104 protein-coding genes, 1 tRNA gene and 2 pseudogenes (1 of these 107 running past the window's edge) are annotated in these 111695 nt (G+C 73.1%); 64 read left to right on the top strand and 43 right to left on the bottom strand.

Annotated elements, in window-relative coordinates:
• From AB0I16_RS15110 to AB0I16_RS15100, 3 genes are all read left to right on the top strand, one after another.
• Nucleotides 1-648, top strand: the 3' portion of a protein-coding gene (locus tag AB0I16_RS15110) for a S1 family peptidase (RefSeq protein ID WP_363249817.1). It extends 249 nt beyond the left edge of the window; only the last 648 of its 897 coding nucleotides appear in the window; the start codon falls outside the window, past its left edge; the stop codon is at nt 646-648.
• Nucleotides 649-809: 161 nt separating this feature from the next.
• A complete protein-coding gene (locus tag AB0I16_RS15105) occupies nt 810-1658 on the top strand; it encodes a slipin family protein (protein WP_363249816.1) in 849 nt (282 codons plus the stop codon).
• A gap of 278 nt (nt 1659-1936) precedes the next feature.
• Nucleotides 1937-3019 carry a S1 family peptidase gene (locus tag AB0I16_RS15100; RefSeq protein WP_363249815.1) on the top strand — a complete coding sequence of 361 codons (1083 nt, stop codon included), beginning with the start codon at nt 1937-1939 and terminating at the stop codon, nt 3017-3019.
• 82 nt (nt 3020-3101) lie between these two features.
• On the opposite strand, the gene AB0I16_RS15095 is transcribed toward AB0I16_RS15100, so the two are convergent.
• Complete coding sequence (locus tag AB0I16_RS15095; protein ID WP_363249814.1) at nt 3102-4145, bottom strand: DUF3533 domain-containing protein; 1044 nt, start codon at nt 4143-4145, stop codon at nt 3102-3104.
• A gap of 175 nt (nt 4146-4320) precedes the next feature.
• Between AB0I16_RS15095 and AB0I16_RS15090 the strand changes: the two genes are divergently transcribed.
• From AB0I16_RS15090 to AB0I16_RS15070, 5 genes are all read left to right on the top strand, one after another.
• Nucleotides 4321-7809, top strand: a complete 3489-nt coding sequence (locus tag AB0I16_RS15090) for a DNA polymerase III subunit alpha (protein WP_363249813.1) — start codon at nt 4321-4323, stop codon at nt 7807-7809.
• The gene (locus AB0I16_RS15085) at nt 7806-8819 is read left to right on the top strand and encodes a hypothetical protein (protein WP_363249812.1); all 1014 of its coding nucleotides are present in this window, start codon (nt 7806-7808) and stop codon (nt 8817-8819) included. The genes AB0I16_RS15090 and AB0I16_RS15085 overlap by 4 nt, the downstream gene beginning before the upstream one ends.
• 41 nt (nt 8820-8860) lie before the next feature.
• Nucleotides 8861-10072, top strand: a complete 1212-nt coding sequence (locus AB0I16_RS15080) for a sensor histidine kinase (RefSeq protein ID WP_363249811.1) — start codon at nt 8861-8863, stop codon at nt 10070-10072.
• Nucleotides 10069-10752 (top strand): response regulator transcription factor, encoded by a 684-nt coding sequence (locus tag AB0I16_RS15075; protein WP_363249810.1) that lies wholly within the window; start codon nt 10069-10071, stop codon nt 10750-10752. Before AB0I16_RS15080 ends, AB0I16_RS15075 begins: the two co-directional genes overlap by 4 nt.
• A 76-nt stretch (nt 10753-10828) precedes the next feature.
• Nucleotides 10829-11914 carry an alpha/beta hydrolase family protein gene (locus AB0I16_RS15070; protein ID WP_363249809.1) on the top strand — a complete coding sequence of 362 codons (1086 nt, stop codon included), beginning with the start codon at nt 10829-10831 and terminating at the stop codon, nt 11912-11914.
• On the opposite strand, the gene AB0I16_RS15065 is transcribed toward AB0I16_RS15070, so the two are convergent.
• Both AB0I16_RS15065 and AB0I16_RS15060 read right to left on the bottom strand, forming a co-directional pair.
• Nucleotides 11911-12726 carry an ABC transporter permease gene (locus tag AB0I16_RS15065; protein ID WP_363249808.1) on the bottom strand — a complete coding sequence of 272 codons (816 nt, stop codon included), beginning with the start codon at nt 12724-12726 and terminating at the stop codon, nt 11911-11913. The genes AB0I16_RS15070 and AB0I16_RS15065 overlap by 4 nt on opposite strands.
• A complete protein-coding gene (locus AB0I16_RS15060; protein ID WP_363249807.1) occupies nt 12723-13634 on the bottom strand; it encodes an ATP-binding cassette domain-containing protein in 912 nt (303 codons plus the stop codon). Before AB0I16_RS15060 ends, AB0I16_RS15065 begins: the two co-directional genes overlap by 4 nt.
• A 133-nt stretch (nt 13635-13767) precedes the next feature.
• On the opposite strand from AB0I16_RS15060, the gene AB0I16_RS15055 reads away from it, so the two are divergent.
• Both AB0I16_RS15055 and AB0I16_RS15050 read left to right on the top strand, forming a co-directional pair.
• A complete protein-coding gene (locus tag AB0I16_RS15055) occupies nt 13768-14967 on the top strand; it encodes a histidine kinase (RefSeq protein WP_363249806.1) in 1200 nt (399 codons plus the stop codon).
• A complete protein-coding gene (locus tag AB0I16_RS15050; RefSeq protein ID WP_363249805.1) occupies nt 14964-15641 on the top strand; it encodes a response regulator transcription factor in 678 nt (225 codons plus the stop codon). Before AB0I16_RS15055 ends, AB0I16_RS15050 begins: the two co-directional genes overlap by 4 nt.
• Nucleotides 15642-15774: 133 nt before the next feature.
• On the opposite strand, the gene AB0I16_RS15045 is transcribed toward AB0I16_RS15050, so the two are convergent.
• Entirely contained in the window at nt 15775-16461 is a 687-nt protein-coding gene (locus tag AB0I16_RS15045; RefSeq protein ID WP_363249804.1) for a response regulator, read from the bottom strand.
• 171 nt (nt 16462-16632) lie between these two features.
• Here AB0I16_RS15045 and AB0I16_RS15040 point away from each other — a divergent pair, with 171 nt between their 5' ends.
• Genes AB0I16_RS15040 through AB0I16_RS15025 form a run of 4 tightly spaced genes read left to right on the top strand, consistent with a single transcriptional unit; the run spans nt 16633 to nt 20162 of the window.
• Entirely contained in the window at nt 16633-17616 is a 984-nt protein-coding gene (locus tag AB0I16_RS15040; RefSeq protein WP_363249872.1) for a tripartite tricarboxylate transporter substrate binding protein, read from the top strand.
• On the top strand, nt 17613-18170 hold the full coding sequence (locus AB0I16_RS15035) for a tripartite tricarboxylate transporter TctB family protein (RefSeq protein ID WP_363249803.1): 558 nt from the start codon (nt 17613-17615) through the stop codon (nt 18168-18170). Before AB0I16_RS15040 ends, AB0I16_RS15035 begins: the two co-directional genes overlap by 4 nt.
• 1 nt (nt 18171) lies before the next feature.
• Entirely contained in the window at nt 18172-19680 is a 1509-nt protein-coding gene (locus AB0I16_RS15030; protein ID WP_363249802.1) for a tripartite tricarboxylate transporter permease, read from the top strand.
• Entirely contained in the window at nt 19677-20162 is a 486-nt protein-coding gene (locus AB0I16_RS15025; RefSeq protein ID WP_363249801.1) for a GNAT family N-acetyltransferase, read from the top strand. The genes AB0I16_RS15030 and AB0I16_RS15025 overlap by 4 nt, the downstream gene beginning before the upstream one ends.
• A 7-nt stretch (nt 20163-20169) precedes the next feature.
• On the opposite strand, the gene AB0I16_RS15020 is transcribed toward AB0I16_RS15025, so the two are convergent.
• The 3 genes from AB0I16_RS15020 to AB0I16_RS15010 are packed head-to-tail and all read right to left on the bottom strand — an operon-like array spanning nt 20170 to nt 21822.
• The gene (locus AB0I16_RS15020; RefSeq protein WP_363249800.1) at nt 20170-20310 is read right to left on the bottom strand and encodes a hypothetical protein; all 141 of its coding nucleotides are present in this window, start codon (nt 20308-20310) and stop codon (nt 20170-20172) included.
• A 47-nt stretch (nt 20311-20357) separates the two neighbouring features.
• The gene (locus AB0I16_RS15015; RefSeq protein ID WP_363249799.1) at nt 20358-20903 is read right to left on the bottom strand and encodes a DUF402 domain-containing protein; all 546 of its coding nucleotides are present in this window, start codon (nt 20901-20903) and stop codon (nt 20358-20360) included.
• Nucleotides 20884-21822 carry a GNAT family N-acetyltransferase gene (locus tag AB0I16_RS15010; protein WP_363249798.1) on the bottom strand — a complete coding sequence of 313 codons (939 nt, stop codon included), beginning with the start codon at nt 21820-21822 and terminating at the stop codon, nt 20884-20886. The genes AB0I16_RS15015 and AB0I16_RS15010 overlap by 20 nt, the downstream gene beginning before the upstream one ends.
• 103 nt (nt 21823-21925) lie before the next feature.
• Here AB0I16_RS15010 and AB0I16_RS15005 point away from each other — a divergent pair, with 103 nt between their 5' ends.
• Nucleotides 21926-22306, top strand: a complete 381-nt coding sequence (locus AB0I16_RS15005) for a GntR family transcriptional regulator (protein ID WP_363249797.1) — start codon at nt 21926-21928, stop codon at nt 22304-22306.
• A 20-nt stretch (nt 22307-22326) separates the two neighbouring features.
• Here the strand turns inward: AB0I16_RS15005 and AB0I16_RS15000 are convergent.
• Nucleotides 22327-23419, bottom strand: a pseudogene (locus AB0I16_RS15000) (DUF5925 domain-containing protein).
• A 153-nt stretch (nt 23420-23572) separates the two neighbouring features.
• Here AB0I16_RS15000 and AB0I16_RS14995 point away from each other — a divergent pair.
• Nucleotides 23573-24994, top strand: coding sequence for a xylan 1,4-beta-xylosidase (locus AB0I16_RS14995; protein ID WP_363249796.1), 1422 nt, complete (start codon nt 23573-23575; stop codon nt 24992-24994).
• A 37-nt stretch (nt 24995-25031) separates the two neighbouring features.
• Here AB0I16_RS14995 and AB0I16_RS14990 read toward each other — a convergent pair whose 3' ends face one another.
• From AB0I16_RS14990 to AB0I16_RS14965, 6 genes are all read right to left on the bottom strand, one after another.
• A complete protein-coding gene (locus tag AB0I16_RS14990) occupies nt 25032-28748 on the bottom strand; it encodes a lipopolysaccharide biosynthesis protein (protein ID WP_363249871.1) in 3717 nt (1238 codons plus the stop codon).
• A 142-nt stretch (nt 28749-28890) separates the two neighbouring features.
• Nucleotides 28891-29697 (bottom strand): polysaccharide deacetylase family protein, encoded by an 807-nt coding sequence (locus AB0I16_RS14985; protein WP_363249795.1) that lies wholly within the window; start codon nt 29695-29697, stop codon nt 28891-28893.
• A complete protein-coding gene (locus AB0I16_RS14980) occupies nt 29694-30740 on the bottom strand; it encodes a glycosyltransferase family 2 protein (RefSeq protein WP_363249794.1) in 1047 nt (348 codons plus the stop codon). Before AB0I16_RS14980 ends, AB0I16_RS14985 begins: the two co-directional genes overlap by 4 nt.
• The gene (locus tag AB0I16_RS14975) at nt 30737-31570 is read right to left on the bottom strand and encodes a glycosyltransferase family 2 protein (protein WP_363249793.1); all 834 of its coding nucleotides are present in this window, start codon (nt 31568-31570) and stop codon (nt 30737-30739) included. Before AB0I16_RS14975 ends, AB0I16_RS14980 begins: the two co-directional genes overlap by 4 nt.
• A gap of 362 nt (nt 31571-31932) precedes the next feature.
• Nucleotides 31933-33033: a GNAT family N-acetyltransferase gene (locus AB0I16_RS14970; RefSeq protein ID WP_363249792.1), complete on the bottom strand. Its 1101-nt coding sequence runs from the start codon at nt 33031-33033 to the stop codon at nt 31933-31935.
• 1 nt (nt 33034) lies between these two features.
• On the bottom strand, nt 33035-33460 hold the full coding sequence (locus AB0I16_RS14965) for a hypothetical protein (protein ID WP_363249791.1): 426 nt from the start codon (nt 33458-33460) through the stop codon (nt 33035-33037).
• 235 nt (nt 33461-33695) lie between these two features.
• Here AB0I16_RS14965 and AB0I16_RS14960 point away from each other — a divergent pair, with 235 nt between their 5' ends.
• Nucleotides 33696-34514 (top strand): SGNH/GDSL hydrolase family protein, encoded by an 819-nt coding sequence (locus AB0I16_RS14960; protein ID WP_363249790.1) that lies wholly within the window; start codon nt 33696-33698, stop codon nt 34512-34514.
• Here AB0I16_RS14960 and AB0I16_RS14955 read toward each other — a convergent pair.
• The gene (locus AB0I16_RS14955) at nt 34498-36252 is read right to left on the bottom strand and encodes a serine/threonine-protein kinase (RefSeq protein WP_363249789.1); all 1755 of its coding nucleotides are present in this window, start codon (nt 36250-36252) and stop codon (nt 34498-34500) included. The genes AB0I16_RS14960 and AB0I16_RS14955 overlap by 17 nt on opposite strands.
• A gap of 292 nt (nt 36253-36544) precedes the next feature.
• Between AB0I16_RS14955 and AB0I16_RS14950 the strand changes: the two genes are divergently transcribed.
• A complete protein-coding gene (locus AB0I16_RS14950; RefSeq protein WP_363249788.1) occupies nt 36545-36814 on the top strand; it encodes a hypothetical protein in 270 nt (89 codons plus the stop codon).
• A 229-nt stretch (nt 36815-37043) separates the two neighbouring features.
• Here the strand turns inward: AB0I16_RS14950 and AB0I16_RS14945 are convergent, their stop codons facing one another.
• From AB0I16_RS14945 to hmgA, 3 genes are read right to left on the bottom strand one after another with little or no spacing between them, the layout of a single operon-like run.
• Nucleotides 37044-38252, bottom strand: a complete 1209-nt coding sequence (locus AB0I16_RS14945) for a type ISP restriction/modification enzyme (protein ID WP_363249787.1) — start codon at nt 38250-38252, stop codon at nt 37044-37046.
• Between the two features lie 15 nt (nt 38253-38267).
• A complete protein-coding gene (locus AB0I16_RS14940) occupies nt 38268-39017 on the bottom strand; it encodes a GntR family transcriptional regulator (RefSeq protein WP_363249786.1) in 750 nt (249 codons plus the stop codon).
• Nucleotides 39018-39029: 12 nt separating this feature from the next.
• Nucleotides 39030-40379, bottom strand: a complete 1350-nt coding sequence (gene hmgA, locus AB0I16_RS14935; protein WP_363249785.1) for a homogentisate 1,2-dioxygenase — start codon at nt 40377-40379, stop codon at nt 39030-39032.
• 101 nt (nt 40380-40480) lie between these two features.
• On the opposite strand from hmgA, the gene AB0I16_RS14930 reads away from it, so the two are divergent.
• The 3 genes from AB0I16_RS14930 (at nt 40481) to AB0I16_RS14920 (ending at nt 43965) form a co-directional block, all read left to right on the top strand.
• Nucleotides 40481-41113 (top strand): TetR/AcrR family transcriptional regulator, encoded by a 633-nt coding sequence (locus AB0I16_RS14930; protein ID WP_363249784.1) that lies wholly within the window; start codon nt 40481-40483, stop codon nt 41111-41113.
• A 159-nt stretch (nt 41114-41272) separates the two neighbouring features.
• A complete protein-coding gene (locus AB0I16_RS14925) occupies nt 41273-42703 on the top strand; it encodes a citrate:proton symporter (protein ID WP_363249783.1) in 1431 nt (476 codons plus the stop codon).
• On the top strand, nt 42703-43965 hold the full coding sequence (locus AB0I16_RS14920) for an MFS transporter (protein WP_363249782.1): 1263 nt from the start codon (nt 42703-42705) through the stop codon (nt 43963-43965). The genes AB0I16_RS14925 and AB0I16_RS14920 overlap by 1 nt, the downstream gene beginning before the upstream one ends.
• Here the strand turns inward: AB0I16_RS14920 and AB0I16_RS14915 are convergent.
• Nucleotides 43910-44851 (bottom strand): DUF5829 family protein, encoded by a 942-nt coding sequence (locus AB0I16_RS14915; RefSeq protein ID WP_363249781.1) that lies wholly within the window; start codon nt 44849-44851, stop codon nt 43910-43912. The genes AB0I16_RS14920 and AB0I16_RS14915 overlap by 56 nt on opposite strands.
• A 127-nt stretch (nt 44852-44978) precedes the next feature.
• Between AB0I16_RS14915 and AB0I16_RS14910 the strand changes: the two genes are divergently transcribed.
• Together AB0I16_RS14910 and AB0I16_RS14905 are read left to right on the top strand one after the other, a co-directional pair.
• Entirely contained in the window at nt 44979-46367 is a 1389-nt protein-coding gene (locus AB0I16_RS14910) for an aldehyde dehydrogenase family protein (protein WP_363249780.1), read from the top strand.
• Nucleotides 46368-46416: 49 nt separating this feature from the next.
• Nucleotides 46417-47496, top strand: coding sequence for a zinc-binding dehydrogenase (locus AB0I16_RS14905; protein ID WP_363249870.1), 1080 nt, complete (start codon nt 46417-46419; stop codon nt 47494-47496).
• 10 nt (nt 47497-47506) lie between these two features.
• Here the strand turns inward: AB0I16_RS14905 and AB0I16_RS14900 are convergent, their stop codons facing one another.
• Together AB0I16_RS14900 and AB0I16_RS14895 are read right to left on the bottom strand one after the other, a co-directional pair.
• Nucleotides 47507-48484, bottom strand: a complete 978-nt coding sequence (locus AB0I16_RS14900) for an urea transporter (protein WP_363249779.1) — start codon at nt 48482-48484, stop codon at nt 47507-47509.
• A gap of 120 nt (nt 48485-48604) precedes the next feature.
• Nucleotides 48605-49201 (bottom strand): dihydrofolate reductase family protein, encoded by a 597-nt coding sequence (locus AB0I16_RS14895; RefSeq protein ID WP_363249778.1) that lies wholly within the window; start codon nt 49199-49201, stop codon nt 48605-48607.
• Nucleotides 49202-49294: 93 nt separating this feature from the next.
• Between AB0I16_RS14895 and AB0I16_RS14890 the strand changes: the two genes are divergently transcribed.
• Nucleotides 49295-49870, top strand: a complete 576-nt coding sequence (locus tag AB0I16_RS14890) for a TetR family transcriptional regulator (protein WP_363249777.1) — start codon at nt 49295-49297, stop codon at nt 49868-49870.
• 11 nt (nt 49871-49881) lie between these two features.
• Here the strand turns inward: AB0I16_RS14890 and AB0I16_RS14885 are convergent, their stop codons facing one another.
• On the bottom strand, nt 49882-50592 hold the full coding sequence (locus tag AB0I16_RS14885; protein ID WP_363249776.1) for a winged helix-turn-helix domain-containing protein: 711 nt from the start codon (nt 50590-50592) through the stop codon (nt 49882-49884).
• A 3-nt stretch (nt 50593-50595) separates the two neighbouring features.
• Entirely contained in the window at nt 50596-51309 is a 714-nt protein-coding gene (locus AB0I16_RS14880) for a TetR/AcrR family transcriptional regulator (RefSeq protein ID WP_363249775.1), read from the bottom strand.
• Between the two features lie 72 nt (nt 51310-51381).
• On the opposite strand from AB0I16_RS14880, the gene AB0I16_RS14875 reads away from it, so the two are divergent.
• The 3 genes from AB0I16_RS14875 to AB0I16_RS14865 all read left to right on the top strand — a co-directional run bounded on the left by AB0I16_RS14875 (nt 51382) and on the right by AB0I16_RS14865 (nt 53613).
• A complete protein-coding gene (locus AB0I16_RS14875) occupies nt 51382-52533 on the top strand; it encodes an acyl-CoA dehydrogenase family protein (RefSeq protein WP_363249774.1) in 1152 nt (383 codons plus the stop codon).
• A 79-nt stretch (nt 52534-52612) separates the two neighbouring features.
• Nucleotides 52613-52900, top strand: coding sequence for a YiaA/YiaB family inner membrane protein (locus tag AB0I16_RS14870; RefSeq protein ID WP_363249773.1), 288 nt, complete (start codon nt 52613-52615; stop codon nt 52898-52900).
• Between the two features lie 86 nt (nt 52901-52986).
• Complete coding sequence (locus tag AB0I16_RS14865; RefSeq protein ID WP_363249772.1) at nt 52987-53613, top strand: TetR/AcrR family transcriptional regulator; 627 nt, start codon at nt 52987-52989, stop codon at nt 53611-53613.
• A gap of 19 nt (nt 53614-53632) precedes the next feature.
• Here the strand turns inward: AB0I16_RS14865 and AB0I16_RS14860 are convergent, their stop codons facing one another.
• The gene (locus AB0I16_RS14860) at nt 53633-54097 is read right to left on the bottom strand and encodes a MaoC family dehydratase (protein WP_363249771.1); all 465 of its coding nucleotides are present in this window, start codon (nt 54095-54097) and stop codon (nt 53633-53635) included.
• A 107-nt stretch (nt 54098-54204) separates the two neighbouring features.
• Between AB0I16_RS14860 and soxR the strand changes: the two genes are divergently transcribed.
• Entirely contained in the window at nt 54205-54672 is a 468-nt protein-coding gene (gene soxR / locus AB0I16_RS14855; protein WP_363249770.1) for a redox-sensitive transcriptional activator SoxR, read from the top strand.
• Between the two features lie 55 nt (nt 54673-54727).
• On the opposite strand, the gene AB0I16_RS14850 is transcribed toward soxR, so the two are convergent.
• Nucleotides 54728-55795 (bottom strand): RNA ligase (ATP), encoded by a 1068-nt coding sequence (locus AB0I16_RS14850; protein WP_363249769.1) that lies wholly within the window; start codon nt 55793-55795, stop codon nt 54728-54730.
• Nucleotides 55796-56002: 207 nt separating this feature from the next.
• On the opposite strand from AB0I16_RS14850, the gene AB0I16_RS14845 reads away from it, so the two are divergent.
• The gene (locus AB0I16_RS14845; protein WP_363249768.1) at nt 56003-56521 is read left to right on the top strand and encodes a hypothetical protein; all 519 of its coding nucleotides are present in this window, start codon (nt 56003-56005) and stop codon (nt 56519-56521) included.
• Between the two features lie 12 nt (nt 56522-56533).
• Here AB0I16_RS14845 and AB0I16_RS14840 read toward each other — a convergent pair whose 3' ends face one another.
• Nucleotides 56534-57148: a hypothetical protein gene (locus tag AB0I16_RS14840; RefSeq protein WP_363249767.1), complete on the bottom strand. Its 615-nt coding sequence runs from the start codon at nt 57146-57148 to the stop codon at nt 56534-56536.
• Nucleotides 57149-57443: 295 nt separating this feature from the next.
• On the opposite strand from AB0I16_RS14840, the gene AB0I16_RS14835 reads away from it, so the two are divergent.
• Nucleotides 57444-60281, top strand: coding sequence for a penicillin acylase family protein (locus tag AB0I16_RS14835; RefSeq protein WP_363249766.1), 2838 nt, complete (start codon nt 57444-57446; stop codon nt 60279-60281).
• A 7-nt stretch (nt 60282-60288) separates the two neighbouring features.
• On the opposite strand, the gene AB0I16_RS14830 is transcribed toward AB0I16_RS14835, so the two are convergent.
• The 3 genes from AB0I16_RS14830 to AB0I16_RS14820 form a co-directional block, all read right to left on the bottom strand.
• On the bottom strand, nt 60289-61551 hold the full coding sequence (locus AB0I16_RS14830) for a serine-threonine protein kinase (protein ID WP_363249765.1): 1263 nt from the start codon (nt 61549-61551) through the stop codon (nt 60289-60291).
• Nucleotides 61552-61626: 75 nt separating this feature from the next.
• The gene (locus AB0I16_RS14825; protein ID WP_363249869.1) at nt 61627-62880 is read right to left on the bottom strand and encodes an MFS transporter; all 1254 of its coding nucleotides are present in this window, start codon (nt 62878-62880) and stop codon (nt 61627-61629) included.
• Nucleotides 62881-63037: 157 nt separating this feature from the next.
• A complete protein-coding gene (locus AB0I16_RS14820; protein ID WP_363249764.1) occupies nt 63038-64366 on the bottom strand; it encodes an erythromycin esterase family protein in 1329 nt (442 codons plus the stop codon).
• A 325-nt stretch (nt 64367-64691) separates the two neighbouring features.
• On the opposite strand from AB0I16_RS14820, the gene AB0I16_RS14815 reads away from it, so the two are divergent.
• From AB0I16_RS14815 to AB0I16_RS14800, 4 genes are all read left to right on the top strand, one after another.
• Complete coding sequence (locus AB0I16_RS14815) at nt 64692-65069, top strand: hypothetical protein (protein ID WP_363249763.1); 378 nt, start codon at nt 64692-64694, stop codon at nt 65067-65069.
• A gap of 61 nt (nt 65070-65130) precedes the next feature.
• Nucleotides 65131-65895, top strand: a complete 765-nt coding sequence (locus AB0I16_RS14810) for an SDR family oxidoreductase (RefSeq protein WP_363249762.1) — start codon at nt 65131-65133, stop codon at nt 65893-65895.
• Entirely contained in the window at nt 65892-67571 is a 1680-nt protein-coding gene (locus AB0I16_RS14805; protein ID WP_363249761.1) for an AMP-binding protein, read from the top strand. The genes AB0I16_RS14810 and AB0I16_RS14805 overlap by 4 nt, the downstream gene beginning before the upstream one ends.
• Before the next feature lie 23 nt (nt 67572-67594).
• Nucleotides 67595-68188, top strand: coding sequence for a TetR/AcrR family transcriptional regulator (locus tag AB0I16_RS14800; RefSeq protein WP_363249760.1), 594 nt, complete (start codon nt 67595-67597; stop codon nt 68186-68188).
• On the opposite strand, the gene AB0I16_RS14795 is transcribed toward AB0I16_RS14800, so the two are convergent.
• On the bottom strand, nt 68177-69208 hold the full coding sequence (locus AB0I16_RS14795) for a phosphotransferase family protein (protein ID WP_363249759.1): 1032 nt from the start codon (nt 69206-69208) through the stop codon (nt 68177-68179). The two genes, AB0I16_RS14800 and AB0I16_RS14795, sit on opposite strands and share 12 nt — an antisense overlap.
• Nucleotides 69209-69392: 184 nt before the next feature.
• Here AB0I16_RS14795 and AB0I16_RS14790 point away from each other — a divergent pair, with 184 nt between their 5' ends.
• Entirely contained in the window at nt 69393-70319 is a 927-nt protein-coding gene (locus AB0I16_RS14790) for an NADP-dependent oxidoreductase (protein ID WP_363249758.1), read from the top strand.
• 32 nt (nt 70320-70351) lie between these two features.
• On the opposite strand, the gene AB0I16_RS14785 is transcribed toward AB0I16_RS14790, so the two are convergent.
• From AB0I16_RS14785 to AB0I16_RS14770, 4 genes are read right to left on the bottom strand one after another with little or no spacing between them, the layout of a single operon-like run.
• Nucleotides 70352-70678: a DUF202 domain-containing protein gene (locus AB0I16_RS14785; RefSeq protein ID WP_363249757.1), complete on the bottom strand. Its 327-nt coding sequence runs from the start codon at nt 70676-70678 to the stop codon at nt 70352-70354.
• Nucleotides 70666-71058, bottom strand: coding sequence for a DUF202 domain-containing protein (locus AB0I16_RS14780; protein ID WP_363249756.1), 393 nt, complete (start codon nt 71056-71058; stop codon nt 70666-70668). Before AB0I16_RS14780 ends, AB0I16_RS14785 begins: the two co-directional genes overlap by 13 nt.
• Before the next feature lie 53 nt (nt 71059-71111).
• Nucleotides 71112-71648: an NUDIX domain-containing protein gene (locus AB0I16_RS14775; protein ID WP_363249755.1), complete on the bottom strand. Its 537-nt coding sequence runs from the start codon at nt 71646-71648 to the stop codon at nt 71112-71114.
• Nucleotides 71645-72613, bottom strand: coding sequence for a DMT family transporter (locus AB0I16_RS14770; protein WP_363249754.1), 969 nt, complete (start codon nt 72611-72613; stop codon nt 71645-71647). The genes AB0I16_RS14775 and AB0I16_RS14770 overlap by 4 nt, the downstream gene beginning before the upstream one ends.
• Before the next feature lie 183 nt (nt 72614-72796).
• Between AB0I16_RS14770 and AB0I16_RS14765 the strand changes: the two genes are divergently transcribed.
• From AB0I16_RS14765 to AB0I16_RS14755, 3 genes are all read left to right on the top strand, one after another.
• Nucleotides 72797-74461, top strand: a complete 1665-nt coding sequence (locus tag AB0I16_RS14765; RefSeq protein ID WP_363249752.1) for an FAD-binding dehydrogenase — start codon at nt 72797-72799, stop codon at nt 74459-74461.
• A gap of 171 nt (nt 74462-74632) precedes the next feature.
• Nucleotides 74633-75595, top strand: coding sequence for a hypothetical protein (locus tag AB0I16_RS14760; RefSeq protein ID WP_363249751.1), 963 nt, complete (start codon nt 74633-74635; stop codon nt 75593-75595).
• A 43-nt stretch (nt 75596-75638) separates the two neighbouring features.
• The gene (locus tag AB0I16_RS14755; RefSeq protein ID WP_363249750.1) at nt 75639-77204 is read left to right on the top strand and encodes an APC family permease; all 1566 of its coding nucleotides are present in this window, start codon (nt 75639-75641) and stop codon (nt 77202-77204) included.
• An 83-nt stretch (nt 77205-77287) separates the two neighbouring features.
• Here AB0I16_RS14755 and AB0I16_RS14750 read toward each other — a convergent pair whose 3' ends face one another.
• Complete coding sequence (locus tag AB0I16_RS14750; RefSeq protein WP_363249749.1) at nt 77288-78685, bottom strand: gluconate:H+ symporter; 1398 nt, start codon at nt 78683-78685, stop codon at nt 77288-77290.
• Nucleotides 78686-78782: 97 nt separating this feature from the next.
• A complete protein-coding gene (locus AB0I16_RS14745; protein WP_363249868.1) occupies nt 78783-79298 on the bottom strand; it encodes a gluconokinase in 516 nt (171 codons plus the stop codon).
• A 138-nt stretch (nt 79299-79436) separates the two neighbouring features.
• Here AB0I16_RS14745 and AB0I16_RS14740 point away from each other — a divergent pair, with 138 nt between their 5' ends.
• From AB0I16_RS14740 to AB0I16_RS14730, 3 genes are all read left to right on the top strand, one after another.
• Nucleotides 79437-80138: an FCD domain-containing protein gene (locus AB0I16_RS14740; protein ID WP_363249748.1), complete on the top strand. Its 702-nt coding sequence runs from the start codon at nt 79437-79439 to the stop codon at nt 80136-80138.
• Between the two features lie 45 nt (nt 80139-80183).
• Entirely contained in the window at nt 80184-80594 is a 411-nt protein-coding gene (locus AB0I16_RS14735) for a YchJ family protein (protein ID WP_363249747.1), read from the top strand.
• 342 nt (nt 80595-80936) lie between these two features.
• A complete protein-coding gene (locus AB0I16_RS14730; protein ID WP_363249746.1) occupies nt 80937-83816 on the top strand; it encodes a peroxidase family protein in 2880 nt (959 codons plus the stop codon).
• A gap of 65 nt (nt 83817-83881) precedes the next feature.
• Here the strand turns inward: AB0I16_RS14730 and AB0I16_RS14725 are convergent, their stop codons facing one another.
• Both AB0I16_RS14725 and AB0I16_RS14720 read right to left on the bottom strand, forming a co-directional pair.
• Nucleotides 83882-85447 carry an acetolactate synthase large subunit gene (locus AB0I16_RS14725; protein ID WP_363249745.1) on the bottom strand — a complete coding sequence of 522 codons (1566 nt, stop codon included), beginning with the start codon at nt 85445-85447 and terminating at the stop codon, nt 83882-83884.
• A gap of 73 nt (nt 85448-85520) precedes the next feature.
• The gene (locus AB0I16_RS14720) at nt 85521-86579 is read right to left on the bottom strand and encodes a helix-turn-helix domain-containing protein (RefSeq protein ID WP_363249744.1); all 1059 of its coding nucleotides are present in this window, start codon (nt 86577-86579) and stop codon (nt 85521-85523) included.
• 51 nt (nt 86580-86630) lie between these two features.
• Here AB0I16_RS14720 and AB0I16_RS14715 point away from each other — a divergent pair, with 51 nt between their 5' ends.
• The 13 genes from AB0I16_RS14715 (at nt 86631) to AB0I16_RS14655 (ending at nt 95894) form a co-directional block, all read left to right on the top strand.
• Nucleotides 86631-87104: a cupin domain-containing protein gene (locus AB0I16_RS14715; protein ID WP_363249743.1), complete on the top strand. Its 474-nt coding sequence runs from the start codon at nt 86631-86633 to the stop codon at nt 87102-87104.
• A gap of 46 nt (nt 87105-87150) precedes the next feature.
• Nucleotides 87151-87873 (top strand): VOC family protein, encoded by a 723-nt coding sequence (locus AB0I16_RS14710; RefSeq protein WP_363249742.1) that lies wholly within the window; start codon nt 87151-87153, stop codon nt 87871-87873.
• A gap of 30 nt (nt 87874-87903) precedes the next feature.
• On the top strand, nt 87904-88089 hold the full coding sequence (locus AB0I16_RS14705) for a hypothetical protein (protein ID WP_363249741.1): 186 nt from the start codon (nt 87904-87906) through the stop codon (nt 88087-88089).
• The gene (gene kdpF / locus AB0I16_RS14700; RefSeq protein ID WP_363249740.1) at nt 88086-88175 is read left to right on the top strand and encodes a K(+)-transporting ATPase subunit F; all 90 of its coding nucleotides are present in this window, start codon (nt 88086-88088) and stop codon (nt 88173-88175) included. Before AB0I16_RS14705 ends, kdpF begins: the two co-directional genes overlap by 4 nt.
• A gap of 7 nt (nt 88176-88182) precedes the next feature.
• Nucleotides 88183-89847 carry a potassium-transporting ATPase subunit KdpA gene (gene kdpA, locus AB0I16_RS14695; RefSeq protein ID WP_363249739.1) on the top strand — a complete coding sequence of 555 codons (1665 nt, stop codon included), beginning with the start codon at nt 88183-88185 and terminating at the stop codon, nt 89845-89847.
• A complete protein-coding gene (gene kdpB, locus AB0I16_RS14690) occupies nt 89844-92048 on the top strand; it encodes a potassium-transporting ATPase subunit KdpB (RefSeq protein ID WP_363249738.1) in 2205 nt (734 codons plus the stop codon). The genes kdpA and kdpB overlap by 4 nt, the downstream gene beginning before the upstream one ends.
• Before the next feature lie 36 nt (nt 92049-92084).
• On the top strand, nt 92085-92762 hold the full coding sequence (locus tag AB0I16_RS14685; RefSeq protein ID WP_363249737.1) for a potassium-transporting ATPase subunit C: 678 nt from the start codon (nt 92085-92087) through the stop codon (nt 92760-92762).
• 377 nt (nt 92763-93139) lie between these two features.
• The gene (locus AB0I16_RS14680; RefSeq protein WP_363249736.1) at nt 93140-93349 is read left to right on the top strand and encodes a hypothetical protein; all 210 of its coding nucleotides are present in this window, start codon (nt 93140-93142) and stop codon (nt 93347-93349) included.
• Nucleotides 93333-93857, top strand: a complete 525-nt coding sequence (locus AB0I16_RS14675; protein WP_363249735.1) for a DUF6879 family protein — start codon at nt 93333-93335, stop codon at nt 93855-93857. The genes AB0I16_RS14680 and AB0I16_RS14675 overlap by 17 nt, the downstream gene beginning before the upstream one ends.
• Entirely contained in the window at nt 93847-94680 is an 834-nt protein-coding gene (locus AB0I16_RS14670; protein WP_363249734.1) for a helix-turn-helix transcriptional regulator, read from the top strand. Before AB0I16_RS14675 ends, AB0I16_RS14670 begins: the two co-directional genes overlap by 11 nt.
• A gap of 62 nt (nt 94681-94742) precedes the next feature.
• A complete protein-coding gene (locus AB0I16_RS14665) occupies nt 94743-95057 on the top strand; it encodes a hypothetical protein (protein ID WP_363249733.1) in 315 nt (104 codons plus the stop codon).
• A gap of 38 nt (nt 95058-95095) precedes the next feature.
• Nucleotides 95096-95326 (top strand): DUF397 domain-containing protein, encoded by a 231-nt coding sequence (locus AB0I16_RS14660; RefSeq protein WP_249589528.1) that lies wholly within the window; start codon nt 95096-95098, stop codon nt 95324-95326.
• Between the two features lie 94 nt (nt 95327-95420).
• Nucleotides 95421-95894, top strand: coding sequence for a hypothetical protein (locus AB0I16_RS14655; RefSeq protein ID WP_363249732.1), 474 nt, complete (start codon nt 95421-95423; stop codon nt 95892-95894).
• 771 nt (nt 95895-96665) lie between these two features.
• Here the strand turns inward: AB0I16_RS14655 and AB0I16_RS14650 are convergent.
• Nucleotides 96666-96753: transfer RNA gene (locus AB0I16_RS14650), tRNA-Leu, on the bottom strand.
• A 170-nt stretch (nt 96754-96923) separates the two neighbouring features.
• Between AB0I16_RS14650 and AB0I16_RS14645 the strand changes: the two genes are divergently transcribed.
• The 3 genes from AB0I16_RS14645 (at nt 96924) to AB0I16_RS14635 (ending at nt 99681) form a co-directional block, all read left to right on the top strand.
• Nucleotides 96924-98267: a M20/M25/M40 family metallo-hydrolase gene (locus tag AB0I16_RS14645; protein WP_363249731.1), complete on the top strand. Its 1344-nt coding sequence runs from the start codon at nt 96924-96926 to the stop codon at nt 98265-98267.
• A 190-nt stretch (nt 98268-98457) separates the two neighbouring features.
• A complete protein-coding gene (chpH, locus tag AB0I16_RS14640; protein ID WP_363249730.1) occupies nt 98458-98691 on the top strand; it encodes a chaplin ChpH in 234 nt (77 codons plus the stop codon).
• A 141-nt stretch (nt 98692-98832) separates the two neighbouring features.
• Entirely contained in the window at nt 98833-99681 is an 849-nt protein-coding gene (locus tag AB0I16_RS14635) for a chaplin (protein ID WP_363249729.1), read from the top strand.
• Nucleotides 99682-99883: 202 nt separating this feature from the next.
• Here AB0I16_RS14635 and AB0I16_RS14630 read toward each other — a convergent pair whose 3' ends face one another.
• Nucleotides 99884-100072 (bottom strand): DUF5703 family protein, encoded by a 189-nt coding sequence (locus AB0I16_RS14630; protein WP_062772273.1) that lies wholly within the window; start codon nt 100070-100072, stop codon nt 99884-99886.
• Nucleotides 100073-100119: 47 nt separating this feature from the next.
• Here AB0I16_RS14630 and AB0I16_RS14625 point away from each other — a divergent pair.
• Nucleotides 100120-100737: pseudogene (locus AB0I16_RS14625) on the top strand (hypothetical protein); the annotation flags it as partial.
• 460 nt (nt 100738-101197) lie between these two features.
• On the opposite strand, the gene AB0I16_RS14620 reads toward AB0I16_RS14625, so the two are convergent.
• Complete coding sequence (locus AB0I16_RS14620) at nt 101198-103474, bottom strand: AAA family ATPase (RefSeq protein WP_363249728.1); 2277 nt, start codon at nt 103472-103474, stop codon at nt 101198-101200.
• Nucleotides 103471-104451 carry an aldo/keto reductase gene (locus AB0I16_RS14615; protein WP_363249727.1) on the bottom strand — a complete coding sequence of 327 codons (981 nt, stop codon included), beginning with the start codon at nt 104449-104451 and terminating at the stop codon, nt 103471-103473. The genes AB0I16_RS14620 and AB0I16_RS14615 overlap by 4 nt, the downstream gene beginning before the upstream one ends.
• A 247-nt stretch (nt 104452-104698) precedes the next feature.
• Between AB0I16_RS14615 and AB0I16_RS14610 the strand changes: the two genes are divergently transcribed.
• Complete coding sequence (locus AB0I16_RS14610) at nt 104699-105754, top strand: LLM class F420-dependent oxidoreductase (RefSeq protein WP_363249726.1); 1056 nt, start codon at nt 104699-104701, stop codon at nt 105752-105754.
• A gap of 279 nt (nt 105755-106033) precedes the next feature.
• Nucleotides 106034-106819, top strand: coding sequence for a ferritin-like domain-containing protein (locus AB0I16_RS14605; protein ID WP_363249725.1), 786 nt, complete (start codon nt 106034-106036; stop codon nt 106817-106819).
• A 24-nt stretch (nt 106820-106843) separates the two neighbouring features.
• Here the strand turns inward: AB0I16_RS14605 and corA are convergent, their stop codons facing one another.
• Nucleotides 106844-107842, bottom strand: coding sequence for a magnesium/cobalt transporter CorA (gene corA / locus AB0I16_RS14600; protein WP_363249724.1), 999 nt, complete (start codon nt 107840-107842; stop codon nt 106844-106846).
• Between the two features lie 151 nt (nt 107843-107993).
• Here corA and AB0I16_RS14595 point away from each other — a divergent pair, with 151 nt between their 5' ends.
• The 4 genes from AB0I16_RS14595 to mshC all read left to right on the top strand — a co-directional run bounded on the left by AB0I16_RS14595 (nt 107994) and on the right by mshC (nt 111587).
• On the top strand, nt 107994-108680 hold the full coding sequence (locus AB0I16_RS14595; protein WP_363249723.1) for a histidine phosphatase family protein: 687 nt from the start codon (nt 107994-107996) through the stop codon (nt 108678-108680).
• Between the two features lie 133 nt (nt 108681-108813).
• Complete coding sequence (locus AB0I16_RS14590) at nt 108814-109404, top strand: DUF3090 domain-containing protein (protein ID WP_363249722.1); 591 nt, start codon at nt 108814-108816, stop codon at nt 109402-109404.
• Entirely contained in the window at nt 109368-110189 is an 822-nt protein-coding gene (locus tag AB0I16_RS14585) for an SCO1664 family protein (protein WP_363249721.1), read from the top strand. The genes AB0I16_RS14590 and AB0I16_RS14585 overlap by 37 nt, the downstream gene beginning before the upstream one ends.
• Nucleotides 110190-110357: 168 nt before the next feature.
• A complete protein-coding gene (gene mshC, locus AB0I16_RS14580; protein ID WP_363249720.1) occupies nt 110358-111587 on the top strand; it encodes a cysteine--1-D-myo-inosityl 2-amino-2-deoxy-alpha-D-glucopyranoside ligase in 1230 nt (409 codons plus the stop codon).
• The last annotated feature ends 108 nt before the right edge of the window (nt 111588-111695 follow it).

The following is a 111695-nucleotide window of genomic DNA, read 5'->3' as shown; positions in this document are numbered from 1 at the left end:
AAGGCCGAGATCGCCGCGCTCAAGGCGGCCGCCGGGAGCAACGCGGACGCCCTGAAGATCGAGCGCACCCCGGGCAAGTTCCAGAAGTACATCTCCGGTGGTGACGCCATCTACTCAAGCACCGGGCGCTGCTCGCTCGGGTTCAACGTGCGCAACGGCAGCACCTACTACTTCCTGACCGCAGGCCACTGCACCGACGGCGCGAGCACCTGGTGGTCCAACTCGGCGCGGACCACCGTGCTGGGCACGACGTCCGGGTCCAGCTTCCCGACGAACGACTACGGCATCGTCAGGTACACCAACACCTCGGTGACCAAGTCGGGCACCGTGGGCAGCCAGGACATCACGAGCGCGGCCGACCCCACCGTCGGGCAGAACGTCACCCGCCGCGGGTCCACGACCGGCACGCACAGCGGCCGGGTCACCGCGCTCAACCAGACCGTCAACTACGGCGGCGGCGACGTCGTCTACGGCCTGATCAGGACCACGGTCTGCGCCGAGCCCGGCGACAGCGGCGGCCCGCTGTACTCCGGTTCGACGGCCCTCGGTCTGACCTCAGGCGGCAGCGGCAACTGCTCCTCCGGCGGCACGACCTTCTTCCAGCCGGTCACCGAGGCGCTGCGCGCGTACAACGTCAGCGTCTACTGATCCGGCGGGGCCCGAGGGCCACGCACCGCACGTGAGGCAGCAGTCGGCAGCACGACGAGCCCCCGCCCGGCTTTCCGGGCGGGGGCTCGCTCTCTCCCGGGGGGCGAGCTACCTTCGAAGGGGACGCCCAACACGCCCAATTCGGACCCTGGGGGGCCGGCATGGTCGAGGAGCTGGTGGCGGCGGGAGTGGCCGCCGGGTCGGTCGGAGCGGTCTACGTGATGGCGGCGGCCCGCGTCGTCAAGCAGTACGAGCGGGGCGTGGTCCTGCGGCTCGGAAAGCTCCAGAGCGCGGTGCGCGGCCCGGGGTTCACCATGGTCGTGCCGTTCGTGGACCGGCTCCGCAAGGTCAACATGCAGATCGTGACGATGCCGGTCCCCGCGCAGGACGGCATCACGCGCGACAACGTCACGGTCCGCGTGGACGCGGTCATCTACTTCAGGGTGATCGACGCCGCCGAGGCGGTCGTGCAGGTGGAGGACTACCGTTTCGCCGTCTCGCAGATGGCGCAGACCTCGCTTCGGTCGATCATCGGCAAGAGCGACCTGGACGATCTGCTCTCCAACCGCGAACAGCTCAACCAGGGCCTGGAGCTGATGATCGACAGCCCGGCGGTCGGCTGGGGCGTGCAGATCGACCGCGTGGAGATCAAGGACGTCTCCCTGCCCGAGACGATGAAGCGCTCCATGGCTCGCCAGGCCGAGGCCGACCGTGAGCGGCGGGCCCGCGTCATCAACGCCGACGCCGAGCTGCAGGCGTCCAAGAAGCTCGCCGAGGCCGCCCACGAGATGGCGGAGGAGCCGGCCGCGCTCCAACTCCGGCTGCTGCAGACCGTCGTGGCCGTCGCCGCGGAGAAGAACTCCACCCTCGTCCTGCCCTTCCCCGTGGAACTGCTCCGCTTCCTGGAGCGGGCCCAGCAGGCCCTGCCGCAGCCGCCGGATTCCGGGACGGGACGTGCGGAAGCCGGAGAGCCGGACCGCTCCGGGGGAGCGAGAACCGGACAGGACTAGTCCTCACAGGGGGGTACCGCTTCCCATCGCACGGTGTTCGCAACCGGAACCGACGTGGTGCGATGGAGGCGTCCACTGGTACGGGGGCGCACGGCAGTTGCGGCGTGCGCGTCCTGAAGTCGACCTTGTGTGCGACCGGAAAGCGTCGGGATAGTGGGCGTGGCCAAGTTGGCATGGACGCGGCTTTCTCAGCGTGACGGTTCCATGCCGCGTACGCCCTGCGATCCGTCAGGCCCCCACGCCGGGCGGGTCGTTCCCCCCACAGGAGGTCGTGAGTTTTGAAGCACCGACGCATACCCAAGCGGCGTGTAGCCGTGGCAGGCGCGGGCATCGCCGCGCTGGTCGCCGCGGGAGTCACCTTCCAGACCGCGAACGCGAGCGAGAGCACGGCGGACCCCACTCCGGACGTCCTCTCGGTCGCGAAGGCCGCGAAGCTGGCCTCGGCCCTCGACAAGGACCTCGGCGCGGACGCCGCGGGCACCTACTACGACGCCGAGGCGAAGACCCTGGTCGTCAACGTGCTGGACGGCAAGGCGGCGAAGGCCGTCGAGTCGGCCGGCGGCAAGGCCAGAATCGTCGAGAACTCCCTCGCCGAGCTGAAGAGCGCCCGCGCGACGCTCGACGCCGAGGCGGCCGTCCCCGGCACCTCATGGGTGACGGACCCGACGGCCAACAAGGTGGTCGTCACGGCCGACCGCACGGTCGAGGGCGCCGAGCTCGACAAGGTCGGCGCGATCGTGGCGAAGCTCGGCGGCAAGGCCGAGCTGAAGCGCAGCAAGGGCGAGTACAAGGCCTTCATCGCCGGTGGCGACGCGATCTGGGGGGGCGGCTCGCGCTGCTCGCTCGGCTTCAACGTGGTCAAGGGCGGCGAGCCGTACTTCCTGACGGCCGGTCACTGCGGCAACGCGGTGCAGAGCTGGTCCGACTCGCAGGGCGGCCAGGAGATCGGTGCCACGCAGGAGTCGAGCTTCCCGGGCAACGACTACGCCCTGGTGAAGTACACGGCCGACGTCCCGCACCCCAGCGAGGTGAACCTCTACGACGGCGGCACCCAGGCGATCAGCAAGGCCGGGGACGCCACGGTCGGGCAGAAGGTGACGCGCAGCGGCAGCACCACCCAGGTCCACGACGGTGAGGTCACCGCGCTCGACGCCACGGTGAACTACCAGGAGGGGCAGGTCGACGGCCTGATCCAGACCACGGTCTGCGCCGAGCCCGGTGACAGCGGCGGCGCGCTCTTCGCCGGCGACACCGCGCTGGGTCTCACCTCCGGCGGCAGCGGCGACTGCGGCAGCGGCGGCGAGACGTTCTTCCAGCCGGTGCCCGAGGCGCTCGGCGCCTACGGGGCGGAGATCGGCTGAGGCGGTCTCTTCGCACGAGTGACGCGGTGAAGGGGCGCCGGTCCGCTGTCGCGGGCCGGCGCTCCGCCGTGCGCGGCGCGGCTCAGGCGACGCTCCTGCCGTAACCGGTGCCGCTGAGGTCGATCGAGCCGGACCGCGTGGTGCGGCGGGCGGACAGGGCGAGGGTGACGACGGTGCCCACGAGCGCCCAGCCCGCGAGGACGAGCAGCGGCCAGGTGATCGCGTTGCCCTCGAAGTACGCGATGGAGCGGGCGGTCCAGGTGCCCGCGCCCGGCGGCAGCCAGGGCCCGATCGCCTTCCAGAAGGGCGGCAGCATCGGCAGCGGGAAGGCGCCGCCCGCGCTGGGGTTGCCCCCGATGACGATGAGCAGGACGGCCAGGCCGATGCCCATGATGCCGGTGAGCGCCTGGAGGGCGAGCGTGATCGCGCCCACCCCGAAGATCACCAGGGCGCCGAGCCCCCACAGGCCGGGGACGCTGCCGGGCAGCGCGCCGAGGACGGGCCCGATGATGACCGCGCCGCCGAGTCCGCCGATGACCGAGTAGAGCGCCATGGTGCCGAGCCTGATCACCGCGCGCGGCACGTTGGCGGCCCGGGAGCCCGCGCTGATCGCCAGGATCGACGCGCACAGGTAGCCGCCGACGCACCAGCCGACGACGAGGTAGAAGGACGAGAGCCCGTTGAAGTCCTGGCCCGACGCCGGGGCCACGTCGACGGTCCTCACCGTGCGCTTCTGGTCCGCGTCGGCCTCGGTGACGAGCGTGGTCAGGGTCCTGGACAGGGCGGTGCCCGCGCCGGAGGCGACCAGGAGGGTGTCGTTGGTGCCGCGCGGGTCGACGACCAGGGCGCCGTCGAGCTCCCGGCTCATGATCTTGTGCCGGGCCGTGGCCTCGTCCTTGACGGGGCGCGGGTCGAGCGGCTCGCCGGGCAGCTCGCGCAGCTTGCCCGCCGTCTGCTCGGCCGCCTTTCCCGGCGCGACCACTCCGAAATCCACGTCCTTGGGCCGCGGGTCGTGCAGGGCCCCCACGTAGGAGGCGATGAACAGGAGCTGCAGGGCGAGTACGCCGATGACGAGCAGGGCTGCTCGCGGGGTGACGGCGCTCTTGAACTCATCGGCGAACCTCATGGCCCCCACGCTCCGGGCCCGAGGGCGTCCTCGCAGGTGGGATGGGCCGAACGGACCACACGGGCGGTGCCGGAAGGGGGGCCTCGCACGTGTGTCGCACACGCGTTCGAAACTTGGTCTATGGTGGAGGCGGGGGTTACGGGATCGGTTCAGTTCAGGGTTGCAGGAGGTGCGTGTGCCCGGGTTCACGCATCTGCACACCGTCTCCGGGTTCTCCCTGAGGTACGGCGCCTCGCACCCGGAGCGGCTCGCCGAGCGCGCCGCCGAGCGGGGCATGGACGCCCTCGCGCTCACCGACAGGGACAGCGTCGCGGGCGCCGTCCGGTTCGCCAAGTCCTGCGCGAAAGCCGGGGTCAGGCCGCTGTTCGGGGCCGAGCTCGCGGTGAGCGGGCCCCCGTCGGGCGAGCCCGTGGCCGTCAGGGGCGAGCGGCGGCGGACCCCCGTGCGCGGAGGCGCCTTCATCGACGAGTCGGCCCCCCGCGTGACCTTCCTCGCCCGCGACGGCGCCACCGGCTGGGCCGCGCTCTGCCGCCTGGTCACCGAGGCCCACCGCGCCCCGGAGGGACAGCCCGTCCTGCCGTGGGAGGAGAACCGCGGCGAGGGCCTGACCGTGCTGCTCGGCCCCGCGTCCGACGTGGGACGCGCGCTCGCCGCGGGCCGCCCCGACCGCGCCGCCCGGCTCCTCGCGCCCTGGCGCGAGCGGTACGGCGACGCGCTGCGCCTGGAGTCCGTCTGGCACGGCCGGGAGGGCACGGGCCCCGGATCGCTCCGCCTCGCCGCCCGCACCCTCGGCTTCGCCGCCGAGCAGGGCGTACGCCCCGTCCTGAGCAACGCCGTGCGCTACGCCGACCCCGGTCAGGGCCCCGTCGCCGACGTCCTGGACGCCGCGCGCCGCCTCGTCCCCGTCGACCCGGCCAAGGAGCTGGACGGCGGGGAGCGGTGGCTGAAGGACGCCGGCGCCATGCTGGGCGTCGCCGAGCGGGTCGTCGAGGCCGCGGGGTTCCGCCGCGACACCGCCCACCGCCTGCTCGAACAGACCCGGGCGACCGCCGCGGAGTGCGTGGTCGACCCCGAGGACGACATCGGCATCGGCTCCGTGCACTTCCCCGAGCCCCACCTGGTCGGCGCCGGGCGCCGCACCGCGCAGCGCGTCCTCGCCTCGCGGGCCGCGGCGGGCATGGTGCTGCGCGGCTACGCCTCCCGGCGCGCGTACTGGGAGCGGATGCACGAAGAGCTCGACGTCATCGCCCACCACGGCTTCGCCTCCTACTTCCTCACCGTGGCCCAGGTGGTCGACGACGTGCGCGGCCTCGGCATCCGGGTCGCGGCGCGCGGCTCGGGCGCCGGGTCCCTCGTGAACCACCTCATCGGCATCGCGCACGCCGACCCCGTCGAGCACGGGCTGCTCATGGAGCGGTTCCTGTCCACGCGGCGCCCCGTCCTGCCGGACATCGACATCGACGTCGAGTCGGCCCGCCGCATCGAGGTCTACCGCGCGATCATCGACCGCTTCGGCACCGACCGGGTCGCGACGGTCGCCATGCCCGAGACCTACCGGGTGCGGCACGCCGTACGCGACGTGGGCGCCGCCCTGTCCATGGACCCGGCCGACATCGACCGGATCGCCAAGGCCTTCCCGCACATCCGCGCGCGCGACGCCCGCGCCGCCCTGGCCGAGCTGCCCGAGCTGCGGGAACTGGCCGCCGAGAGGGGCGGCGACGAGCGCTTCTGGGACCTGGTGGAGGCCCTCGACGGGCTGCCGCGCGGCGTCGCCATGCACCCGTGCGGGGTGCTGCTCTCCGACGCCTCGCTGCTCGCGCGCACGCCCACCGTGCCCACCAGCGGCGAGGGCCTGCCCATGGCGCAGTTCGACAAGGACGACGTCGAGGACCTCGGCCTGCTCAAGCTGGACGTGCTCGGCGTGCGGATGCAGTCGGCGATGGCGCACGCCGTGGCGGAGGTCGAGCGCGCCACGGGCGTCCCGGTCGACCTCGACGACCCGCGCCAGGTGCCGCCGGACGACCCGGCGACGTACCGGCTCATCCAGTCCACCGAGACGCTCGGCTGCTTCCAGATCGAGTCGCCCGGCCAGCGCGACCTGGTCGGGCGGCTCCAGCCGGCGACCTTCCACGACCTCGTGGTGGACATCTCCCTCTTCCGGCCAGGGCCGGTCGCGGCCGACATGGTGCGCCCCTTCATCGAGGCGAGGCACGGCCGCGCCCCCGCCCGCTACCCGCACCCCGACCTGGTGGAGCCGCTGGCGGAGACCTACGGCGTCGTCGTCTTCCACGAGCAGGTCATCCAGATCGTCGACATCATGACCGGCTGCGGGCGCGGCGAGGCCGACCGGGTGCGGCGCGGGCTCTCCGACCCGGAGTCGCAGGGACGGATCAGGACCTGGTACGCGCAGCACGCGGCGGCCAAGGGCTACGACGCCGAGACGATCGAGCGGACCTGGGGGATCGTCGAGGCCTTCGGCTCGTACGGCTTCTGCAAGGCGCACGCCGTGGCCTTCGCCGTGCCCACCTACCAGTCGGCGTGGCTGAAGGCCCACCACCCGGCCGCCTTCTACGCCGGTCTGCTCACCCACGACCCCGGGATGTACCCGAAGCGGCTGCTGCTCGCCGACGCGCGGCGGCGCGGGGTGCCGATCCTGCCGCTCGACGTGAACCGGTCGGCGGTCGCTCACCGTATCGAACTGGTGTCCGATGGGGCGTCGGGGTCCCGGCCGACGTGGGGGCTCCGGCTCGCCCTCTCCGACGTGCACGGCATCAGCGAGGCCGAGGCGGAGCGCGTCGCGGAGGGGCAGCCCTACGCCTCGCTCGTCGACTTCTGGGAGCGGGCCAGGCCCTCCAAGCCGGTCGCCCAGCGGCTCGCCCAGGTCGGCGCGCTCGACGCGTTCGGCGCCAACCGCCGTGACCTGCAACTGCACCTGGCGGAACTGCGGCGCGGCACCCGGGGGACCGCCGGGGGACAGCTCCCGCTGGCCGGCGGGCGCGGCACCGCGCCGGCGGGACTGCCCGACCTCGACGAGGCGGAACGGCTCAGCGCCGAACTCGGCGTCCTCGGCATGGACTCCTCGCGCCACCTCATGGGCGACCACCGCGACTTCCTCGCCGAGCTGGGCGTCCTCAGCGCCCGGCGGCTCCGCGAGGCGGAGGACGGGACGACCATCCTGGTCGCGGGCGCCAAGGCGGCCACGCAGACCCCGCCGCTCCGCTCCGGCAAGCGCGTCATCTTCACGACCCTGGACGACGGCACCGGCCTGGTCGACCTGGCCTTCTTCGAGGACGCGCACGAACGGTGCGCGCACACCGTCTTCCACTCCTGGCTGCTCCTGGTCCGCGGCGTCGTGCAGCGCCGCGGCCCGCGCAGCTTCAGCGTGGTGGGCGCGGCGGCGTGGAACCTGGCGGAACTGGTGGAGCTGCGGAGGGAGGGCGGCCTTGAGGCGGTGGCGCGACGCCTCGCGGAACCCGGGCCCGAACCCGAGCCCGAGCCGGAACCGGTCTCCGGGCAGGGGCCCGCCCCCGCGCCCACCGCGCGGCGCATCGAGATGCCCACCGGGTTCCGGATGAACCCCTGGGCGGACCTCCGCCCGCCGGGCGAGGGCCCCGCGGGCGTCAGCAGGAAGTTGTGGCACCAGAGTCCGGGGAGCGCGGGATGAACGAGGAGAGCAGAGGGCGGGCCGAGGGCGGGACGCTCTACGTGCGGTTCCTGCTGACACCCATGTACGAGGCCGCGCTGCCCCACCTGCTGGCCCTGCTCGGCGAGTTCACCCCGCAGGTGGAGGCGCTGCCGCCCGACGCCGCGCTGGTGGACCTGCGCGGCGCGCGGCGGTACTTCGGGCGGAGCCCCGTCGACCTCGCCGCGCTGATCCGCGTACGCGCGCTCGCGCTGTACGGGGTCGAGTGCGCGATCGGCGCCGGGCCAGGGCCCATGCTCGCCCGGATGGCCGCGCGCGGCGCCGCCCCCGGCGTGACCCGGGCGGTGCCCGAAGGCCCCGACGGTATACGGGAGTTCCTCGCCGACCGGCCGGTCGCCGAGCTGCCCGGCATCGGCCGCGCCACCGCCCGCACCCTCTGCGAGTACGGCCTCGACTCCCTCGGGAAGGTCGGCGCCGCGCCGCTGTCCACCCTGCAGCGGCTCGTCGGCGCCCGCGCGGGCCGTGAGCTGCGCGAGAAGGCGCGGGGCATCGACCGCGGCACGGTCGTGCCCAACGCCGCCGCCCGCTCGGTCGCCGTGGAACGGCCTTTCCCCCGCGATGAGCTGGACCCCTTCCGGCACCGCCGCGCCCTGCTCTCCGGCGCCGAGGAACTGGGCGCGAGGATGCGCGGCGAGGACCAGGTGTGCCGCACGCTGACCCTCACCGTGCGGTACGCGGACCGCACCGGCCATGCGACCATCACCCGCACCAGGACCCTGTCCGAGCCGACCGCCCACTCCACCGCGCTGACCGCGGCCGCGTACCGCATGTACGAGGCGCTCGGCCTCCAGCGGGCCAGGGTGCGCGCCCTGTCCCTGCGCGCCGAGGGCCTCGCGCCCGCCGAACACGCCGCCCACCAGCTGACGTTCGACCCGGCGGACGAGAAGGCCCGCCGCATCGAGGAGGTCGCCGACCGCGCACGGGCGAAGTTCGGCCCCGGCGCGATCGTGCCGGGAACACTGGCGGCCTAGGCTGTGTCGTCCCCCTCCCGTCTTCCCCTACCGTGCACGGTGTGACGGTTCTCGACCAGCTGACGGGCGGGCTCCGGCAGTTGCCGGCCCCGGTGGCCGACCTGTCCGCCGCCGCCGCGGTGGGGGTGCTCGCCGGGGCCGACGCGGCGGTGAACGACGCCGGGCACCGGCAGGCCGACCAGGTCACCTGGCTGCTGCTCGCCCTCTCGCTCGTCGCACTGGTGTGGCGCAGGCGGTGGCCGCTGCCGGTGGCCGGGGTGACGGGAGCGGCATGTGCCGGCTGGGCGCTGTACGGGCACATCGGGGAGCTGCTCAACCTGCCGGTGATGCTCGCCCTGTACACGGTCGCGGTCCTCGGCGACCGGCGCCGCACGGTGTGCGCCGGGGTGGCCGCCGCACTCGTGTCGGGGGCGGTGGCGCTGCGGGTGGGACCCGCCGTCAACCCGCAGGGGCTGCTGTTCCTGGAGGTGCTCTGGCCGCTCGTTCCGCTGCTCCTGGGCGAGGCCGTGCGGATGCGGAGGCAGTTGCTCCGCGCCTACGCGGCGCGGGCGGCGCGGGCCGAGGAGGACCGGGAGAGGGAGGCGGCGCGCCGGGTGCGCGAGGAGCGGGTGCGGATGGCGCGTGAGCTGCACGACATCGTGGCGCACACGGTCACGGCGATGACCGTGCAGGCCGGGGTGGCCCTCGACGCCTTCGACGTACGGCCGGAGGTGTCCCGGCGGGCGATGCGGCAGGTGCGGGAGTCGGGCAAGGAGGCGGTGCGGGAGCTGCGGACCGCCGTGACGGTACTGCGCGACGGCGAGGGGGGAGCGGTGGGACCGGTGCCGGGGCCGGGGCCGGGCAGTATCGACGACCTGGTCTCCCGGTTCGCGGAGAGCGGCCCGCACGTCACGCTCCGGGGGGAGGGAGCGGCGGCGTCCGGCGACGGGATGCCCGCCGCGGCCGGACTGGCGGCGTACCGCATCGTCCAGGAGGCGCTGACCAACGCCGTCAGACACGCGAACGCCCGGCAGGTGACGGTGACCCTGGTGCGAGAAGAGGGGCAGCTCGTCGTGGAGGTCGTGGACGACGGCCCCCCGGCCGAGGAGCGCGGAAGGCACGCGGCCGCGGGCGGCGGCATGGGGCTCATCGGGATGCGTGAGCGCGCGCAGGCGCTCGGGGGCAGCCTCGACCACGGCCCCGTCCCCGGGGGCGGCTTCCGGGTCCGGGCGCTGCTGCCGGCCGATGACGACGACTCCGGGAGGCGCGGATGACCGTGCGCGTCGTGCTCGCCGACGACCAGACCGTCGTACGCGCGGGCTTCCGCGCGCTGCTCGACCTCACCGACGACCTCGTGGTCGTCGGTGAGGCGGCCGAGGGCGGACAGGCGGTCGAGACGGTGCGTACGACCCGTCCCGACGTCGTCCTGATGGACATCCGCATGCCGGGCGCCGACGGCATCGAGGCCACTCGGCGCATCGCCGCCGAGCGCGGTCTCGACGGCGTACGGGTGGTCATGCTCACCACGTATCCGGACGACGCCTACGTCTTCGAGGCGCTGCGGCACGGTGCCGCCGGCTTCCTCCTCAAGGACATCGAACCGGACGAGCTGCGCGCGGCGATCCGCACGGTCGCCGCGGGGCGGAGCCTGCTGGCTCCCGCCGTCACCCGCGCGGTGGTCGAGGAGTTCGCCCGCCTCAAGGCGCCGGAAGCGGCGGCCGCCGCGCTCCTGGCCCCCCTCACGGACCGGGAGCGCGAGGTCGTGGCCCTGGTCGCGGCCGGGCTCTCCAACGGCGAGATCGGCGGAGCGCTGGTCATGAGCCCCTTGACCGCCAAGACGCATGTCAGCCGCGCGATGACCAAGCTGGGCGTACGGGACAGGGCGCAACTGGTGGTCCTCGCCTACGAGACGGGACTGGTCAGGCCGGGCGGCGGCCGGCACGGGCGCGGGTGAGCTACTCCCCCGGGAGTAGCCCGCGCCTCCCCGCGGCGGATGTGCGCCCCGGTGAGTGTTCCGTAGCGTCACGGACGTGATCGAGACCATGGATACCGGCCGCCGGGGCGAAGGCGCGCGGCTTCGACTGCTCGGCCTGTTCACCGTCCTCACCCTGCTCGGCTGCTCGGTCGGCACGGCCACAGGGCAGCCGCGAGAACCCGTGCCGCGCGTGCCGCGGGTCGTGTCCCAGAAGGAGGTGGGACCGCGCCTGACCGACCTCACCCTCTCCTCCCCGGCGCTGGGACGCCGGGCCGAGGTCAGACTGCTGACCCCGGACGGATGGCGCGAACGAGGCCCCCGCGACCGTTGGCCCGTGCTCTACCTCTTCGTCGGCGGCGACGGCAACCACCGCGCCTGGACCGAGGACTACGGCGCACGGCTCGCGGACGTGCGGAGCCTCCGCGACGTCCTGGTGGTCATGCCGGAGATGCCGCTCTTCGGCTTCTACACCGACTGGTACAACCGGGGTGAAGGGGGGCCGCCCGCCGTGGAGACCTTCCACCTCGACGAAGTGCGGCCCCTGCTGGAGCGCGACTTCGGCGCGGGGACGCGCCGCGTGGCGGCGGGGGAGTCCCAGGGCGGGTTCGGGGCCGTCTCGTACGCGGCCCGGCGGCCGGGCACGTTCCGCGCCGTCGCGAGCTACAGCGGCTTCGTACGGCCGCTCCAGCACCCGCACGCCGTCAAGGCCGCCATGACCTACCTCGGCCTCGACTGGAAGGCACTCTGGGGTGATCCGGTCGCCCAGCGCGCCAACTGGCTGCGCCACGACCCCTACCACCTGGCCGCGCGCCTGCGCGGTCTGCCGGTCCATCTGGCCGGTGGCGACGGGCGGGCCGGGCCGCTCGATCCGCCCGGCACCGGGCCCGACCCGGAGATCCCCGGCCTGGAGGATCCGTCGGACCCGTTCCCGCCGGATGCCATCTCGCCCACGGAGACCCTCATGCAGCGGGAGTCCCGCACTCTCGCCGACCGGCTCCGCGCCGCCGGGGCCACCGTGACCACCCACTTCTACACCGGGACCCACGCGCCCCCGTACTGGGCACGGGAGTTCCACCGCTCCCTGCCGGTCCTGCTGCCCGCGCTCGGAGTGCCGGCCGCGGGCCCTGAACGACCGGCCTAGAGGTCCCCGCGGCGTACCACCGTCAGCGCCACCACCACCGCCACCAGCGGCCACGCGGCGAGGACCGTCCACGCCTCGGCCAGAGTCACCGGGTACCTCTCCGGGGCGACGGGCACCGCGGGGTTCTCCACCAGGCGGCCCCACGCGGCGAGCGGCATCGCGTTGCCCGTCTCCTTGACCCAGCGGTACGTCTCGCCGCCGAAGAGCGCGGGGAGCAGCAGGAGCACGCCGACCGCCGAGGCCACGGCACCCGCCGCGTGCCGCACCACCGCGCCGAGCGCCAGACCGACCAGCGCGCACACCGGCGCGAGCAACGCGGAGCCGACCACGGCCCGCAGCGCCCCCGCGTCCCCGAGCGAGAGACCGCCGTCGTCCCGCAGCAGCGCCTGCGTCACGCCGAACGACGCCCCCGCGACGGCCGCGCCGAGCGCGAAGAGCACCGTGGCGAGCACGGCCGCCTTCGCCGCGATCACCGCGCGCCGGTCCGGCACGGCCGTGAACGTCGTACGGATCAGACCGCTGCCGTACTCCCCGACGACACAGAGCGCGCCCACCGTCGCCGCGAGGACCATGAACAGCTGCCAGGCCGGTTCCACGAACGCGCTGTGCAGCGGATCGAACCGGAAGAACCGGTCGGCCTCGGCGACCGGGCCGGGCCGCGCGCCGTCGAGCCGCCGCGCGTTGCTCCAGGCGGAGTTCGCGTTGACGCCGACCACGGCGAGGGCACCGCCGCCGAGCACCCAGTACGTCGAGCGCAGCGACCAGAGTTTGATCCACTCGGCGGCCAGCAGATCCCGGAAGCGCGCACTCATCGCGGCCCTCCCGAGAAGTGGTCCACGCGGTCGGCGGTCAGTTCCCTGAACGCCCGCTCAAGGGCCCGGGCGCCGGGGGCGAGTTCATGGAGCGGGACCCGGTGGGCGCACGCCAGCTCGCCGATCCGCGACGCCGGCAGTCCGGCGACCACGAGCACCCCGTCGCCGCCCGCCCGCACCGAGCCGCCCTCGGCGGCCAGGACGGCGGTGAGCCCGGCGGCGTCCGGCGTCCGCACGGTCACCTCGGGCCCGGCGGCCCTGGCCGCGAACCGCGCCACGCTCTCCGCCGCGACCAGCTCCCCCCTGCCGATCACGACCAGTTGCTCGGCGGTCTGCTCCATCTCGTCCACCTGATGGCTGGAGACGAGGACGGTACGGCCCTCGTCCGCGAGGCGCCGCAGGAGTCCGCGCGCCCACGACACCCCCTCGGGGTCGAGCCCGTTGAGCGGTTCGTCGAAGAGGAGCACCGGGGGATCGCCGAGCAGCGCCGCGGCGATGCCGAGCCGCTGCCGCATCCCGAGCGAGTAGCCGCCGACGCGCCGCCGCGCCACCTCGGCGAGCCCCACATCGCCGAGGACCTCGTCCACTCTGCGGCGCGGAATCCCGTTGCTCCTGGCCAGCGCGGCCAGATGGGCGAGGGCGCTGCGCCCGCCGTGCGCGTCGCCCGCGTCGAGCACCGCGCCGACGTGCCGGAGGCCGCGCGGATGGCCGCGGAACGGCCGGCCGTCGACCGTGGCGCTCCCCGAGGTGGGTGCCACCAGGCCGAGGAGCATCCGCAGCGTGGTGGTCTTGCCCGCGCCGTTCGGGCCGAGGAAACCGGTCACCCGTCCCGGCCGCACCGAGAAGCTCAGCGCGCGCACGGCGGTGGTGTGGCCGTAGCGTTTGGTCAGTTCATCGACTTCGATCACGCGGTCCACGCTCCTCCGCGCCGGGCGGCCCCCGCATCGGCCCGTCGGCCACAGCCGCGGGCGGGGGGTCGGCCCGTGGGCGTACGTCTCCCGGCCCATGTCAGGGCAGGTGGCGCGCGCCTACGATCGGGGCATGTACGCGACGACGGACGCCCCGAGCCGGCCGACTCCGGCCGCGGAGGGCCCGAGAGCATGGCTGCTGCCGGTGGCCTGGGCCGCGGGGCTCGGCTATCCCTTCGCCCTGTACTTCGTGATGCGCGAGGGACGCGGCGGCTTCGGCTTCGTCACGGTCGCCCCGCTGATCGTCCTCACCGCGCTGCTCGGGGTGCTGCTGCGGCGCAGGCCGCTGACCGCGCTCGCGCTGCTCCTCGCGGGCTGGGCCGCCGCGCGCACGCAGATGCAGAACTCGGAGGTCGTCTACCTCCAGGTGCTGCTCGGCGACGCCGCCGTCGGGTACATCGCCGCCACCCGCCCACGCCGCGTCTCGGTGCCCGCGGCGCTCCTGGCGTTCGCCGCGCAGTTCACCACGCAGGCGACCTCCCTGGGGCAGGACCCGGCCCGCGCCGCCCAGCTCGTCACGCTGCTCGCCCTCGCGACGCTCGCCGCGTGGCTCACGGGGGACTCCTACCAGGAGCGCCGCGCGCACGCGCAGGCGATGGGAGCGCGCGCCGCCGAGCAGGCGGTGACCGCCGAACGGCTGCGGATCGCACGCGAGCTGCACGACATGATCGCGCACAGCATCGGTGTCATCGCCATCCAGGCGGGCGTCGGGCGCCGCGTCATCGACACCCAGCCGGCCGAGGCCCGCAATGCCCTCGCCACCATCGAGACCACCAGCAGGGAAACCCTCGCGGGCCTGCGCAGAACGCTGGTCGCGCTGCGCCGCGGCCCCACGGAAACCGACGGAGCCGGCCCCGGACGATACGACGCGCCCCGGCAGCCCGCCCCCGGCCTCGCCGACGTCGACCGCCTGGTGGCCTCGACCCTGGCCGCCGGGGTGCACGCACGGGTCAGGTGGGACGGCGAACGACGGCCGTTGCCCGCCGACATCGACCTCGCCGCGTTCCGCATCCTCCAGGAGGCGCTGACCAACGTCGTGCGCCACGCGGGCACCGGCGAGTGCCGGGTCACCATCGGCCACGGCGACGACGGGGTCACCGTGGAGGTGGCGGACGACGGGGCGGGCGGGCCGCCCGCCGGCGGCGGCTACGGCATCGTCGGCATGCGGGAGCGCGTCGGCCTGCTGCGGGGCGACTTCACCGCGGGCCCGCGCCCCGAGGGCGGCTTCCTCGTCTCGGCCCGGCTGCCCCTGCCGAAGGGAGGCCCCCGGTGAGCGAGGGGACCATCCGCGTGGTGCTCGCGGACGACCAGCCGCTGGTGCGCGCCGGGCTGCGGGTGCTGATGGCCGACACCGCGGGCATCGAGGTCGTGGGCGAGGCGGGCACGGGCGCCGAAGCGGTGGCTCTCGCCGGTGAGGTACGCCCCGACGTCGTCGTCATGGACATCCGGATGCCCGGCATGGACGGCATCGAGGCCACCCGCGCGATCAAGGCGCGGAAGGACACGGCCGGCGTCCGCGTCCTGGTCCTGACCACCTTCGACGACGACGCCCACGTGTACGGGGCGCTGCGCGCGGGCGCGAGCGGATTCCTGGTCAAGGACATGGCTTTGGACGACATCCTGGGCGCGGTCCGCGTGGTCGCCGCCGGGGACGGGCTGATCGCGCCGAGCGTCACGCGGCGCCTGATCGAGGAGTTCGCCGCCCGCCCCGAACCGGCCCCGGCGCCCGGCCCACCCCCGGTGAACGGCGTCACCGACCGGGAGCGCGAGGTCCTCACCCTGGTGGGGCGCGGCCTGACCAACGCCGAGATAGCCGCCGAGCTGTACATCACGGTGGCCACCGTCAAGGCGCACGTGGCCAGGCTCTTCACGAAGCTGGGCGCGCGGGACCGCGTCCACTTGGTCATCACGGCGTACGAGTCGGGGCTCGTGGCCCCGCCCCGCTGAACCGCCCCGCCCCGCTGAACCGCCGCACGCCGCTCCGGCCGGGGGCCACGGGCGCTCACCGGCCGTGGCGTCCGGCGGCCCGGCGGCGGGCCGTGGCGAACGTCGTGGCGGCGCCGGCACCCCCGTCCAGCGCTCACTCCACCCACCGGTACCGCCGCTCGGGGCGCCCCGTCCCGCCGTACCGCAGGGTCACGGCCGCGCGGCCCGTCTCCGCGAAGAACTCCAGGTAGCGGCGGGCGCTGACCCGGGAGAGGGTGCCGGCCGCCGCGCACTCCGACGCCGAGAGGCCGCCCGGGTGGTCGCGCAGGGTCTGCTCGACCAGGTCCGCGGTGTGTGCGGCGAGGCCCTTCGGGAGTTCCCGTGAGCCCGGCGGCCGGGTGCCGAAGATCCGGTCGACGTCCTCCTGGCGGGCCTCGGCGAGACCGTCGAGCCGCGCCCGCACCGCCGCCACGTGCCGCAACTGCTCCCGCAGCGCCGCCTGGTTGAACGGCTTGATCAGATAGTGCAGGGCGCCCGCCCGCAGCGCGGCCCGTACGACCTCCGCGTCCCGCGCGGCCGTGATGAACAGCGCGTCCACCGGCTGCCGCCCCGGATCGCGCTCCTCCGCCGCCCGCAGCTCCCGCAGTACCGCGATGCCGTCCATGTCGGGCAGGTAGACGTCAAGGAGCACGAGGTCGGGGCGGACGTCAGCGGCGAGGCGCACCGCCTCCGCGCCGCTGTGCGCGACGCCGACCACCGTGCACCCCTCGACCGTGGCGACATACCTGCTGTGCAGCTTCGCGACCATGAAGTCGTCGTCCACGACCAGCACCCTTGTCATCGCCGCAGGCTATGGGCGCGACCACAACGACCACAACGTCCGTTGGTTCCGGAAGAGAGACAGGTTGCCAACGCCCGGGCAACATGTGGGCCACCTCACACACACCCCGTCCCCCCGGGGGACGTTCCTCCCCGGCGCCCCCCTCGACGTACCGACAAGGTGGTGGCACACGTGCGGCTGCGCACACCCCTCGCCCTGCTGGGGGCCGCCCTCCTCGTGCTCGTGGCGCCGCCGCTGCTCACCACGGGCAGCGGCGCCGACACCGGCACCCAGATCCCCGGCCTGCGCTTCATGGTCCCCAACACCCCCGGCGGCGGCTACGACATCACCGCCCGCACCGCGGCGAAGAACGCCGAGGACGCCGGACTCACCCACAACATCGAGGTCTACAACCTGCCCGGCGCGGGCGGCACCGTGGGCCTGACCCGGCTCGTCGGCGAGCACGGCAACGGCAAGCTCGCCATGTCCATGGGCCTCGGCGTCGTCGGCGCCGCACGCTCCAACCACTCCCCGAAGAGCCTCGGCGACACCACCCCGATCGCCCGCCTCACCGAGGAGCAGGACGTCGTGGTGGTCGCTCGGAACTCCCCGTACAAGACCATCGGCCAGCTCGTCGAGGCGTGGAGGAAGAACCCCGGCAAGCTGCCCGTGGGCGGCGGCTCCTCGCCCGGCGGCCCCGACCACCTCGCCCCGATGCTGATGGCACGCGCCGCGGGGATCGCCCCGAAGAAGGTCAACTACGTGCCCTTCGACGGCGGCGGCGAACTCCTCGCCTCCATCCTCGGCAGCAAGGTCGCCTTCGGTGTCTCCGGGGTCGGCGAGTACCTGGACCAGATCAGGTCCGGGGAGCTGCGGCTCCTCGCCGTCACCGGCCCGAAGCGGGTGAAGGGCCTGGACGGGCCCACCCTCAAGGAGTCCGGCTACGACGTGGAGTTCACCAACTGGCGCGGCATCGTCGCCCCGCCGGGACTCAGTGACGCCGAGCGGAGGAAGCTCACCGCCCTCGTCGAGAAGCTGCACGCCTCGCCCGAGTGGCAGAAGTCCCTCAAGACCAACGGCTGGGACGACGCCTTCCTGACCGGCGAGAAGTTCGGCGACTTCCTGGACGCCCAGGACAGGCGCGTGGTGTCGGTGCTGAAGGAGCTGGGACTGTGACCACCCCCGACACGTCACCCGAGACCACCCCCGACGCGGCACCCGCGGAGCGCGGCGGGCGCCGCGCCTGGCTGCGCGAGCACTCCGAACTCGGCGTCGGCGTCCTGCTCCTCGCCCTCGGCGTGCTCGTCCTCACCGACGCGCTCACCATGGACGTGGAGATCGCCCGGCGCGGCCCCATCGGCCCCGAGACCGTGCCGGTCGCCGTCGGCGTCGGACTGCTCGTCGTCGCCGTCCTGCTCACCGTCGACGTCCTGCGCGGCGGGCGGGGCGAGGCCGAGGGCGGCGAGGACATCGACCTCTCCGAACCCGCCGACTGGCGGACCGTGCTGCTCCTGGCGGGCGTCTTCCTCGCCACCGCCGTCCTCGTCGAACCGCTCGGCTTCCCCGTCGCGGGCGCCCTGCTGTTCTGGGGCTCCGCCCACGCCCTCGGCAGCCGCCACCCCGACCGCGATCCACTGATCGCCGCCGGGCTCTCCGTGGTCACGTACGTGGTCTTCAACAACCTGCTCGGCGTTCCGCTGCCGGGCGGCCCCCTGATGGGAGTGCTGTGACATGGACGCCTTCACCTCCCTGATGGACGGCTTCGGCACCGCCCTCACCCCGGTCAACCTCCTCTGGGCCGCCGTCGGCGTGCTCCTGGGGACCGCCATCGGCGTCCTGCCCGGCATCGGGCCCGCCATGGCCGTCGCCCTGCTGCTCCCCGTGACCTACGGGCTCGAACCGACCGGCGCGTTCATCATGTTCGCCGGCATCTACTACGGCGCCATGTTCGGCGGCTCGACCACCTCGATCCTGCTCAACACCCCCGGCGAGAGCGCCGCCGTCGTCGCCGCCATGGAAGGCCATCCGATGGCCAGGGCGGGGCGGGGCGCGCAGGCACTCGCGGCCGCCGCCATCGGGCACTTCGCCGGTGGCATGATCGGCACGCTCCTCCTCGTCGCCCTCGCGCCGACCGTGGCCGGCCTCGCCGTCGGCATCGGCGCGCCCGACTACTTCGCGATCATGGTGCTCGCCTTCATCGCCGTCACCTCGGTCCTCGGCTCCTCCCGCATCCGGGGCCTCGCCTCGCTGCTCATCGGCCTCACCATCGGTCTCGTGGGCCTGGACCAGATGACCGGCCAGCAGCGGCTCACCTTCGGCTCGCTCCAGCTCGCCGACGGCATCGACGTGGTGATCGTCGCGGTCGGCCTCTTCGCCATCGGGGAGGCCCTCTGGGTCGCCGCGCACCTGCGCCGAGCCGGCGGCGAGGCCATCCCCGTCGGCCGCCCGTGGTTGGGCGGGGCCGACGTGCGGCGCACCTGGAAGTCCTGGCTGCGCGGGCCGTTCATCGGCTTCCCCTTCGGGGCGATCCCGGCCGGCGGCGCGGAGATCCCGACGTTCCTGTCGTACGTCACCGAGAAGCGCCTGTCCCGGCACAAGGACGAGTGGGGCAAGGGCGCCATCGAGGGCGTCGCCGGGCCCGAGTCGGCCGCCTCCGCGTCGGCCGCGGGCACCCTCGTCTCCATGCTGACACTCGGCCTGCCCACGACCGCCGTCGCCGCGGTGATGCTCGCCGCCTTCCAGCAGTACGGCATCCAGCCGGGCCCGCTGCTCTTCGAACGCGAACCCGACCTGGTCTGGGGCCTCATCGCCTCGCTCTTCGTCGGCATGGTGCTGCTGCTCGCCCTCAACCTGCCGCTGGCCCCGGTCTGGGCGAAACTGCTGCGCATCCCGCGGCCCTACCTCTACGCGGGCATCCTGTTCTTCGCGGCCGTCGGCGCCTACGCGGTCGGCGGCGAACCGGTCGACCTCGTCATCCTGCTGGTCATCGGCCTGATCGGCTTCGGCATGCGGCGCTACGGACTGCCCGTCCTGCCCGCGGTCATCGGCGTGATCCTCGGCCCCAACGCCGAGCAGCAGCTGCGCCGCGCCCTGCAGATCAGCGACGGCAGCGTCGGCGGCCTGGTCGAGACACCGTTCTCCCTCACCGTCTATGGCCTGATCGTCCTCGTCGTGGCCTGGCCGTTGGTGAAGAAGGCACTGGTACGGGCCCGCCGCCGTGACGTAGACGTGGAGGCATGACCGAGACGACCGACCGGTTCACGGACATCCGCCCCGCCACCGCCGCCGACGTCCCCGCCGTCGCGGCGGTGACCCACGCGGCGTACCACCACTACATCGCACGCATCGGGCGCCGCCCCGCGCCCATGGACGCCGACCACGCGGCCGACGTGGCGGCGGGGCGCGTCCAGGTGACCGGCGACCCGGTCACCGGGCTGCTCGTCCTCGTCCCGGTCACCGCGCCGGTCGAGGACGCCCATCTCTTCCTGGAGTCGATCGCGGTCCACCCCGACGCCGCGGGCCAGGGGGTGGGCCGCCGGCTGCTCGCCTTCGCCGACGCCCACGCGCGGTCACTGGGGCTCGACGAGATCAGGCTCTACACCAACGCCCTGATGTGGGAGAACCAGAAGATCTACCCCCGGTACGGATACGACGTCGTCGAGCGGCGCCTCGACGGCCCCTACGACCGCGTGCACTACCGCAAGCGGCTCCGCGGCGCCTGAGGACGTCTCATGCGTCCGGCCACCAGGTCCGCTGCACGTCCTTGCGGACCTCGGACCTCTCGCGTGGGGCGGCCTCGTCCTCCTGGCGTTCCCGTACTCGACGGCTGACGGCTTTGCTCACGGGCTTGTGCACGGTCACTCGGCGCATGGCTGCCTCCCTGCCTTACCGATGTCCACGTAAGCCGTTCCGTAGACCTATGCGGACAGGCTTTCTGATCGAAACCCCGGATTCGGCACGGGTTCCGTCACTTTCCGAAGGCCCGGTCCGCGGGCCAGCGCCTCCAGTTCGTCCAGGGCCCGCAGTGCCGCGACGGCCGCCGCGGGGTCCGCCGCACGCAGACCGCTCGCCTCGAACTCGTCCTCGTCCAGGCGGAGCACGGCGGTCCCGTCCGCGGAGCACCACAGGTCGAGGTCCAGGTCCTCCACCGTGAGGACGGCCCCCTCGCGGACGGCCGGGCGCGTCACGTCGCAGTACCACCCCTTCAGGGTGCCGTCGGCCGCGTACACCTCTTTGACCGCGTACCAGCGGTCGCGCCAGTAGTGCTCGGTGAGGACGTCGCCCGGCTCGAAGCGCACGAAGCCGAAGTCGCGGACGCCGGGGGCGGCCCAGGGCGCCCGCACCGTGACGCGCGTCCCGTCGTCGTGGAGCAGCTCCGCCGGGTAGCGGATCTTCGTGGCGCCCGCCTTGACGAGGACGATCCCGACCGTCGCGGCCCCGCCGTCAGCCGAGTTCGCGGACATGGCGCACCTCCGTCGCGCAGATCTCGTAGCCGAACCACGCGTTGATCGCCAGCATCGGTCCGTTGCCCGCGTCGTTGCCGGTGAACGCCTCCGTGCAGCCGGCCGCGCGGGCGCGGTGCAGGGAGTCGTTCTTGGCGAGCTTGGCGAGGCCGCGGCCGCGGAAGGCACGCGCGGTGCCCGTCATGCCGGACGCGTAGCGGCCCGCGCCGTCCGTGCGGGCCAGGCTGAACGCCGCGGGACGGCCCTCCACCAGGGCCACCGTGGTGAGCTCCCGGCTGACCAGCGGGTGCCGCCAGGTCTCGGCGAGCCAGTGCCCGTAGTCCGTGAACTCCGCGGCCACGTCGCCGGGTTCGTCCGCCACGGTCTCCGCGTCGAGGGCGAAGAGGGGCCGCGCGTCGTCCGCGTACACCGATCCGCTGACCAGCTCCACCCCGGCGGGCGGCTCACGGCGGGGCGGCAGCGAGCCGTGCGCCAGATCGAGGCGGAGGAAGTGCGCGCTGCGGCTCGGGCGGTAGCCGCGCCGGGCGGCGAAGGCGAGGTTCGCGGGCTCGTCGAGCACCCAGGAGTAGACGGTCCGCGCCCCCGCGTGCGCCAGGTGCTCCTCGGCCGTGCGCAGCAGGAGCGTCCCCGCGCCGGTGCCGAGCCGCTCCGGGTGGACGTAGACGTTGGCGAAGCCCTGGCCGGGCTCCGGGCTGTCGTGGGCGATGCCCACCTGGGCCGTGCCGACCACCTCGCCCTCGTGCTCGGCGATCAACTGCCGGTAGTGGGCGTCCGGATGGGCGTGCGCCAGGTCGAAGGCGACCGACTCGGGGGTCACGAGCATCGCGGGCACACAGGCCCGGCGTACGGCGGCGAAGCCCTCGGCGTCCGCGGCGGCGGAGGCGCGGCTGGGGTCGAAGGCGCGCGCGATCACAGTCATGGAGCCGCACGCTACGCGCGCGCCGCGCCGCGGGCCTCCCATTTTCCCCGGCGCGGGGGCCGTCACGGGCGGACGGGGCCCGCGCGTGCGGGACAATCGCCCCGTGACTCTGCAGATCGACATCGACGAAGCCTCAAGCGCCGCGCCGTACGAGCAGGTGCGGGCCCAGATCGCGGGACAGGCCAGGTCCGGGGCGCTGCCGGTCGGCCACAAGCTGCCCACCGTGCGCGGGCTCGCCCAGGAGCTGGGGCTCGCCGCCAACACCGTCGCCAAGGCCTACCGGGCCCTGGAGGCCGACGGGGTCGTCGAGACCCGGGGCCGCAACGGCACGTTCGTCGCCGCGGCGGGCGACGCCGCGGCCCGGGAGGCGTCCGCCGCCGCCCGGACGTACGCCGAGCGGGCACGGCGGCTCGGCCTCTCCGAGCAGGACGCGCTCGCCGCGGCGCGCGACGCCCTGCGGGCGGTGTACGGAGCCGCGCGGTAGCCCGCCGCACCCGCACGGCCCTACAGGTACAGCCCCGCGTCCGCGCCCTCACGCCGGTCCGGCACCGACGTCGGTGCCGTGCCGCGCCGCAGCGCGAACAGCTCCGCGAGGGTGGCGCCCTCGCGGCCCACGCCCTCGTCCGTGCCCAGCCACTCCACCGCCTCGGGGCGGGTCAGCGGGCCGACCTCGATGCGGGCGAGGCAGCGTCCCGGGCGGACGACGGCGGGGTGCAGCCGCTCCAGGTCCTCGTTGGTGGTGACGCCGACGAGGACGTTGCGCCCCTGCCCGAGGAGGCCGTCGGTGAGGTTGAGCAGCCGGGAGAGCGCCTGGCCCGCCGTGTGCTTCGCCTCGCCCCTGATCAGCTCGTCGCAGTCCTCCAGGAGCAGCAGCCGCCAGCGGCCCTTCCCCGTGCCGTCGTCCTCGCCGATCGCGATGTCCATCAGATAGCCGACGTCGCTGAAGAGCCGCTCCGGGTCCAGGACGCAGTCGACCTGGCACCAGTCGCGCCAGGAGCGGGCGAGCGTCCGCAGCGCCGACGTCTTGCCCGTGCCCGGCGGGCCGTGCAGGAGCAGCAGGCGGCCCGAGATGTCCTCGGGGACCGTCTTCATCAGCTTGTCCATGGCGTCGGCGACCGGCGCGGTGTAGTGGGGCCGCACCTCCTCCCACGTACCGGCCGAGATCTGCCGGGTCGTGCGGTAGGGGCCGCGCCGCGGCGAGACGTACCAGAACCCCATCGTGACGTCCTCCGGCTGCGGCTCCGGCTCGTCCTGCGCGCCGTCCGCCGCCTGCTTGAGGATCTTCTCCGCCAGCGCCTCGGTGGTCGCCGTCACCGTGACGTCCGCGCCGCGGTTCCAGCGGGAGACCAGCAGGGTCCAGCCGGGGCCCTCGGCGAGCGTCGCGCTGCGGTCGTCGTCGCGGGCGGCCCGCAGGACCTTCGCCCCCGGGCAGCAGGGTCGCACCGGACCTGACGCGGTCGATGTTGACGCTGTGCGAGAACGGCTGCTCGCCCGTCGCGAAGCGGCCGAGGAACAGCGCGTCCACGACGTCCGCGGGGGAGTCGCTGTCGTCGACGTGCAGCCGGATCGGCAGGGCGTCGTGCGGGTTGGCGGCCATGCCGACATGATCCGGCACGGGCGCCTCTCCCCGCATCCGGTTTCCGCCGCGTGCTTCCGCGCCCCCACCGTGCGGAGGCCGGGGCGGGGCCTGTCGCGGAGCTGTGGCCGGAACCTGTCCCGCCACCGAGGTACGCCGTTACGCTTGCCGCTGATGGGACGTCATGAGTGGGTTTCCTCGGCACTGCGGTGGCGGTTGACCGCACTGCTCGGCGTTGGTGCGGCCGCTCTGGCCCTGGTGATCACCCTGGTCCAGACGCTCCCCGGCGACGGCGGCAGCACCGCGGGCACCACGCCCGACGGCGGCACGGTGCACGGCACCCCCGTCATCCCTCCCGGCGACACGGAAGCGGCCGTGGGCTGGGGCTTCACCCACACCCAGTACAGCGCCGACGAGGGCGAGGACGAGGCGGTCGGCCGCGTCCGCGCCGGCCTCGCGGACCAGCGGCGGCCCGTCCCGCAGATCCAGCACATCATGGGCTGGGGCGCGGGCAACCCCGAACCGGTCGAGGGGCGCTACGACTTCGCCGAGATGGACCGCCGCATCGACTTCGCCAGGGAGAGCGAGGGCACCCCCGTCGTCACGCTGTGCTGCGCCCCCGACTGGATGAAGGGCGGTGAGCCCGGCGCCGACAGCACCGACTGGAGCCAGCAGGCCCTGGAGACCGCGCCGGACCCCGAGCACTACGACGACTTCGCGAAGCTCGCCGCGACCGTCGCCAGGCGCTACCCCGACGTACGCCACTTCATCGTCTGGAACGAGTTCAAGGGCTTCTGGAACACGGAGAAGGGCCGCTGGGACCAGGAGGGCTACACCGAGCTGTACAACCGCGTCTACGAGGAGCTCAAGAAGGTCGACGAGGACATCATGGTGGGCGGGCCCTACCTGGTGATGGACAGCGTCCACCCCCGCCAGACCACGAACGCCTCGCAGGTCGAGGGCGCCTGGGGCAGCCTGGACCAGCGCGTCCTCGACGCCTTCACGTACTGGAACGAACACAAGAAGGGCGCGGACTTCGTCGTCGTCGACGGCGCCAGCTACACCACGGACGACGACATGCTCCCCGACGAGTTCAAGGCCACCGACAAGTTCACGGCCGTGGGCCAGTGGGTCCGTGAACGCACCGGAGACCTGCCCCTGTGGTGGGCCGAGTACTACGTGGAGCCGGGCGACAGCAGGGACAACCGCGACGACTGGTCCGAGGCGCACCGCGTCGCCGTCCACGCCTCCGGCCTGATGGGGATGGCCAAGGGCGGCGCCACCAGCGGCTTCTACTGGAACCCGCAGAAGAGGGGCGCCCCGTGCGCGGGCTGCCTGTGGACCCCCACGCAGCGCGCCGACGGCGGCACCCCCTTGCCCATGCTGGAGCTGGTCGAGCGGTTCGGCGCGGAGTTCGGACCCGGCACCCGGTTCAGGAAGGCCGCGGTCGCCGGCGACGACCGGCGCCATGTACGGGTGCTCGCCGACGACGAGGCCGTCCTCGTGGTCAACACCCTGGACCGGGCGGTCGGCGTGAAGGTCGACGGCAAGCGGCTCGACATGGCCGGGTACGCGGTGAAGTGGCTCGAACGCTGAGCCGCGCCGCCCCGCCCCGGCCCCCGGAGGCCCGCCCTCACGCCATGGTCACGAACCGCTGGATCAGTGAGGCGAGCAGCACCGCGAGCAGCGGCAGCGAGAACCAGAAGCTGCTCTGGAGCCACCGCTGCTGCCGCACGCTCGGCGCCGCCGCGACCCGCACCACCTCGCGCGCCGTGAGCAGCACCGCGAGCGCCACGAACGCCAGCGCCCCCACGACCGTCCACGGCGTCCACGTCACCTTCGGCCCGGCCGCCCAGTCCCCGGCCTCCGGGGCCGGGCCGTCCGGCTGCCCGCGCATGCCGTAGATCGTCGCGTCCTCGTTGGCGAAGACCTTCGTCAGCTCCTCGCGCTCGTCCAGGTGCTGGATGAGGCGCGGCTGCCACGTCTCGGAGTAGCCGGCGTCGAGCTCCAGATAGGTCGTCTGGCTGCGGTTGATCATCAGGTACGAGTGGGGGCCCGCGTCCTTGAGCGCCTTCACCAGGCCGGAGACCAGGACCGGATCGGCCGGCGCGAGCGTGGGCAGGTACTCCACCTTCTCCATGTCACGGGCGCCCCACGGCATGGCGGGCGTGACGTTGTCGACCGTGTCGTCGCTCATCCAGAGCAGCCGAACCGTCGGGTCGTCGTGCGCGTACACGTACTCCATGGCGGCGACCTCGCCGGGACGTATCCGCTCGAAGGACTCGTTGCCCCAGCGCGCCACCAGGAAGCCGCCCATCAGGACGAGCCCGGCCATCAGCGCGGCGAGCGGCGCGAGGCTCACCCGGTCCCGGTCCCGCTCCTCCGCGGTCAGGCCGGCCCGCGGGAAGAGCGCGAGCCCGGCGAGCAGGGCCGCGCCCGGCAGGGCGAACATGAAGACGCGCAGCGCCATCTCGCCGCCGTAGGACTGCATGCCGAAGCCGAGGAACGGCACGAGGGCCAGCACGACGAGCGAGCGCTCGCTGTACTTGTAGAAGCGCCGCCGCCACCAGCCCCAGCAGGCGAACGCCAGCACGCCGCCGGCCATCGCCACGCGCACGTACAGCACGAGCCGGTGTGTCGAACTGCCGCCCTCGATCCGTCCGGAGACCGACGACGACACGTTGCCGCCGACGCCCCCGACACCGCCGAACAGCTCGTCGAAGTGCCCCGACCAGTACGGCTCCGCGAGGAAGCCCAGCCACACGACGACGCACACGCCGAAGAGCACCGGCAGACCGCGCAGTTCCGAGCGGCCGACGAGGACGAGCACCGTCAGGACGCCGAGCATCACGAACGGCGTGAGCTGGTGCGCGGCGACCGACGCCACGAAGATGCCGACGAGGACCAGCAGCAGTACGGCGCGCTCCCCGCGGCCCGTCGGCTCGACCTCCAGCTCGCCGGGGCGCCGCTTGGTCCACAGCACGCGCGGCGCGCGGAACCAGACCAGGAGTACGGCGATGAAGGCGAGGTAGAGCAGGTATGTGAAGCCCTGCGGGGAGAAGTAGTCCTGGCCGACCCAGCCGCTCAGTACGAAGATCCACAGCCCCGCCCACTTGGCGCGCCAGGCCGCCCGCATCGACCGCACGAGCAGGAACAGCGGCGCCAGGTACAGCACCTGGATGACCGTCGGCCACCAGCGGATGACCTCGGTCAGGTCCGAGACGCCGCACGCCTTCGCGGCGAACGCGGCCGCGGCGAAGAATCCCGGCCAGCTCCAGCGGGCGTCGAGATCGGGCGCGGCGGCGCCGGTCCTGTCGATGTAGTCGAGGAACCCCAGGTGCTGCCAGGCCGTGGCGAACCGCGGCTCGGTCTCGATGACCGCGGGCAGCGCGTGCAGGGACACCACCGTGGCGAGGAGTGTCACCAGGAGCAGGCCCTTGATCGGCCGGTCCATCCAGAGCAGCACGGCGAAGACGACGACCAGCAGGGCGGCGCCCAGCAGCGTCGCCCTCGGCAGCACGGAGACCAGGCCGAGCCCGCCCATGTCCGCCAGGTCCGCGTCGCCCATGCCGAGCACGGGCAGCCAGTACAGGGCGAGCGCGAGGGCCAGGAGCAGCGCCATGACGAGGACGTGGCGGCGGGGCGGGCGCGGGGGAGCGGCGTCCTCGGCGGAGCCGTCGTCGCCGGGCGCGGTGCCTTCGGCCGGCGTCCGCGCGGGAGGCGGTTCCCTCGGGGGAGCCTCTTCGACGAGCGGTTCCTCCAGCAGGGGCGCATCGCCGGCGGCCTCGTCTCGCGAGGTGTCCTCGTCGCGGGGGGCCGGGGCTCTCAGCGCCCACGTGGGCCGGTGGTCCATGTCGTCCCCCTCGCTCTCCGCCGCGGGCGTGCCGGGTGGTACGGCCGTCCCGGCGGCGGGCGTGCCCGGCCCCGGCCGCACGTCGGGCCTGCGCTCCGGGTGGTCGAAGTCCAGCTGCACGGCGAGCTGCAGCGTGTCCGAGTCCAGCGACTCCCGCAGCGCCCACGCGGGCCCGTGGCGCTCCCTGCCCTCGGCGGGGGCGGCGACGCGGCGCATCCGCACCGTGGGGGCGTCGCGCGTCCCGAGGTCGGCCAGGTCCCCGTCGGGGGCCTCGCCCGTGGACGGCCGGTCCGCGGCGGCGGACCGCGTCACGCGGTACAGCTTGGGCGCGGCGATCGCCACGATCACCGCCAGGCTGGAGATCTCCGCGATGCCCGCTCCCGTCAGGCCCATCCGCGGCAGCAGGAGCAGCGTCAGGCCGAGGACCAGGACGCAGAGCAGGCCCTGCAGCCAGGCGATCCCCGAGGTCTTGCTCTGCGCGCGCTGCACCGCGAAGTACGTCTCCATGACGACCCGGAGCAGCGCCCCCACGGCGAACCAGCGCAGCAGCGGGGTGGCGGCGTCCGCGTACGCCTGGCCGAACAGGCTCAGGATGAACGGTGCCGCGAGGAAGAGGGTGGCGCACACCGGCAGCATGATCATCGCCATCCTGCGCAGCGCGGAGCGGGTGTTGGCCGCGAGCAGCGCGGGGTCGTGCGCGCCCTCGACGGTCAGCGAGGCACCCATGTTGATGGCGAGGAGGTTGACGGTGCCGCCGATGGTGGTGGTGATGTAGAAGTACGCGTTGTCGACCGAGCTGACCTGCGAGGCGACGATGACCGGCACGAGGTAGACGACGGCGAGCGAGAACAGGGAGCCGGTGTAGTCGCCGGCCAGGAAGCGGCCGATCTCGCGCAGCGTCGGCGGTTTCGCCTTGCCGTCGGTGGCCTTCACGTGGCGCGGCACCAGGCGCCGGAAGACCAGCCAGCCGAGCGGGATCACCGACACCGCGATCGAGGCGACCCAGGAGACGAAGACGCCCGCGGTGGGGACGGCCGCGGCCATGGCGATGAGCAGCCCCAGCTTGGCGACCGAGAAGACGGTGTTGCCCACCGGCACCCACAGCGCGTTGCGCAGCCCGGTGAGCACCCCGTCCTGGAGGGTGAGCACCGACCAGGCGACGACGGCGAGGACGAACCCGACGCCGTGCACCGGGCCGTGCAGGAACCGGTACGAGGGCCCCCACAGGTCCAGCGTGAGCAGGAAGACGGCCGCGGCGAGCGCCACCGCCACCGAACTGCCCGCGTACGTACGGAAGATCAGCCTGCCCGTGGCGCGGCCCGCGATGGGGATGAACCGTGCGAGGGCGCCGGTCAGCGTCACGGCGGTGAGGCCCGCGAGGAGCTTCATCGCCGCGATCGCGGCCGAGCCCTGGCCGACCGCCGACTCCGAGTAGTAGCGGGCGGCGGCCAGCCAGAAGCCGACCCCGAGCACGCCGGAGATGCCCGTGTTGAGCATCAGGGCGTAGGCGTTGCGGAACAGCGGGCTGCCGCCGTCCGCGCCCGGCAGGCGCACTCTGCGCGGCCTGCCGGACGTGCCGGACGGCGGCTGCTCGCCGCCGCTCTCGGGGCCGGTGACACCGGCCTGGGCGGTGGTCGTGTCAGACACGGGTACGAATCGCCTTCCGGCGGACCTGTCGGGCTCTGCGGACCACGGCGTACCCCTTGGTGAGGGCGCGGTCCCTGGCGAAGTTGCGGGCGATGGCGCGCCCCTCCACGAGGCGCTCGAACTCCTCGTCCCCGGTGGCGCGGCGCACGGTGACCCGCCGCAGCGCGTACGGGCCCTGGGCGCGGCGGGCCAGGGAGTTGCCGACGGCGAGCGACTGGGCGAAGCCCGCCTCCCGTACACCCGTGCGCACCCGGCGGTCGGAGTAGCCGTAAGGGTAGGCGAACGAGCGGGGCCGGGTGCCCAGCTCGTCGGCGACGATGTCGCGGCAGCGCCGCAGTTCGCGGCGCAGCTCGGTGTCGGGCAGCTGGTCGAGCTCGGGGTGGGTGTGGCTGTGGCCGCCGATCTCGGTGCCCGCCGCGGCCAGTTCGCGCACCTGGTCCCAGTCGAGCATGAAGTCGAGGGCGCGGCCGGTGTCGTGCGCGCCGCGCAGCCAGCCGGTGGAGACGAAGAGCGTCGAGGCGAAGCCGTGCTTGGCGAGCACGGGCAGCGCGTACCGGTGCACGCCCTCGTAGCCGTCGTCGAAGGTGATGAGGACGGGCCGCTCGGGCAGGGCGCCCGAGGAACGCCAGGCCGCCGCGAGCCCGGCGGTCGTGAGCGGTGTGCGGCCCCGCTCCGCGAGCACCTCCATCTGGCGGGTGAACGCGTCGGGCGACACGGAGAGTTCGTGCGTCGCCTCGTTCGGCGCGTGCGCCACCGAGTGGTACATCAGGATCGGCACGGGGCCGGGCGCCCGGCTCATGCGGCGGTCCCCTCGCCGGCCGTGCCCTCTCGGCCCGCGCGCTCCGTCCCGCCCCCGGTGCCGACGGCGCCGGCGGGGATCTCCACGACGGAGAACGCGGTGCCCCCGCGGCGGGCGCGGAGGGTGCCGAGGGCGTAGCCCCCGGCGGCGGTGGCGACGCCCGCCACGATGGCGCCCGCCCGTCCCGCGCCGCCCGGCCGCCCGAGCACGGCGTCCCGCAGACCGCGTCCGACCCCGGCGGGCAGGACGCGCGTGGTGTAGCGCCGCTCGGACTCCAGGCCCTTGGCGGCGCCGACGCTCCGGGCGACCAGGGCCTTGGAGAGCCCTTCGGCGTAGGTGCGGGAGCGGAAGTAGCGGAATCGTTCCCGCACGGCGGGCACCCGGTGGTGGATCACCGCGCGGTCGTCGATGAGCAGGACCGCGTCCGGTTCGGCCCGGGTGAGGCGGATGCAGAACTCCGTCTCCTCGCAGCCGAGCGGCCGTCTGTCGCCGTCCCGCCCGATGCCGGTCGCGAAGCCGCCGGCGATGTCGAAGGCGGCGCGCCGGAACGCGGCGTTCCCGCCGAGGACGTTGCGTACGCGGACCCGCCCCGGCGGGAGCCCCCTGTACGTGCAGCCGACGACCCAGTCGAACTCCTCGGGGAACCAGGCGGGCCGCCGCCCCGACTCCCACAGCGGCACGGTGCGCCCGCCGACGGCGAGGACCCGCGGGTCCTCGAACCCCTCGGCGAAGCGGCGCAGCCAGTCGCGCTCGGCGACGGCGTCGTCGTCGAGGAAGGCGACGACGGAGCCGCGGGACGCGGCGATGCCGGTGTTGCGTCCCGCCGAGAGGCCGCGCGGGCCCGCGTTGGCGAGCACCCGCACCCCCTCGGTCTCCGCGTACTCCGCGGCCAGCCGTTCCAGGAGCGTGGCGTTGTGGTCGACGACGAGCAGCGTCTCCAGGGCGGGCAGCGACTGCGCGCCCACCGAGGAGACCGCCGCGAGGATGTCCTCCCAGCGGTCCTCGGTGTACACGCAGACGACCACGGAGATCTCCGTGCTCAAGACACCTCTCCCCGGCCGGTGTGGAGGGGGAGCCCGCGCGCGGCCTTGGACCGCGATCCGCGCCTGACGCGGTTCGAGCGCTCGCTGAGGATCACCTTCAGTACGCGGATGCCGTCGCGGACGGCACGGAGGTTGCTGGCGCCGTGTATCCGCAGATACTCGTGGCTGGGAATCTCCTGGACCTTCAGGCCCGCCTTGACGACCCTGATGTTCATCAGGGTCTCGACCTCGAAGCCGGTGCAGTCGAGTTCGATCTTGTCCAGGCAGTGCCGCCAGAACGCGTTGTATCCGTAGCACAGATCGGTGTAGCGGGCGCCGAACTTGGCGTTGACGACGGAGCACAGCACATGGTTGCCGAGCTTGCGTATGGGCGTCATGTCGTCCGTGCCGCCGCCGTTGGCGAACCGGGAACCCTTGGCGAAGTCCGCGCCCGAGACGAGGGCGGAGACGTAGGAGACGATCTCCTGGCCGTCGGCCGAGCCGTCGGCGTCGACCATCACGATGATGTCGCCCGTGCACGCGGCGAAGCCGGTGATCAGGGCGTCGCCCTTGCCCTTGCCGAGCTGGCGGACCACCTTCACGTCCGGCCACAGCTCACGGGCGACGGCCACGGTGTCATCGGTGGAGTTCCCGTCCACGAGGACGACCTCGTGGACCCACTCGGGAAGTGTCTTGAATACGTAGGGCAGATTCTCTGCCTCGTTCATGGCGGGAATAACCACGCTGACCGGAGGCGTGATCGCCAAATGCGTGGAGATCGGCCGGTAGTCGCGCGAGATCTCGTCTAACGGTTCTTGCCCGGCGTCTGCCGGGCGCACAAAAGAAGTCATGAGTCCGGTGGTCCCTCTCGTCCGGTGGACCGCCCGCCCCCGGGCGGTCCGGCAATTGATCCGGTTCGAAAGGGGGGTTCTCACTTGAGCATGCCGAAATTGATCTCCGTGCATGCCGAGTGAGCTGGCATAGCGCGGGACGTGACCCGGTTATGGAGTGATCGCCGGGCACGGCACCCCCCTACCGCGCCCCGCACCGGAGCCATCGCGATCTCGAGCCCTCCCCCAGATCGCACTGCGTGATGGACCGTTGCGGGTGGATGTACGACGGTATTGATGATTGAGACTGTATGGCAAGACCTGGAACGTGGCCTCACGTTTTTCATGATTTGCGTGATCCATATGATCGCGCGCGGGTTTCGCTATTTCCTGCCGCGCGATCGGATTTTACCCATCCGTTTGAGCAGCCTGTCAGCCGGATCAAACAATTCCGGCCTCGCCAGGACGGTATTGCGCAGCGCCCTGGCCGGCGCCCGTCGCGCCGTGTGGCCGAATGCCACCGGGTGGCGCAGGGCCACCCTGCCCTCGAAGACGTCGATCTCACGCGTCTTGAGGGAGTCCTTGTACTCCTTCTTGCCGCGGCCCAGGTCGAGGTACGCGATGCCGTCGGCGGCGGCCGCCTCCGCCATGCGCAGATGCAGCACCAGGCCGGGCGAGTACTTCGCGAACGCCGGGTCGTACGCCGGGAACCAGCACGCGAGGACGCGCTCGCTGCGCAGCCCGAAGTGCGCCGCGACCGGGACGTCCGCCGCGTAGAGCACCGAGAGGACGCCGGCGAAGGACTCGCTCCCGGAGTGGAAGAGGCGGTGCACGAGCTGGGTGATCCACGGGTGCGCGAAGCGGTCGCTGCGGCCCGTCCTGCGGTACTGCGCCGACTTCCAGCCCATCAGGGCGGCCAGGGGCCGCGGGTCGCGCTCGTCGTGCACGTAGCGCACGGGGCCGTGGTCGCGGCCGAGCTTGCGCTCCTTGGCCAGTGTGGAGCGGGTGAACTTCGGCGACCGCGAACGGAGTTGACCGAGATAGACCTCATAGCCCCGGTCGATGTCCATGACGGGGGACGGGAAGGCGCCGCGCGCGCCCGCCTCGAACGGCCGCTGCCCGCTCGCGAGGTGATCGAACTCCCAGACCGCGAGCCCGCAGGCCCGCAGCAGCTCCCGGGCGTCCCAGTCGAAGCCGGGCCGGTGCACGAGGCCCTGGCAGTCCGAGACGCCGAGACCGACGGCCCTGCCCACGCCCGTCACGGTCCGCTGGAAGGGGAAGAACGCGGCGGGCCCGCCGGCGTCCCGCGCGACCGCGATCCGCACCCCGCGCCGCTCATGGCCCACGGCCAGGGTGAACTCGGGGGACAGGAAGGGGTTGGCGAGCTCCGGCGAGCCGTTGAGGTGGGCCTTGGACTGCAGGGCGGTCCACGCCGCCCGGTCGGCGGCGGTCAGCTCACCGGGGCGGTGCACGGTTATGTTCACGTCAGGAAGTCCACCTTCTCGCCACGTGGCGGCGCAGCCGCTTCGCCTCCAGGAGCAGCAGGACGAGAGCGCTCAGGACGGTGACGGCGACGACGCCGCCCCGCACCGACCAGACGTGCAGCGCCAGCATGACCTGCGCCACGAGCATGTTGACGGCGATGGACCCGGCCACGGCGGCCACGGTCCTGCCCCATGGTTCGAGGGCCCGCAGCGCGGTGGCGATCGCCGCGCCCGGCGCGGCGATCAGGAAGAAGAGGGTGAAGGGACCGCGCAGCGGCGAGTCGAGGCCGGCGAGCGCGAGCGTCGCGCCGACGCCGCCCACGGCGACGGCCGCTCCCGCGAACAGCGGCAGCAGCTCCCGCGCCCGGCCCCGCGCGTCCGGCCGCGCGGCGCCCGGTGCCGGCGCCTTGCTCCTGGTGGTCTGCATTGGCGACTTCGCCCCCCGACGCGCCGGATGCCGGGCTTCAATGTGTCGCAGCGCCGGGCGAGCCGTCAAGACGCCCGGGGGAGGGGCGGGCGTTCCCCGCCATGCCCCTGGGGCCCAAGGTGAACTACGCGCGTGCGCAGGGGAATTGCCGGTGAAATCATTGACATGAACACTATCGGCGAGTCGGAGCCGCGTGCTACCACGGGGTAGCGGTAATCCTGCCAAGGGAGGCTCCATGAGATTGTCCCGACTCGCGGCGTACGTGTCCTCACTCCTCCTCGCGGTCGCCTTCGCCCTCACCGGGGCGGCGGCGGCTCACGCGGCCCCCTCCTCCGACACCCTCGCGGCCACCGGCTACGTGGCGCTCGGCGACTCGTACTCGTCCGGCGTCGGCGCCGGCAGCTACGACAGCGGAAGCGGCAGCTGCAAGCGCAGCACCAAGGCCTACCCGGCCCTCTGGGCAGCGGCGAACTCACCGTCCAGCTTCCACTTCACGGCCTGCTCCGGCGCCCGCACGGGTGACGTCCTGGCCAGCCAGCTCGGCCCGCTCGGCTCCGGCACCGGCCTCGTGTCCCTCTCGGTCGGCGGCAACGACGCGGGCTTCGCCGACGTCATGACGACCTGTGTCCTGCAGTCCGAGAGCAACTGCCTCGCCCGCATCGCCCAGGCCCGTTCGTACGTCGACTCCACGCTCCCCGGCAACCTCGACAAGGTCTACTCGGCCATCAGCGCCAAGGCGCCCAACGCCCGCGTGGTGGTCCTCGGCTACCCCCGCTTCTACCAGCTCAACGGCAGCTGCGTGGCCGGCCTCTCCGAGCGCGAGCGGGCCGCCATCAACGGCGCCGCCGACTACCTCAACACGGCCACCGCCAAGCGCGCCGCCGACCACGGCTTCACCTTCGGCGACGTCACCCGCACCTTCGGCGGACACGAGATCTGCTCGGGCAGCCCGTGGCTGCACAGCCTGAACATCCTCAACCCCGGCGAGTCCTACCACCCCAAGGCGGCCGGACAGTCCGGCGGCTACCTCCCCGTCCTCACCTCGGCTGCCTGATCCCCGCGGGCCGCGCGTAGGCGTTCGGTGTGTAGGAGGCCCCGTCCGTCGGGGTCTCCTGCCCCTGCTCGCACGTCACCGAGTACTCCACGGAGTTCGAGGTGGCGGAGACCGGGCCGCGCACCTGCACGTGGACCGAGTCCGTCCAGGTGCCGGAGCCGGAGCCGTACCCCGTCTCGGTGTGTTCGACCTGCCGTGTCTTCGTGCCGCCCGAGGAGAAGGGCAGCGTCTTCCACCCGGGGTCGCTCGACTCTCCCGACCCCGTGACCCAGCGGTACCGCACGTCGGCCGGAACACGCCCCACCGTGAACGTCGCCGTGAACGAGGGTGCCTGGCCCGCGGGCGGCGGGCAGGCGCCCTCGTACCGGGTGTGTGAGCCGTCGACCCGCACCTTCACGCTCTGCGCCGGCTCGGTGGTCGTACCGCCGCCGCCGTTCCCGCCTTTCCCGCCGTTCCCGCCGTTCGTCGTGCCGCCGCCGTCCTCGCCACCGTCCGAGGAGCCGCCGCCGTTCGTCGAGCCGCCGCCGTTCGTCGAGCCGCCGCCGTTCGTCGAGCCGCCGTCCGACGAGCCGTTCGACCCCTCCGAGGAGCCGCCGTCCTCGCTCTCGCCGCTGCCGCCGTCCGCGGCGCTGTTGGGCGAGCCGCCCCCGGTGTTCCCGCCGCCGCCGTCACCGTCCCCGCCGAGCAGGGCGTACGCGATCCCGCCGACGGTCAGGGCGAGCACCACGAGTCCCGCGACGAGCAGGACGAGCGCGCGGCGCCCGCGGTCCGCCGCTGCCGCGTCCGGCTCGGGGACGACGTGCTGCGGCGAGGTCTCGGGCAGGGGCGCCGGGGGAGGTGGCGGCCCGAAGGGGCGCTCGGCCGTGACGGTCGGCCGGTGGGGGAGGCCGGTTCCGGTGAACGGCCTGCCGCCCGCGGCCACGAGCCGCAGGTCGCGCTCGGCGTCGGCGGCGGACATCCGCTCGGCCGGGTCCTTGCGCAGCAGCCCCTCGATGACCGAGGCGAGCGGCCCCGCGTTGCGCGCCGGCGGCAGCTGGTCGTCCACCACCGCCCGCAGGGTGTTCAGCGGGGTGTCCTGGCGGAAGGGCGAGCTGCCCTCCACGCAGGCGTAGAGCAGCACGCCGAGCGACCACAGGTCGGAGGCGGGACCGGGGCGCTGCCCCAGCGCGCGCTCGGGGGCGAGGAACTCGGGGGAGCCGACGACCTCTCCGGTCATCGTCAGCGCGGAGCTGCCCTCGACCATCGCGATGCCGAAGTCGGTGAGGACGACGCGGCCGTCGTTGGCGATCAGTACGTTGCCGGGCTTGACGTCGCGGTGCAGGACCCCGGCGTCGTGGGCGGCGCGCAGGGCCGCGAGCAGCTCGGCGCCGATGCGGGCCACGCGCTGCGGCGGCAGGGCGCCCTCCGCTTCGAGCACGTCGGACAGCGACAGGCCCCGCACGCTCTCCATGACGATCCAGGGGCGCCCCTCCTCCGTCGCCACGTCGTACACGGTCACGACGTTGCGGTGCGGGATGCGGGCGGCGGCCCAGGCCTCCCGTTCGAGGCGGGCGTAGAGCCGGTCGACCTCGCCCGCCGGGAGCCCGGCGGGCGCGCGCACCTCCTTGACGGCGACCTCGCGGCCGAGCACCTCGTCACGGGCCCGCCACACGGTGCCCATGCCGCCCTCGCCCAGGGGCGCCAGGAGGCGGTACCGCCCGGCGATCACGCGCTCTGGCTGGCTCACGGGCGCCCCCATCCGCAGCGGTGCGTTTCTCCACAAAAGTAGCCACGTGAGATAGCCCACGTCGACCCGGCGGAGACAGAAGGGGGGTGCGGGCGGAAGCCTGTCCGAAGGCGGCCCGTGCGGTGATGCGGGCACTCACCGCGCCATATGTCCAACTCGCCCTTAAATAAGTTGGATTCATGGCGTACTTGTCAACCTCCTTACGGGGAAGGTGAATCCTGCCACCGGGATACACGGGTGTCGCGGTGGGGCGATAGGGTTAACTTGCCCTGGGCCGGGTGCCCTCGTACGGGTGGGGAGTGACATGGAACAGATAACGGTGCGCAGCAGGGCGCGTGTCCCTGCGATCACGTGTGGGAGCAGTGCGACCAGCTCGCGCCTCGACCGCCATCTCTCGGTGCTGGGCGGCCCCGCCGTCCCGCAGCGCGAGTCGCACGAGGCGACGCTGCTGATGCGTGAGCTGACTTCACGTGACGCCGCGCACGCCCGTGGCGGCAGGGGTGCACGAGTGAGGCACGTCTCGCTCTTCGCGCCACTGCGCAGGCTGCGGCGCTCGCTTTTCGGCGGACGCTGAAGCACGGGTGGTCCCCGGGACTGAGCCGCCGCTCCGCGGCGGATCTTTCCCACCCACCCGTCCCCCTCGCCCTTTCCCTGCACTCACCCGCGTCGCACCCGTACCTCCCGTCACGCTCGTATCTCTGGTCACACCCCGCACCCGGGCGCCACATCCCCGTACTCACCCGCGCGCGTACCGGCGCACGGCCGCGGGCGCGCGGCATCGGCGGAAGCAGACTCCACACGGCTCAGAGCAGGGCGAACTGCCCGTCGGGGCCCTCTTCGCGGTGGTCGAGGACGGAGGCGGGGCGGCGCGCGGTGCCGGGCACGGGCAGGACGCCCGCCCGGACGAGATCGCCCGCGGTGATCCGCGGAGCGTCCACCGACGCCAACGCCTCCTGTTCGGGTGCCAGTTCGGCCAGCAGCGCCAGGATCGTGATCAGTTCGAGCAGTTCCGACGTCCAGGTCTGCGGCCAGGTCCGGGGGCGGATCGCCGCCAGTGACCCCGGCTCCGCGTCCCCGTCGGCCGTGCGCGCGCCGAACCAGCGCTCGATCACCCGCACCCCGCCCACCTCGAACTCCCACGCCTCCCGAGGCACCGGCGAGATGACCCCCTCGCCGCCGATCCGCAGGACCCGCTCCTCGGCGTCGTACGACAGCGAACCGGGGCGCGCGGGAAGGGGCGCCCGGACGTAGGGCCTGCGCCCGCCGGGCAGCTTCGGGCGCTCGCCGTCGCCCCGCAGATGCAGCCGCAGCAGCCGCTCGCCCAGGTCGGTGCCGCGCGCCCAGAGGCCCGGGTGGGAGGTGAGCGGCACCCGGCAGCCCGCCGCCGAGCGCGTCCCCGTGGCGAGGGCGAAGGCGAGCAGGGAGCGCGCGGTGACCTCGTGGCCGATGAGCTTCGACAGATGCTCGGTGAGCCCCGGCGCCAGATTGGGCTCCACGGCTCCGGGGCGGCGGAAGAGCGGCCGGATGCGGCCGGGGCGCCCGGCGGGGGAGCGCCCGTCCGGCAGCACGGCCGAGGCGAGGACGGCGGGCCCCGCGGCGCCGGGTACGTAACCCTGTTCGACGGCGAAGAGCTGGCCCTCGCCCGCGACCCGCCACAGTTCGGGGCGGGCCACGTCCAGGAGGCGGTGGTCGGGGATCAGCCACTGCTCGTCGAAGGGGCCGTGCAGGACGCGCACCGGCTCGGGGCAGGCGCCCGTCTCCCTGGCCAGGCGGCCCGTGCCCCCGGCGTGCCCGGGGAGCTGGGCGACCGCGGTGTGCAGCGTGCGGGAGCGCGTGGGGCGGAACAGGGCCTCGCGGGCCTCGCCCGTCGCGCGGACCAGCGCGTCCCAACGGGCCCTCAGCGATGCGGCGTCCGGCGCCATCGGCCACCCGCGGCCCGGCCGGAGCGGTGCGACGGACCACGGCATGAGATCCGCGAGCAGCGGCGCTTCGTCGTGCGTCACGCCCGGCATCGTAACCCCCTGGGGCTACGTGGCCTCCAGCGTGACCGAGAAGGAGAAGCGGTCGCCGCGGTAGTGGATGCGGGCCACGTCGAGGGCCCGTCCTTCCTCGTCGTAGGTGACGCCGGTGTAGTGCAGGATCGGACTGAGCAGCGGCACCCGCAGGAGGCGGGCGGTCTCCGGGTCGGCGAGGGTGGCCTCGACGGTGTCGGTGATCCGGCTGATCCTGACGCCCACCACGTCGCGCAGCACCTTCGTCATCGGCCAGCGCGCGAGATCGTCGGGGTCGATGCGGGCGGCGAGTTCCGGGCGGACGAAGTTGCGGGCGTGGTTGGTCGGCTCGCCCGTCTTCTCGTCGCTGCGCAGCCGGTGGTACGTGGCCACCTCGGCGGAGTCCGGGAAGTACGCCGCGAGGTCGGCGGCCGGCGGGGCCGAGCCGTGGTCGAGCAGTTCGGTGGTCATGCCCGACTGCTGGGCCACGATCGCGTCGACCGAGCCGAGCAGGCGGACGGGGGCACCGCGCCGGGCGCTCGGCTCGATGAAGGTGCCGCGCCGCCGGTGGCGGGTGATGAGCCCCTCGTCCTCCAGCTCCTTGAGCGCCTGCCGCATGGTCAGCACGCTCACTCCGTAGTGCCCCGCCAACTGCTCCTCGGTGGGCAGCCGGAGCGGGGCATCGGGGGTGCGGCCGAGTATCGAGGCGCGCAGGGACTGCGACACCTGGTACCAGAGCGGCAGCTTTCGGTTCAGGACGATCGAGTCCGGGGCGAAAGCAGTCACGGTCTCTCCGGGTCAGTTACGGAAGTGGCGCTCCAGACCCTGCCACACGTCGTCGTACCCGCGCTGCAGGTGGGACGCCTGGGCCGCCTGCTCCGTGGCCGTCACCGGCCACCGCGTCTCGAACATGAAGGCGAGCCCGTCGTCGATTTTCTGCGGCCGCAGCTCCGCCGCCGACGCCTTCTCGAACGTCTCGCGGTCCGGGCCGTGCGCCGACATCATGTTGTGCAGCGAGCCGCCGCCCGGCACAAAGCCTTCCGCCTTCGCGTCGTACGCGCCCTCGATCAGGCCCATGTACTCGCTCATCACGTTCCGGTGGAAGTACGGGGGCCTGAAGGTGTCCTCGCCCACCAGCCAGCGCGGCGCGAAGACGACGAAGTCGACGCCGGCGAGGCCCGGGGTGTCGGACGGCGAGGTGAGCACCGTGAAGATCGACGGGTCAGGGTGGTCGTAGCTGATCGAGCCGATGACGTTGAAGCGGTGCAGGTCGTAGACGTACGGGACGTGGTTGCCGTGCCAGGCCACCACGTCGAGGGGGGAGTGGTCGTACGTCGCGTGCCAGAGGTTGCCGCAGAACTTGTTCACCACCTCCACCGGGCCCTCGACGTCCTCGTACGCGGCGACGGGCGCCCGGAAGTCGCGTGCGTTCGCCAGGCCGTTGGCGCCGATCGGGCCGAGGTCGGGGAGCTGGAAGGGGGCGCCGTAGTTCTCGCAGACGTACCCGCGGGCGCTCGCGTCGAGGAGCTCCACGCGGAAGCGGACGCCGCGCGGGATCAGCGCGACCTCGCCGGGTCCGGCGTGCAGCAGCCCGAACTCCGTGCGCAGGAGCAGGCCGCCGCGCTCGGGCACGATGAGCAGTTCGCCGTCCGCGTCGCTGAACACCCGGCCGGCCATGGAGGAGTTGGCGTGGTAGAGGTGGATGCCCATGCCGGTGCGCTGGGCCGCGTCGCCGTTGCCGCCCAGTGTCCACAGGCCCGCGAGGAAGTCCGTGCCGGGGGCGGGCTCGGGGAGCGGGTTCCAGCGCAGCCGGTTCGGGTCGGGCACCGACTCGGTGAAGGGGGCGGTGCGGATGCCGCCGTTGTCCGCGCGGGTGAACCGCGGGTGCGCGGCCGAGGGGCGGATGCGGTACAGCCACGAGCGGCGGTTGTGCGCGCGGGGCTCGGTGAAGGCCGAGCCGCTGAGCTGCTCCGCGTAGAGCCCGAGGGGGGCGCGCTGGGGCGAGTTGCGGCCGTGCGGCAGGGCGCCGGGCACCGCCTCGGAGCTGTGTTCGTTGCCGAAGCCGGAGAGGTAGCTCAGCCCCTCGGCCGTCCTGCGCGCCTCGCCTTCGCCGGCTCGGCCCGTCGTGCTCGTGCGGTCCCCGCTCATCATGGCTCCCTCTGCGATGATTCCTATGGGACACCGTAGGATTGGAGGTTTCCTTCCGCAAGGGGGAGCCAGGAACATGAGCGGTGCTCTACTCTCCCGGGATGCACCAGCCGAAGCCGCCCAGGGAACCGAAGGCCCCGGCCTCCATGCGCCGCGTACCCGTGCAGGAGCGCAGCGCCGAACGGCTGACCCGCATCCTCGACGCCTGCGCCGCGGTCCTCGACGAGGTCGGCTACGAGAACCTCACCACCCGGGCCGTCGCCCTGCGCGCCGGCGTGCCGATCGGCTCGGTCTACCGGTTCTTCGGCAACAAGCGCGCCCTCGCCGACGCCCTGGCCCACCGCAACCTCGACCGCTACGCCGAACGCGTCGCGGCCCGCATGGCCGACGTCGGCCGGGGCGACTGGCGCGGCGCGGTCGACGCCGCCTTCGACGAATACCTCGCGATGATGCGCACCGTCCCCGGCTTCGGCCTCGTGGACTTCGGCGTCCCCTCGGCCCCCGACGCCATGCCGGACGCCAACGAACAGGTCGCCGACCGGGTGGCCGCGCTGCTCGCGGACCATCTGGACCGGCCGCTGGAGGGCCGCCTGCGCAGGACCGTGGCGGTCGGCGTCGAGGCGGTCGACGCCGTGCTCCAGCTCGCCTTCCGGGGGCGCCCCGGCGGCGACCCGCACCTGGTCGAGGAGGCGCGGACCCTGCTGCACGCCTACTTCGCGCGGACGCTCGACTGACCACCCCCGGTTGCGCCCCCGCACCCGTACCTCGTTGACCAGGAGTTTTGCGCTTATTGCTCGCACGTCAACATCTTGTTTACGCTCGATCGCGGGTCCTAACGTCATCCGGACCGCCAGACCTGGTGGGAGTTCGATGGTGAACGTGAGGTAGCCCCCATGCTGACAATCCTCGGATTCGTCATGATCGCCACCTTCCTGGTGCTGATCATGACGAAGAAGATGTCGCCGATCGCGGCACTGGTGCTGATCCCCGCTCTCTTCTGCGTCTTCGTGGGGAAGGGAGCCCATCTCGGGGACTACGTCCTCGAAGGCGTCGGCAATCTGGCGCCCACGGCGGCCATGCTCATGTTCGCCATCGTGTACTTCGGCGTCATGATCGACGTCGGCCTCTTCGACCCGATCGTCCGGGGCATCCTGCGCTTCTGCAAGGCGGACCCGGTGCGCATCGTCGTCGGCACCGCCGTGCTCGCCGCGATCGTCTCCCTCGACGGCGACGGCTCGACCACCTTCATGATCACCGTCTCGGCGATGTATCCGCTCTACAAGCGCCTCAAGATGAGCCTCGTGGTCATGACCGGCGTCGCCGCCACCGCCAACGGCGTCATGAACACCCTGCCCTGGGGCGGCCCCACGGCCCGCGCCGCCACCGCGCTCAAGGTCGACGCGGCCGACATCTTCGTCCCCATGATCCCGGCGCTCGCCATGGGACTCGTCGCCGTCTTCCTGCTCTCCTACGCGCTCGGCCTGCGGGAGCGCAAGCGGCTCGGCACGCTCTCGCTCGACGAGGTCCTCCAGGAGGAGACCGTCACGGCCGACGAGACGGTCCTCGTGGGCGCGGGCGGCGGCACCGGCAGCCGTACGCCGCTCACCAAGAAGACCACCGGAGGCGGCGGCGCCGGGGGAGCGGACGCCGACGACGCGGGCGAGGACGCGGCGGAGGACGGCTTCCAGGGGCTCGACCCGCACCGCGCCACCCTGCGCCCCAGGCTCTACTGGTTCAACGCGGGCCTCACCGTCCTGCTGCTCACCGCCATGATCATGGAGTGGCTGCCGATCCCGGTCCTCTTCCTGCTCGGCGCCGCGCTCGCCCTCACAATCAACTTCCCGCACATGCCCGACCAGAAGGCCCGCATCGCCGCCCACGCGGAGAACGTCCTCAACGTCGCCGGCATGGTCTTCGCCGCCGCCGTCTTCACCGGCGTCCTCACCGGCACCGGCATGGTCGACAGCATGGCCACCTGGCTCGTCGACGCCATCCCCGAGGGCATGGGCCCGCAGATGGGCCTGGTGACCGGCCTCCTGTCGCTGCCGCTCACCTACTTCATGTCGAACGACGGCTTCTACTTCGGCGTCCTGCCGGTCCTCGCCGAGGCGGGCCAGGCGCACGGCGTCAGCGCCCTGGAGATCGCCCGCGCCTCCATCGCCGGACAGGCGCTGCACATGTCGAGCCCCCTGGTGCCCGCCGTCTACGTCCTGGTCGGCATGGCCAAGGTCGAGTTCGGCGACCACACGAGGTTCACCGTCAAGTGGGCCGTCCTCACCTCGCTGGTGGTGCTCGGCTCCGGCATCCTCTTCGGCATCATCTGATGCCTGGCGCGTCGACCCGGCCCGGTGGCAGGGGCTGGCTGCTCCGTCTCGTCATCGCCTTCAGCTTCGCGCAGGGGGCGGTGTCGATGGCGCGGCCCGCCGTCTCCTACCGGGCCCTGTCCCTGGGCGCCGACGAGCGTGCCATCGGCGTCATCGCGGGCGTCTACGCCCTGCTCCCGCTCTTCGCCGCCGTCCCCCTCGGCCGCAGGACGGACCACGGACGGTGCGCGCCCCTGCTGCCCGTCGGCGTCGTCCTGATCGCCGGCGGCTGCGCCCTCAGCGGTACGGCGGGCTCGCTCGCCGCCATGGCGGCCTGGAGCGGGGTGATGGGGCTCGGCCACCTCTGCTTCGTGATCGGCGCGCAGTCGCTCGTCGCCCGGCAGTCCGCGTCCGAGGAACAGGACCGCAACTTCGGGCACTTCACCATCGGCGCCTCGCTGGGCCAGCTGGCGGGACCGCTCGCGGCGGGCGCCCTGATCGGCGCGGACATCGACCGTACGAGCGCGTTCGCGCTGCTCGTCTCGGCGGCGGTCGCCGCGGTCGCCCTCGGCTCCCTGTGGCGCATCGAGCACGTCCGCACCGCCGGCGCCCCCGCGGGGCGGGCGGCGAAGGTGCCGGTCGTCGGCATCCTGCGCACCCGCGGCGTGCCCGCGGGCATCTTCATCAGCCTGGCCGTGCTCTCCGCGACGGACATCCTCACGGCCTATCTGCCCGTGGTCGGCGAGGACCGCGGCATCGCGCCCGCCACGGTCGGCCTGCTGCTCTCGCTGCGGGCCGCGGCGACCATCGCCTGCCGGCTGGTGATGACCCCGCTGATCGGGCTGCTCGGCCGCACCGCGCTGACCGTCGTCACCTGCGCGCTCGCCGCGCTGCTCTGCGCGGGCGTCGCGCTGCCCGTGCCCGTGTGGGCGCTCGGCGCCATGCTCGTCCTGCTCGGCTTCTGCCTGGGCGTGGGCCAGCCCCTGTCGATGACGACGGTCGTCCAGGCCGCCCCGGACGAGGCCCGCTCCACCGCCCTCGCGCTCCGGCTGACCGGCAACCGGCTCGGGCAGGTCGCCGCGCCCGCCTCCGCCGGGCTGATCGCCGGGGTGGCGGGCGTGGCGGCGCCCTTCGTGATGCTGGGCGGCCTGCTGCTCGTCGCCGCGGGCCTCGGCGCGCGGGCCCGTCCCGGGCGCCCCGGCGGCGGGAAGGCGCCCCGGCGCGCGTCTAGCCCTCCCCGCCCCCGAAGTTCCACACGGCCCGGGTGCCGGGGCCGACGGTGAGGGTGGAGTCGCCGATCCGCTCCACGTGCCGCTGCTCGACCGCCTTGTTGAGCGCGAACGTGAACTGCTTCAGGCCCGCACGGTCGCGGGGCACCGTGTCCAGCCGGATCGTCGTGCCGCCGCCCCGCGCGACGGCACCGCCCGCCGTCTCCCGCACCCGGAAGCCGCCCGCCCGCAGCAGCGGCACGGTGTTGCCGAGGTCGCGGGCGGTGACCGCGAAGCGGACCGAGGTCACGTCGCGCATCAGGCGTTCGCGGTAGGTGTCGGGGAGGTAGCGCTCGCGGCCGACGTCCCCGGGGCGGGAGGGCGGCTCGGTCTTGCCGCGCGGGTCGGCGAAGTACTCGGGCCGGTACTCCATGGCCCAGGCGTCGAAGGCGTCGTACTGGACGGTGGTGAAGACGAAGTCGAACCACGGTACGGGGACGCCGTCGCCGAAGTCCCGGGTCTGCAGGCCCTCGAAGGGCTCCTCGATCCCCGCGTCCCGGAGCCGCCGCAGGACGGTCGCGAAGTCGCCGTCGCGCTCGGTGGAGACCGCGAGGCCGGCGTTGCCGGACTCCGTGCCGGGCAGGTCGCCGACCCCGAAGAGTTCGAGGTAGGTCTCGCGGCCCTTGAGGTAGCGCCCGGTCCAGGTGCCCTGGGAGCCGGTCGTGGTGCGCACCTCGAAGTCGGCGAACTTCGGCAGGTAGTCGGAGTGTTCGATGGCGTCGGCGGTCTCGCGGTCGAGCACGCCGTACGAGTGGTTGTAGAACAGCAGCTGTCGGTCGGTCGGTGGCTTCTCCTCGGCCCACGCCGTCCTCGCTCCGCCGTCGGGCACCCCGAGGAGGGTGGCCGCGAGGGCCGTGGCGAGGACCGCCGTCATCCGTAGCTTGCGTCGCAGCGGCAGCATGCGCACGAGCCTAGGACGCGGCGGAGCGCGGACGCCGCTGTTCCGTGAACCACACGCGGAGAACGCCCCTGGTGCCCCAAAACTATCAGCGCTAGTTTGTATGCGGACGTCAACCTGGAGGAATGCGATGAAGGCCCACGACGGGATGTACATCGACGGCGCCTGGCGCCCGGCCGCAGGCACCGGCACGATCACGGTCGTGAACCCGGCCGACGAGCAGCCCATCGGCGAGGTCCCCGCGGGCTCGGCCGATGACGTCGACGCCGCCGTCCGTGCCGCCCGCGCCGCCCTGCCCGGCTGGGCCGCGACGCCGCCCGCCCGGCGCGCCGAACTGATCGGGGCGCTCCGCGACCGCCTCGCCGCCCGCAAGGACGAGATCGCCGAGACCGTCACCGCCGAGCTGGGCTCCCCGCTGCCGTTCTCGCAGGCCGTGCACGCGGGGGTGCCGGTCCTGGTCGCGGGCTCGTACGCGGAGCTGGCCGCGACCCACCCCTTCGAGGAGAAGGTCGGCAACTCCACGGTCTACCTGGAGCCGGTCGGCGTGGTCGGCGCGATCACCCCCTGGAACTACCCCCTGCACCAGATCGTCAACAAGGTGGCCCCCGCGCTCGCGGCCGGCTGCACGGTGGTGCTCAAGCCCGCAGAGGACACCCCGCTCACCGCCCAGCTCTTCGCCGAGGCGGTGCACGACGCGGGCGTCCCCGCGGGCGTCTTCAACCTGGTCACCGGCCTCGGCCCGGTCGCGGGGCAGGCGCTCGCCGAGCACGAGGGCGTCGACCTCGTCTCGTTCACCGGCTCCACGGCCGTCGGCAGGCGGATCGGCGCTACGGCGGGGGCCGCCGTCAAGCGCGTCGCCCTGGAACTCGGCGGCAAGTCCGCCAACGTCATCCTGCCGGGCGCCGACCTCGCCAAGGCGGTCGGCGTCGGCGTCGCCAACGTCATGTCCAACTCCGGGCAGACGTGCAGCGCCTGGACGCGGATGCTGGTCCACACCGACTCCTACGACGAGGCGGTGGAGCTCGCCGCGGCCGCCGCGGCCAAGTACGGCCCCCGCATCGGCCCGCTCGTCAACGCCGAGCAGCGGGCCCGCGTCCGCGGCTACATCGAGAAGGGCGTCGAGGAGGGCGCCCGGATCGTGGCGGGCGGCCCCGAAGCGCCCCGGGAGCGCGGCTACTACGTACAGCCCACGGTCTTCGCCGACGTCACCCCCGGGATGACCATCGCCCAGGAGGAGATCTTCGGCCCGGTGCTCTCCCTCATCCGCTACGAGGACGAGGACGACGCCCTGCGCATCGCCAACGGCACCGTGTACGGCCTGGCGGGCGCGGTGTGGGCCGCCGACGACGCCGAGGCCGCCGCCTTCGCCCGCCGCATGGACACCGGACAGGTCGACATCAACGGCGGTCGCTTCAACCCGCTCGCGCCCTTCGGCGGCTACAAGCAGTCCGGTGTCGGCCGCGAACTGGGCGCGCACGGCCTCGCGGAGTACCTCCAGACGAAGTCCCTGCAGTTCTGAGCCGTCCCGCCGTCCCGAACCCGCCAACCTCCCCAAGGAGTACGTGAACGTGGTCCGCGCCGCCATCCTCCCCGCCGTCGGCTCCCCGCTGGAGATCGCCGCCATCGAGCTGCCGGAGCCGGGGCCCGGCCAGGTCCGGGTGCGGCTCGCCGCCGCCGGGGTCTGCCACTCCGACCTGTCCCTGTCCAACGGCACGATGCGGCTCCCCGCGCCCGCCGTCCTCGGCCACGAGGGCTCGGGGACGGTCGTCTCCGCGGGCGAGGGCGTCACGGGGTACGCGCCGGGCGATCCCGTCGTCCTGAACTGGGCGCCGTCCTGCGGCGGCTGCCACGCCTGCTCGCTCGGCGAGGTGTGGCTCTGCGCCGACGCCCTGGCGGGCGCGGCCCGGGTCCACGCGCGGCGCCCCGACGGCACGGAGCTGCACCCGGGCCTGAACGTCGCCGCCTTCGCCGAGGAGACGGTGGTCCCGGCCAGTTGCCTCCTGCCGGCGCCGGACGGCGTCCCGCTGGCCGACGCGGCCCTGCTCGGCTGCGCCGTCCTGACGGGGTACGGCGCCGTGCACCACTCCGCGAAGGTCCGCGAGGGCGAGACGGTCGCCGTCTTCGGCGTGGGCGGGGTCGGCCTCGCCACGCTGCAGGCGGCCAGGATCGCCGGGGCCGCGCGGATCGTCGCGGTGGACGTCTCGCCCGAGAAGGAGGAACTGGCGCGCGCCGCGGGGGCCACGGACTACGTCGTCGCCTCGGACACCACGGCCCGCGCCGTCCGCGGGCTGACCGGCGGCCACGGCGTCGACGTGGCCGTGGAGTGCGTGGGCCGGGCGGTGACGATCCGCACGGCCTGGGAGTCCACGCGGCGCGGCGGCAGGACCACGGTGGTCGGCATCGGCGGCAAGGACCAGCAGGTGACGTTCAACGCCCTGGAGATCTTCCACTGGGGCAGGACGCTCTCCGGGTGCGTGTACGGCAACTCCGACCCCGCGGTGGACCTGCCGGTCCTGGCCGGGCACATCCGGGCGGGGCGCCTCGACCCGGGCGTCCTGGTGACCGACCGGATCGGGCTCGACGGCATCCCGGCGGCCTTCGACAACATGCTCGCGGGCAAGGGGGGCCGGGCGCTGGTGGTGTTCTGATCCGGAGCGGTCAGGAACCGCCGAGCCGCGGGAAGGACCTGGCGGCGGCCAGGAACACCAGCGTCGTCAGGACGAACGGCCAGGTGAACACGGGCACGCCGGAGGGCGCGAGGAGGGCGGCCACCGCCGGGCCCGCGGCCGTCGCCGCGGCGGCGCCCAGCAGCGCGTACGCCAGGGTCGCCGCCCGCGCGGGCAGGAAGACCCCGCAGAGGGCGAGCGCCACGAGCACGGCGTTGTACCCCGCCATGCCGCCGGCGATCCCTGCGGCCGGGGCGCCGAGCGCCCACGCCGTGGCGATGCCCGCCGCGTTGCCCAGGCACGCCACGGCCGCCGCCCGGCGGCTCGCCACGAGGAGGCCGAGCAGGAGCAGGGCCCCCACGTACCACTGCGGCGCGAGGAAGATCTGGGCGAAACCGGAGAGGAAGCCGCGGGCCAGGTCCTCCGCGCCGAGCGCCGTGGGCCCGGCGGCGGGGCGCGGCAGGGCCGCGGGCGTCCCGCCCTGGTGCCAGACCCGGCGGAAGCCCGGCGCGGCGGCAGCCGCCGCGCTCGCGGTCAGACAGAACGGCAGCGTGAGCGAGGGCAGCCCGAGGGGGCCGAGCAGGTTGCCCGCGGCGGCGGTGACGACCGTGACGACCACGCAGCCCGCGAGCGCGAGCAGGGCCGTCGAGAGGTGGTGCGGCCCCAGGACCGCGGCGAGGCCGAGCGCGGTCAGGCAGGCGTTGAACCCTTCGAGGCCCAGGGACACCCGGTCGCGTTCGGCCCCGAGGAGCCGCGCGGTGACCGTGCCGACGGCGGTGCCCGCCAGGCCGTAGAGCCCGTACTCCCAGCCCGCCGCCGTGAGCGCCAGGCAGAAGACGCCGCCCGCCGCGGCGCTGGGCAGGAAGGTCACCTGGCCCTGTCCCCGCAGCACCGCCGCCGCGAACTCCCGCAGCCGGGGCGGCGGTACGGCGCCCCCTGCCGCACCGCCCGCGCCGACCGCGTCCGTCACGTGCCCCACGATCCACCCACCCCCCGGCGTGATGTCCCTGAACGCCCGACGGGGCGGACGCCCCGCCCCGCAGAACGGATGCAGAGTACATCCACGCACCGTCCCACGCGCGGCGACGGGTCAGTCCTGCCGCCGCGCCTCGAACCAGGTCATCGACACGTCGTTGGGGAACGTCTCGCGGGCGGCCACCCGGAACCGCGTGGGCCGGAACCCGCCGCCGAACAGCGGCACTCCGGCCCCGGCGACCACGGGGTAGCTCTTGACGATCAGCTCGTCCAGCTCCGGCAGCAGTGCCGACGCGAGACCTCCGCCGCCGCAGAGCCAGATGTCCTGCCCCGCCTGCTCCTTGAGCGCGCGCACGCGGGCGAGCGCGTCCGCGCCGATGACGGTGACCGCCGGGTCGGGGGCGGTGCCGAGCGTGGTGGAGACGACGTACTGGCGCAGATGCGCGTAGGGGCTCGGGGTGCCGTGGCCGAGCGCCTGGCGGTAGGTGCCGCGCCCCATCAGGACCGTGTCGAAGCGGCGGTTGGGGGCGTCCGCCAGGCCGGCGCCCGGACGCAGGGCGGTGGGGACGGTCTCGGGGTAGCGGGCGTTGACCCACGCGGCGTAGGCGGCGGCCTGTTCCTCGTCACCGACGGGGTAGAAGTCGAACTCGCCGCGTGGTCCCGCGATGTACCCGTCGACGGAGGCGCCGATGTAGTACACGAGCTTGCGCATCCTGGTTCTCCCCACTCTCGCCACTCGGTCACTGCTGCTGTAGTACTCTCTGTGTAGTGGTCGGAACGTAGTACTACATACGGAGTGGTGTCAATGGTGCGCAGGAACGACGGCCGGCGGGCGGCCCTGGTCGACGCCGCCATCGAGGTGCTGGCCAGGGAGGGTGCCCGCGGGCTCACCTTCCGCGCGGTGGACACCGAGGCGGGCGTGCCCACGGGCACCGCGTCCAACTACTTCGCCAACCGCGACGACCTGCTGACCCAGGCGGGCGCCCGCGTCTACGAACGCCTCACGCCCGGCGCCGAGGAGATCGAGCGCCAGCGCTCCGCCAAGCCCGACAAGGAGACCTACGCGCAGCTCATGCGCGAGGTGGTCGGACGGGTCAGCGGCTTCCGCACCGGCTATCTCGCCCTGCTCGAACTGCGCCTGGAGGCGGTCAGGCGCCCCGAGCTGCGCGCCGTCCTCACCGAGCGCGTACGGGAGGACCTCGCCGCCAACGTCTCGTACCACGAGTCCTCCGGCCTGCCCGGCGACGCGACGGCGGTCAAGCTCCTCTACCTGGCCTTCAACTGGCTCATCGTCGAGCAGCTCACCCTGCCCGACGTGCTCTCCGAGGCCGAGCGGGACCGGCTCGTCGCGGCGGCCGTGGAGCGCATCGTCAACGACTGACGCGGCCGGCCTCAGAGGTCCGTGATGCCGAGGTGCGCGGCGAAGGCCCGCGCGCCCGCCGGGGTGACCTTCACCGCGCGCTGCGAGCCGATCCGCGCGCACCACCCCGCGTCCAGCGCGTGCCGGCAGAGCGCCGCCCCCGCCACCCCGGCCAGATGCGGCTTCCGCTCGGTCCAGTCGAGGCAGCCCCTGGCCAGCGGCCGACGTCCGGCGCGCACCAGCGCGATGCCGAGGCCGCCGAACCAGGCGAGGCCGTCGTCGGTGAGCGCGAAGCCCGTGTCCTGGCGGAGCAGCCCCCGCTCGGTCATCGCCCCGGTGACCGTGATGCCCAGCCGGCCCGCGAGGTGGTCGTAGCAGGTGCGCCCGCGCGCCATGGCGGCGCCCGCGCTCGACTGGCGCAGCGTACGGGGCCGCGCCGGGGCCCCGGGTGCCGCGTGCGCGGCGAGGTCCTCGACGAGCTGGGCGATCCCCGCGTCGGCGAGCCGCACGTAGCGGTGGCGCCCCTGCCGCTCCTCGGCGAGCAGCCCGCCGGCGACCAGCTTGCCCAGGTGCTCGCTGGCGGTGGAGGGGGCGACGCCCGCGTGCCGGGCCAGCTCGCCCGCCGTCCAGGCCCGCCCGTCGAGCAGCGCGAGCAGGCAGGCGGCCCGCGTCTCGTCGGCGAAGAGCCCGGCGAGCGAGGCGAGGGCTGGCGCGGTGGCGGTCGGTGTGACGTCCTGCGGCATGGCTCAAGGATGGCCGGGCGACGCTTCGGCGGGCGCCGAAGCGTCCCCGGCGGGTTCCCGGGCGGGCCCGGCCTCGCCGCCCGCCAGCTGCGCGTACTGCGTGGCGAGCCCGTCGAGCAGGGCGCGCAGGCCGGTCTCGAAGGCGCGGGCGTCGATCAGTTCCTGGCGCTCGGCGAGGAGGTGGGCCTGGCCGAGGTGGGGGTAGTCGGCCGGGTCGTACGCGGTCTCGTCGTCCACGAAGCCGCCGGCGAAGGAGCCGAGCGCGGAGCCCATGATGAAGTACCGCATCAGGGCGCCGATCGACGTGGCCTGCGCGGGCGGCCACCCGGCGTCCACCATCGCGCCGAACACCGCGTCGGCGAGCCGCAGCCCGGCGGGCCTGCGCCCGGGGCCCCGGGCGAGCACGGGGACGATGTTCGGGTGCAGCGTGAGCGCCGCCCGGTAGGAGACCGCCCAGTCGTGCAGGGCCGTGCGCCAGTCGCGCCCGTCGGCGGCGTCGAACATCGAGAGGTCGACCTGCGCGCTCACCGAGTCCGCGACCGCCTCCAGGATCTGGTCCTTGGTGCGGAAGTGGTTGTAGAGGGACGGCCCGCTCACCCCGAGCTGGGCGGCCAGGCGGCGCGTGGAGACGGCGGCGAGCCCCTCGGCGTCCACGAGGGCGCGCGCCGCGTCGACGATGCGTTCTCGGCTGAGGAGGGGCTTGCGCGGTCGGGCCATGCGGCACATAGTAGGGCTGCCGCAGGAAACTAGCAGTGCTAATTTAAAGGTCGACGCGAAGAGGTGCGCACGATGAACCTGGAGCTCAGCGAGGAGCAGACCGCCGTCAAGCGGCTGGCCGAGGACTTCGTCGCCCGCGAGATCACCCCCAACGTCGTCGCCTGGGACCGTGCCGAGAGCGTCGACAGGGCCATCGTGAGGAAGCTCGGCGACGTCGGGTTCCTGGGGCTCACCATCGACGAGGAGTACGGCGGTTCGGGCGGCGACCACCTCGCGTACTGCCTGGTGACCGAGGAGCTGGGGCGCGGCGACTCCTCCGTGCGCGGCATCGTCTCGGTGTCGCTGGGGCTCGTCGCCAAGACCGTCGCCGCCTGGGGCACCGAGGAGCAGAAGCGGCGGTGGCTGCCGGGGCTGGCCTCGGGCGAGTACGTCGGGTGCTTCGGCCTGACCGAGCCGGGCACCGGCTCCGACGCCGGCAACCTCACCACCCGGGCCGTGCGCGACGGCGACGACTACGTGGTCAACGGCGCCAAGATGTTCATCACCAACGGCACCTGGGCCGACGTCGTCCTCCTCTTCGCGCGCACCGGTGACGCCCCGGGCCACAAGGGCGTCTCCGCCTTCCTGGTGCCCACCGGCACCCCCGGGCTCGGCCGCCGCACCCTGCACGGCAAGCTGGGCCTGCGCGGCCAGGCCACCGCGGAGCTGACCTTCGAGGACGTCCGCGTCCCGGCGTCCGCGATGCTCGCGCCCGAGGGCAAGGGGTTCTCCGTCGCCATGTCGGCGCTGGCCAAGGGGCGCATGTCGGTGGCCGCCGGATGCGTGGGCATCGCGCGGGCCGCCCTCGACGCGGCGGTGCGGTACGCGGGCGAGCGCGAGCAGTTCGGCAAGCCCATCGCCCGCCACCAGCTCGTCCAGGAGCTGATCAGCGACATCGCGGTCGACGTGGACGCCGCGCGCCTGCTGACCTGGCGGGTCGCCGACCTGATCGACCGGGGGCAGCCGTTCGCCACCGAGTCCTCCAAGGCCAAGCTGTTCGCCTCCGAGGCCGCCGTGCGCGCCGCCAACAACGCCCTCCAGGTCTTCGGCGGCTACGGCTACATCGACGAGTACCCGGTGGGCAAGCTCCTGCGGGACGCCCGCGTGATGACCCTGTACGAGGGCACGAGCCAGATCCAGAAGCTGGTCATCGGTCGCGCGCTGACGGGGGTCTCGGCGTTCTGACCGCCCGGCGCGCCGCCTGAGTACGTGACTGAGTACACGAGCGGATACGGCGCGGGCCGCGTCCGGCGAAGCTGTGGCCATGACTGAGCCGCCCGTCAAGCAGCAGACGACCAACGCCTTCTACGGCCAGGCCGTGGCCTCGTTCGCCGTGTCCATCGCCGCCGTCTCCGTCGGCATCGGCTACCTGGACGCCTCCGCCTGGGTGCGGGGCTTCCTCGGCATCGCCGTGCTCTACCTGACGACCTCCGCGTTCACCCTCGCCAAGGTGATCAGGGACCGGCAGGACGCCGTGCAGATCGTCAGCAGGGTCGACCAGGCCCGCGTCGACAAGCTGCTCGCCGAGCACGACCCGTTCGCCAAGCCCTGACCCTGCTCCTCCCCCTAAGCGCTTGCTCACTGTCAGGGGTATGGTGTCCCTCCCGACGAGTGGTGCGGGCGGAACGAGGAGTGGGCATGAGTGCGGCGGAGGAGACGGACGGCGGCGAGGAGCAGCCGTGGGGCGAGGTCGGCCCCGACGCGGCCAGGCGGCTGCTGATCGCCGCCGTGGAGGCCTTCGCCGAGCGCGGCTACCACGCGACGACGACCCGCGACATCGCCGGCCGCGCGGGGATGAGCCCCGCGGCCCTCTACATCCACTACAAGACCAAGGAAGAGCTGCTCCACCGCATCAGCAGGATCGGGCACGACAAGGCGCTCGCCATCCTGCGCGCCGCGGCGGACGGCGAGGGCACGGCGGCCGAGCGCCTGACGGCGGCCGTGCGGTCCTTCGTCGGCTGGCACGCCGCCCACCACACCACCGCGCGGGTCGTACAGTACGAGCTGGACGCGCTCGGCGCCGAACACCGCACGGAGATCATCGCGCTGCGCCGCGAGACGGACGCGGCGGTGCGGGGCATCATCGACGACGGTGTGCGGGCCGGGGAGTTCGACGTCCCCGACGTGCCCGGCACGACCCTGGCCGTGCTCTCCCTCTGCATCGACGTGGCCCGCTGGTTCAACGTGGCGGGGCCCCGCACGCCCGACGAGGTCGGCGCGCTCTACGCCGACCTCGTGCTGCGCATGGTGGGCGCGGGGGAGTAGCCCCGGCCCGCGCGGGCGCTCAGAAGTAGTAGCGCGACACCGACTCCGCCACGCACGCCGGCTTGTCGGAGCCCTCCCGCTCCACGGTGACCTGGGCCGTCACCTGCACGCCGCCGTCCTTCGTGGGACTCACGTCCGTGAGCACGGCGCTCGCCCGCAGGCGCGAGCCCACCGGCACGGGGGAGGGGAAGCGGACCTTGTCGGTGCCGTAGTTGAGGCCCATCCTCATGTTCTCGACGCGCAGCACCTGCGGCACCAGGCTCGGCAGCAGGGACAGCGTCAGATAGCCGTGCGCGATCGTCGTCCCGAACGGGCCCTCGGCCGCCTTCCCGGCGTCCACGTGAATCCACTGGTGGTCGCCCGTGGCGTCGGCGAAGAGGTCGATCCGCTTCTGGTCGATCTCCAGCCAGTCGCTGTGCCCCAGCTGCTCGCCGACCGCGGCCCGCAGTTCATCGGCCGACGTGAAGATCCTCGGCTCCGCCATGTCCCTGGTCCTCCCAGACGTGAGTCATCCCTGTCGCGACTAAGCGCTTGCTCAGCATGCTGGGTGTGCCGACCCGTGTCAACGGACCAGCCACTAGGGTTCGAGGGGTGCCCCAGATTCCAGAGAAGGTCCACGAACTCACCGTCGGCCAGCTTTCGGCCCGTAGCGGCGCGGCCGTCTCCGCCCTGCACTTCTACGAGTCCAAGGGCCTCATCACCAGCCGCCGCACCTCGGGCAACCAGCGCCGTTACCACCGGGACACGCTGCGCCGCGTCGCCTTCATCCGCGCGTCCCAGCGCGTCGGTATCCCGCTCGCCACCATCCGCGAGGCCCTCGACTCGCTCCCCGAGGAGCGCACCCCCACCCGCGAGGACTGGGCGCGCCTCTCCGGGACCTGGCGCTCGGAACTGGACGAGCGCATCAAGCAGCTGAGCCGGCTGCGCGACCACCTCACGGACTGCATCGGCTGCGGCTGCCTCTCCCTGGAGACCTGCGTGCTCTCCAACCCCGACGACGTCTTCGGCGAGCGGCTCACCGGCTCCCGCCTGATGGCGGAGCGCCGCTCCTCGTCGTGACGTGACCCGCCCCGACCCGCCGCCGCCCGGCAGCCCCGGGCGACGGCGGGCGGGTTCACTCGTACTCCGTGCCGCCCTTGCGCGTCAGGTAGGCGGCGCTGACCGCCTTGGCGATGGCCCGGCCGCCGGTCACCGGGCTGTACCGCTCCACGGCCGGGCGGATCACCACGCCCTCGCGCAGGTGCAGTTCCCGCCCCGACACGGTCTCGCGGCCCGAGGCCAGTTCCAGGACGCGGCCCGCGTCGTAGGGCCCCTCGTACAGCCGCGGCACGAGCGGCAGTTCGCCGTCGAGCAGGGCCGCCGCGTCCAGCCAGCACACCTGCCCCTCGATCTCCGCGCTGACGTCGAACACGGCGTACCCCAGCGTGTCGCGCCGCGCGTCGGCGCCGTACGAGAGGTCCTGCACCCCGTCGCCGTACACCTCGCCGAAGACGCCGACCCTGCTCGCCCGCAGCCGCTCGGCGAGCCGCGCGGCGGCGCCCGGCACCCCGTGGGCGTGGACCGCCCGCCAGTAGAGGTTGCGGGGGTCCTCGCGCAGGGCCAGGGACCTGGCCCCGAAGCCCTTCGACGAGACGTGGACGCGGCCGTCCTCGGCGACGTACGTCAGGAGGCACGCCGAGCCGTGCAGCTTCTCGGTCACGACCACCTGCTCACCGGGGGCGAAGACGTCCGGGTGGCGCTGGATGTTCTCGATGTCGACCCAGGGCAGCAGGCCGGGCGCCGCCTGCGCGTCGCCGCTCATGGTGGGCGGGATCGGCGGCACCCACTTCGTGACGCCGAGGCGCTCCGCGAAGTCCGTGCCGTGGGCCGCCGCACGCGCCAGGTCGACGCCGGCGAGCGCGGCCGGGCGGCACACGATGCCCTGCGACAGCTCGCCGCGCAGCCGCACCGCCTTGACCCGGTCGCCGTTGCCGCCCGCGAGGCGCCCCGTCAGGCCCAGTTCCCCGATGAGGGCGGCGGGCAGGACCGCCTGCTCGGGGATGTACACCGCGAAGTCGCCGGTGCGGTAGGCGCCCTTGGCGACGACCGCGCGGTACAGGCCCACCTGGGCGAGTTCGAGGGCGTCGGCGCCCGGGTGCTCGTGGACGGTCAGTGCTTCGGCGGTGACGCGCAGCGTCGACATGGGCCCGTTCTCCTCGGCGGCCGGCGGATGTCCTTCGTCGCCGATCACTCTCGCCCGTCACAAAACGACGTGACCACCGTAATTTCCCCGTGCTACGGAACCGGCGCCCGAGGCCGCAAGGTGGGTGCAGTACAGGGCGCAGTACACGCGAGCCGAGGAAGCCACGCAGCACATCACGTCACGCACCACCTCACCCGGGGAGGGCCGATGCCGGTCGCCATCTGTTCGTTGAAGTGGGACGCCGCGCAGGACGGACGCCAGTCCGTCACCTATGACAGCGACGGCTACCACCTCGTGCGCTTTCCGTACGGCGCGGGGGAGGAGAACTACGACCCCTGGCGCATGCACGACCCGGCGAAGGGCGGCGGCTCGTCCGCCACGTTCCCCCACCCCCGCTCGGGGCTCATCTGGCCGAGCCACGACGGCTGGGGCGTGCTCTCCGCGCTGGTCTTCTGGGAGCCGGACAGCGGTCCCACCGAGTACCGCACCCGCTTCGTCCGCGACCCGCTCGGCCTCACGACCGGGTACGACTCGACCGCGACGACCGACTCCGCGCCCACCAGGGGCAGCCAGTTCAGGTCCTACGTCTGGCAGATGTTCGTGCACCCGGACACGCCCGTGGGGCTGAAGATCTCGGCGCGCGGCGTGGGCGACGTACGCAAGAAGACGCCGATCACCCACGCGCAGTTCAAGCTCGCCATCCACACGGACGTGCTCAGGCCCTGACCGCCGTATCCCTCACACCGACACCAGCGGCCGCAGCCGCCGGGCGCGCACCTGGGCCCGTTCCACCGCCTCCTGGGTGAGCACGGGCGCGGGCACGACGATGCCGCAGCCCGTGCAGACCGCGCCCGACGACGGCTCGTGCGCCAGGCCGCGCTTCCAGACGAGGGTGGTGTCCTCGCAGACCGGGCACGCCTCGCCCGGCTCCCTCTCCAGCGCCGCTATCAGCCGGCGCAGCACCTCGGCGAGGGGCGCGTCGGGGTGGACGTCGGGGTCGTCGCACCAGGCGACCCCGAAGCCGCCCCAGGTACGGCGGTGCCAGTCGTCGTCACTGCCGGGCCGGCGGAGACCGTCGTGCTTCTCCTTGCGGCGGCGCTCCGCGAAGTCCGCCTCGTAGGCGAGCCAGACCGCCCGTGCCGCCTCCAGCTCCGTCAGCGCCGCCACCAGCCGCGCCGGGTCCGGAGACCTGTCCTCGGGCCCGAAGCCGGCCCGGGCGCACAGGTGATCCCAGGTCGCCCGGTGCCCGTAGGGGGCGAACCTCTCCAGGCACTTGCGCAGTGAGTACCGCCGCAGTGCCAGGTCGCTCCTCGGATCACGTACCTGTCTCGCGAGACTCCGGAATCCGGCCATCGCCCTGCACCTCCGTCACACGTACGTCGTTCTGGTACCCCGTGTTCCTTCTCTCCCGGCGCCGCTGCCGAGCGGAAGCCGAAGCGGCGCCGTCGAGTAGACGTATCGACACGCGATTCGGCTCCCTTTTCGGGCGACCGCTTTTCGCCTGCCCGTCGGAGCAGCCCTGATGCACGCAGGGAGGGGGCGCGTTGTGGTGATTCGGAAAAGGCGACGGTTGTTCATCTTTCGAGTTCGTCGACCCGCCAGTAACCTCCGCCGCATCGGCCTTCCGCAGACCACCGGAGGAGCACCCATGGGACGACGCACCGTCAGACTCAGAACGCTCACCGCGGGGGCGGCGCTCGCCCTCGGCGCCGCGCTCCTCACGCCCCTGCAGGGCGCGGCGGCGGCGCCCGGCGGCGAGGGGGCGAGAGAGCGGTCCGCCGAGGCCACGGACTACTGCGGGAGCCAGTGCGCCGACATCCTGCCGCCCGGCGCCAACGGCAACGCGACGCTCGCCGAGATCCTCGCCCACCGGGTCCTCGGCACCCGGCCCGCGCACACCGACGACCAGCTCGGCCCCTACGACGCGCTCTCCTCGGGCTACACCTCGCTCACCGACGACCGGCTGACCGAGTTCTTCGACGACGCCTCCTTCGGTGTGCCCGAGGGCCAGGTCGCCTCGGTCACCAGGCCGCGCGACGACGTGACGATCACCCGGGACAAGAAGCACGGCATCCCGCACATCAAGGGCACCACGCGCTACGGCACCGAGTTCGGCGCGGGCTTCGCCGCGGGGCAGGACCGCCTCTGGCTCATCGACCTCTTCCGGCACATCGGCCGCGGCCGGCTCACCTCCTTCGCGGGCGGCGCGCCCGCCAACCAGGGACTGGAACAGCAGTTCTGGCCGCAGGCGCCGTACACCGAGGAGGACCTGGAGAAGCAGGTCGAGTACATCAGGACGACGCAAGGAGGGCGCGGCAAGCAGGCTATGGAGGACGCGCAGGCCTACGTCGACGGGCTCAACGCCTACCGCGTGAAGTCCAAGAACGGCCGCTACTTCCCCGGCGAGTACGTCCTGACCGGCAAGATCGACGCGATCACCAACAAGGGCGAGATCGAGCCCTTCAAGATCACCGACATGATCGCGCTCGCCTCCGTCGTCGGCGGCCTCTTCGGCAACGGCGGCGGCGGCGAGGTCGAGTCCGCCCTCTCCCTGCTGAAGTCCCAGGAGAAGTACGGCGTCGAGAAGGGCACCGAGGTCTGGGAGTCCTTCCGCGCCCGCAACGACCCCGAGGCCGTGCGGACCATCCACGACGGCACGAGCTTCCCCTACGCGGGCAGGCCGGACGAGGCGCGCGGCACCGCCCTGCCCGACCCCGGCTCCGTCGAGCGCGAACAGCTCGTGTACGACCGCGAGGGCGGCGCGAAGACGGGCGCCAAGGACCCGGTGCGGGCCCCGGAGAAGCTGAAGCCCGCCCAGGGCATGTACGACAAGGGTGTCCTGCCCGAGGACCTGTTCCGCCAGGACGGCCACAAGAAGGGCATGTCCAACGCCCTCCTCGTCTCCGGCAAGCACACCGCGAGCAAGCACCCCGTCGCCGTCTTCGGCCCCCAGACCGGCTACTTCGCCCCGCAGCTCCTCATGCAACAGGAGCTCCAGGGCCCCGGCATCAGCGCCCGCGGCGTCTCCTTCGCGGGCGTCGGCATGTACGTCCAGCTCGGCCGCGGCCAGGACTACGCCTGGTCGGCCACCTCCGCGGGACAGGACATCACCGACACCTACGCCGTGGAGCTGTGCGAGCCGGGCGGCGGGACGCCCACCAAGCAGTCGGCCGGCTACCTGTACCGCGGCACGTGCACGCCCATGGAGAAGATGGAGCGCAAGAACGCCTGGAAGCCGACCGTCGCCGACTCCACGGCCGCCGGCTCCTACCGCATGCAGGTCTTCCGCACCGAGTACGGCGTCGTGACGCACCGCGCGAGCGTCGAGGGCAAGCCCGTCGCGTACGTCTCCCTGCGCTCCACCTACCGCCACGAGGCCGACTCGATCATCGGCTTCCAGATGCTGAACGACCCCTCGTACGTCAAGGACGCCGCGACCTTCCAGAAGGCGGCGCAGCACATCAGCTACGCCTTCAACTGGTTCTACGCCGACTCCCGCGACATCGCGTACTACAACAGCGGCGCCAACCCCGTACGCGCCAAGGACGTCGACCCCGCCCTGCCGGTCAAGGGGGAGCGGACCTACGAGTGGCGTGACTTCGACCCCGCCGACAACACCTCGGCGCAGACCCCGCCCGCCGAGCACCCGCAGTCGGTCAACCAGGACTACTACATCTCCTGGAACAACAAGCAGGCCGACGACTTCAGCACCGCGGGCTTCGGCATGAGCGCCGTGCACCGGGGCGACCTGCTCGACGGGCGGGTCAAGAAGCTCACCGAGGAGGGCGGGGTCACCCGCGCCTCGCTCACCCGGGCCATGGCCGAGGCCGCCGTCACCGACCTGCGCGGCGAACAGGTGCTGCCCGAACTCCTGAAGGTGCTCCGCAGCAAGCCGCTCACCGACCCGCGGGCGGCCGAGGCCGTCGAACAGCTCGACGCCTGGCGGAAGGCGGGCGCCCGGCGCAACCAGACGGCGGCGGGCTCCAAGGTGTACGCCCACCCCGACGCCGTACGCATCATGGACGCCTGGTGGCCGCGGCTCATCGAGGCGCAGTTCAAGCCCGGTCTCGGCAAGGACCTCTACGACGCCCTGACCGCGCAGCTCGCCACCGACGAGGCACCGTCCGCGGGCCACGGACCCACCGGCGCGCACGCCGGCTCCGCCTTCCAGTACGGCTGGTGGGGCTACGCCGACAAGGACCTGCGCGCGGTACTCGGGGAGCCGGTGAAGGGCGCGCTCGGCGACACCTTCTGCGGCGGCGGCGGACTCGACGCCTGCCGCGACGTCCTGCTGACCACGCTCACGCAGGCCGCCGACAAGCCCGCCACCGAGGTCTACCCCGGCGACGGTGCCTGCAAGGCCGGCGACCAGTGGTGCGCGGACTCCATCATCCACCGGGCCCTCGGCGGCATCACGCACAAGCCGGTCCAGTGGCAGAACCGTCCGACCTACCAGCAGGTCGTGGAGTTCCCCCGGCACCGGTAGGGGAGCGTCACGCGAGAGCGATCCGCCCGGCGGCGAACACGACGCGTGCCAGTTCCTCGTGGCAGATGTCGCTGTGCGCGCCGGCGGGCGGGCCGCCCCTCCGCACCACCGCGGCGGCGTCCAGGCTCACGCACCCCTTGACCGGCACCTTCTGGCCGAGCCTGACCCGCTTGGTGCCGGGCACCGACCGGATGCCGTTGTAGCCGATGGCGCCCCACCGCTCCCAGAGGTTGAGGAACGTGGTGGAGTCGCCCGCCAGCTTCGACGCCAGCGGGTAGAGCCGCCCGAGGGCGTCGTCGTGGCGCGAGTAGCAGGAGATCAGCGGACCGTCGATGCGGCGCTGCACCCCGTACAGGGCGCCCCTGCGCGAGGGGTCGTGCGGGACCCGGCCCGCGAAGGCGTAGTGCGAGAACGCCCCTTGCAGCAGCGTCACCGCCTTCACCGCCCGCACGTCCGCGGGCATGCCGCGCAGCGCGTACGAGACGAGGCGCGCGCCGAAGCTGTGCCCGATGAGGTGGACCCTGATCCCGGACACGTCGCCGGCCAGGAGGCCGATCGCGGGGCCGAGACCGAGCTGGCCCACCGCGCCCGCCCGCCGCTTCATGGCGTAGTAGGAGCCCTGCCGCAGCAGTTCGTAGGCGCCGTCCCACACCCGTTCGCGCAGGTTGCCGAGGAGTTCGGGCCGCCCGGTGTCCGCGCGGGCCGCCGCCAGCAGCTCGCAGACCCGCACCGCGTCGTCGGTGAGCATGGCGGGCTCACCCGCGCCGGTGTCCTCGCCCAGGTGCCGGGCCGGGCTGGTCTCCCGCAGGGACACGAGCTCGCGGACCTGCCGTCCGTACTCGTAGACGCGGGAGGCGACCTCGGAGCGCTCCGCGAGCAGCTCCGTGATCCGGTCGAGGGTCTCGCCGTGGTCGGGGAAGGCGCGGTCGAGCACCTGCCGGGTCACCGGGTCGAGGCCGGGTCCGCCGGCCGCCACGGCGACGGCGGAGGCCGAGGGGTCGAAGTCGGGGATGGGTTCGTCGGGGAAGCGGATGGCGGGCCACAGCACCCCGACGTAGCCGAGGCGCACCCCCGCGCCCGCCATGCGCCGGCAGGGGGCGAAGAACCGCCGGTACAGCTTCCTGGCGTCGTCCTTGTCGTTGTTCCAGCCGTGCGCGAAGACCAGCAGATCGGTGACGTGTTCGCGTTCCACGCCGGACAGGAGCGTCTCGCGCTGCACGGTGTCGACGTCGCCGTCGGCGTCGAAGGTCAGTTCCCAGTAGGGCTCCACGCCGTCATGGTCCCGCCGCCCGTGCCCACTGGCCATACGCCGCGCAGCATCCGACCCGGCGAACAGGGGCCCGATTCAGGCCAGTTCCCGGTCCCGGGTCTCCGGCAGCGCCAGGACGCAGACCAGGGACACGACCGCCATCGCGCTCACGTACCAGCCCACCGACGAGGAGCCGAACGCCGACTGCAGCCGGGTCGCCACCAGCGGCGAGACCGCGCCGCCGAGCACACCGCCCAGGTTGTACGCGAGCGAGGCGCCCGAGTACCGCACGTCCGTGCCGAACAGCTCGGGGAGGTAGGCGCCCATCGGGCCGTAGACCACGCCCATGCAGAACAGCGCGCCGCCCAGCGCCAGCGCGATGAGCACGGGCCGCTCGGTGTCGAGGAGCGGGAACAGCACCAGGCCCCACACCACGGAGAGCGCGGCGCCGACGACGACCAGCTTGCGGCGCCCGGCCCCGTCGGAGCGCGTGGCGGCCAGCCAGGTGCCCGCGGCGAGGAAGAGGCAGGCCACCAGGGAGAGGCCGAGCATGGTGTCGCGGGAGACGTGCAGGGTGCCCGTGGCGTAGGCGAGGCAGTACGTCGTGGCCGTGTAGAAGAGGCCGTAGGCGACGACCATGCCGCCCGCGCCGAGCAGCAGTTCGCGCGGATGGCGGCGCAGCACGTCGAGCGCGGGGACCTTGCTCGCCTCCTGGGCCTCCATGACCTTGGCGAAGACCGGCGTCTCGCTGATCCGCAGCCGCACGAACAGGCCGACGCCCACCAGCAGGAAGGAGAGCAGGAACGGCACGCGCCAGCCCCAGGAGCGGAACGCGTCGTCGGACAGCGCGGACGAGAGCAGCCAGAAGATCCCCGTCGCCGCGAAGAACCCGACGGACGGGCCGAGCTGCGGGAACGCCGCGTACAGCCCGCGCTTGCGCTTCGGCGCGTGCTCCACCGCGAGCAGCGCGGCCCCGCCCCACTCCCCGCCGAGCCCGATGCCCTGGAGGAAGCGGAGCAGGATGAGCAGCAGGGGCGCCCAGACGCCGAGCGTGCCGTAGCCGGGCAGCAGCCCGACGAGCGCGGTCGAGAGGCCCATCAGGAGCAGCGAGGCCACGAGCACGGACTTGCGGCCCACCCGGTCACCGAAGTGCCCGAAGATCACCGAGCCGATGGGCCGTGCCGCGAACGCCACCGCGTACGTGGAGAACGACGCGAGCGTGGCGTTGACCGGGTCCAGGGTCGGGAAGAACGCGTGGTTCAGGACGAGCGCCGCGGCCGTGCCGTAGATGTAGAAGTCGTAGAACTCGATGGCGGTGCCGATGAACGAGGCCACGGCCACACGCCGCATGCTCTCCGCGCCCCCGCCCTCCGCGCCCTGGACCTGCTGTTTCCCTGCTGCTTCAGCGTCGCTCTGCACGAGCGGCACTCTCACGTTCGTTGCAGGGACCAGTCAATACCCGGGACGAGCCATCTCGGTTCGTGAGACCGGAGCGCCTCGTCCCGGGTCACCGCTGCCGGTGCGCCGCCGTCACCTCGTGCAGATGGATGAGGACGTCGTGCGAGCGGCCGAGCGGGATCTCCCACGGGCCGTCCGGGTAGGCCGTGCCGATGCTCCGCGTCGGGCGGGCCTCGGCCAGCCACTTCCTCGCCGCCGCGGGCGCGGTCCTGGTGTCGAGGTAGTAGTCGTCGTGGCGCACCTTGTCGAGCGTGTACTCGTTCATGCCGGGCGTGGCGGGGGCGAGCGAACGCGGCTTCCAGACCTCGGAGTCCGCGCTCTGCGCCATCAGACCGCCCCGGTCGAAGGTGAACCCGACGCTCACGTACCGCTCGCCGAGCCGGTCGCGGAGGAAGGCGCCCTGCATCTTCGGGTAGCGCGCGTCGTAGGAGACGTAGGCGACATGGGCGTTGTGCGCCGAGAGCAGCACCTTGGTGCCGGTCCGCCGCTGCCACCAGGCGGTGTTCTGGGCCATGACGCGGTCGCGGTGCAGCATGGCGGCCCGCTGCCCCTCGGGGGAGCCGAGGTCGTACGCGAGGATGCCGGCGGTCTGCGAGAGGGACCTGGCGTGCTGGAGCGCCCACGCGAACGCCTCGCTCCCTCTCTCGGGCCGCCGACCGGCGAGGAGTCCGTACGCCCGCTCCGCCCGTTCCGCCAGCTTCTCGCGCTCGGCCAGGGGGCGGGCCATGTACGCGTCGCCGTCCGCCAGGCGCCGCATGGGTGCGTACAGCCGGGCCAGCTCAGGCCGTAGGCCGGGCTCATGGGCGCCCGCGTAGTCGAGCACGCCGTCGAACACCTCGGCGCCCAGCTCCGGGTAGTTGAGGTCGTCGCCCAGGAAACGGAGCCGCCGGCCGGGGTGCTCGTCGTTGTAGGCGCGCATCCAGGTGAGCAGGTGGACGTACTCCTCGGTGTCCCACGGCGTCCTCGCCAGCTCCTGGTGGACGAGCGCGCGGACGTCGTCGTCCCGCTCGCCGCGTACGTAGGCGTCGAAGCGCAGGCCCGTCGTCCAGCTCACCTCCTGGGCGAAGGAGGTGAAGCCCTTCTCCTCGACGAGGTGGCGGAACACGCGCTCCTTCATCGTGAAGAACTCATGGGTGCCGTGGGTCGCCTCGCCGAGGCCCACCACCGTGGCGTCGCCCACCATGTCGCCGAGCGGCCGCAGGTCCCTGGTGCTGCCGCCGGGGCCGGTCGAGCGCAGCGGGTGGGCCGCGCGCTCGATCGCCGCCACCGGATCGGCGGGCCGTGGCGCCGCGCGCGCGGCCTGGGGTGCGACGAGCGCACCGGTGCCGACCGCCGCCAGGAGCAGGAGCGGGAGTTCTCGCCGTGTGGTGCGGGACATCCGGTGCCTCCTGGGGACTCGCCCGGCAACGCGCGTGCGGTACGGAGATCACGGTCTTGCACGGCCGGGGTGCGGCGCCATCCGGCAGGCCCCCGCATCCGCGGTGGGGCCTGCCGGGGGCTGCCCCGGGCGCGCGGCGTGTACGTTCGGCGCCACGGCGGACCAATGGCGCGGGGCAGGACACGGCGCCCGTCCGCCGACCCTCTCCGGGCTCGCGGACCAACAGGGGAGCCCCGCGTGACGTCGTCCTCGTCGGCCACGGCTACGCCGGGGCCCCGGCCGGGCCGCGGGGCTGCTCGGCGACCGGCCCGCCCATGCGGTGTTCGTGGACGCCGACGTCCCCGTCGGGGGAGAGCCGTTCGCCTCCTGCTGGTGGCAGGGCCGGGAGACCTTCGAGGCCACGCTCGCCGAGAACGGCGGCGTCCGGCCGCCCGACACGGCCGGCTTCGACGGGCAGGGCCTCAACGGTGAACAGATCGTACGGTTCGCGGGCGGCGCGACGCCGCACCCCGGTGCCTCCCCGACCGAACCGGCCCAGCTCACGCGCCCGCTCGGGGACCCGCCCGCCACGTACGTCACGTGCCTGCGGGGCGGCGAGGAGCCGACGGACGACGTGGGCGTCCCGCACGCGAGCGCACCGCACGGAACCCCGCGCCTCCCGGTCCCGCCGACCCCCTTTCGCCATGACATACCGACTGGTTAGTCTGCCCGGACAGACCAGCCGCGCGAGCCGTGGTCGAGCCCGAGGTCGAAGGAGACCGCACGTGGAGACCCTGAAGGACAAGGGAGTCGTCGTCACCGGTGCCGGGGGCGGGATCGGAGCGGCGCTGGCCCGCCGCTTCGCCGCCGAGGGGGCCCGCGTCGTCGTCAACGACCTGGACGGCGCCAAGGCCGAGGCCGTCGCCGCGGAAGTGGGCGGCATCGCGGTGCCGGGCGACGCCTCCGCGAGCGTGCGGCGGGCCGCCGAGGCGCTCGGCGGCACGGTCGACGTCTACTGCGCCAACGCCGGGCTCGGCTCCGGCGGCACCGAGGCCGCGCCCGAGGAGGTCTGGGCCGCGGCCTGGGACGTCAACGTCATGGCGCACGTCCGCGCGGCCCACGCCCTGCTGCCCGGCTGGCTGGAGCGCGGCACAGGCCGCTTCGTCTCCACGGTCTCCGCGGCCGGCCTGCTCACCATGATCGGCGCCGCCCCCTACAGCGTCACCAAGCACGGCGCGTACGCCTTCGCCGAATGGCTCTCGCTGACCTACCGCCACCGCGGCCTCAAGGTCCACGCGATCTGCCCGCAGGGCGTGCGCACCGACATGCTGGCCGCCACCGGCAGCGCGGGCGACCTGGTCCTCACCCCCACCGCCATCGAGCCGGAGGACGTCGCCGCCGCGCTCTTCGCGGGCATGGCGGAGGACCGCTTCCTCATCCTGCCGCACCCCGAGGTCGCCGCCTTCTATGAGGCCCGCGCCGTCACCCCGGACAAGTGGCTGGCCGGCATGAACCACATCCAGCGGAAGTGGGAGGCGAAGGAGAAGTGACGACCTACCCGGCCGGTTCGGTCTACGCGGCCAAGCCCTGGCTCGCCCGCCTCAACGACGCCCAGCGCGGCCCCGTCGAGCCCGCGCCCTCCGTGGTGCACGCCTTCCGCGCGGCCGTCGCCAGGGCCCCCGAGCACACCGCCCTCGCCTACTTCGACGGCCGCCTGAGCTACCGCGAGACGGACGCCCTCACCGACTCCGTCGCCGGACACCTGGCGGCCCGCGGCGTCGCCCGCGGCGACCGTGTCGCGATCCTCCTCCAGAACACCCCGCACTTCGTGATCGCGCTCATCGGCGCCTGGAAGGCGGGCGCGACGGTCGTGCCCGTCAACCCCATGTACAAGTCCGCGGAGGTCGCCCACGTCCTCGCCGACGCCGACGTGACCGCGCTGATCTGCGCCGACCGCGCCTGGGAGGCGTACCTGCGCGAGACGGCCGCCGGATCGCCCGTGCGGATCGTGCTCACCGCCTGCCAGCTCGACCTCCAGACGAGGAACGACACCCGCGTCCTCGACTTCGAGCGGCTGCCGCCCGCGGCCGACGCCGACGACCTCGTGGCCGTCGCCCGCGCGGGCCACCCGGCCCCCGAAGGGCGCGGCCTCGGCCCGTCCGACGTGGCCCTGATCAGCTACACCTCGGGCACCAGCGGCACCCCCAAGGGCGCCATGAACACCCACGGCAACATCACCTACAACGCCGAGCGCCAGCGCACCGGGGCGGGGATACCGGAAGGCGCCTGCTACTTCGCGCTCGCCCCGCTCTTCCACATCACCGGCATGGTCGCCCAGGTCGCGGCATGCCTCACCAACGCGGGCACCCTCGCGCTCGCCTACCGCTTCGAGGCCGGCGTGGTCCTCGACGCCTTCGCCGAGCACCGCCCCGCCTACACGGTCGGCCCCTCCACGGCCTTCATGGCGCTGGCCGCCCACCCCGCCGTGACGCGCGAGCACTTCGCCTCCTTCGCGATGATCTCCTCGGGCGGCGCGCCGCTGCCGCCGGCCCTGGTGGAGAAGTTCCGCGCCGCGTTCGGCCCCTACCTCCACAACGGCTACGGCCTCACCGAGTGCACCGCCCCCTGCGCCTCCGTGCCGCCCGGCCAGGAGGCGCCGGTCGACCCGGTCTCCGGCACGCTCGCCGTGGGCGTCCCGGGACCCGAGACGGTCGTCCGCGTCCTGGACGACGCGGGCCGGGAGGTCCCCTTCGGGGAGCACGGCGAGATCGCCGTTTCGGGGCCCCAGGTCGTGCCCGGCTACTGGAAGCGGCCCGAGGCCACCGGCGAGGCCTTCCCCGACGGCGAGCTGCGCACCGGCGACATCGGCTTCATGGACCCCGCGGGCTGGCTCTACGTCGTCGACCGCAAGAAGGACATGATCAACGCGTCAGGCTTCAAGGTCTGGCCGCGCGAGGTCGAGGACGTCCTGTACTCCCACCCCGCCGTCCGCGAGGCGGCCGTCGTCGGCGTCCCCGACAGCTACCGCGGGGAGAGCGTCAAGGCGTACGTGAGCCTGCGTCCCGGCAGCGACACCGGCGCCGGGGAGCTGGCGGCGTACTGCGAGGAGCGGCTCGCCGCGTACAAGTACCCGCGCGAGGTCGAGATCCTGGCGGAGCTGCCGAAGACGACGAGTGGGAAGATCCTCCGGCGGGAACTGCGTTCCCGGGGACAGCACAGTCGGTGACATTCGAAAGGCAGGTGGCGGCAGTGGCCAGGACGACGGACGGTGACGGCACACCCGTCCCGCAGCGGCTGCTCGCCGCCGCCACCCGGCTCTTCGCCGACCGCGGGTACGACCGTACGTCCGTGCAGGAGATCGTGGAGGCGGCGGGCGTGACCAAGGGCGCCCTCTACCACTACTTCGGCTCCAAGGACGACCTGCTGCACGAGGTCTACGCCCGGATGCTCCGCGTCCAGCAGGAGCGGCTCGACGCCATCGCGGACCAGGACGCGCCCGTGGAGCGGCGGGTGCGCGACGCCGCCGCCGACGTCGTGGTCACCACCATCGACAACCTCGACGACGCCTCGATCTTCTTCCGCTCCATGCACCACCTCAGCCCGGAGAAGAACAAGCAGGTGCGCGCCGAGCGGCGCCGCTACCACGAGCGCTTCCGGGCCCTGATCGAGGAGGGCCAGCGGTCCGGCGTCTTCGCCTCGGCGACCCCGGCGGACCTGGTGGTGGACTACCACTTCGGCTCGGTCCACCACCTGTCGACCTGGTACCGCCCGGAGGGCCCGCTCACCCCGCGGCAGGTGGCGGACCACCTGGCGGACCTGCTGCTGCGGGCGCTACGGCCGTAGCCCTCCGTCCAGCGTGGCGAGGCCGTGCCGGATGAACACCGGCACCAGCTCGCCGATCCGGTCGAAGCCGGCGCCGACCGTCCGGCCGAGCGTGTAGCGGTAGTGGATGCCCTCCAGGATCACGGCGAGCTTGAACCACGCGAAGGCCGTGTACCAGGAGACGGCGGAGACGTCGCGCCCCGAGCGCGCGGCGTACCGTTCGATCAGCTCGGCGGGGTCCGGGTGGCCCGGCGCGCCCGCGGTGGTGCTGACGGGGGAGTCGGGCACCTCCAGCCGGGCGCTGTACATCACGAGCAGCCCGAGGTCGGTGAGCGGATCGCCGAGCGTGGACATCTCCCAGTCGAGGATGGCCCTGATCCGGTCGTCGTCGCCGATCAGGACGTTGTCCAGGCGGTAGTCGCCGTGGACGACGGCCGGCGCGGGCGAGGCGGGCAGCGAGCGCCCGAGCGCGGCGTGCAGTTCGTCGACGCCGGCCAGGTCCCGGTTGCGCGAGGCGTCGAGCTGCTTGCCCCAGCGGCGCAGCTGCCGGTCGAGGAAGCCCTCGGGGCGGCCGAAGTCGCCGAGGCCGACCGCCGCCGGGTCCACCGCGTGCAGGTCGACGAGGGTGTCGACGAGGCCGAGCACCGCGTCACGGGTGCGCTCGGGGCCGAGCGGCGCCAGCTCCTCCGCGGTGCGGTACGGGATGCCGTCCACGTACTCCATCACGTAGAAGGGCGCCCCGATGACGGCCTCGTCCTCGCAGAGCAGGACGGGCGCGGGCACCGGCACGTCCGTGGGGTGCAGGGCGGCTATCACCCGGTGCTCGCGCCTCATGTCGTGCGCGGTGGCGAGGACGTGGCCGAGCGGCGGCCGCCGCACGACCCAGCGCGTGGTTCCGTCGGTCACCGCGTACGTGAGGTTGGACCTGCCGCCCTCGATCAGCCGGGCGGTGAGCGGTCCGCCGACCAGGCCGGGACGCTCGCGGTCGAGGTGGCCGCGCAACTGGTCGAGGTCGAGGCCCGGCGGGTGGTCTGCGCTCATGGTCGCTCCTGATCGGCGTGGTGGTCCTGTGCCACCCCATGATGCCGACCAGTCGGTATGCCGTCCAGAGGCCGCCGGGCGCCCGGTTGATGGCGATATGGAAGCCTCGTGAACGTTTGCCCGGCCGCCCGGCGGGGACCCGACGGCGCGTCCCACCTGTACGCGACTGACGAAAGCGACCCCCATGAAGGCGATCAGCTACCGAAGCTACGGCGGCCCCGAGGTCCTGGAGTACGGCGAGGTGCGCGACCCCAAGGTCGGGCCCGACTCCGTCCTGGTGAAGGTGCGGGCCGCCGCCGTCAACCCCGTCGACTGGAAGTGCCGCGAAGGACACCTCGACGCGCTCCTCGAACCCGTCTTCCCGGTGATCCCCGGCTGGGACGTCGCGGGCGTGGTGGCGCGGCCGGGCGCCGCCGCCCCGGAGTTCGCCGTCGGCGACGAGGTCATCGGCTACGTGCGCGAGGACTTCCTCTCCCGCGGCACCTTCGCCGAGTACGTCGCCGCCCCCGTGCGCACCCTCGCCCGCAAGCCGCGCAACCTCTCCTTCGAGGAGGCCGCCGGGCTGCCGCTCGCCGGGCTCACCGCCTACCAGGTGATCACCAAGGCCCTGGCGGTGGGGGAGGGCGACGTCGTCCTCGTGCACGCCGGGGCCGGCGGCGTCGGCTCCCTCGCGGTGCAGATCGCCCGGCACCTGGGCGCCCGCGTCATCGGCACCGCCAGTGAACGCAACCACGACTACCTGCGCGAACTCGGCGCGGAACCCGTCCGCTACGGAGACGGCCTCGTCGACCGGGTCCGCGGGCTCGCCCCCGCCGGCGTGGACGCGGCCTTCGACACCATCGGCGGCGACACGCTCAAGGCCTCCGCCGAACTGCTCGGGCCGCGGGGGCGGCTCGCCTCCATCACCGACAGCGAGGTGGTGGGCCTCGGCGGCCAGTACTGCTTCGTGCGCCCCGACGCCGCCGATCTGACGCGCCTGAGCGAGCTGGCGGAGCAGGGCGTCGTGACCGTGCACGTCGACGAGGCGTTCCCGCTGGAGCGCGCCGCCGACGCGCACCGCCGCAGCGCCGAGGGCCGCACCCGGGGCAAGGTCGTCGTCACGGTGGAGTGAACGGACCGCCCCTGGGCCCCGCGTCCTCGTCGTCAGATCACCAGCGCCGCCGCGCACAGGGCGAGGGCGAGGGTGCACAGGGCCGCCGCCCACGCGCCCCCGGCCGTGAGCCGCCGGGGCCGGGCGGCGGTCAGGGCGGTCATCCTGCGGTGCGCCACGGCGAGGAAGCCGAGCCACAGCAGCAGGCAGAGCGCGCAGGCGAGGACGCCGGTCGTGCTCGGCCCCTGGTTCAGGACCGCGCGGGCGGCGAGGACCGCGGCGACCGTGCACGAGAGCGTCGTGCGCCGCCACGCGAGCCTGGTGCGCTCCGGCTGGAGCCCCGGGTCCCTCGCGGGCCGCGCGGCCGTCACCCCTCCCACCCGAAGAGCACGACCACCACCATGGCGAGCGCGACCACCGCGACCACCAGGCCCAGCAGCGCCGGGAAGCGGCCCGCCGGCAGGTCCTCGCCGCGCCGCATGGCCCGCTCGCAGCGCACCCAGTGGTTGACCGCGCGCAGCGCGCTCAGCACGCCCGCCGCGAGCAGGGCCAGGGCAAGCCCGATCCGCCAGCCCCAGCGCAGGTCCGGCAGGAACTGGTCCACCGCGAAGCCGCCGCCGATCAGCGCGAGGGCGGTGCGCAGCCAGGCCAGGAAGGTGCGTTCGTTGGCGAGCGAGAAGCGGTAGTCGGGTGTGTCGCCCTCCTCGCGGATGCGCTCGGGTGCGAACCAGAGCCTCAGACTCCGTACGAAATTGCTCACGGGCGCACCATAAGCCGTGCTCCCACCGGGCCTCCCACCAGGCGGTGGGCGCCTCACCCCGCGCGGAAGGCGAGCAGCCGCCGGTACGCGGCCAGCCCGTCGGGCACCCACTCCCACTCGTCGAGCCGCCGCGTCAGCTCGTCCTCGGTGACGAAGGCGTGCCAGGCGACCTCCTCGGCCTGCGGGTCCACGGGCGGGTCGCAGCGGACCTCGTAGAGGGACGACCACCAGCTGTGGCCCGCGCCGTCCTCGTAGAGGAACTTGAACAGCGGCGTCGGGCGCGGCAGGGCGTCCACGCCCAGCTCCTCCCGTGCCTCCCGCAGCGCCGCGTCGTCGTAGGACTCGCCCGCGCCGACCACGCCGCCGACGAACATGTCGTACAGCGAGGGGAAGACCAGCTTCTGCGGCGTGCGGCGGTGCACGAAGACGCGGCCCCCGGCGTCCCGGGCCAGGACGAAGACGCAGCGGTGGCGCAGGCCGCGCGCGTAGACCTCGCCGCGCGGGGCCTCTCCGACGACCTCGTCGTTCTCGTCGACGACGGACAGGATCTCCTCGCGGGGGTCGGCCGGACCCGTGGTGGCATCACTCATGCCGCCCATCCAACCCCACGTGCGGAAGGGGGCCGGATCCGCCACCGGGCGGCCGGCCGGTCCGGCGCCGGGGGACCGCCGCCGAGCGGGGGCGCCGTCCCCTCCTCGCGGCCGCCGCGCGGCATCGCCGGATGCATCCCGAGCAGCACCACGCCCGCCACGATCGCCGCGAGCCCCGCCGCCTCCCACGCGAGGGCGCCCGCGTCGGTCCGCAGCCGGTCGCCGAGGAACCCGACGCCGCACGCGATCCCGGCCAGCGGCTGCGCGGCCGTCAGGGCGGGCAGCGACATCCGCAGCGGAGCCGTCTCGAAGGCGCTCTGCACCAGGACCAGCCCCGTGACACCGAGCGCGACCACCCCGTACGGCTGCCACCCCGTCAGCACCTCAAGCAGTCCGCCCGCGGCGAACCGGTCGCCGGTCACCCGCGTCAGCGCGTCCTGCACGCCGTAGAGCAGCCCGGCGGCCAGCGCGAGCAGCACCGGGCCCGCGCCGAGCCGGGACCTCTTGGCGCACGCGGTGAGGACGAGCGCCCCGCCCACCATCACGCCGACGATCAGCCAGTGCCGCAGCGGGCTCGTCTCCGCGTCGCCGCCGCGCGGCTCGCCCGCCACGATGAACGCGGTCACGCCGCCCGCGAGGAGCACGAGCCCCGCCCACCCCTGGCGGCCGAGCGGCTGCCCGGTCTGGTACCGGGAGAGGGCGAGGGCGAACAGGAGCTGGGTGGCGAGCAGCGGCTCGACGAAGGAGATGTCCCCGCGGCCGAGCGCGAGCGCCCCGAGCACCATCCCGCACACCATCAGGCCGATCCCGGCCAGCCAGCGCGGCACCCTCACCAGGTCGATCAGGAGCCGGAAGGAGAGGAAGTCGCTCAGCGGTGCCTGCCGCGCCACGTTCTGCTGGAGCACGAAGCCGAGGCCGAGGCAGCAGGCCGCCCCGATGGCGAGGGCGAGAACCAGGACCGACACGTCACACACCTCGGGGCTCGGGGCGCGAAATGGGGACTTGGCCGACGATAGCCGCCCATCGGCCGCGCCGCGCACCGGAACTCGACGGCTCCGTGCCGTCCGTCGGTTGACGTGCGCCACCCCGCTGCCCAGGATCTGACCCATCGGTAACTTCACGGGCCCCTGTCTAGGAGGACGACCCCCATGGCGTACGACGCAGACGTGATCGTGATCGGGGCGGGTCTCGCCGGGCTCGCGGCCACCGCGGAACTGGTGGACGCGGGCCGCAGGGTCGTGCTCGTGGACCAGGAGCCCGAGCAGTGCGTGGGCGGTCAGGCGCACTGGTCCTTCGGCGGCCTCTTCTTCGTGGACTCACCCGAACAGCGGCGCCTGCGGATCAAGGACTCCCACGCGCTCGCCCTCCAGGACTGGATGGGCACGGCCGCGTTCGACCGTCCGGAGGACCACTGGCCGCGCAAGTGGGCCGAGGCGTACGTGGACTTCGCGGCCGGCGAGAAGCGGTCGTGGCTGCACGGCCAGGGCGTACGGTTCTTCCCCGTGGTCGGCTGGGCCGAGCGCGGCGGCTACGACGCGCAGGGCCACGGCAACTCCGTGCCGCGCTTCCACATCACCTGGGGCACCGGGCCCGGCCTGCTCGCGCCGTTCGTCGAGCGGGTGCGCGCCGGGGTGGCGCGCGGCCTGGTCCAGCTCCGGTTCCGGCACCGCGTCACCGGACTCTCGCGCAGCGCGGGCGCCCTCGACACCGTCACCGGCGAGGTCCTCGAAGCCTCCGGTGTCGAGCGCGGACAGGCCAGCAGCAGGGAGGTGACCGGCACCTTCGAGTTCCGTGCCCAGGCGGTGATCGTGACCTCGGGCGGCATCGGCGGCAACCACGACCTCGTACGCGCCCACTGGCCCGAGCGGCTCGGCACCCCTCCCGGGAAGATGGTCTCCGGGGTCCCCGCGCACGTGGACGGCAAGATGCTCGGCATCGCCGAGCGGGCCGGGGCGCGCCTGATCAACCGCGACCGCATGTGGCACTACACCGAGGGCATCGAGAACTGGAACCCCATCTGGGACCGGCACGGCATCCGCATCCTGCCGGGACCCTCCTCGCTCTGGCTCGACGCGCGCGGCGCCCGGCTGCCCGTGCCGCTCTTCCCCGGCTTCGACACCCTCGGCACGCTCGAACACATCATGGGCACCGGCCACGACCACACCTGGTTCGTGCTCAACCAGCGCATCATCGGCAAGGAGTTCACCCTCAGCGGCTCCGAGCAGAACCCGGACCTGACCGGCAAGTCGGTGCGCGGCGTCATCGAACGGGCGCGCTCGGAGGTGCCGGGACCCGTCAAGGCGTTCATGGACCACGGCGTCGACTTCGTCGTGGAGAAGGACCTCGGCGCCCTCGTGCGCGGCATGAACGCCCTCACCGGGCACACGGCGGCCCCCCTCGTCGACGAGGCCGCGCTGCGCCGCACCATCGCCGCCCGCGACCGCGAGATCGTCAACCCCTTCACCAAGGACCTCCAGGTGACGGCCATCCGGGGCGCCCGCAAGTTCCTCGGGGACCGCCTCATCAGGGCCGCCGCGCCGCACCGCATCCTCGATCCCAAGGCGGGGCCCCTGATCGCCGTACGCCTCAACATCCTCACCCGCAAGACGCTCGGCGGCCTGGAGACCGACCTCTCCTCGCGCGTCCTGACCGAAGGCGGCCGGCCGCTCGACGGGGTGTACGCGGCCGGGGAGGCCGCCGGGTTCGGCGGCGGGGGAGTGCACGGCTACCGCTCGCTGGAGGGCACCTTCCTCGGCGGCTGCCTCTTCTCGGGGCGCACGGCGGGGCGCGCCGCCGCCCGTCAGGTGGGGTGAGCCGGGACCGGGCCGGAAAGGGCGTCCTCACGGGTGACGTGTGAAGTCCGTGTATGTTGAGATGAGTTGGTGAAGAAGGCGGACCGGGCCGCCCTTGACGTGGGGGCGCGCCTACCGGTTTGCTGTGCGTGATCATCTGCTCGCTAACCGCGCCGGGGAGGACGTCCCGCGGTGTCACCACCCCCACCCCCACTGGGCCGCTCCCGCAGGAAATCGGCCGCACACGCCTTTGACGCCGCGCTCGACGACGGTGAACTCGTGGCGGCGCGCTCGGCGTTGGCCCAGGGCCGCTGGACCGAGGTCCGCGAGCTGCTTGCCGCCACCGGCGACGACTGGGACCGCAGGGGCCACCGCTTCGACGTCCTCGCGCGGGAACCCGCCACCTCCGCGTGGGCCCGCGACTGGCGGCTCGTCGAGCCCGAGAGCCGCGACGCCGAACTGCTGCTCGCCTTCGCCGCCGTGCACAAGGCGCTGCGGGGCAAGGCGCGGTCGGACAAGGTGCGCGCCCAGTGCCGCGAGGCGGCCACGCGCGACCCGGCCGACCCCACGCCGTGGCTCGCCCTGCTCGTGCTGGAGCGCTCCCTGGGCCGCGAGGAGGACGTCGTACGCCTCTTCGACGAGGTCAGGCACCGCCACCCCGAGCACCACCACGCCCACCACCTGATGATCGCCCGGCTCGCCGAGCGCCGCCCCGGAGCGGGCCAGGACCCGCTGCACGAGGTGTACGACTTCGCGTCCTGGGCCGCCGAACAGGCGCCGCCCGGGTCCCCGCTGGCGGTCCTGTCCGTGGTCGCGCACACCGAGCGCTACCGCGTGCTCGCCGCGGCGGGCCTCGAACCCGCCGACCCCGCGGCCTCGCGGCACTGGACGGGCCGCCGCGCCCACGGTGTCATCAAGGCCGCCTTCGACTGGTGGCTGGAGTGGGAGACGCCCGCCCGGCCCCCGCACCCCCGCTGTCACGTCGACCTCAACTTCCTTGCCCACGCGAAGTCCTGCGAGGGCAGGGCCGCCGAGGCCGCCGCGCTCTTCCACCGCATCGGACGGCACGCGACCCCGGCCCCCTGGTCCTATCCGGACCGCGACCCGCACGAAGCCTTCACGGCCGCGCGCGCCGCGGCGCTCGGATCGGCCTGAACATCCGGACCCCCTGACGTATCCCTGAAAGGACGACCGCGCCATGGCGACGGGCAGTTCGAGCACGAGCGGAACCAGATCACTCGGCGAGCCGAAGGACGGCGGGGGGATCAGCACGTACAAGGGCGAGGAGCGCGCGCTGCGGGCCGGCCGGCTCGGCACGGCGGGCCTGCTGCTCTCCGTGCTCGCCGCGACCGGGCCCCTGATGGTCGTCGCGGGTGTCATGCCCACCACATACGGCGTGATGGGCGTGGTCGGGCAGCCGCTCCTCTTCCTCATCCTCGGCGTCGTCCTCGCCCTCTTCAGCCTGGGGTACGCCGAGATGAGCCGCCACGTGCACAACGCGGGCGCCTTCTACGCGTACATATCGCGCGGGCTCGGCGGCACCGCGGGCGCGGGCGCCTCGCTGGTCGCCCTCGTCGCCTACAGCGCCCTGCAGGCCGGCCTCTACGGACTGCTCGGCTTCGAGGTGTCCGGGCTCATCCAGACGTACTTCGACGCCGAGGTCGCCTGGTGGATTCCCGCGCTCGCCGCCGTGGCCGCCGTCGCCGTCCTCGCCTGGCTGAAGATCGACCTCAACGCGCGCGTGCTCGGCGTCCTGCTGATCGTCGAGGTGGTGCTCGTCGTCATCTTCGACATCGCGGCCGTCGCCGACCCGGCCAAGGAGGGCCTGTCGCTGCACGCCTTCAACCCGGACACGCTCACCGGGGCGGGCGTCGCCACGTCGCTCTGCTTCTGCATCGCCGCCTTCACGGGCTTCGAGCAGGCTCCCGTGTACGCGGAGGAGACCAGCCGCCCGCAGGTCGTCGTGGCCCGCGTGATGTTCCTCGCCGTCGGGTTCGTCGCCGTCTTCTTCGCGCTCAGCTCCTGGGCGCTGACCGTCGCCGCGGGCCCCTCGGGAATCGTCCCCGCCGCGCGGGAGCAGAGCGCGGGGCTGCTCTTCGGCCTCACGGAGTCACGGCTCGGCGGGACCTTCACCGACGTCATGCACGTGCTGTTCGTGACGGGCATGTTCGCCGCGCTCCTCAGCTTCCACAACGTGGTCGCGCGCTACGCCTTCGCCATGGGGCGCGAGGGGCTGCTGCCCGCCGCGTTCGGGCGCACCAACACCTCCACGGGCGCGCCGGGCACGGGTTCGCTGCTCCAGACCGTCGTCTCGCTCGTGGTCGTCGCCGGCTTCGCCGTCACGGACGACGGCCCGGCCGGCGACCCGACCGCGCCCGTCCTGCACCTGTTCACCTGGGGCGGCAACATCGGTGCCCTCGGCGTGATCCTGCTCATGGCCACGGCGTCCGTGGCCGTCATCGTCTTCTTCGCCCGCAGGGGCGCCGCCCGCGCCCAGGCATGGCGCATCGCGGCCTCCGCGCTGGCGGCGGTCGCGCTCCTGGTCATCGCCGGCTACACGGTCAAGGACTTCGACGTCCTGGTGGGCGCGGGCCCCGGCTCGGCCCTGAGCTGGGCGCTGCCGGGCATCATCTTCGCGGCGGCGGCGATCGGCGTGGCCTACGGGGCGATCCTGCGGGCCAGGAACCCCGCCGCCCACGCCAGGATCGGCCTCGGCAACGAGGCCTTCCGGCTGGAGAAGGCGTCGGGCTCGCCGGAGGCGTGACCCCGCCGGTGGCGCGACGCCCGCTCCCGGCTCGGCCCGTCACCGGCCCCGGGCGTCCGCCCGGGGCCGGTGACGGGCCGGGGCTAGATGACCAGGGACAGCAGGAGCACCAGGGCCCCCGCCACCACGGAGATGATCGTCTCCATGACGGACCACGTCTTGATCGTCTGACCGACGTCCAGGCCGAAGTACTCCTTGACCAGCCAGAACCCGGCGTCGTTGACGTGCGAGAAGAACAGCGAGCCGGCGCCGATCGCGAGGACGAGCAGGGCCGTGTGCGAGGTCGACATGTCGGCCGCGAGCGGGGCCACCAGCCCCGCGGCCGAGATCGTCGCCACCGTCGCCGAGCCGGTCGCGAGGCGGATGGCCACCGCGATGAGCCAGGCGAGCAGCAGCGCGGGGATCGACCAGTCCTTGGAGAAGTCCAGGATCATCTGGCCCACGCCGACGTCGATGAGCGTCTGCTTGAAGCCGCCGCCCGCGCCCACGATCATCAGCACGCCCGCGATCGGGGCGAGCGACTTCTCCACCGTGGTCGACAGGCGGTCCTTGGTGAAACCGGCCGCGCGGCCCAGCGTGAACATCCCGACAATGACCGCGGCGAGCAGGGCGATCAGCGGCGAGCCGATGACGTCGAAGACCCGCTGCACGGTGGTGTCGGGGTCGTCGACCACGATGTCCACCAGGGCCTTGGCCAGCATCAGGACGACCGGCAGCAGCACCGTGGCGACGGTCGCGCCGAAGCCGGGACGCTTCTCCAGGTCCTCCGAGGGACGCTGCGGGATCATCTTCTCGGGGGCCGGTACGTCGACCCAGCGCGCCGCGACCCTGGAGAACAGCGGCCCCGCGATGATCACCGTCGGGATCGCCACGAGCACGCCCAGCGCGAGCGTCACACCGAGGTTGGCCTTGACGGCGTCGATGGCGACGAGCGGGCCGGGGTGCGGCGGGATGAGGCCGTGCATCACGGAGAGCCCGGCGAGCGCGGGGATGCCGATCCGCATCAACGAGTAGTTGCCGCGCTTGGCGACCATCAGGACGACCGGGATCAGCAGCACGATGCCGACCTCGAAGAAGAGCGGCAGACCGATCACCGAGGCGATGAGCACCATCGCCCACGGCATGGCGCGCCCGCCCGCCTTGGCGAGGATCGTGTCGACGATCTGGTCGGCGCCGCCGGAGTCGGCGAGCAGCTTGCCGAGGATCGCGCCGAGGGCGATGAGGACGCCCACGCCCGCGACGGTCGAGCCGAGCCCGGTCGTGAAGCTCGTGATGGCCTTGTCGAGCGGTGCGCCCGCGAAGGCGCCCAGCGCGAGTGACCCCACGGTCAGCGCGAGGAACGCGTGCAGCTTGAACTTGGTGATGAGCAGGACGATGACGGCGATGCCCGCGAGGACGGCGATTCCCAGCTGGGCGTGGCCCGCCGAGGTGATCGGCTCGACGGAGTCCGCTGCCAGCATCTCGACGCTGAGATGGGTCACGGTGCTTTTCCTTGCAACGAGGGCCCCGTGAGGGGCGCGGGGAGCTGCGTGACCGGCCCTATGCGGCCCGCAGCCAGGGGACTACTGGTGGGAGCGCTCAGCCGAGACGGCTGAGCGCCTCGACGGCCCGGTCGGCGATCTCCTCCGGGCTGCCCGCGACGTCGACGGCGACACCGGCCTCGTCCGCCCCGAGGGGCTGGAGCGTGGCGAACTGCGAGTCGAGGAGCGCGGTGGGCATGAAGTGGCCCTGCCGGTGCGACATCCGGTCCTCGATGAGCTTCCGGTCACCGGTGAGGTGGACGAAGACGACCCCGGGGGCCGCGGCGCGCAGCCGGTCGCGGTAGCTGCGCTTCAGCGCGGAGCTGCTGACCACGCCGCCCTTGCCGGCACGGCCGTCCGCCCAGGCGCCGATCGCGTCGAGCCAGGGCCGGCGGTCGTCGTCGGTGAGCGGCGTCCCCGCCGACATCTTCTCGATGTTCGCCGGGGGGTGGAAGTCGTCGCCCTCGGCGTACGGGACGCCGAGCCGGTCCGCGAGCAGGGGCCCGATCGTGGTCTTGCCGGTCCCTGCCACGCCCATGATCACGACGACGTGGGGGGTGCGCCGTTCCTTCATCGCGTCCTGCCTCGCTGTCTTCATCGACATCGGTCCTTCGTTCACGTCACTGAAACCCATTAGGTCTGACGAATTCAAGAGACTGTGACATAAAAGTCTGACTTATTGTTCACGCCGCCCGCCTCGTAGGCTTCCCTCATGACCGATCGGGCCCGAGGGCTGCACTCCCGCGTACTGGAAGGCCTCGGGCCCGCCATCACGGCCGGCGAGTACCCGGCGGGCAGCGTCCTGCGCACGGACGAGCTGGCCCAGCGCTTCGAGGTGTCGCGCTCGGTGATGCGCGAGGCCGTCCGGGTCCTGGAGTCCATGCACCTCGTCGCGTCCCGGCGCCGGGTGGGCGTGACCGTCCTGCCCATCGAGCAGTGGAACGTCTACGACCCGCAGGTCATCCGGTGGCGCCTGGCCGGCGCCGAGCGCCCGCGCCAGCTCCGCTCGCTGACCGTGCTGCGCTCCGCGATCGAGCCGGTCGCCGCCGGGCTCGCCGCCCGGCACGCCACGGCCGCCCAGTGCGCGGAGCTGACCGAGTGCGCGCTCGGCATGGTCGCCCACTCGCGCGGCCACCAGCTGGAGGACTATCTGCGGCACGACGTCGCCTTCCACCGGGTCATCCTCAACGCCTCGGGCAACGAGATGTTCGCCCGGCTCGGCGACGTCGTCGCCGAGGTCCTGACCGGGCGCACCGCCCACCAGGTGATGTTCGAGGACCCCGACCCACCCGCCGTGACCCTGCACGTCAAGGTCGCCGAGGCGGTCAGGGAGGGCGACGCCGCCCGCGCCGAGGCCCTGACGCGGGAGATCGCCCTCGGCGCCCTCGACGAACTCGACATCCTGGCGCCCTGAGGCGGGGGCCGCCCTGGGGCGAGGTCCGCGCGCGGGTCGGCGACAATGGACGGCATGTCCCGACGCGCCACACGCCCCACGCCCTGCCCCTGCGGTCACCCCCGGCCGTACGACACGTGCTGCGGCGGGCTGCACCGGGGCGAGGCCGCCGCGAGCACGCCCGAGGAGCTGATGCGCTCCCGCTACAGCGCCTTCGCCGTGCGGGACGAGGGATATCTGCTGCGCACCTGGCATCCGCGCACGCGCCCGCCGCGCGTGGAGTTCGACCCGGCGCTGCGCTGGACGGGCCTGGAGATCGAGGAGACCACGGAGGGCACCGCGTTCCACACCACGGGCACGGTGACCTTCCGGGCCCGCTACACCGACGCCGGCCGCCCCGACTCGCTGCACGAGCGCAGCCGCTTCGAACGGCTCGACGGGGCGTGGGTGTACGTCGACGGCGCGTTCATCGACTGACGGCCACGGGGCGCCGCCCGGAAGCCGCCCGCGGCTCCCGGAGAGCCCCACCCGTCGGGACCCGGCCACCGGTGCCGGTGCGCGCGTGGGGCCCGAGGGAAGCGGGGATTCACACGGGGTGTGACCCCGTCGCGCCCGGTGTCCGCCGCGGCCCGCCGGACGCCGCCGACGGGCCCGAACGCCCTGGCCCGCCCGCCAGTTCGAAGCCCCGGGCCGCCCGCGCACATAGGCGGGAACCGTCGCTGCGGCCGACCGTCCCCGCCAGTAGCGTCTGCCTGTCCCCGCCCCCAACGCAGTCCCGTACGCCGTACGCCCTACGCCGTGCGAGGGAAGAGGCGCCCGATGGCCGACAGCGGACAGCATCAGCGGAGTTACGAGCGCTACATGGGCGGCAGCCCGGAAGCGGAGCGGCGGATATTCGAGCGTCTGGCCCAGGAGCTGATGCGGGTCCAGGAGAAGAACCGGCGCGCCACCGGGGCCGCGAGCCCCGAGCGCGCCCTGCACGCCAAGGGCGTGCTCGGAGTGGAGAACGCCCGGCTCCGCTTCCACGACGACCTCCCGGACGCCCTGCGCGTCGGCTTCGCGCGCCCCGGCGCCGAGTACCCGGCGACCCTGCGGCTCTCCCACGCGAGCGGCATCCGGGCGGCCGACGGGGCACCCGACCTGCGCGGCGCCGCCGTGCGCGTCACGGTCTCCGCCGAGGAGAGCCACGACCTGCTCGCCACCAACTTCCCCGTCTCGCACGCCCGGGACGCCCGCGAGTTCGTGGCGTTCGCCAAGGCCATGGCCGGGGCGACGAGCCGCCCGCGGAAGGCGGTGGGCCTCTTCGTCAAGCTGCCGCTCGCCGTCGGCCCCACCACGGCCGGCCGGATGCGCCGCAACGTCAGGGCCGCCGCCGAGCGCACGGTCACCAGCCTCGCCGAGGAGACGTACTGGAGCCGCAGCGCGATCCTCTGGGGTGCGGCGGGCCCCGTGCGGTACCTGCTGCGCCCGGTCTCCGACGGCGGTGCCGCGGCGGAGGCGGGACGGCGCGACCCGCGGTACCTGAGCCGCGAGATCGAGGCACGGCTCGCCCGCCGGGAGATCGCCTTCGACCTCTGCGTCCAGCGGTACGTCGACGAGAGGGCCACGCCCGTCGAGGACGGCTCCGTGGAGTGGGCGGAGTCCGTGGCGCCCGCGCTGCCCGTCGCCCGGCTGACCGTGCCGAGCCAGGACCTCGACACCGCCGAGGCGCGCGCCGCGGCCCAGCGCGTCGAGACCACCGGGTTCAGCCCGTGGTTCACCACCGACGACTTCCGCCCCCTCGGCAACCTCAACCGGGCCCGCAAGGCCGCGTACGAGGCGAGTGCGGCCCACCGCCACGGGCTGCGCTTCGTCACCGGCGAGCCGCTGCGCAACCGGGTGCTCGGCGCCCCCGTCGGCGCGGCGTTCCGCCTCCTGAACCGCCATGTGCCCTGGCATCGGCTGCCCCTCGGGGCGAGCCTGCTCAACCTCGTCTTCCTGCGCAAGGCGCTGCGCCGCTCCAACCTCATCGACACCGATCAGCACGAGGCGCCGCCCAGGGCCGTGCCCGTGCCCACCCCGCCGCCCGACGAGCGGCTGCGCACCTCGCGCTCGTACGACGGCAGCTACAACGACCTCTCCAGGCCGCGGATGGGCGCCGTCGGCGCGCCCTTCGGCCGCAACCTCACGCCGGTCCACCGCCCCGACCTCTTCGACGTCCCGAACCCGGTGGAGGTCAGCCGCAGGCTGCTGTACCGGGACACGTTCCTGCCCGCGACCTCGCTGAACGTCCTGGCCGCCGCCTGGATACAGTTCCAGGTCCACGACTGGGTCAACCACCGCCGCCACAAGCCGGGCGGACCGGCCGTCGAGGTGCCGCTGCCGCCGGGAAGCACCTGGCAGAACACCCCCGGCGGCCCCGCGGAACGCGTCATGCGCTTCGCCGAGAACGAGGGCGTCGAACTCCCCGGCGGACAGCCGCCGCTGCTCTTCGCCAACGCGGCGTCCCACTGGTGGGACGGCTCCGAGGTGTACGGGGAGAACGAGCGGACCGCCACGTATCTGCGCGAGCCGGGCGGCGGCGCCGGGCTGCGCCTGGAGGAGGGCCACCTGCCCCTCGGCCAGAACGGCATCCCGCTGACCGGATTCGCCGAGAGCTGGTGGATGGGGCTCAGCGCCATGCACACGCTCTTCGCCCGGGAACACAACGCGGTCTGCGCCGCCCTGCGGCACGCCTACCCCTCCATGGGCGAGGAGAGCGTCTACCACACCGCCCGCCTCGTCGTCTCCGCCCTCATCGCCAAGATCCACACCGTGGAGTGGACCCCGGCGATCCTCGCCACCGAGGCCATCGACCTCGGCCTGCGCACCAACTGGGAGGGGCCGCCCGCGAACTGGCTCAACAAGCTCGGCCTGTGGATGCTCGAATCCCACTCGCTGACCGGCATCCCCAAGACCCTGCCCGACCACCACACGGCCCCGTACTCGCTGACCGAGGAGTTCGTCACCGTCTACCGGATGCACCCCCTGATCCCCGACGACTTCGAGATGCGCGAGCACCGCTTCGGGCAGCGCCTCGAAACCCTCGGCTTCCGCGACATCCAGGGCGGCGCCGCCGAGGGCGCCATCCGCAAGACGGGCCTCGCCGACACGCTGTACTCCTTCGGCATCGCCCACCCAGGCGCCATCACCCTGCACAACTTCCCGCGCGCCCTGCAGCGGTTCGAACGGGACGGCGAGATCATCGACCTCTCGGTCGTCGACCTGGTCCGCACCCGCAGGCGCGGCGTGCCCCGCTACAACGACTTCCGCGAGGGCCTGCACAAGCAGCGCGTACGCCGCTTCGAGGACCTCTCGCAGGACCCCGCGACCGTGGCCGCGCTCAAGGACGTCTACCGCTCGGTCGACGAGATCGACACGGTGGTCGGCCTGCTCGCCGAGAACCCGCCGCACGGCTTCGGCTTCAGCGACACGGCCTTCCGCGTCTTCATCCTCATGGCCACGCGGCGGCTGCAGAGCGACCGCTTCCTGACCGTCGACTTCCGCCCCGAGATCTACACCCCGCTCGGCATCGACTGGGTGCAGAAGGGCGGCATGAACTCCGTCCTGCTGCGGCACTGCCCCGAACTCGCGGGCCTGCTCCCGCGCGGGGCCAGCGCCTTCGCGCCCTGGCGGCACGTCCAGCCGGTGACCGGCGGCGACGGCCGCGCCCAGGGCTGAGAGCCGCGGAGACGGGTCGTCCGGGACTCACGGCCCGGACGGCCCCGGGCGGCCGTGACGGCGGGTCAGCGGCCGAGCGGTGGCACCCGGCAGGCGATGAGCAGCGGGCCCGGCTCCGTGAGGCCCCGCTTCAGCAGCGCCGCGAACTCCTCCGCCGTCGTGGCGCGCGCCGCGGGCACGCCCATGCCGCGGGCCAGGGAGACGAAGTCCAGCGGGGGCCCAGAGAGGTCGAGGAGCCGCCCGGCGCCGGGGCCCGCCGACACCGCGCCCACCGCCTGGAGCTCCAGGGCCAGGATCGCGTACGAGCGGTTGTCGAAGACCACGGTCGTGACGTCGAGGCCCTCCCGTGCCTGCGTCCACAGCGCCTGCGGCGTGTACATCGACGCGCCGTCGCCGACCAGCGCGAGCACCGGGCGCCCGGGGGCGGCGACCGCCGCGCCCACCGCGAGCGGCAGGCCCTGCCCCATGGCGCCGCCGGTCAGCGTCAGCCAGTCGTGGGCCGGCGCGCCCGCCGTCGCACCGGGGAGCCAGATGCCGCTGGTGTTGGCCTCGTCGACGACCACCGCCGCCTCCGGCAGCAGCGCCCCGATGACGGCGGCGGCCGACTCGGCGGTGAGGTCCCCGGCGGGCAGGGCGGGCCGGGCCGCCGCCTGCCGTACGGCCCACGCGCCGGACCCCACCACCTCGGCGAGGCCCTCCAGCGCGGCCGTCACGTCCTCCGCGCCCGCCGTCAGCGTGTGCACCGCGCACCCCTTCGGCACGAGCCCGCCGCCCTGCCCCGGATAGGCGAAGAAGGACACGGGCGACGTGGCTCCGGCGAGCACCAGATGCCGTACTCCCGCCAGTTGGCCCGTAGCTCCGGACGGGAGGTAGGCCAGGCGCTCGGCGGCGGGCCGCCCCGCGCCCCGCTCCTGGCGGGCGGGGAAGGTCTCGCAGAGCAGCCGCGCGCCGGTCGCCGCGGCCACCCGCCCCGCGGCGGTGAGCGCGGCCCCGCGCACGGCGTCCCCGCCGAGCAGCAGGGCGGCGCGCTCGCCCGAGCGCAGCGCGTCGGCGGCGCCCGTCACCGCGTCCACCGAGACCAGGCCGCGCCGCGCGGCCGGCGGTGGCGGGGCGGTGACCGGCGCGTCCGCCCGCGACCAGGAGACGTCGGCGGGCACGACCAGCGTGGCGATCGCCCCCGGAGGGCCGGCCGCCGCGGCGACGGCCTCCCTGACGTCACCGGCCAGCTCGTCGGGGTGGTACGTGCGCCGTGTCCAGGACGACACCGTGGCGGCGAGCGCCCCGATGTCGGACTCCAGGGGCGCGTCGAGCCGCTTGTGCCGCAGCGCGTGGTCGCCGACGACGTTGACGACGGGCGACGCGGCACGCCGGGCGTTGTGCAGATTGGGCAGTCCGCCCGCGAGGCCGGGGCCGAGGTGGAGCAGCGTGCACGCGGGTTTCCCGGTCATCCGCGCGTAGCCGTCGGCGGCGCCCGTGGCCACGCCCTCGAAGAGGCAGAGCACGGGCCGCAGTCCCGGGACCTCGTCGAGGGCGGCCACGAAGTGCATCTCGGAGGTGCCCGGATTGGCGAAGCAGGTGCTGACACCCCCGTCCACGAGAGAGCTGATCAGGATCTGCGCTCCGTTCGGCATGGCGTTCCGCCTCTGCTCGGTGGCGAGGGCGCGCGCGTGGCGTCCGCGCCCGGTGCGTGGGGGAGGCCAGTCTTCACGGGGTCCGGGCCGCGGCGGCAGCCGCGATCCGGCCAGCCGCCGCGGCCCCGCCGGGGCCGAACCTGCGCCGGTAGTCCGTGGGGCTCAGGCCCGTCTCGCGGCGCAGTCTGGCCCGCAGATTGGCGGCGGTGCCGAGGCCGCTGCGGTGCGCGACGACGTCGAGGCGCTCCTCGCCCCGTTCGATGAGCCGGCAGGCCAGGGCCACGCGCTCGGCCGTCAGCCAGGCCAGCGGAGTGGTGCCGAGCTGGGCGCGGAAGCGGCGGTGCAGGGTGGCCGGGCTGACCCCGGCGCGGGCCGCGAGGCCGGCCACCGTCAGGCCGGTGCCGAGCCGCTCCCGCGCCCAGTCGAGCAGGGGCGCGAGCGAGGCGTCGGGCACCCGCGGAACCGGCCGCTCCACGAACTGCCGCTGCCCGCCGTCCCGGTGGGCCGAGAAGACGAGGCGCCTGCTCACGGAGTTGGCGACCTCGGCGCCGAAGTCCTTGCGGACGATGTGAAGTCCCAGGTCGAGCGCGGCGGCGCTGCCCGCGGCGGTGAGGATGTCGCCGTCGTCCACGAAGAGCACGTCCGGTTCGAGCCGCACGGCCGGAAAGCGCTCACGGAAGGAGTCCGCCCACTGCCAGTGCGCGGTGGCCCTGCGCCCGTCCAGCACTCCCGCCTCGGCCAGCGTGAACGCCCCGCTGCAGAAGCCGACGAGGCGGGCGCCGCGCGCGTGCGCCCTGCGGACGGCGGCCAGGACGGCGGGCCGCCGCGGCACGTCGGTGTCCGGCCGGTTCGGCACGATGACCGTGTCGGCCCGGTCCGCCGCCGCGAGGCCGGCGACCCCGGTGAGCGTGAAGAACCCGTCCCGCATCAGCGTGGCGGGCTCGGCGGAGCAGAGCGCGAAGTCGTAGAGTTCGCGGCCGAGTTCGGGTCTGCGGAGCCCGAACACCTCGGTCGCGCAGCCGAGCTCGAAGGGGTTGGAGTTCTCGTCCACGATGACGGCGACGCGGTGCGGGCGGTCCGTGGCGGACGCCGGCCCGTGGCCGGGCCCCGGTTGAGAGGATTCTTGCGGCATGTGCGATTTCTAGCACTCGTGGGGGCGCCCGTCACGGCCGAGGATCGGTCCATGACCACGGAACCCCCCGCCACCGAGCGGAACTTCGTCCCGGGCCCGGCGGCCGTCGAGCGGCCCCCTGCCACCGCGCCCGCACCGCGGCCGATCGACCTCGGCGAGGCCCTGGCCTCCTTCGACGCCCTGTGGAGCCCCCGCATCGTCACCTCCGTCAACGACTACGACGTACGCGTGGCCAAGGTGCGTGGCGACCACGTCTGGCACGTCCACGACCACACCGACGAGTTCTTCCTCGTGCTCGACGGCGAGCTCCACATCGACCTGCGCGAACCGGCCGGGGAGCGCAGGGTCACGCTGTCGCGGGGCTCGGTCTTCACGGTCCCGCGCGGCACCGGGCACAAGCCGTACGCCCCGGACGGCGCCCGCATCCTGCTCTTCGAGCCGACCGGTACGCCGACGGTCGGCGACCGCCACGAGGAGGTGCCCGACCACGTGGACGTCACGACGGGTCACGCGCTGTCGACGTGAACCGAAGGGCCTGCGCCGCTACTCAATTTTGACTAGAGTGCGGCGCATGCCCGAGAAAACGATCCCGCTCCTCCCGTGCCGGACGGTCCAGCCGGTGGTGGACTTCTACACCGCCATCGGCTTCGAGACGACGTACCTCCAGAAGAGCCCCTACGCCTACGCCGTGGTCGTACGCGGCGCGATAGAGCTGCAGTTCTACGGCATGAAGCAGTACGAACCCGCGGAGTCCCACTCCGGCTGCTACGTCCTCACCGACGACGTCGAGGCCCTGCACACCGCCTTCCGCGCCGGGCTCAAAGCGGCGTACGGCAGAATCCCGACGCGCGGGCTGCCCCGCATCGGACCGCTCAAGGACATGTCGTACGGAGTGCGGCAGTTCCTCATGACCGACCCCGCAGGCAACACCGTCCGCGTGGGACAGCCCATCAGCGACGACCCCTCCATGCGCCCCGTCCCGAAGGAGACGTTCGCGCGGGCCCTGCACCTGGCCGACCTCTTCGCCGACTCCAAGGAGGACCTGCCGGGCGCCGCGAAGATCATCGACAAGGCGCTCGACCGGACGGACGAGCGGCCCACCCCCGAGCAGGAACTGCGCCTGCTCGTCCTGCGCGGCGACGTCGCCCAGCGGCTCGGCGAGACCCGGCTCGCCGAGACACTGCTGGCCAGGGCCGCCGCGCTCGTGCTCACGGACCGCGAGAGGGAGGCGGCGCGCGACGCCCTCGCGCGCCTCGCCGAACTGACGGGGCAGCCGGGGGCGAGCCCTTCGTAAGAGACCCGTCAAGAGGCCCGCCGGCGTCGTATGGAGGGCGTCAACGGTGGCCGGATCTGGCTTGATCAGCGGTTTCCTGCAACCGTCAGACCAAGCGATCCATCCGTCCACTACTTCTTCCGGGAGCTCACGATGGCCGACGTGGCCTTCGTCGTCACCACACTCGCGGTCTTCGCGCTGGTGGCACTCGTCGCCAAGGGGGTGACGAAGCTGTGACCACCGAGAACATCGTCGGTCTCGTCGTGGCCTTCGCCCTCCTTGGCTATCTCGCCCTCGCCCTCCTCTTCCCGGAGAGGTTCTGAAGCCGGCATGAGCCCAGTCCTCGCCGGGGTGCTCCAACTGCTCACCCTCATGGCGGCACTCGCCCTCGCGCACCGCCCGCTCGGTGACCACATGGCCCGCGTCTACGGCTCGGAGAGACACCTCCGCGCCGAGAAGTGGATCTACAAGGCCATCGGCGCCGACCCGGACACGGAGATGCGCTGGCCCGCGTACCTGCGCGGCGTCCTCGCCTTCTCCGTGACCGGCGTCCTCTTCCTCTACCTCCTCCAGCGCCTCCAGGGCACGCTGCCCGGCTCGCTCGGCTTCCGCTCCATCGACCCCGATCAGGCCTTCAACACCGCCATCTCGTTCGTGGCCAACACCAACTGGCAGTCCTACTCCGGCGAACAGGCCATGGGCCACGTCGTCCAGACGGGCGGCCTCGCGGTGCAGAACTTCGTCTCGGCGGCGGTGGGCATGGCGGTCGCCGTGGCGCTCGTCCGCGGCTTCGCGCGGTCCCGCACCGGCGGGCTCGGCAACTTCTGGGCCGACCTGGTGCGCGGCGTCGTCCGCGTCCTGCTGCCGATATCCGTGCTCGGCGCCCTCGTCCTGGTCGCCTGCGGAGCCCTGCAGAACTTCTCCGGCATCCACGAGGTCGGCCGCTTCGGCGGCGGCTCCCAGCAGTGGAACGGCGGCGCGGTCGGCTCCCAGGAGGTCATCAAACTCCTCGGCACGAACGGCGGCGGCTACTTCAACGCCAACTCCGCCCACCCCTTCGAGAACCCGACCCCCCTCTCCAACCTCTTCGAGGTCTTCCTGATCCTCCTCATCCCCTTCGCCCTGCCCCGCACCTTCGGCCGGCTGACCGGATCGCTCCGGCAGGGCCGCGCGATCCTGGCCACGATGGTCACCATCTGGGTGGGCTTCACCGCACTGATGATGTGGACCGAGTTCCACCACGGGGGCCCGGCGTTCGACCTGGCGGGCGGGGCCATGGAGGGCAAGGAGACCCGCTTCGGCGTCGCCGGTTCAGCGATCTTCGCGGTGGCCACCACGCTCACCTCGACCGGCGCGGTGAACTCCTTCCACTCCTCCTACACCGGCTTCGGCGGCGGCCTGGAGATGCTGGGCATGCAGCTCGGCGAGATCGCCCCCGGCGGCACCGGATCGGGCCTGTACGGCATGCTCGTCATGGCGGTCATCGCGGTGTTCGTCGCGGGCCTGATGGTCGGCCGCACACCGGAGTACCTGGGCAAGAAGATCGGCACCCGCGAGATCAAGCTCGCGGCCTGCTACCTCCTCGTCACCCCGGCCCTCGTCCTGGGCCTCACCGCCCTGTCGACCGCGCTGCCCACGCCGCGGGAGTCGATGCTCAACTCCGGCGCCCACGGCTTCTCCGAGATCCTGTACGCCTTCACGTCCGGCGCCAACAACAACGGCTCGGCCTTCGGCGGCCTGAGCGCCGACACGAACTGGTTCAACACCACGATCGGCCTCGCCATGCTCCTCGGCCGCTTCCTGCCGATGGTCTTCGTCCTCGCGCTCGCCGGATCGCTGGCCGAGCAGCGCCCCGTACCGGAGACGGCGGGCACCCTGCGCACCGAGAAACCGCTCTTCACCGGTCTGCTGGTCGGCACCATCATGATCATCACCGGTCTCACCTACTTCCCCGCGCTCGCGCTGGGACCGCTCGCCGAGGGACTCGCGTCATGAGCACCGACACCACGAAGCACCGGGCGGCCGAGGCCACCCCGCACCACGAGGTCCCGGCCGGGCACCCGACCGCCGGGCCGGACGGGACCGGCACGGGAGGGACCGCGACGGGCGGGACCGGTACGGGAGGGACCGGGACCAGCAAGGGGGGCGCCGGGGCCGGCAAGGTCGGTGCCGGCCTCTTCGACCCGGCCCAGCTGCTCACGTCGCTGCCCGACGCCTTCCGCAAGCTGCACCCGCGCGTCATGGTCAAGTCCCCGGTCATGTTCGTGGTCCTGACCGGCTCGGTGGCCACCACCGTGCTCGCGGCCCTGGACCCCTCCGACGGCTTCGGCTGGGCGATCACCGCCTGGCTCTGGCTGACCACGCTCTTCGCCAACCTCGCCGAGGCCGTCGCCGAAGGCCGCGGCAAGGCCCAGGCCGACACCCTGCGCAGGGCCAAGACCGACACCGTCGCACGCCGCCTGACCGACGGCGGGGAGGAGACGGTGCCCGGCACCGACCTCCGCGTCGGCGACCGGGTCGTCTGCGAGGCGGGCGACGTCATCCCCGGCGGCGGGGACGTCGTCGAGGGAGTGGCGTCCGTCGACGAGTCGGCGATCACCGGTGAGTCCGCCCCGGTCATCCGCGAGTCGGGCGGCGACAGGTCCGCCGTCACGGGCGGTACGAGGGTGCTCTCCGACCGCGTCGTCATCGAGATCACCACGAAGCCCGGCGAGACGTTCATCGACCGCATGATCAACCTGGTCGAGGGAGCGGCCCGGCAGAAGACCCCCAACGAGATCGCGCTCAACATCCTCCTCGCGTCCCTCACCATCGTCTTCCTGCTTGCCGTCGTCACCCTCAAGCCCTTCGCCGGCTACGCGGGCGCCGGCGACCAGACCTCGCTGATCGTCCTGACGGCGCTGCTCGTCTGCCTGATCCCCACCACCATCGGCGCGCTGCTCTCCGCCATCGGCATCGCGGGCATGGACCGCCTCGTGCAGCGCAACGTCCTCGCCACGTCGGGCCGGGCCGTCGAGGCCGCCGGCGACGTGTCCACGCTGCTGCTCGACAAGACCGGCACCATCACGCTCGGCAACCGCAGGGCCACCGAGTTCCTCCCCGTACGCGGTGCCACCGAGGCCGAACTCGCCGACGCGGCCCAGCTCTCCTCGCTGGCCGACGAGACACCCGAGGGCCGCTCCGTCGTCGTCCTCGCCAAGGAGAGGTACGGGCTGCGCGAACGCCGTCCGGGCGAGCTGACCGGCGCCGTCCGGGTGCCGTTCACGGCGCAGACCCGCATGTCCGGCGTGGACGTCGAGGGCCGCGCCGTCCGCAAGGGCGCCGCCGCCTCGGTGCTCGCCTGGGTCGAGAGGCGCGGGGGAGCGGTCCCCGACGACGCGCGGGCCATCGGCGAACGGATCTCCCGGGCGGGCGGCACCCCGCTGCTCGTCGCGGTGGAGGACGGCCGGGGCGCCCGGATACTCGGCGCGATCCACCTCAAGGACGTCGTCAAGGACGGCATGCGCGAACGCTTCGACGAACTGCGCCGCATGGGCATCAGGACCGTCATGATCACCGGTGACAACCCGCTGACCGCCAAGGCCATCGCCGAGGAGGCGGGCGTCGACGACTTCCTCGCCGAGGCCACGCCCGAGGACAAGATGGCGCTGATCAAGCGCGAGCAGGCCGGCGGCAAGCTCGTCGCGATGACGGGCGACGGCACCAACGACGCCCCCGCCCTCGCCCAGGCGGACGTCGGCGTGGCCATGAACACCGGCACCTCGGCCGCCAAGGAGGCCGGGAACATGGTCGACCTGGACTCCGACCCCACCAAGCTCATCGAGATCGTCGAGATCGGCAAGCAGCTCCTGATCACCCGCGGGGCCCTGACGACCTTCTCCATCGCCAACGACGTCGCCAAGTACTTCGCGATCATCCCGGCCATGTTCGCGGTGGCGTACCCCGGCCTGGACAAGCTCAACATCATGGGCCTGGCATCGCCGGAGTCCGCGATCCTCTCGGCGGTGATCTTCAACGCCCTGATCATCGTCGCCCTCGTACCGCTCGCCCTGAAGGGCGTGCGCTACCGCCCGATGAGCGCCGACCGGCTGCTCCGCCGCAACCTCGCCGTCTACGGCCTCGGTGGCCTCGTCGCCCCCTTCGCCGGCATCAAGGTCATCGACCTGCTCGTCTCCTTCGTCCCCGGCCTGGGCTGACCCGGCCCCGCCGACCAGAAAGCGTGCTGAGTCACCATGAACAACTCCGCAGCGAACACCGCACGGCTGCTCGGGGCGGGCGCCCGCGCCCTGCTCGCCCTCACCCTCCTGTGCGGCGTCCTCTACCCCCTCGCGGTCACCGGCGTCGCCCAGGTCTTCCTGAGCGACGAGGCCAACGGCTCGGAGGTACGGGCGGACGGCCGGACCGTCGGCTCCGCCCTCATCGGGCAGCGCTACGACCTGCCGCCGCGCAAGGGGCAGGAGACGGCGGCACCCGACCTCCGATGGTTCCAGCCGCGCCCCTCGAACGGCCTGGGCGCGAACAGCGTGAACACCCGGTACGAACTCCTCGTCTCCGGCGCCACGAACCTGGCGGGCGACAGCGAGGAACTGATCGAGCAGGTGAGGGCGGCCAAGGCGGCCGTGATCAAGGACAACTCCACCCCGGGCCACGAGCCGAGCCCCGCGGAGATCCCCGCCGACGCGGTCACCTCCTCCGGCTCGGGCCTCGACCCGCACATCTCCCCGGCGTACGCGGACCTCCAGGCCAGGCGGGTGGCGGCACGCAACCACGTGCCCGTCGCCCGGGTCGAGCAGCTGGTCGACGCACACACCGAGGGCCGGACACTCGGCTTCATCGGCGAGCCGCGCGTGAACGTACTCGAACTGAACGTCGCGCTGAAGGCACTGGTCGCGGCGGACGGCAGGGACTGAGGAGCGGGCGGAAACGGCGAAGGCCCCAGTTCTGGGAACTGGGGCCTTCGGCTGGTGTCCGAGGGGGGACTTGAACTCTCCACTCGGGCACCAGCACATTACTAAGCTGACCTGCGAAAACGTACCCGACACGCCGCAGTCTTGACCAGTTCCGTTGGTCATGCGTTCCCCCTGTTTCGGGCTGTTTCGGACCGCTGTTGGTCATGCGTTGGTCACGTGACCATCCCGGGCGGAGCGGGTACCTTCACTCCTTCTCCCATGATCGTCTACCCGACAACGCGAATATCCGCGATGTGCCATGGACCAGGCAGACGCATCCGACCTACCGTCCTCTTGGCGCCAGGGACCGCCCCGCCCCTGCGGCGAAGGAGGGCACGATGGCACGCGAGGAACTGACCCGTCTCACTGGCCAGGCCGGAGGACCCGAGTGCGACGACGACGATTGCCCCAACGTCTACCGGACCAAGAACGGTTCATTCGTTATCCAGGGGGATGTATCTGACGCGTTCACCGCACCCGCAGGTGAGGCCCTGGTGGAGATCCCGGAGCACGTTCTGAGGGAGGCTGTCCGTGCTCTTGGATGGTGAGGAGTGGCGTAGGTTCTTCGACGCCTTCGAGCGCGAAGCGTGGCGTTTCGAGGCGCAGCCCACCTACACCATGCCCAAGGAGCAGGAGAACGTCGCCCGCTTCCTGCGGGATGGGAGCAAGCCCGACGACCATAATGCTCGCTGGCATGAACGGGTACGTGGATACGTCGAGTCCGGCAAGCGCATCGGTCGCGTGCGCATCGTGCGCCAGCCGCTCACCGATTACCAGCGGTACCAATTCGCGTGGGGAATCCCCGGCAACATCGCGGCCGGGGAAGACATCCGCGTCTTGGATGTGACGCAAGAGGACTACGGTTTGCCGCTCTCCGGGCGTGACTGGTGGATGTTCGACGAAATCCGCATCGCACACCTGAATTTCCGACCGGACGGTACCCAGATCAATCGCGAGGCGTACGAGGGGGACCCCGCTCCCTATCGGGAGTGGAAGCGAATCGCTCTAGAACACGCAGTGCCTTTCGAGGAGTACGTGAAGGGCCTTGACGTTTGATCCTGGGCAGCTAGGACAGTCGAAGGCTGACCTAGCGGAAACGCTCCGCACGATGCGCAGGCGATCCAGCCGTACACAGGTTTGGCTCGCCCAGCGCTGCAACATGTCTCAAACCAAGCTCAGCAACATCGAGACCGGTCGAATTACACCGGGACTTGTCGACGTTGAGTTGATTCTTAGAGCGCTCGACGCACCTCCGGAGATGGTGGCAGAAGTGGCCACCCTTGCGCGGCTCGCCAATACGGAGTGGCAGGGTAAGCGGGCATCGTGGCGTCGGGGGCTGGAAAAGCGGCAGTCGGAATTGGCGGGCCTCGAAGCGGAAGCCGTGACGCTCCGGTACTTCTTGCCCGCGATGGTGACAGGGCTCCTGGCCACACCTGAGTACATCAGGGCGAGCCTGGGCCACTCACCAGTGGACGTCTCCAAGACAGTCGCGAAGAAGCTGGACCGGCAAGCGGTCCTCTATGACAACAGGAAGCGGTTCACTTTCCTGTTAACGGAGCAGGCCGTCAGGTGGGCAGTGGTCCCCAGCGCCGCGATGGCCGTACAGATTGACCGCCTTGTCTCGCTATCTCATCTCCCTAACGTGCGGATTGGCGTGATCCCGTTGGGATCGGCCATCGGGCGTGGCCCGATGAATACCTTCACGGTTTACGACCAACGCCTGGCGACTGTCGAGACGTTCACGGGGCGCATAGTTTTCCAGGACGCTCGGGACATCGCAGAACACCTCGAAGTGTTCGGCTTGTACGAGCGTCATGCGCTGTTCGATGAAGATGCCAGAGAGCTACTCGGAAATTGGGCCACCTCCTACCGTTCATGATCGTCTACCCCGCAACGCGAATATTGCTGGAGGATCGGTGCTGACGGTCCGAGGATGTACTCATGCCGACCGAACCGAAGAACCAGAGACAGAAGGCTCCGCAGGGTTGGCGGATGGACCCAATCCCAAGTCGTCCGGCATACCAGGATGATGATGGGAACATTCGCGTCCCTATGTGGCTGACGAAGAACGGTCGGTATATGGCAGACACGGAAATGATTCTGCTCCCGTCAGAGGCGGCCTTACTGGCCGACAACCTGACCAACGCGATGCGCGACAACTCCCGGTCGATACTGCACGAGATCTTCCGGGAGAGCGCAACGGCTCTTGGCCCGGGTGTCGTGTTCGTGTCGAAGTCGGATCAGTACCAGCTCTGAGTCTGCCCCCAGCACTGATCTCACAGGAAGGCACACCCATGCCCGGAACCGACCTGTACAGCCTGCCCATCGACGGCGCCACGTTCCTCAAGGCGTGCGGGGGCAACACCCACCCCGACGGCGAGTCCTGCGCCACGCTGGCGAAGATCGGCCCCAACGCGTGGGCGTTGGGCGACAGCAAGCGGCCCGGTGCGGAGCCGTTGCGCTTCACCACCGAGGAACTGAACGCGGCCGGTATCGACCCGGCCCGCTTCGGCCTGTCCGCCTGACGGCCATCCCTGACGCCCAACCGGCCCTGGCGCACCCCCGAGAGGCAGGGCCGGTTGGGCGTTCCTCCTCTTCCTGCTCTGAACGGGACGACAGTTGCACCACCACGGCTACCTGTGGACCGGCTCCAAGCAACGGTTCGATGACGAGGCGCTGAGACGGCCTCCGCACCCTGATCCACCACCGGCCGACAAGCCGGATCTGATCCAGCGGTACAGGGAAGTGAAGGCGGAGTTTCCGACCGTGGACCTGCCGCCGCTGGAAACGGCCCACTGGCTGATCAAGCCCGCGAAGCTCGTGCGCGGCACCTGGGAGGAGCCGAAGGAAGCGGCGGAATGGCTCGGGCAACGACTGGCCGAGTACGCGCCCCGGTTCTCCTGCGAGTCGGACCGCGACAGTACGCGGCTGGCGCTGCTGGTCTACTCCGCTGCCGAACGGCTGGGTTGGGGTGGAGACGTGTCCCACGGCTTCTACCTGGAGAGACCCGCAATTCTGTCCGTAGCTCTGGTGACGTGCTCCCCGAACCGCGCCGCACCGGACCTTGCCTGCCCGACCGCTGTCCACACCTGATCAGGGGAGCACACCACGATGCCCCGTTCGATCCTGCGGTATACGAAGCACCGGATCACTCAGCAGCCGGATGTGGATACCGGTCGAGCGGGGCATGCCCGGTTCCGACGCCTGTGCACATCGGTCGCCCTGGTCGAACGAGCGGAGTAGGGGGGCGAAGCAACACAACAGCCCCGGCCAGAAACGGGCCGGGGCTGTTGTGTTGGTTGGTTGGAGCAGTGCCAGAAAGGGGTTGGCGTCGAGCGGTTCCGGGCGCTTCGGTTCGGGCGCGGGCTTCGGAGCCCCCTTGGCGGCCGGTCGGTAGGCGTCCATCTGCACATCCGTGGCACGGCTTCTCTCACTCTCTGGAGCGGCCGGCATCGGCTGTGGAGTCGAAACCAGCTGCTCTGCGTGAACGGGAGTGTCATCACGGAGCGTGAAAACGGTGGCCGGTCGGCCGGTCTTTCCCCCGGTCCGTGATGGTCTCGGAGCACTCGGAGGCCGCGAGACACGCCGCTACTGGAAGGGTCTGTTCCGCTGTTCGCTCCACATAGACCGACTGGCTCTCGGGCAGAGTCTCACCCAGGATGCGGGCATATCGGGCCTGTGACGGCGGCCTGTCGCATCACTGCCTTCGGGACGCTCCGCTGTGGACGGTCTACGCCGCCACCGGAGTGCGGCGCAGTGAGGCCCTGGGTATGAAGTGGTCCCTCATTAACTGGTCCGACACCACTGGTTGGTCACGCCGCACCCCAGAAAAGCAGAAAACCCCTGATGAACAGGGGTCTCAGCTGGTGTCCGAGGGGGGACTTGAACCCCCACGCCCGATAAAGGGCACTAGCACCTCAAGCTAGCGCGTCTGCCATTCCGCCACCCGGACAAGGTGTCTGTCTTCGCGGGGTGTCTCCCGCGGCGACACAGAGAATATTACCAGGCTTCCGAGGGTGGCCGATCACCCCCGCCGCCGCTGTGAACCGCTGATGACGACACCCGCCCGGCCTTGGGCCCGGAGCCCGGGAGAGAGAGGATGAGGGGGACCACCAGCAGCGAATGCGGGAGGAGCCCAGCGTGAGCGGGTCCAGCACGGGCAAGGCCGTCACCGGTGAGGACGAGGTCGTCGACCTCTGTCGCGAACTGATCCAGATCGATACGAGCAACTACGGCGACCACTCGGGCCCGGGTGAGCGCAAGGCCGCGGAGTACGTCGCGGAGAAGCTCGCCGAGGTCGGTCTCGAACCGCAGATCTTCGAGTCCCACCCCGGCAGGGCCTCCACGGTGGCGCGCATCGAGGGCGAGGACCCGTCGCGGCCCGCGCTGCTCATCCACGGCCACACCGACGTCGTGCCGGCCAACGCCGCGGACTGGACGCACCACCCCTTCTCCGGGGAGATCGCGGACGGCTGCGTGTGGGGCCGGGGCGCCGTCGACATGAAGGACATGGACGCGATGACCCTCGCGGTCGTCCGCGACCGGATGCGCAGCGGCCGCAAGCCCCCGCGCGACATCGTCCTCGCCTTCCTCGCGGACGAGGAGGCGGGCGGCACGTACGGCGCCCGGCACCTCGTCGACAACCACCCCGGCCTCTTCGAGGGGTGCACGGAGGCGATCAGCGAGGTCGGCGGCTTCTCCTTCACCGTCAACGAGAACCTGCGGCTCTACCTCGTCGAGACGGCCCAGAAGGGCATGCACTGGATGAAGCTGACCGTGGACGGCACCGCGGGCCACGGTTCGATGATCCACAAGGACAACGCGATCACCGAGCTGTCCGAGGCCGTCGGACGCCTCGGGCGGCACAAGTTCCCGGTGCGGGTCACCAAGACCCTGCGGCACTTCCTCGACGAGCTCGGCGACGCCCTCGGCACCGAGCTCGACCCGGAGAACATGGACGAGACGCTCGCCAGGCTCGGCGGCATCGCCAAGCTCATCGGCGCCTCGCTGCAGAACACCGCCAACCCGACCCAGCTCGGCGCCGGGTACAAGGTGAACGTGATCCCCGGGCAGGCCACCGCGCACGTCGACGGCCGCTACCTGCCGGGGTACGAGGAGGAGTTCCTCGCCGACCTGGACCGGCTCCTCGGCCCGAACGTGCGCCGCGAGGACGTGCACGCCGACAAGGCCCTGGAGACCACGTTCGACGGCGCGCTCGTCGACGCCATGCAGACCGCCCTGCGGGCGGAGGACCCGATCGCGCGCGCCGTGCCGTACATGCTCTCCGCGGGTACGGACGCCAAGTCCTTCGACGACCTCGGCATCCGCGGCTTCGGGTTCGCGCCGCTGAAGCTGCCGCCGGAGCTGGACTTCGCGGGCATGTTCCACGGCGTCGACGAGCGGGTTCCGGTGGACGGCCTGAAGTTCGGGGTCCGGGTGCTCGACCGGTTCATCGACGCCTCCTGACGCTTTTCGGCCGCGAATGGGTCCGCGACGGCGTGATTAGGCGCTTAAACGACTCTCCAATAATCGCGTGCCCGTACGTACTTGACTGAAAAGAGTGAAAGAGGTCATCTGCTCGTAGCCCCGCACCATCCTCCTCGTTACAGGTGATGCAGTCCGCGGCTTGGACTGCGTTTGCCTACGAGGAGGAATAATGATCAAGAAGATCGTCGCCGCTGCGGCTGCCACTGGTGGCCTCGTGCTCGCGGGTGCGGGCATCGCCACCGCCGACTCCGGTGCCCAGGGCGCCGCTGTGCAGTCCCCGGGTGTGCTCTCGGGCAATGTCGTTCAGGTTCCCGTTCACGTGCCGGTGAACGCCTGCGGCAACACGGTCTCCGTGATCGGAGTGCTGAACCCCGCCTTCGGCAACGTCTGCGTCAACAAGTGATGTTGTCGCACCCCATCGCCCCTTGAGGGTCTGAGTCCATCGGCCCCGGAGCGCGTGCCATGCGCTCCGGGGCCGATGGGCTTACGCGTACGGACGAACACGCCCGTACGTTCTCCAGAAGGCAAAAGGCAGGGAACAGCTATGCGACAGGTCACACGCAAAGGCCTGACCATTGTGGCCGCGGCGACCGGCGTGCTCGCCGCGACCGGGGGTTACGCACACGCCGACGCGGGCGCCGGCGGGAGCAGTTCGAATTCGCCCGGAGTTCTGTCGGGCAATTCCGTGCAGATTCCCGTTGACGCCCCGGTCAACGTCTGCGGCAACACCGTGAATGTCGTCGGGGCGCTCAACCCCGCCGCGGGCAACGCCTGCGTCAACCACGGGGGCAAGGACGCGCACAAGCCCTCCGGCGGCTCCGACGCGCACGGTCACACCGGCGGCTCGCCCGGCGTCGGCTCCGGCAACCACGTGCAGCTCCCCGTGGACGCGCCGGTCAACGTCTGCGGCAACACCGTCACCATCGGCGGGCTCGCCAACCCCGCGAGCGGCAACGACTGCGCCAACGAGTCCGACGGGCCCTCGAAGCCGCCCGGCAACGAGCACCCGCCGACCGAGCCCGAGCAGCCGGGTGAGCCCGAGCAGCCGGGTGAGCCCGGTGAGCCGGAAGAACCCGGCAACCCCGGTGAGCCGGAAGAACCCGGCAATCCCGGTGAGCCGGAAGAGCCCGGTAATCCCGGCAACCCCGGTGAGCCCGAGAACCCGGTCGACCAGACCCCTCCGAACCACCCGGGCACGCAGGTCGTCACCCCGCCCAAGGGCGGCTCACAGCTCACGGAGTCCGGCGACGGCGCCCGTGTGACGAACCCCGGCCGCGCCAAGGAGCTCGCGGAGACCGGCAGCTCGCTGCCGCTCGGCCTCACGCTGCCGGTGAGCGCGGGCGCGCTGCTCGCGGGCACCGTCCTGTACCGCAGGTCGCGGGTGGCCGCCTGAGCCGTGGCCCGGCCGGGCCCGCGGGCTCGTGACGGAGCGAGTGCGGCCGGGCACGGCGGAACGGAGCGGGTCCCGCAGCCGCGGGTCCGCTCCGTTTCCGCCGTTCTCCGGCCGTTCTCTCCGGCGATTTTCCGTTGTTCCGTACCGCTGGTCCCGGCTCAGCCCGTGCCGTACGAGGGCATGGGGGCACGGGGGCACGGGGTCACCAGGTCGCCCGCAGCTGGCGGATGATCCGTCGCTTCAGCCGCACCCTGCGGCTGCCGTCGCGGTGCAGACTCAGGCGGTCCAACTCCCACAGCCCGTACTCCGCGTGGTCCGTCAGCAGGCGTGTGGCTTCCTTGCGGGTGACCCCGCGCGGCACATACACGTCGACAAATTCGTATTCCGGCATCGCATCTATTGTGCGGGCACGGGCCCGGTACGGATAGCGTCTGCACTATGTCTGATGCTGCGCAGCCATCCGCTGCCGAGGTACGTGCCGCCGCCGAGGCGGTCAAGACCGCGCTCGACCGCCACCTGGCCGCGGTCGAACGCAGGTCGGGCGAGGACGATCCGGCCGTGTACGAGGCGTTCAACGAACTCGCCGCGGCGGCCGAGGAGTACGACGAACTCCTCTACGACCGCCATGACGAGGTCACCCCCTTCGAGATCCCCGCCGCGGAGGACGCGCTGCCGCCCTACCGGGGCCCGGAGGAGGCGAACGCCCTCAGCGTCCTGATCCGCCGCGACTACGCCGTGGCGGAACCCCAGCGGCTGCTCGCCCAGGCCCAGCGGGTCTCCGACCTCGACGCGGGCGGGCCGGGGGGCGGTGGTCCCGCCGACACCGTGCACGGGGCGCTCGGCGTCCTCTTCGGGGAGTTCGAACCGGACGAGATCGCCTCGCGGCACAAGGAGTTCGGCCTTGAGGAGGGCGACTCCACGCTCTGGGTGACCGCGGCGGACAGCGCCGCGGAGCCGGGGGAGTGGCTGAGCGCCCCCTTCGACCAGGCGGACCCGCACCGGGTGATCTGCCGCTTCGACGTCAGCGCGGTCTTCGACGACGAACTGGACGACGACGCGCTCGACGGCCCCCACCCGGACCTCGACCTCGACCCGGACGTCGACCCCGACGTCGACCCGGACGTGGCGGTGCCGATCGACGAGATCGACGAGATCGACGAGATCGATGAGGTCGACGAGCACGATGAGAGCGGCGCGTACGACGAGGGTGACGCGCACGACGAGGGTGACGAGGCGGGTGGCCCCGGCGGTCCGGGTGGCCCGGACGGTGCCGCGGGGCCCGGAGACGGCCGCCGGACCCGCAGGGCCGGACTCTGACGGCCGGCCGGGGCTCGGCCGCGGCCGGGGCACGGGCGTGCCGCGGCCCGGCCGCCGGCAGCGCGTGGCCGGAGGCGGAAGCACGCCCGCCGCGGTCGGATGCCCGCCGCAGCCGGATCAATGAAGCGCGCCGCTCCCGGCGAGGAGCGGCGCGCTTCCGGGTGCCCGGAGGTGCGGGCGGGCACCGCCGGGCCCCGGGTCAGGGCGTCGCTGTCGGCACCTGGGGGCGCAGCAGCGTCTGGAGGCGGGTCGTGCGGTCCTTCCACAGGCGCTCCGCCACCGCGCGCGGCAGCTCCCGCTCGACGCCCTGGACGACCGACAGGTGCCGCTCCGCGCGGCTGAACGCCGTGTAGACCCACGGCCGCGTGAGTGACCGCCCCGCGTCGCCGGGCAGCACCACGACCGCCGCGGGCCAGCGCAGCCCGGCCGCCTGGTGGGCCGTGAGCGCCCAGGCGTGCCGCACCTCGCGCTCCACCCGCTCCTTGGCCACGACGACGGGGGCGCCGTCACACTCCAGGTGCAGCCCCTCCGCGTCGGCGCGCACGACACGGCCCGGCGTCGCGCGCCCGGGGGCCGGGACGTGGACGACCCTGTCCCCGGGGTCGAAGCCGCCGAAGCGGCCGGGGCCGGGGTTCAGCCGCTCCTTCAGCGCGGCGTTGAGCGCGCGGGTGCCCGCGGCGCCGCCGTGGCCCGGCGTGATGACCTGGGTCTGCTCGGCGGGCACTCCGATCGCCCGGGGCACCGAGTCCGCGACGAGCTGCACGGTGCGGTGGATCGCCTCGGCGGCGTCGCGCACCGGGACGAGCACGACCTCCTTGCCGGGGGTCGCCACCTCGTTCAGCTCGCCGATGCCGATGCCCGACGTCAGCTCGCCGATGGGGCCGGGATCGGGGGTGCGGGAGACGATCTGCGGGCAGCAGCGCGCGGAGACGAGGTCCGCGAAGACCCGTCCGGGGCCAGCGGACCACAGCACCCCGGGGTCCCCGGCCAGCACCAGGCGGGCACCGTCCGGCAGCGACTCCACGAGCATCGCGGCGCTCTCCACGTCCAGTTGCGGGGCGTCGAGCACCACCAGGAGATCCAGGGCGAGGGCGCCGTCCGCGTCCCGGCCCGGCCCCTGCTCCCCGGAGAGGAGACCCGCCACCGTCACGGCGGCGTCCTCCAGGCCCGTCGCGCGCGCCAGGCGGCGTCTGCCGTCGCTGCTGTGGGCGGCGGCGCACACCCGCAGGCCGAGCGCCGACGCGGCCTCGACCAGGGCGGCCGGTTCGGCGCGCGCGGCCTCGCCGCCGGAGTGCAGCACCAGGCCGTGCCCGGCGACGGCCCGGATCAGCTCGGCGGTGGAGCCCGACGCCTCGGCGGCGGCCGACTCCCACGCCGCCGCGTCCGGCCCCGGGCCGTCCTCCTTCGGCAGGGAGTTGATCACCCGGGCCAGCCCGTCGGCGAGGCTCTCCTCCGCGAGGGCGCACCGCTCCAGGCCGATCAGGACGCGGACCGGCCGCTCCTGCTCCGCGTCCGCGGCGTCGTCCCCGGTGGCCCCGGCGTCCGGGCGCGGGACCGGTGCCTCGGCCGGGTCGAGGGCGTCCTGGAAGGCCAGGGCGTCGCCCTCCGCGAGGGCGCTCTGCACCGCCGCGTCCGGATCGGGCACCGCGCGCTGCCCGAGCGCGGCGGTCAGCGCCGCCACGTCGAGCGCGGTGTGTCCCGCGACGGCCGCCTGCTCCAGGAGCCAGACGGTGATCGCACGGCCCCTGCGCTCGTCGTCGGGCCGGCACTCGGCGCCGAGCAGGGCCCTGGCGAACCCGTCGGCCTGCTCGGGCCGCACGCCGGTGACCCGCAGCAGCTGCCACGGGTCGGCGCGCAGCCGCTCGTCCGCGTCCTCGCCGAGCACGGCCGCGGCAGGGCCGGCGAGGGCGTCCGGCGCGCCCCCCTCGGTGAGCACGGCACGCACCGCGTCGACGCTGCGGCCGGAGGGCGCCGCCGACGGCCGCGGCGGGCGGACCGGCTCCGCGGCGGGGGCCGGCGCAGGGCGGCGCGGGGCGGGCTCGGGCTCGCTGAACGCGCGGGCCAGGGGCTTCTCGCCGCTCTCCACGGCGCGCACCGCCGCCAGCAGGTCGGCCGCCGGGCCGCTCAGCTTCGTCCCGGCCTCGATCGGCCCCTCCTTGGAGGCCTTGCGCTGCTCGATCCGCTCCCGCAGCTCCCGCTGTGCCGCGAGCTCGGCCTCGGCCTCCGACAGCTCGGTCTTCGCTGCCGCGTCCCCGGCGGTCCCGTCGGCCGCGCTCTCCCCGGTGGTCCCGTCGTCCGCGCTCTCCCCGGTGGTCCCGTCGTCCGCGCTCTCGCCGGCGGTCTCGGCGGCGTCGTCGTCGGCGGCCCCCTCACCGCCCTCGGCCACGTCGCCGGCGGTCTCCTCGGTGCCGGGCGGCTCCGCCTGCTCCGCGGCAGCGGCCCCGGGGTCCTCCGCGGCAGCGGGTTCCGTACTCACAGCGTGCTCCAGTCGTGATCGGGATAGCGGTGCACGGGCGCCGACACGTCGTCGAGCGCCCGGCAGATCTCGTCAGGAAGACTAAGGCTCTCCACTGACAACGCGGCCGTGAGCTGCTGCGCGTGACGCGCGCCGACGATCGGGGCCGTGACCCCGGGGCGGTCCCGCACCCAGGCCAGGGCAACCTGGAGGGGGCTCGTGGCGAGCCCGTCGGCGGCCGTGGCGACCGCGTCGACGATGCGGGCCGCCGCGTCGTCCAGGTACGGCGCGACGAACGGCGCCATGTGGTCGGAGCCGCCACGTGAGTCGGCCGGGGTAGCGCGGCGGTACTTCCCGGTGAGCACGCCCCGGCCGAGCGGCGACGCGGGCAGCAGGCCCACGCCGAGGTCGATGGCGGCGGGCAGCACCTCGCGCTCCACGCCGCGCTGCAACAGGGAGTACTCCATCTGGGTGCCCGCGATGCGGGTGCGGGCGCCCGGCACGGCGAGCTGCCACGTCGCGGCCTTGGCGAGCTGCCAGCCGCAGAAGTTCGAGACGCCCGCGTAGCGTGCGCGCCCGCTGCTGACCGCGATGTCCAGCGCCTGCAGGGTCTCCTCGATCGGAGTGCCCGGATCGAAGGCGTGGACCTGCCAGAGATCCACGTGATCGGTGCCGAGGCGGGCGAGCGAGGCGTCGAGTGCGGCGAGCAGGTGGCCCCGCGAGCCGTCGAAGCGCCGCTCCGGGTCCGGCACGCTGCCCGCCTTGGTGGCGATGACCAGGTCGCGCCGGGGCACCAGCCGCTCGATCAGCCGTCCGAGCAGATACTCGGCCTCGCCGTCGCCGTACACGTCCGCGGTGTCGACCAGGGTGCCGCCCGCCTCCCAGAACACCTTCAGAAGGTCGGCGGCGTCGCTCTCGTCGGTGTGCCCCCAGGTGAGGGTGCCGAGTCCGATCCGGGACACGCGCAGGCCGGTCCGGCCGAGATGCCTCTGCTCCATGGGCACGGAGATTACTCACCGGGCCCCGCCCGTGGGCCGGCCTGTGGACAAACCGGCGCCTGTGGAGAACCCCGTCACCCGGCCCCCGCCACCCGCCCCTGCCACGCGGCCCTTCCCCCGCCCGGCCCCTCGCCCAGCCCCTCCCGGCCCCCGACCGCCCCGCCGCCCCTGACGGATCGGGCGCCCGCGCGCTACAGTCCCCGGCACAGAGACGTTACTCACGAGTACAGCGGTTAGGGGATCGGCCATGCAGCTCGGCATCAACCTCGGTTACTGGGGCGGCGGGATGGACGCGGACAACCTCGCGGTCGCCAGGGAGGCCGACAGGCTCGGCTACGCGGTCTGCTGGGCCGCCGAGGCGTACGGCTCGGACGCCGCGACCGTGCTCTCCTGGGTGGCGGCGCAGACCGAGCGCATCGACGTGGGCTCCGCCATCTTCCAGATCCCGGCCCGCCAGCCCGCGATGACCGCGATGACGGCGGCCACCCTGGACGCGCTCTCCGGGGGCCGCTTCCGCCTCGGCCTCGGCGTCTCGGGGCCGCAGGTCTCCGAGGGCTGGTACGGCGTGAAGTTCGACAAGCCGCTGGCACGCACGCGTGAGTACGTCGAGATCGTCCGCAAGGCCATGTCCCGCGAGCGTCTCACCCACGAGGGTGAGCACTGGACGCTCCCGTTGCCCGAAGGACCCGGCAAGCCCATCAAGCTGACCGTGCACCCCCAGCGCGAGCACATCCCGCTGTACATCGCGGCGATCGGCCCGAAGAACCTGGAGCAGACCGGCGAGATCGCCGACGGCGCCCTGCTGATCTTCCCGGCGGCCGAGCACCTGGAGGAGACCGCGCTGCGGCATCTGCGCGCCGGCCGCGAGAAGGCGGGCAAGACGATGGAGGGCTTCGACGTCGTCCCGACGCTGCCGCTGGCCCTCGGCGACGACGCGCGGGTCGGTGAACTCGCGGACACGTTCCGGCCGTACACCGCCCTGTACGTCGGCGGCATGGGCAGCCGCAAGCAGAACTTCTACAACCAGCTCGCGCGGCGCATGGGGTACGAGAAGGAGGCCGCCGAGATCCAGGACAAGTACCTGGCGGGCGACAAGGACGGTGCCGCGGCGGCCGTGCCCCAGGAGCTCATCGACTCCACGACGCTGCTCGGCTCGGTGGACCGCATCGCCGACCGGATGCGGGCCTACGCCGACGCCGGCGTCACCACGCTCACGCTGTCGCCCGCGGGCTTCACCCTGGACGAGCGGATCGCGGCGCTGCGGGCGGGCGCGGAGGCCGCGGAGCGGGCCGGACTGGCGTAACCGCACGGCGTCATGGCACGGCGTAACCGCGTGGCGTTATCGCATGGCGTGATCGCGAGGAGAGAGGTTTCCGCGGCCGTGGTGGGGGCTCGGGGGGTCTTCCCCGCCACGGCCGTCACCCGGAACAACGCCGGACGGGGCCCGCGGTTACGGCCGTCGGCCCCGTCCGCCGCCCCGTTCGGCCGACCCGGCCCGTACGACCTGTTGCCCGACCGTGTTCCGCGCATTTGACTGTTTTCTCCGCGGACGTCCACGCCCGGGGTCATGGAGGTGCCAGTGATGCTTTCGGCCAGGAGTGTCTTCGAGGAGATCCTCGCCGACGACGACGCGTTCCGGCTCTTCTGCTCGATCGCCGCCAGCGGCGAGAGCCAGGGCGGCTGGGAGAACGGCCGGATCGCCGCGCTCGTCCCCGAGGCCGAGAGCGCGCTCGCGCCCAAGATCAGCAGGCACGGCGCCGACGAGGACAAGCACGGCAGGATCTTCCGCGCGCTGCTGAGGAAGCGCGGCCTGGGCCCCGTCGCCGTACCCCCGGAGACGGACTACACGATGATCCTGGAGCGGCACGGCATCGGCCTCGCGCACGACAGGCTGAAGGCCGAGCAGCCGCTCGCGGTGGAGGACGTCGTCACGTACCTCGCGCACAGCAGGGTCACCGAACAGCGTGCGTCCGAGCAGATGCGGCTGCTCATGGAGCACTTCGGCGACCACCCCGACGTCGGCCGCGCGGTCCGCGTGATCTCGGCCGACGAGGACAACCACCTCGCCTACTGCCACGAGGAGCTGCTGCGGCTCGCCGCCGCCGGGCACGGCCGCGCGATCCACCGGACCCTGCGCGCGTGCGCGCTCGCCGAGATCCGCGTCCACCGCGGGGTGAGCCTCGCCGTGCTGGACCACATGGGGCGCGTCCTGGGCTGGCCCGCCGCCAAGCGGAGGGTGCTCGCCGCGGGAATCCACGCCGTGTACGCGTACGAGCGCGCCGTCGGCTGGCGGCGGATGGTCTCGCTGGCCCCGCCGGAGCGGCGTGACGCCCTGGGCGGCCCCGCGGCGGCGGCCGAGTTCGCCTGACGCCGTCCGCGCCGCCCGGCACGGTCACAGCCAGCCGCGGCGCTTGAAGAGGCGGTAGAGGGCCACTTCGAGGACGACCATCAGGGCGATCACGGCCGGGTAGGCCCACACCCAGTGCAGCTCGGGCATGTGGTCGAAGTTCATGCCGTAGATGCCGGCGATCATCGTGGGGACCGCGGCCATGGCCGCCCACGCCGAGATCTTGCGCATGTCGTCGTTCTGCCGCACGCTCATCTGCGCGAGATGGGCGGACAGGATGTCCGAGACCAGCCGGTCAAGCCCCTCCACGGACTCGTTCACGCGCGTCAGGTGGTCGTTGACGTCCCGGAAGAAGGGCTGCGCCGTCTCGTCCACGAACGGCACCGAGGGGCCGAAGGGGCCCGCTCCGGAGAGCCGGGCCACCGGTAGCGCCAGCGGCCCGGTGGCCCTGCGGAACTCCAGGATCTGCCGCTTGAAGCCGTAGATCCTCGACGCGGTGTGGCGCGAGCCCCCGTCGTCCGGCGAGAAGACCTCCGCCTCCAGCTCCTCCAGGTCGGCCTGAAGTTCGTCGGCCACCTCCAGGTAGTGGTCGACGGAGGCGTCGGCGATGGAGTACAGGACCGAGGTCGGGCCGTGCCTGAGCACCTCGGGCTCGGCCTCCAGGCGGTGGCGCACGGCACCGAGGGGAGCGCCCTCGCCGTGGCGGACGGTCACCACGAACGAGTCGCCCACGAAGACCATGACCTCGCCGGAGGAGACGGTGTCGCTGTCCGGCTCGTAGACGACCGGCTTCAGGACCATGAACAGCGAGTCGTCGTACACCTCCAGCTTCGGCCGCTGATGGGCCTTGAGCGCGTCCTCCACGGCCAGCGGATGCAGCCCGAACTCCTCGCTCACCTTGTCGAACTCCGCCTCCGTCGGCTCGTGCAGGCCGATCCAGACGAACGCGTCACCCGTGGCGCGCGCCTCGTCGAGGGCGTCGGAGAAGTCCGGGGGGCCCTCGCTGCGGCGGCCCTCGCGGTAGATGGCACAGTCGACGATCATGCAATGCAGCCTTCCCGGCCACCCCGGACCTCTCACCCCCCGATTCACGCCCGGACGAGGGTGAGCACACCCCGGAGCGGCGTGAGCACGCCCCGGACGCCGGCGAGTGCACCGCGGACGGGGGTTTGACCGCAGGACCTAGGCTGTCCGTATGCCCACGCTGATCCTCGTCCGGCACGGACGCTCCACCGCCAACACCGCGGGCCTGCTCGCCGGGTGGACCCCCGGTGTGGCCCTCGACGAGCGCGGCGCCGCGCAGGCCGCCGCCCTGCCGGACCGGCTCGCCCCCGTGCCCCTCGCCGAGGTCGTCACGAGCCCCCTGCAGCGCTGCCGGGAGACCGTCGCGCCGCTGCTCGCCGCCCGCCCCGGCCTGCGGGCGCACACCGAGGAGCGCATCGGGGAGTGCCACTACGGCGACTGGTCGGGCCGCAAGCTCGCCGAGCTGTCGGGCGAGCCCCTGATGGAGGTCGTCCAGCAGCACCCCTCGGCCGCCGCCTTCCCGGGCGGCGAGTCCATGCGGGCCATGCAGACCAGGGCGGCCGAGGCGGTGCGCGAGTGGAACGCGCGCGTGGAGCGCGACCACGGCGAGGACGCCACGTATCTGATGTGCTCGCACGGGGACGTCATCAAGTCCCTCGTCGCGGACGCCATCGGGCTGCACCTGGATCTGTTCCAGCGCATCTCGGTGGAGCCCTGTTCCGTCACCGTCATCCGGTACACGCGGTTGCGCCCGTTCCTCGTGCGCCTCGGGGACACCGGTGACTTCGCCTCGCTCGCCCCCCGGCAGGAGCCGCCGGGAAGCGACGCGACGGTCGGGGGCGGTGCGGGCGCACCGTGATCGTCGCCCGCAGTAGGGTGAAGCGGTTGCAGCGGGTCACCTGACCCGCTCGGCCGGGTCCCCGACCCACCGCCCGCCGCGCCGGAACCGTCGCGGCACCCGTACCCCGCAGTCGATCCCATGGAGACAGGTCGTGTCCCGTCAGGTGTTCCTCTACGACCCCCCGGAGCGTTTCGTCGCGGGAACGGTCGGGTTGCCGGGACGGCGCACGTTCTTCCTGCAGGCATCGGCGGGCGTCAGGGTGACCAGCGTCGCCCTGGAGAAGACCCAGGTCGCCGCGTTGGCCGAGCGCATGGAAGAGCTGCTCGACGAGGTCGTGCGCCGCAGCGGAGGCAACGCCCCCGTGCCGGCCGTCGCGCCCACCGAGGTCGTCGACAGCGCCCCGCTCGACTCGCCGGTCGAGGAGGAGTTCCGGGTCGGCACCATGGCCCTCGCCTGGGACGGCGAGCAGGAGCGGATGATCGTCGAGGCGCAGGCGCTCGTCGAGCTGGACGCCGACTCCGAGGACGATCTCGCGGAAGCCGAGGAAAGGCTTCTGCAGGACGAGGAGAACGGTCCTCCGATGCTCCGCGTCCGGCTCACCGGGGCCCAGGCCCGCGCCTTCGCCAAGCGGGCCCTCGACGTCGTGAACGCGGGCCGCCCGCCGTGCCCGCTCTGCAGCCTCCCGCTCGACCCGGAAGGACACGTATGCCCGCGTCAGAACGGATACCGGCGGGGCGCGTGACCGCCGACCCCGTCGCGCTCCTCACCCACGGGGAGCTCACCGTGCGCGGGCAGATCCGCGAGGCCTCGAACGCGGTGCTGTACTGCACGGTCGCCCACGAGGGCGCGGAGGCCGCCTGCGTCTACAAGCCGGTCGCAGGGGAGCGCCCCCTGTGGGACTTCCCCGACGGCACGCTCGCCCGGCGCGAGGTCGCCGCGTACGAGGTGTCGCGGGCCACCGGCTGGGACCTCGTACCGCCCACCGTGCTGCGCGACGGGCCCTACGGAGAGGGCATGTGCCAGCTCTGGATCGAGGCGTCGGGGGACGAGGGGCTGCTCGCCCTGGTCGACGGCGACGAGCCGGAGGCCGGCTGGAAGGCGGTCGGCCGCGCCCAGGTGGACGAGGACCGCACCGCGCTGCTCGTGCACGCCGACGACGCCAGGCTGCGGCGGCTCGCGGTGCTCGACGCCGTGATCAACAACGGTGACCGCAAGGGCGGCCACCTCCTGACCGCCGGCGGCCGGCTCTACGGCATCGACCACGGCGTCACCTTCAACGCCGACGACAAGCTGCGGACGCTCCTGTGGGGGTGGGCGGGCGAACCCCTGACCGACGAGGCCACCGAGGTCCTGCGGGGCCTCAAGGACGCGCTCAAGGAAGGCGCCGACCTCGCCGAACGGCTCTCCACGCTCATCACCGCCGCGGAGACCGGGGCGCTGCGCGCGCGGGTGGCGGCGCTGCTGGAATCCGGGCGCCATCCGGAGCCGTCGGGGGAGTGGCCCGCGATCCCGTGGCCGCCGGTCTGAGGGCCGCGAGCCCGAGGTCACGGGTCCGGGGCCGCGAGCCCCGGGCCGCGGGTCCGGGGCCGCCGGTGCCGGGCCGCGCGGGCCGCCGGACGGGGCGGTTCTCGGCCGAGTACCCGATTCCTTGATCCCCACTCGTATACGGATGCTCCGTCCGGTTAGGCTCAAGGCATGCATGCCTGGCCCGCTTCTGAGGTCCCCGTCCTTCCTGGCAAGGGCCGCGACCTCCGGATCCACGACACCGCGACCGGTGGACTCGTCACCCTCGACCCCGGTCCCGTCGCCCGTATCTACGTCTGCGGCATCACTCCGTACGACGCGACCCACATGGGTCACGCGGCGACCTACAACGCGTTCGACCTCGTGCAGCGCGTGTGGCTCGACACCAAGCGGCAGGTTCACTACGTCCAGAACGTGACCGACGTGGACGACCCGCTCCTGGAACGCGCCAACCGCGACGGAAAGGACTGGGTCGAGCTCGCCGAGGGCGAGACCGCCCTGTTCCGTGAGGACATGACCGCGCTGCGGCTGCTGCCGCCGCAGCACTACATCGGAGCCGTCGAGGCGATACCCGGCATCGTGCCGCTCGTCGAACGGCTCAGGGACATCGGCGCCGCCTACGAACTCCAGGGCGACGTCTACTTCTCCGTGGAGTCCGACAGCCACTTCGGGGAGGTGTCCGGGCTCGACGCCGCCGCCATGAAGCTGCTCTCCGCCGAGCGCGGCGGCGACCCCGAGCGCCCCGGCAAGAAGAACCCGCTCGACCCGATGCTCTGGATGGCCGCCCGCGAGGGCGAGCCGAGCTGGGACGGCGGCAGCCTGGGCCGCGGGCGCCCCGGCTGGCACATCGAGTGCGTGGCCATCGCCCTTGACCACCTCGGCATGGGCTTCGACGTGCAGGGCGGCGGATCGGACCTCGCCTTCCCGCACCACGAGATGGGCGCCTCGCACGCGCAGGCCCTGACCGGCGAGTACCCCTTCGCCAAGGCGTACGTGCACGCCGGCATGGTCGGCCTGGACGGCGCCAAGATGTCCAAGTCCAAGGGCAACCTCGTCTTCGTCTCGAAGCTGCGGTACGCCGGGGTCGACCCGGCCGCCATCCGCCTCGCCCTGCTCTCGCACCACTACCGCGCGGACTGGGAGTGGACGGACGCGGTCCTCGACGAGGCCGTCGAACGGCTCGGACGGTGGCGCGCCGCCGTCTCGCGCCCCGACGGGCCGCCCGCCGAGGCGCTCGTCGAGGAGCTGCGCGAGGCCCTCGCCGACGACCTGGACTCACCGACGGCGCTGGCCGCCGTGGACCGCTGGGCCGCCGCGCAGGCCGCGTCGGGCGGTACGGACGAGGGCGCCCCCGGGATCGTCTCTCGGGCCGTCGACGCGCTGCTCGGAGTGGCCCTGTAGCCGTTCTGCCGAAGTACGGAGGGGCGGCACCCGCGCGGCGGACGCCGTCGGGAAGCTCGCGCGGAACTCCGCCTCCGACATGCCCGCCGTGTTGGCGACGGCGTACGG

The organism is Streptomyces sp. NPDC050703, assembly GCF_040654435.1.
Classification (GTDB): Bacteria; Actinomycetota; Actinomycetes; order Streptomycetales; family Streptomycetaceae; genus Streptomyces.
The sequence above is the reverse complement of the archived record's forward strand: the minus strand, read 5'-3'. Positions and strand labels throughout refer to the sequence as shown.

Excerpts from the sequence above, each read along its gene's own strand:
- AB0I16_RS14885 (WP_363249776.1), bottom strand. The coding sequence starts at position 50,592 with ATGCCGCAGGACGTCACACCGACCGCCACCGCGCCAGCCCTCGCCTCG.
- AB0I16_RS14685 (WP_363249737.1), top strand. The coding sequence starts at position 92,085 with ATGAACAACTCCGCAGCGAACACCGCACGGCTGCTCGGGGCGGGCGCC.
- AB0I16_RS14740 (WP_363249748.1), top strand. The coding sequence starts at position 79,437 with ATGACCGATCGGGCCCGAGGGCTGCACTCCCGCGTACTGGAAGGCCTC.
- AB0I16_RS14875 (WP_363249774.1), top strand. The coding sequence starts at position 51,382 with ATGAACCTGGAGCTCAGCGAGGAGCAGACCGCCGTCAAGCGGCTGGCC.
- mshC (WP_363249720.1), top strand. The coding sequence starts at position 110,358 with ATGCATGCCTGGCCCGCTTCTGAGGTCCCCGTCCTTCCTGGCAAGGGC.
- AB0I16_RS15055 (WP_363249806.1), top strand. The coding sequence starts at position 13,768 with ATGTACGCGACGACGGACGCCCCGAGCCGGCCGACTCCGGCCGCGGAG.
- AB0I16_RS14755 (WP_363249750.1), top strand. The coding sequence starts at position 75,639 with ATGGCGACGGGCAGTTCGAGCACGAGCGGAACCAGATCACTCGGCGAG.
- AB0I16_RS15015 (WP_363249799.1), bottom strand. The coding sequence starts at position 20,903 with ATGTCCGCGAACTCGGCTGACGGCGGGGCCGCGACGGTCGGGATCGTC.
- AB0I16_RS14920 (WP_363249782.1), top strand. The coding sequence starts at position 42,703 with ATGCCTGGCGCGTCGACCCGGCCCGGTGGCAGGGGCTGGCTGCTCCGT.
- AB0I16_RS15085 (WP_363249812.1), top strand. The coding sequence starts at position 7,806 with ATGAACGAGGAGAGCAGAGGGCGGGCCGAGGGCGGGACGCTCTACGTG.
- hmgA (WP_363249785.1), bottom strand. The coding sequence starts at position 40,379 with ATGAGCGGGGACCGCACGAGCACGACGGGCCGAGCCGGCGAAGGCGAG.
- AB0I16_RS14930 (WP_363249784.1), top strand. The coding sequence starts at position 40,481 with ATGCACCAGCCGAAGCCGCCCAGGGAACCGAAGGCCCCGGCCTCCATG.
- AB0I16_RS15020 (WP_363249800.1), bottom strand. The coding sequence starts at position 20,310 with ATGCGCCGAGTGACCGTGCACAAGCCCGTGAGCAAAGCCGTCAGCCGT.
- AB0I16_RS14880 (WP_363249775.1), bottom strand. The coding sequence starts at position 51,309 with ATGGCCCGACCGCGCAAGCCCCTCCTCAGCCGAGAACGCATCGTCGAC.
- AB0I16_RS15095 (WP_363249814.1), bottom strand. The coding sequence starts at position 4,145 with ATGAGGTTCGCCGATGAGTTCAAGAGCGCCGTCACCCCGCGAGCAGCC.
- AB0I16_RS14915 (WP_363249781.1), bottom strand. The coding sequence starts at position 44,851 with ATGCTGCCGCTGCGACGCAAGCTACGGATGACGGCGGTCCTCGCCACG.
- AB0I16_RS14950 (WP_363249788.1), top strand. The coding sequence starts at position 36,545 with ATGGAACAGATAACGGTGCGCAGCAGGGCGCGTGTCCCTGCGATCACG.
- AB0I16_RS14775 (WP_363249755.1), bottom strand. The coding sequence starts at position 71,648 with ATGAGTGATGCCACCACGGGTCCGGCCGACCCCCGCGAGGAGATCCTG.
- AB0I16_RS14910 (WP_363249780.1), top strand. The coding sequence starts at position 44,979 with ATGAAGGCCCACGACGGGATGTACATCGACGGCGCCTGGCGCCCGGCC.
- AB0I16_RS14965 (WP_363249791.1), bottom strand. The coding sequence starts at position 33,460 with ATGCAGACCACCAGGAGCAAGGCGCCGGCACCGGGCGCCGCGCGGCCG.
- AB0I16_RS14865 (WP_363249772.1), top strand. The coding sequence starts at position 52,987 with ATGAGTGCGGCGGAGGAGACGGACGGCGGCGAGGAGCAGCCGTGGGGC.
- AB0I16_RS14925 (WP_363249783.1), top strand. The coding sequence starts at position 41,273 with ATGCTGACAATCCTCGGATTCGTCATGATCGCCACCTTCCTGGTGCTG.
- AB0I16_RS14850 (WP_363249769.1), bottom strand. The coding sequence starts at position 55,795 with ATGTCGACGCTGCGCGTCACCGCCGAAGCACTGACCGTCCACGAGCAC.
- kdpB (WP_363249738.1), top strand. The coding sequence starts at position 89,844 with ATGAGCACCGACACCACGAAGCACCGGGCGGCCGAGGCCACCCCGCAC.
- AB0I16_RS14890 (WP_363249777.1), top strand. The coding sequence starts at position 49,295 with ATGGTGCGCAGGAACGACGGCCGGCGGGCGGCCCTGGTCGACGCCGCC.
- AB0I16_RS14615 (WP_363249727.1), bottom strand. The coding sequence starts at position 104,451 with ATGGAGCAGAGGCATCTCGGCCGGACCGGCCTGCGCGTGTCCCGGATC.
- AB0I16_RS15030 (WP_363249802.1), top strand. The coding sequence starts at position 18,172 with ATGGACGCCTTCACCTCCCTGATGGACGGCTTCGGCACCGCCCTCACC.
- chpH (WP_363249730.1), top strand. The coding sequence starts at position 98,458 with ATGATCAAGAAGATCGTCGCCGCTGCGGCTGCCACTGGTGGCCTCGTG.
- AB0I16_RS15025 (WP_363249801.1), top strand. The coding sequence starts at position 19,677 with ATGACCGAGACGACCGACCGGTTCACGGACATCCGCCCCGCCACCGCC.
- AB0I16_RS15045 (WP_363249804.1), bottom strand. The coding sequence starts at position 16,461 with ATGACAAGGGTGCTGGTCGTGGACGACGACTTCATGGTCGCGAAGCTG.
- AB0I16_RS14995 (WP_363249796.1), top strand. The coding sequence starts at position 23,573 with ATGGGACGTCATGAGTGGGTTTCCTCGGCACTGCGGTGGCGGTTGACC.
- AB0I16_RS14825 (WP_363249869.1), bottom strand. The coding sequence starts at position 62,880 with ATGCGGCGTGTGGCCGTGGCCTCGTTCATCGGCACCGCCATCGAGTTC.
- AB0I16_RS14795 (WP_363249759.1), bottom strand. The coding sequence starts at position 69,208 with ATGAGCGCAGACCACCCGCCGGGCCTCGACCTCGACCAGTTGCGCGGC.
- AB0I16_RS14860 (WP_363249771.1), bottom strand. The coding sequence starts at position 54,097 with ATGGCGGAGCCGAGGATCTTCACGTCGGCCGATGAACTGCGGGCCGCG.
- AB0I16_RS14895 (WP_363249778.1), bottom strand. The coding sequence starts at position 49,201 with ATGCGCAAGCTCGTGTACTACATCGGCGCCTCCGTCGACGGGTACATC.
- AB0I16_RS14845 (WP_363249768.1), top strand. The coding sequence starts at position 56,003 with ATGCCGGTCGCCATCTGTTCGTTGAAGTGGGACGCCGCGCAGGACGGA.
- AB0I16_RS14735 (WP_363249747.1), top strand. The coding sequence starts at position 80,184 with ATGGACGGCATGTCCCGACGCGCCACACGCCCCACGCCCTGCCCCTGC.
- AB0I16_RS14585 (WP_363249721.1), top strand. The coding sequence starts at position 109,368 with ATGCCCGCGTCAGAACGGATACCGGCGGGGCGCGTGACCGCCGACCCC.
- AB0I16_RS14595 (WP_363249723.1), top strand. The coding sequence starts at position 107,994 with ATGCCCACGCTGATCCTCGTCCGGCACGGACGCTCCACCGCCAACACC.
- AB0I16_RS15105 (WP_363249816.1), top strand. The coding sequence starts at position 810 with ATGGTCGAGGAGCTGGTGGCGGCGGGAGTGGCCGCCGGGTCGGTCGGA.
- AB0I16_RS15075 (WP_363249810.1), top strand. The coding sequence starts at position 10,069 with ATGACCGTGCGCGTCGTGCTCGCCGACGACCAGACCGTCGTACGCGCG.
- AB0I16_RS14645 (WP_363249731.1), top strand. The coding sequence starts at position 96,924 with ATGCGGGAGGAGCCCAGCGTGAGCGGGTCCAGCACGGGCAAGGCCGTC.
- AB0I16_RS15065 (WP_363249808.1), bottom strand. The coding sequence starts at position 12,726 with ATGAGTGCGCGCTTCCGGGATCTGCTGGCCGCCGAGTGGATCAAACTC.
- AB0I16_RS14725 (WP_363249745.1), bottom strand. The coding sequence starts at position 85,447 with ATGCCGAACGGAGCGCAGATCCTGATCAGCTCTCTCGTGGACGGGGGT.
- AB0I16_RS14705 (WP_363249741.1), top strand. The coding sequence starts at position 87,904 with ATGGAGGGCGTCAACGGTGGCCGGATCTGGCTTGATCAGCGGTTTCCT.
- AB0I16_RS14605 (WP_363249725.1), top strand. The coding sequence starts at position 106,034 with ATGCTTTCGGCCAGGAGTGTCTTCGAGGAGATCCTCGCCGACGACGAC.
- AB0I16_RS14990 (WP_363249871.1), bottom strand. The coding sequence starts at position 28,748 with ATGCTCAACACGGGCATCTCCGGCGTGCTCGGGGTCGGCTTCTGGCTG.
- AB0I16_RS14630 (WP_062772273.1), bottom strand. The coding sequence starts at position 100,072 with ATGCCGGAATACGAATTTGTCGACGTGTATGTGCCGCGCGGGGTCACC.
- AB0I16_RS14765 (WP_363249752.1), top strand. The coding sequence starts at position 72,797 with ATGGCGTACGACGCAGACGTGATCGTGATCGGGGCGGGTCTCGCCGGG.
- AB0I16_RS14975 (WP_363249793.1), bottom strand. The coding sequence starts at position 31,570 with ATGACTTCTTTTGTGCGCCCGGCAGACGCCGGGCAAGAACCGTTAGAC.
- AB0I16_RS14840 (WP_363249767.1), bottom strand. The coding sequence starts at position 57,148 with ATGGCCGGATTCCGGAGTCTCGCGAGACAGGTACGTGATCCGAGGAGC.
- AB0I16_RS15010 (WP_363249798.1), bottom strand. The coding sequence starts at position 21,822 with ATGACTGTGATCGCGCGCGCCTTCGACCCCAGCCGCGCCTCCGCCGCC.
- corA (WP_363249724.1), bottom strand. The coding sequence starts at position 107,842 with ATGATCGTCGACTGTGCCATCTACCGCGAGGGCCGCCGCAGCGAGGGC.
- kdpA (WP_363249739.1), top strand. The coding sequence starts at position 88,183 with ATGAGCCCAGTCCTCGCCGGGGTGCTCCAACTGCTCACCCTCATGGCG.
- AB0I16_RS14710 (WP_363249742.1), top strand. The coding sequence starts at position 87,151 with ATGCCCGAGAAAACGATCCCGCTCCTCCCGTGCCGGACGGTCCAGCCG.
- AB0I16_RS14635 (WP_363249729.1), top strand. The coding sequence starts at position 98,833 with ATGCGACAGGTCACACGCAAAGGCCTGACCATTGTGGCCGCGGCGACC.
- AB0I16_RS14665 (WP_363249733.1), top strand. The coding sequence starts at position 94,743 with ATGCCGACCGAACCGAAGAACCAGAGACAGAAGGCTCCGCAGGGTTGG.
- AB0I16_RS14985 (WP_363249795.1), bottom strand. The coding sequence starts at position 29,697 with ATGAGCCGGGCGCCCGGCCCCGTGCCGATCCTGATGTACCACTCGGTG.
- AB0I16_RS14835 (WP_363249766.1), top strand. The coding sequence starts at position 57,444 with ATGGGACGACGCACCGTCAGACTCAGAACGCTCACCGCGGGGGCGGCG.
- AB0I16_RS14960 (WP_363249790.1), top strand. The coding sequence starts at position 33,696 with ATGAGATTGTCCCGACTCGCGGCGTACGTGTCCTCACTCCTCCTCGCG.
- AB0I16_RS14955 (WP_363249789.1), bottom strand. The coding sequence starts at position 36,252 with ATGGGGGCGCCCGTGAGCCAGCCAGAGCGCGTGATCGCCGGGCGGTAC.
- AB0I16_RS14820 (WP_363249764.1), bottom strand. The coding sequence starts at position 64,366 with ATGTCCCGCACCACACGGCGAGAACTCCCGCTCCTGCTCCTGGCGGCG.
- AB0I16_RS14745 (WP_363249868.1), bottom strand. The coding sequence starts at position 79,298 with ATGAAGGAACGGCGCACCCCCCACGTCGTCGTGATCATGGGCGTGGCA.
- AB0I16_RS14790 (WP_363249758.1), top strand. The coding sequence starts at position 69,393 with ATGAAGGCGATCAGCTACCGAAGCTACGGCGGCCCCGAGGTCCTGGAG.
- AB0I16_RS14945 (WP_363249787.1), bottom strand. The coding sequence starts at position 38,252 with ATGCCGGGCGTGACGCACGACGAAGCGCCGCTGCTCGCGGATCTCATG.
- AB0I16_RS14610 (WP_363249726.1), top strand. The coding sequence starts at position 104,699 with ATGCAGCTCGGCATCAACCTCGGTTACTGGGGCGGCGGGATGGACGCG.
- AB0I16_RS14715 (WP_363249743.1), top strand. The coding sequence starts at position 86,631 with ATGACCACGGAACCCCCCGCCACCGAGCGGAACTTCGTCCCGGGCCCG.
- AB0I16_RS14720 (WP_363249744.1), bottom strand. The coding sequence starts at position 86,579 with ATGCCGCAAGAATCCTCTCAACCGGGGCCCGGCCACGGGCCGGCGTCC.
- AB0I16_RS14660 (WP_249589528.1), top strand. The coding sequence starts at position 95,096 with ATGCCCGGAACCGACCTGTACAGCCTGCCCATCGACGGCGCCACGTTC.
- AB0I16_RS14680 (WP_363249736.1), top strand. The coding sequence starts at position 93,140 with ATGGCACGCGAGGAACTGACCCGTCTCACTGGCCAGGCCGGAGGACCC.
- AB0I16_RS14870 (WP_363249773.1), top strand. The coding sequence starts at position 52,613 with ATGACTGAGCCGCCCGTCAAGCAGCAGACGACCAACGCCTTCTACGGC.
- AB0I16_RS14730 (WP_363249746.1), top strand. The coding sequence starts at position 80,937 with ATGGCCGACAGCGGACAGCATCAGCGGAGTTACGAGCGCTACATGGGC.